The 115,343-nt window shown below is 28.3% G+C and carries 111 protein-coding genes, 2 rRNA genes and 1 other annotated feature; of the genes, 82 read left to right on the forward strand and 31 right to left on the reverse strand.

Going from position 1 to position 115,343, the window contains the following annotated elements:
- The 4 genes from OW763_RS10475 to OW763_RS10490 form a co-directional block, all read left to right on the forward strand.
- A 23S ribosomal RNA gene (locus tag OW763_RS10475) occupies positions 1 to 86 on the forward strand; the annotation flags it as partial.
- Positions 87 to 182: 96 nt separating this feature from the next.
- Positions 183 to 299 (forward strand): 5S ribosomal RNA (gene rrf, locus OW763_RS10480).
- 137 nt (positions 300 to 436) lie between these two features.
- Complete coding sequence (locus OW763_RS10485; RefSeq protein ID WP_268041085.1) at positions 437 to 1,171, forward strand: NAD-dependent protein deacylase; 735 nt, start codon at positions 437 to 439, stop codon at positions 1,169 to 1,171.
- A 116-nt stretch (positions 1,172 to 1,287) separates the two neighbouring features.
- Complete coding sequence (locus OW763_RS10490; RefSeq protein WP_268041086.1) at positions 1,288 to 2,676, forward strand: sodium-dependent transporter; 1,389 nt, start codon at positions 1,288 to 1,290, stop codon at positions 2,674 to 2,676.
- 84 nt (positions 2,677 to 2,760) lie between these two features.
- Here the strand turns inward: OW763_RS10490 and OW763_RS10495 are convergent, their stop codons facing one another.
- Together OW763_RS10495 and OW763_RS10500 are read right to left on the reverse strand one after the other, a co-directional pair.
- Positions 2,761 to 3,678 carry a S66 peptidase family protein gene (locus tag OW763_RS10495; RefSeq protein WP_268041087.1) on the reverse strand — a complete coding sequence of 306 codons (918 nt, stop codon included), beginning with the start codon at positions 3,676 to 3,678 and terminating at the stop codon, positions 2,761 to 2,763.
- Positions 3,679 to 3,825: 147 nt separating this feature from the next.
- Positions 3,826 to 4,776: a magnesium transporter CorA family protein gene (locus OW763_RS10500; RefSeq protein ID WP_268041088.1), complete on the reverse strand. Its 951-nt coding sequence runs from the start codon at positions 4,774 to 4,776 to the stop codon at positions 3,826 to 3,828.
- Between the two features lie 355 nt (positions 4,777 to 5,131).
- Between OW763_RS10500 and OW763_RS10505 the strand changes: the two genes are divergently transcribed.
- From OW763_RS10505 to OW763_RS10515, 3 genes are all read left to right on the forward strand, one after another.
- Positions 5,132 to 5,605, forward strand: a complete 474-nt coding sequence (locus tag OW763_RS10505) for a hypothetical protein (protein WP_268041089.1) — start codon at positions 5,132 to 5,134, stop codon at positions 5,603 to 5,605.
- 222 nt (positions 5,606 to 5,827) lie between these two features.
- The gene (locus OW763_RS10510; protein WP_268041090.1) at positions 5,828 to 7,810 is read left to right on the forward strand and encodes a L,D-transpeptidase; all 1,983 of its coding nucleotides are present in this window, start codon (positions 5,828 to 5,830) and stop codon (positions 7,808 to 7,810) included.
- Positions 7,811 to 7,903: 93 nt separating this feature from the next.
- Positions 7,904 to 9,649 carry a polysaccharide deacetylase family protein gene (locus tag OW763_RS10515; RefSeq protein ID WP_268041091.1) on the forward strand — a complete coding sequence of 582 codons (1,746 nt, stop codon included), beginning with the start codon at positions 7,904 to 7,906 and terminating at the stop codon, positions 9,647 to 9,649.
- A gap of 66 nt (positions 9,650 to 9,715) precedes the next feature.
- Here the strand turns inward: OW763_RS10515 and OW763_RS10520 are convergent, their stop codons facing one another.
- From OW763_RS10520 to OW763_RS10540, 5 genes are all read right to left on the reverse strand, one after another.
- Positions 9,716 to 11,425 carry a bifunctional diguanylate cyclase/phosphohydrolase gene (locus tag OW763_RS10520; RefSeq protein WP_268041092.1) on the reverse strand — a complete coding sequence of 570 codons (1,710 nt, stop codon included), beginning with the start codon at positions 11,423 to 11,425 and terminating at the stop codon, positions 9,716 to 9,718.
- 63 nt (positions 11,426 to 11,488) lie between these two features.
- Positions 11,489 to 11,626 (reverse strand): cyclic lactone autoinducer peptide, encoded by a 138-nt coding sequence (locus OW763_RS10525; protein WP_268041093.1) that lies wholly within the window; start codon positions 11,624 to 11,626, stop codon positions 11,489 to 11,491.
- Complete coding sequence (locus OW763_RS10530; protein WP_268041095.1) at positions 11,616 to 12,293, reverse strand: accessory gene regulator ArgB-like protein; 678 nt, start codon at positions 12,291 to 12,293, stop codon at positions 11,616 to 11,618. Before OW763_RS10530 ends, OW763_RS10525 begins: the two co-directional genes overlap by 11 nt.
- Positions 12,280 to 12,753: a hypothetical protein gene (locus OW763_RS10535; RefSeq protein WP_268041096.1), complete on the reverse strand. Its 474-nt coding sequence runs from the start codon at positions 12,751 to 12,753 to the stop codon at positions 12,280 to 12,282. Before OW763_RS10535 ends, OW763_RS10530 begins: the two co-directional genes overlap by 14 nt.
- Before the next feature lie 221 nt (positions 12,754 to 12,974).
- Positions 12,975 to 13,112, reverse strand: coding sequence for a cyclic lactone autoinducer peptide (locus OW763_RS10540; RefSeq protein WP_268041097.1), 138 nt, complete (start codon positions 13,110 to 13,112; stop codon positions 12,975 to 12,977).
- Between the two features lie 320 nt (positions 13,113 to 13,432).
- Here OW763_RS10540 and OW763_RS10545 point away from each other — a divergent pair, with 320 nt between their 5' ends.
- The 8 genes from OW763_RS10545 to OW763_RS10580 all read left to right on the forward strand — a co-directional run bounded on the left by OW763_RS10545 (position 13,433) and on the right by OW763_RS10580 (position 18,658).
- Positions 13,433 to 13,645, forward strand: coding sequence for a sigma factor G inhibitor Gin (locus OW763_RS10545; protein WP_268041098.1), 213 nt, complete (start codon positions 13,433 to 13,435; stop codon positions 13,643 to 13,645).
- A complete protein-coding gene (locus OW763_RS10550; protein ID WP_268041099.1) occupies positions 13,624 to 15,099 on the forward strand; it encodes an aminotransferase class I/II-fold pyridoxal phosphate-dependent enzyme in 1,476 nt (491 codons plus the stop codon). Before OW763_RS10545 ends, OW763_RS10550 begins: the two co-directional genes overlap by 22 nt.
- The gene (gene tmk / locus OW763_RS10555; RefSeq protein ID WP_268041100.1) at positions 15,099 to 15,725 is read left to right on the forward strand and encodes a dTMP kinase; all 627 of its coding nucleotides are present in this window, start codon (positions 15,099 to 15,101) and stop codon (positions 15,723 to 15,725) included. Before OW763_RS10550 ends, tmk begins: the two co-directional genes overlap by 1 nt.
- Positions 15,726 to 15,946: 221 nt before the next feature.
- The gene (locus OW763_RS10560; protein WP_268041101.1) at positions 15,947 to 16,276 is read left to right on the forward strand and encodes a cyclic-di-AMP receptor; all 330 of its coding nucleotides are present in this window, start codon (positions 15,947 to 15,949) and stop codon (positions 16,274 to 16,276) included.
- Between the two features lie 28 nt (positions 16,277 to 16,304).
- A complete protein-coding gene (locus tag OW763_RS10565) occupies positions 16,305 to 17,249 on the forward strand; it encodes a DNA polymerase III subunit delta' (protein ID WP_268041102.1) in 945 nt (314 codons plus the stop codon).
- A gap of 1 nt (position 17,250) precedes the next feature.
- Positions 17,251 to 18,171, forward strand: coding sequence for a PSP1 domain-containing protein (locus OW763_RS10570; RefSeq protein ID WP_268041103.1), 921 nt, complete (start codon positions 17,251 to 17,253; stop codon positions 18,169 to 18,171).
- Between the two features lie 12 nt (positions 18,172 to 18,183).
- Positions 18,184 to 18,387: a heavy-metal-associated domain-containing protein gene (locus OW763_RS10575; RefSeq protein WP_268041104.1), complete on the forward strand. Its 204-nt coding sequence runs from the start codon at positions 18,184 to 18,186 to the stop codon at positions 18,385 to 18,387.
- Between the two features lie 97 nt (positions 18,388 to 18,484).
- Entirely contained in the window at positions 18,485 to 18,658 is a 174-nt protein-coding gene (locus OW763_RS10580; RefSeq protein WP_268041105.1) for a DUF362 domain-containing protein, read from the forward strand.
- Between the two features lie 41 nt (positions 18,659 to 18,699).
- On the opposite strand, the gene OW763_RS10585 is transcribed toward OW763_RS10580, so the two are convergent.
- A complete protein-coding gene (locus OW763_RS10585; RefSeq protein ID WP_268041106.1) occupies positions 18,700 to 19,401 on the reverse strand; it encodes an LrgB family protein in 702 nt (233 codons plus the stop codon).
- Entirely contained in the window at positions 19,398 to 19,751 is a 354-nt protein-coding gene (locus OW763_RS10590; RefSeq protein ID WP_268041107.1) for a CidA/LrgA family protein, read from the reverse strand. Before OW763_RS10590 ends, OW763_RS10585 begins: the two co-directional genes overlap by 4 nt.
- 581 nt (positions 19,752 to 20,332) lie before the next feature.
- Between OW763_RS10590 and OW763_RS10595 the strand changes: the two genes are divergently transcribed.
- The 9 genes from OW763_RS10595 (at position 20,333) to OW763_RS10635 (ending at position 30,158) form a co-directional block, all read left to right on the forward strand.
- A complete protein-coding gene (locus OW763_RS10595; RefSeq protein ID WP_268041108.1) occupies positions 20,333 to 21,898 on the forward strand; it encodes an ABC transporter substrate-binding protein in 1,566 nt (521 codons plus the stop codon).
- Between the two features lie 81 nt (positions 21,899 to 21,979).
- On the forward strand, positions 21,980 to 22,909 hold the full coding sequence (gene nikB / locus OW763_RS10600; protein WP_268041109.1) for a nickel ABC transporter permease: 930 nt from the start codon (positions 21,980 to 21,982) through the stop codon (positions 22,907 to 22,909).
- A gap of 28 nt (positions 22,910 to 22,937) precedes the next feature.
- The gene (locus tag OW763_RS10605) at positions 22,938 to 23,843 is read left to right on the forward strand and encodes an ABC transporter permease (RefSeq protein ID WP_336296891.1); all 906 of its coding nucleotides are present in this window, start codon (positions 22,938 to 22,940) and stop codon (positions 23,841 to 23,843) included.
- Positions 23,844 to 23,855: 12 nt separating this feature from the next.
- Positions 23,856 to 24,839: an ABC transporter ATP-binding protein gene (locus OW763_RS10610; RefSeq protein WP_268041110.1), complete on the forward strand. Its 984-nt coding sequence runs from the start codon at positions 23,856 to 23,858 to the stop codon at positions 24,837 to 24,839.
- A gap of 15 nt (positions 24,840 to 24,854) precedes the next feature.
- Positions 24,855 to 25,829: an ABC transporter ATP-binding protein gene (locus OW763_RS10615; protein WP_268041111.1), complete on the forward strand. Its 975-nt coding sequence runs from the start codon at positions 24,855 to 24,857 to the stop codon at positions 25,827 to 25,829.
- 84 nt (positions 25,830 to 25,913) lie between these two features.
- Positions 25,914 to 26,948: a M42 family metallopeptidase gene (locus tag OW763_RS10620; RefSeq protein ID WP_268041112.1), complete on the forward strand. Its 1,035-nt coding sequence runs from the start codon at positions 25,914 to 25,916 to the stop codon at positions 26,946 to 26,948.
- Positions 26,949 to 27,171: 223 nt separating this feature from the next.
- Complete coding sequence (locus OW763_RS10625) at positions 27,172 to 27,921, forward strand: tRNA1(Val) (adenine(37)-N6)-methyltransferase (RefSeq protein WP_268041113.1); 750 nt, start codon at positions 27,172 to 27,174, stop codon at positions 27,919 to 27,921.
- A 21-nt stretch (positions 27,922 to 27,942) separates the two neighbouring features.
- Complete coding sequence (gene rsmI, locus OW763_RS10630) at positions 27,943 to 28,785, forward strand: 16S rRNA (cytidine(1402)-2'-O)-methyltransferase (protein ID WP_268041114.1); 843 nt, start codon at positions 27,943 to 27,945, stop codon at positions 28,783 to 28,785.
- 248 nt (positions 28,786 to 29,033) lie between these two features.
- Entirely contained in the window at positions 29,034 to 30,158 is a 1,125-nt protein-coding gene (locus OW763_RS10635; protein WP_268041115.1) for a C40 family peptidase, read from the forward strand.
- Between the two features lie 227 nt (positions 30,159 to 30,385).
- On the opposite strand, the gene OW763_RS10640 is transcribed toward OW763_RS10635, so the two are convergent.
- The gene (locus OW763_RS10640; protein WP_268041116.1) at positions 30,386 to 30,631 is read right to left on the reverse strand and encodes an AbrB/MazE/SpoVT family DNA-binding domain-containing protein; all 246 of its coding nucleotides are present in this window, start codon (positions 30,629 to 30,631) and stop codon (positions 30,386 to 30,388) included.
- A gap of 645 nt (positions 30,632 to 31,276) precedes the next feature.
- Between OW763_RS10640 and OW763_RS10645 the strand changes: the two genes are divergently transcribed.
- The 5 genes from OW763_RS10645 (at position 31,277) to argF (ending at position 37,463) form a co-directional block, all read left to right on the forward strand.
- Positions 31,277 to 32,641 carry a tRNA nucleotidyltransferase/poly(A) polymerase-related protein gene (locus OW763_RS10645; RefSeq protein WP_268041117.1) on the forward strand — a complete coding sequence of 455 codons (1,365 nt, stop codon included), beginning with the start codon at positions 31,277 to 31,279 and terminating at the stop codon, positions 32,639 to 32,641.
- A gap of 137 nt (positions 32,642 to 32,778) precedes the next feature.
- Positions 32,779 to 33,423: a fructose-6-phosphate aldolase gene (gene fsa / locus OW763_RS10650; protein WP_268041118.1), complete on the forward strand. Its 645-nt coding sequence runs from the start codon at positions 32,779 to 32,781 to the stop codon at positions 33,421 to 33,423.
- An 809-nt stretch (positions 33,424 to 34,232) separates the two neighbouring features.
- Positions 34,233 to 34,832: a DUF1836 domain-containing protein gene (locus tag OW763_RS10655; protein ID WP_272507427.1), complete on the forward strand. Its 600-nt coding sequence runs from the start codon at positions 34,233 to 34,235 to the stop codon at positions 34,830 to 34,832.
- A 260-nt stretch (positions 34,833 to 35,092) separates the two neighbouring features.
- Positions 35,093 to 36,289, forward strand: a complete 1,197-nt coding sequence (arcA, locus tag OW763_RS10660; protein ID WP_268041122.1) for an arginine deiminase — start codon at positions 35,093 to 35,095, stop codon at positions 36,287 to 36,289.
- Between the two features lie 175 nt (positions 36,290 to 36,464).
- A complete protein-coding gene (argF, locus tag OW763_RS10665; RefSeq protein WP_268041123.1) occupies positions 36,465 to 37,463 on the forward strand; it encodes an ornithine carbamoyltransferase in 999 nt (332 codons plus the stop codon).
- 54 nt (positions 37,464 to 37,517) lie between these two features.
- Here argF and OW763_RS10670 read toward each other — a convergent pair whose 3' ends face one another.
- From OW763_RS10670 to OW763_RS10685, 4 genes are all read right to left on the reverse strand, one after another.
- Positions 37,518 to 38,717: a cation:proton antiporter gene (locus OW763_RS10670; protein ID WP_268041124.1), complete on the reverse strand. Its 1,200-nt coding sequence runs from the start codon at positions 38,715 to 38,717 to the stop codon at positions 37,518 to 37,520.
- Positions 38,718 to 38,753: 36 nt separating this feature from the next.
- The gene (locus OW763_RS10675) at positions 38,754 to 39,092 is read right to left on the reverse strand and encodes a hypothetical protein (RefSeq protein ID WP_268041125.1); all 339 of its coding nucleotides are present in this window, start codon (positions 39,090 to 39,092) and stop codon (positions 38,754 to 38,756) included.
- A gap of 396 nt (positions 39,093 to 39,488) precedes the next feature.
- A complete protein-coding gene (locus tag OW763_RS10680) occupies positions 39,489 to 39,656 on the reverse strand; it encodes a CPC_1213 family protein (RefSeq protein WP_268041126.1) in 168 nt (55 codons plus the stop codon).
- Position 39,657: 1 nt separating this feature from the next.
- Positions 39,658 to 39,783: a hypothetical protein gene (locus OW763_RS10685; protein WP_268041127.1), complete on the reverse strand. Its 126-nt coding sequence runs from the start codon at positions 39,781 to 39,783 to the stop codon at positions 39,658 to 39,660.
- Positions 39,784 to 39,974: 191 nt separating this feature from the next.
- Between OW763_RS10685 and OW763_RS10690 the strand changes: the two genes are divergently transcribed.
- The 9 genes from OW763_RS10690 (at position 39,975) to OW763_RS10730 (ending at position 49,676) form a co-directional block, all read left to right on the forward strand.
- Positions 39,975 to 40,247: a hypothetical protein gene (locus OW763_RS10690; RefSeq protein WP_268041128.1), complete on the forward strand. Its 273-nt coding sequence runs from the start codon at positions 39,975 to 39,977 to the stop codon at positions 40,245 to 40,247.
- Positions 40,248 to 40,301: 54 nt separating this feature from the next.
- Positions 40,302 to 41,450 carry a Card1-like endonuclease domain-containing protein gene (locus tag OW763_RS10695; RefSeq protein WP_268041129.1) on the forward strand — a complete coding sequence of 383 codons (1,149 nt, stop codon included), beginning with the start codon at positions 40,302 to 40,304 and terminating at the stop codon, positions 41,448 to 41,450.
- A gap of 397 nt (positions 41,451 to 41,847) precedes the next feature.
- A complete protein-coding gene (locus OW763_RS10700) occupies positions 41,848 to 42,897 on the forward strand; it encodes a ParM/StbA family protein (RefSeq protein WP_268041130.1) in 1,050 nt (349 codons plus the stop codon).
- Between the two features lie 16 nt (positions 42,898 to 42,913).
- Positions 42,914 to 43,243, forward strand: coding sequence for a hypothetical protein (locus OW763_RS10705; protein WP_268041131.1), 330 nt, complete (start codon positions 42,914 to 42,916; stop codon positions 43,241 to 43,243).
- 164 nt (positions 43,244 to 43,407) lie between these two features.
- On the forward strand, positions 43,408 to 45,321 hold the full coding sequence (locus tag OW763_RS10710; protein WP_268041132.1) for a chemotaxis protein CheA: 1,914 nt from the start codon (positions 43,408 to 43,410) through the stop codon (positions 45,319 to 45,321).
- 12 nt (positions 45,322 to 45,333) lie between these two features.
- Positions 45,334 to 47,265, forward strand: coding sequence for a HAMP domain-containing methyl-accepting chemotaxis protein (locus OW763_RS10715; RefSeq protein WP_268041133.1), 1,932 nt, complete (start codon positions 45,334 to 45,336; stop codon positions 47,263 to 47,265).
- A gap of 106 nt (positions 47,266 to 47,371) precedes the next feature.
- Entirely contained in the window at positions 47,372 to 47,815 is a 444-nt protein-coding gene (locus OW763_RS10720; protein ID WP_268041134.1) for a chemotaxis protein CheW, read from the forward strand.
- Between the two features lie 2 nt (positions 47,816 to 47,817).
- On the forward strand, positions 47,818 to 48,630 hold the full coding sequence (locus OW763_RS10725) for a CheR family methyltransferase (protein ID WP_268041135.1): 813 nt from the start codon (positions 47,818 to 47,820) through the stop codon (positions 48,628 to 48,630).
- Between the two features lie 11 nt (positions 48,631 to 48,641).
- Entirely contained in the window at positions 48,642 to 49,676 is a 1,035-nt protein-coding gene (locus tag OW763_RS10730) for a protein-glutamate methylesterase/protein-glutamine glutaminase (protein WP_268041136.1), read from the forward strand.
- A 132-nt stretch (positions 49,677 to 49,808) separates the two neighbouring features.
- On the opposite strand, the gene ispF is transcribed toward OW763_RS10730, so the two are convergent.
- Entirely contained in the window at positions 49,809 to 50,282 is a 474-nt protein-coding gene (ispF, locus tag OW763_RS10735; protein WP_268041137.1) for a 2-C-methyl-D-erythritol 2,4-cyclodiphosphate synthase, read from the reverse strand.
- Positions 50,283 to 50,439: 157 nt separating this feature from the next.
- Positions 50,440 to 50,670: a hypothetical protein gene (locus OW763_RS10740; protein ID WP_268041138.1), complete on the reverse strand. Its 231-nt coding sequence runs from the start codon at positions 50,668 to 50,670 to the stop codon at positions 50,440 to 50,442.
- Positions 50,671 to 51,522: 852 nt separating this feature from the next.
- Positions 51,523 to 51,728: a binding site (T-box leader), on the forward strand.
- Between the two features lie 106 nt (positions 51,729 to 51,834).
- Between OW763_RS10740 and OW763_RS10745 the strand changes: the two genes are divergently transcribed.
- The 3 genes from OW763_RS10745 to OW763_RS10755 are packed head-to-tail and all read left to right on the forward strand — an operon-like array spanning position 51,835 to position 55,346.
- Positions 51,835 to 52,908 (forward strand): pyridoxal-phosphate-dependent aminotransferase family protein, encoded by a 1,074-nt coding sequence (locus tag OW763_RS10745; RefSeq protein WP_268041139.1) that lies wholly within the window; start codon positions 51,835 to 51,837, stop codon positions 52,906 to 52,908.
- 36 nt (positions 52,909 to 52,944) lie between these two features.
- Positions 52,945 to 54,537, forward strand: coding sequence for a phosphoglycerate dehydrogenase (gene serA, locus OW763_RS10750; protein ID WP_268041141.1), 1,593 nt, complete (start codon positions 52,945 to 52,947; stop codon positions 54,535 to 54,537).
- A gap of 14 nt (positions 54,538 to 54,551) precedes the next feature.
- Positions 54,552 to 55,346, forward strand: coding sequence for a sugar phosphate isomerase/epimerase family protein (locus OW763_RS10755; RefSeq protein WP_268041142.1), 795 nt, complete (start codon positions 54,552 to 54,554; stop codon positions 55,344 to 55,346).
- A gap of 132 nt (positions 55,347 to 55,478) precedes the next feature.
- Here the strand turns inward: OW763_RS10755 and OW763_RS10760 are convergent, their stop codons facing one another.
- Positions 55,479 to 55,676: a cold-shock protein gene (locus OW763_RS10760; protein ID WP_272507429.1), complete on the reverse strand. Its 198-nt coding sequence runs from the start codon at positions 55,674 to 55,676 to the stop codon at positions 55,479 to 55,481.
- Positions 55,677 to 56,096: 420 nt separating this feature from the next.
- Between OW763_RS10760 and OW763_RS10765 the strand changes: the two genes are divergently transcribed.
- The 3 genes from OW763_RS10765 to OW763_RS10775 all read left to right on the forward strand — a co-directional run bounded on the left by OW763_RS10765 (position 56,097) and on the right by OW763_RS10775 (position 59,207).
- Positions 56,097 to 57,206, forward strand: coding sequence for a DEAD/DEAH box helicase (locus tag OW763_RS10765; RefSeq protein WP_268041143.1), 1,110 nt, complete (start codon positions 56,097 to 56,099; stop codon positions 57,204 to 57,206).
- 200 nt (positions 57,207 to 57,406) lie between these two features.
- A complete protein-coding gene (locus tag OW763_RS10770) occupies positions 57,407 to 58,384 on the forward strand; it encodes a S66 family peptidase (protein WP_268041144.1) in 978 nt (325 codons plus the stop codon).
- A 28-nt stretch (positions 58,385 to 58,412) separates the two neighbouring features.
- Positions 58,413 to 59,207: an HAD family hydrolase gene (locus OW763_RS10775; protein WP_268041145.1), complete on the forward strand. Its 795-nt coding sequence runs from the start codon at positions 58,413 to 58,415 to the stop codon at positions 59,205 to 59,207.
- A 49-nt stretch (positions 59,208 to 59,256) separates the two neighbouring features.
- On the opposite strand, the gene OW763_RS10780 is transcribed toward OW763_RS10775, so the two are convergent.
- Positions 59,257 to 60,471 (reverse strand): right-handed parallel beta-helix repeat-containing protein, encoded by a 1,215-nt coding sequence (locus tag OW763_RS10780; RefSeq protein ID WP_268041146.1) that lies wholly within the window; start codon positions 60,469 to 60,471, stop codon positions 59,257 to 59,259.
- Between the two features lie 240 nt (positions 60,472 to 60,711).
- Here OW763_RS10780 and OW763_RS10785 point away from each other — a divergent pair, with 240 nt between their 5' ends.
- The 7 genes from OW763_RS10785 (at position 60,712) to OW763_RS10815 (ending at position 67,116) form a co-directional block, all read left to right on the forward strand.
- Complete coding sequence (locus tag OW763_RS10785) at positions 60,712 to 60,990, forward strand: hypothetical protein (protein WP_268041147.1); 279 nt, start codon at positions 60,712 to 60,714, stop codon at positions 60,988 to 60,990.
- Between the two features lie 100 nt (positions 60,991 to 61,090).
- Complete coding sequence (locus OW763_RS10790) at positions 61,091 to 61,621, forward strand: hypothetical protein (RefSeq protein WP_268041148.1); 531 nt, start codon at positions 61,091 to 61,093, stop codon at positions 61,619 to 61,621.
- 268 nt (positions 61,622 to 61,889) lie between these two features.
- A complete protein-coding gene (locus OW763_RS10795; RefSeq protein WP_268041149.1) occupies positions 61,890 to 62,684 on the forward strand; it encodes a hypothetical protein in 795 nt (264 codons plus the stop codon).
- 112 nt (positions 62,685 to 62,796) lie between these two features.
- Entirely contained in the window at positions 62,797 to 63,483 is a 687-nt protein-coding gene (locus tag OW763_RS10800) for a response regulator transcription factor (protein WP_268041150.1), read from the forward strand.
- A 75-nt stretch (positions 63,484 to 63,558) separates the two neighbouring features.
- A complete protein-coding gene (locus OW763_RS10805; RefSeq protein WP_268041151.1) occupies positions 63,559 to 64,986 on the forward strand; it encodes a sensor histidine kinase in 1,428 nt (475 codons plus the stop codon).
- Between the two features lie 233 nt (positions 64,987 to 65,219).
- Positions 65,220 to 65,774 carry a sigma-70 family RNA polymerase sigma factor gene (locus OW763_RS10810; protein WP_268041152.1) on the forward strand — a complete coding sequence of 185 codons (555 nt, stop codon included), beginning with the start codon at positions 65,220 to 65,222 and terminating at the stop codon, positions 65,772 to 65,774.
- Entirely contained in the window at positions 65,767 to 67,116 is a 1,350-nt protein-coding gene (locus OW763_RS10815) for a hypothetical protein (protein ID WP_268041154.1), read from the forward strand. The genes OW763_RS10810 and OW763_RS10815 overlap by 8 nt, the downstream gene beginning before the upstream one ends.
- Positions 67,117 to 67,275: 159 nt before the next feature.
- Here the strand turns inward: OW763_RS10815 and OW763_RS10820 are convergent, their stop codons facing one another.
- Entirely contained in the window at positions 67,276 to 67,773 is a 498-nt protein-coding gene (locus OW763_RS10820; RefSeq protein WP_268041155.1) for a GNAT family N-acetyltransferase, read from the reverse strand.
- A 181-nt stretch (positions 67,774 to 67,954) separates the two neighbouring features.
- Here OW763_RS10820 and OW763_RS10825 point away from each other — a divergent pair, with 181 nt between their 5' ends.
- On the forward strand, positions 67,955 to 68,668 hold the full coding sequence (locus tag OW763_RS10825) for a ferritin-like domain-containing protein (RefSeq protein ID WP_268041156.1): 714 nt from the start codon (positions 67,955 to 67,957) through the stop codon (positions 68,666 to 68,668).
- A 102-nt stretch (positions 68,669 to 68,770) separates the two neighbouring features.
- Here the strand turns inward: OW763_RS10825 and OW763_RS10830 are convergent, their stop codons facing one another.
- Positions 68,771 to 69,064, reverse strand: a complete 294-nt coding sequence (locus OW763_RS10830; protein ID WP_268041157.1) for a DUF3784 domain-containing protein — start codon at positions 69,062 to 69,064, stop codon at positions 68,771 to 68,773.
- A gap of 152 nt (positions 69,065 to 69,216) precedes the next feature.
- Between OW763_RS10830 and OW763_RS10835 the strand changes: the two genes are divergently transcribed.
- Both OW763_RS10835 and OW763_RS10840 read left to right on the forward strand, forming a co-directional pair.
- Complete coding sequence (locus OW763_RS10835) at positions 69,217 to 70,863, forward strand: glucosaminidase domain-containing protein (RefSeq protein ID WP_268041158.1); 1,647 nt, start codon at positions 69,217 to 69,219, stop codon at positions 70,861 to 70,863.
- Positions 70,864 to 70,941: 78 nt separating this feature from the next.
- A complete protein-coding gene (locus OW763_RS10840) occupies positions 70,942 to 71,535 on the forward strand; it encodes a hypothetical protein (protein ID WP_268041159.1) in 594 nt (197 codons plus the stop codon).
- 55 nt (positions 71,536 to 71,590) lie between these two features.
- Here the strand turns inward: OW763_RS10840 and OW763_RS10845 are convergent, their stop codons facing one another.
- Positions 71,591 to 72,508, reverse strand: a complete 918-nt coding sequence (locus OW763_RS10845) for a hypothetical protein (RefSeq protein ID WP_268041160.1) — start codon at positions 72,506 to 72,508, stop codon at positions 71,591 to 71,593.
- Positions 72,509 to 72,590: 82 nt separating this feature from the next.
- Here OW763_RS10845 and OW763_RS10850 point away from each other — a divergent pair, with 82 nt between their 5' ends.
- Positions 72,591 to 73,766 carry a hypothetical protein gene (locus OW763_RS10850; protein ID WP_268041161.1) on the forward strand — a complete coding sequence of 392 codons (1,176 nt, stop codon included), beginning with the start codon at positions 72,591 to 72,593 and terminating at the stop codon, positions 73,764 to 73,766.
- 174 nt (positions 73,767 to 73,940) lie between these two features.
- Here OW763_RS10850 and OW763_RS10855 read toward each other — a convergent pair whose 3' ends face one another.
- Genes OW763_RS10855 through OW763_RS10865 form a run of 3 tightly spaced genes read right to left on the reverse strand, consistent with a single transcriptional unit; the run spans position 73,941 to position 76,089 of the window.
- On the reverse strand, positions 73,941 to 74,519 hold the full coding sequence (locus OW763_RS10855; RefSeq protein WP_268041162.1) for an anti-sigma-I factor RsgI family protein: 579 nt from the start codon (positions 74,517 to 74,519) through the stop codon (positions 73,941 to 73,943).
- Between the two features lie 48 nt (positions 74,520 to 74,567).
- Positions 74,568 to 75,398, reverse strand: a complete 831-nt coding sequence (locus OW763_RS10860; RefSeq protein WP_268041163.1) for an anti-sigma factor domain-containing protein — start codon at positions 75,396 to 75,398, stop codon at positions 74,568 to 74,570.
- Positions 75,391 to 76,089 carry a sigma-70 family RNA polymerase sigma factor gene (locus OW763_RS10865; RefSeq protein ID WP_268041164.1) on the reverse strand — a complete coding sequence of 233 codons (699 nt, stop codon included), beginning with the start codon at positions 76,087 to 76,089 and terminating at the stop codon, positions 75,391 to 75,393. Before OW763_RS10865 ends, OW763_RS10860 begins: the two co-directional genes overlap by 8 nt.
- A gap of 171 nt (positions 76,090 to 76,260) precedes the next feature.
- Between OW763_RS10865 and OW763_RS10870 the strand changes: the two genes are divergently transcribed.
- From OW763_RS10870 to OW763_RS10895, 6 genes are all read left to right on the forward strand, one after another.
- Complete coding sequence (locus OW763_RS10870; protein WP_268041165.1) at positions 76,261 to 77,613, forward strand: DUF5667 domain-containing protein; 1,353 nt, start codon at positions 76,261 to 76,263, stop codon at positions 77,611 to 77,613.
- Positions 77,614 to 77,914: 301 nt separating this feature from the next.
- The gene (locus OW763_RS10875) at positions 77,915 to 78,628 is read left to right on the forward strand and encodes a metallophosphoesterase family protein (RefSeq protein WP_268041166.1); all 714 of its coding nucleotides are present in this window, start codon (positions 77,915 to 77,917) and stop codon (positions 78,626 to 78,628) included.
- Positions 78,629 to 78,734: 106 nt separating this feature from the next.
- Positions 78,735 to 78,974, forward strand: coding sequence for a thioredoxin family protein (locus tag OW763_RS10880; protein WP_268041167.1), 240 nt, complete (start codon positions 78,735 to 78,737; stop codon positions 78,972 to 78,974).
- Between the two features lie 211 nt (positions 78,975 to 79,185).
- The gene (locus OW763_RS10885) at positions 79,186 to 79,431 is read left to right on the forward strand and encodes an ATP-binding protein (protein ID WP_268041168.1); all 246 of its coding nucleotides are present in this window, start codon (positions 79,186 to 79,188) and stop codon (positions 79,429 to 79,431) included.
- 21 nt (positions 79,432 to 79,452) lie between these two features.
- The gene (locus OW763_RS10890; protein ID WP_268041169.1) at positions 79,453 to 80,421 is read left to right on the forward strand and encodes a permease; all 969 of its coding nucleotides are present in this window, start codon (positions 79,453 to 79,455) and stop codon (positions 80,419 to 80,421) included.
- 113 nt (positions 80,422 to 80,534) lie between these two features.
- Entirely contained in the window at positions 80,535 to 80,840 is a 306-nt protein-coding gene (locus OW763_RS10895; RefSeq protein WP_268041170.1) for an ArsR/SmtB family transcription factor, read from the forward strand.
- 24 nt (positions 80,841 to 80,864) lie between these two features.
- On the opposite strand, the gene glgD is transcribed toward OW763_RS10895, so the two are convergent.
- The 3 genes from glgD to OW763_RS10910 form a co-directional block, all read right to left on the reverse strand.
- Positions 80,865 to 82,031 carry a glucose-1-phosphate adenylyltransferase subunit GlgD gene (gene glgD / locus OW763_RS10900; RefSeq protein ID WP_268041171.1) on the reverse strand — a complete coding sequence of 389 codons (1,167 nt, stop codon included), beginning with the start codon at positions 82,029 to 82,031 and terminating at the stop codon, positions 80,865 to 80,867.
- A gap of 19 nt (positions 82,032 to 82,050) precedes the next feature.
- Complete coding sequence (locus OW763_RS10905; protein WP_268041172.1) at positions 82,051 to 83,196, reverse strand: glucose-1-phosphate adenylyltransferase; 1,146 nt, start codon at positions 83,194 to 83,196, stop codon at positions 82,051 to 82,053.
- 233 nt (positions 83,197 to 83,429) lie between these two features.
- A complete protein-coding gene (locus OW763_RS10910; RefSeq protein ID WP_268041173.1) occupies positions 83,430 to 84,464 on the reverse strand; it encodes an FAD:protein FMN transferase in 1,035 nt (344 codons plus the stop codon).
- Between the two features lie 198 nt (positions 84,465 to 84,662).
- Between OW763_RS10910 and OW763_RS10915 the strand changes: the two genes are divergently transcribed.
- Genes OW763_RS10915 through OW763_RS10925 form a run of 3 tightly spaced genes read left to right on the forward strand, consistent with a single transcriptional unit; the run spans position 84,663 to position 86,268 of the window.
- Positions 84,663 to 85,346, forward strand: coding sequence for a response regulator transcription factor (locus tag OW763_RS10915; protein ID WP_268041174.1), 684 nt, complete (start codon positions 84,663 to 84,665; stop codon positions 85,344 to 85,346).
- A gap of 24 nt (positions 85,347 to 85,370) precedes the next feature.
- Positions 85,371 to 85,751 (forward strand): NusG domain II-containing protein, encoded by a 381-nt coding sequence (locus OW763_RS10920; protein WP_268041175.1) that lies wholly within the window; start codon positions 85,371 to 85,373, stop codon positions 85,749 to 85,751.
- 10 nt (positions 85,752 to 85,761) lie between these two features.
- Positions 85,762 to 86,268: a Gx transporter family protein gene (locus OW763_RS10925; RefSeq protein ID WP_268041176.1), complete on the forward strand. Its 507-nt coding sequence runs from the start codon at positions 85,762 to 85,764 to the stop codon at positions 86,266 to 86,268.
- Between the two features lie 43 nt (positions 86,269 to 86,311).
- On the opposite strand, the gene OW763_RS10930 is transcribed toward OW763_RS10925, so the two are convergent.
- Positions 86,312 to 88,666, reverse strand: coding sequence for an ABC transporter substrate binding protein (locus OW763_RS10930; protein ID WP_268041177.1), 2,355 nt, complete (start codon positions 88,664 to 88,666; stop codon positions 86,312 to 86,314).
- 181 nt (positions 88,667 to 88,847) lie between these two features.
- Here OW763_RS10930 and OW763_RS10935 point away from each other — a divergent pair, with 181 nt between their 5' ends.
- On the forward strand, positions 88,848 to 89,810 hold the full coding sequence (locus OW763_RS10935; protein WP_268041178.1) for a DUF6263 family protein: 963 nt from the start codon (positions 88,848 to 88,850) through the stop codon (positions 89,808 to 89,810).
- Positions 89,811 to 89,995: 185 nt separating this feature from the next.
- Positions 89,996 to 91,222, forward strand: coding sequence for a peptidase T (pepT, locus tag OW763_RS10940; protein WP_268041179.1), 1,227 nt, complete (start codon positions 89,996 to 89,998; stop codon positions 91,220 to 91,222).
- Between the two features lie 30 nt (positions 91,223 to 91,252).
- Here the strand turns inward: pepT and OW763_RS10945 are convergent, their stop codons facing one another.
- Entirely contained in the window at positions 91,253 to 91,495 is a 243-nt protein-coding gene (locus OW763_RS10945) for a metal-binding protein (protein ID WP_268041180.1), read from the reverse strand.
- Positions 91,496 to 91,797: 302 nt separating this feature from the next.
- Here OW763_RS10945 and OW763_RS10950 point away from each other — a divergent pair, with 302 nt between their 5' ends.
- The 7 genes from OW763_RS10950 (at position 91,798) to OW763_RS10980 (ending at position 100,390) form a co-directional block, all read left to right on the forward strand.
- The gene (locus OW763_RS10950) at positions 91,798 to 92,514 is read left to right on the forward strand and encodes an ABC transporter ATP-binding protein (RefSeq protein ID WP_268041181.1); all 717 of its coding nucleotides are present in this window, start codon (positions 91,798 to 91,800) and stop codon (positions 92,512 to 92,514) included.
- A complete protein-coding gene (locus tag OW763_RS10955; protein WP_268041182.1) occupies positions 92,514 to 94,571 on the forward strand; it encodes a COG1361 S-layer family protein in 2,058 nt (685 codons plus the stop codon). The genes OW763_RS10950 and OW763_RS10955 overlap by 1 nt, the downstream gene beginning before the upstream one ends.
- Positions 94,564 to 95,955 (forward strand): ABC transporter permease, encoded by a 1,392-nt coding sequence (locus OW763_RS10960; protein ID WP_268041183.1) that lies wholly within the window; start codon positions 94,564 to 94,566, stop codon positions 95,953 to 95,955. Before OW763_RS10955 ends, OW763_RS10960 begins: the two co-directional genes overlap by 8 nt.
- 169 nt (positions 95,956 to 96,124) lie before the next feature.
- The gene (uvsE, locus tag OW763_RS10965) at positions 96,125 to 97,084 is read left to right on the forward strand and encodes a UV DNA damage repair endonuclease UvsE (RefSeq protein ID WP_268041184.1); all 960 of its coding nucleotides are present in this window, start codon (positions 96,125 to 96,127) and stop codon (positions 97,082 to 97,084) included.
- An 89-nt stretch (positions 97,085 to 97,173) separates the two neighbouring features.
- Positions 97,174 to 97,695 (forward strand): DUF4358 domain-containing protein, encoded by a 522-nt coding sequence (locus tag OW763_RS10970; RefSeq protein WP_268041185.1) that lies wholly within the window; start codon positions 97,174 to 97,176, stop codon positions 97,693 to 97,695.
- 133 nt (positions 97,696 to 97,828) lie between these two features.
- On the forward strand, positions 97,829 to 99,250 hold the full coding sequence (locus OW763_RS10975; RefSeq protein ID WP_268041186.1) for an MBOAT family O-acyltransferase: 1,422 nt from the start codon (positions 97,829 to 97,831) through the stop codon (positions 99,248 to 99,250).
- Between the two features lie 15 nt (positions 99,251 to 99,265).
- Entirely contained in the window at positions 99,266 to 100,390 is a 1,125-nt protein-coding gene (locus OW763_RS10980) for a DHHW family protein (protein ID WP_268041187.1), read from the forward strand.
- An 83-nt stretch (positions 100,391 to 100,473) separates the two neighbouring features.
- Here the strand turns inward: OW763_RS10980 and OW763_RS10985 are convergent, their stop codons facing one another.
- Together OW763_RS10985 and pgmB are read right to left on the reverse strand one after the other, a co-directional pair.
- A complete protein-coding gene (locus OW763_RS10985) occupies positions 100,474 to 102,780 on the reverse strand; it encodes a glycoside hydrolase family 65 protein (RefSeq protein WP_268041188.1) in 2,307 nt (768 codons plus the stop codon).
- A 72-nt stretch (positions 102,781 to 102,852) separates the two neighbouring features.
- Positions 102,853 to 103,503 (reverse strand): beta-phosphoglucomutase, encoded by a 651-nt coding sequence (pgmB, locus tag OW763_RS10990; protein ID WP_268041189.1) that lies wholly within the window; start codon positions 103,501 to 103,503, stop codon positions 102,853 to 102,855.
- Between the two features lie 248 nt (positions 103,504 to 103,751).
- Here pgmB and OW763_RS10995 point away from each other — a divergent pair, with 248 nt between their 5' ends.
- From OW763_RS10995 to OW763_RS11035, 9 genes are all read left to right on the forward strand, one after another.
- Positions 103,752 to 104,696: an ROK family protein gene (locus tag OW763_RS10995; protein ID WP_268041190.1), complete on the forward strand. Its 945-nt coding sequence runs from the start codon at positions 103,752 to 103,754 to the stop codon at positions 104,694 to 104,696.
- Between the two features lie 350 nt (positions 104,697 to 105,046).
- The gene (gene glgP / locus OW763_RS11000; protein ID WP_268041191.1) at positions 105,047 to 106,666 is read left to right on the forward strand and encodes an alpha-glucan family phosphorylase; all 1,620 of its coding nucleotides are present in this window, start codon (positions 105,047 to 105,049) and stop codon (positions 106,664 to 106,666) included.
- Positions 106,667 to 106,740: 74 nt separating this feature from the next.
- Positions 106,741 to 107,760, forward strand: coding sequence for a LacI family DNA-binding transcriptional regulator (locus OW763_RS11005; protein WP_268041192.1), 1,020 nt, complete (start codon positions 106,741 to 106,743; stop codon positions 107,758 to 107,760).
- A 193-nt stretch (positions 107,761 to 107,953) separates the two neighbouring features.
- A complete protein-coding gene (locus OW763_RS11010; RefSeq protein WP_268041193.1) occupies positions 107,954 to 109,237 on the forward strand; it encodes a sugar ABC transporter substrate-binding protein in 1,284 nt (427 codons plus the stop codon).
- 61 nt (positions 109,238 to 109,298) lie between these two features.
- Positions 109,299 to 110,231 carry a carbohydrate ABC transporter permease gene (locus tag OW763_RS11015; protein WP_268041195.1) on the forward strand — a complete coding sequence of 311 codons (933 nt, stop codon included), beginning with the start codon at positions 109,299 to 109,301 and terminating at the stop codon, positions 110,229 to 110,231.
- A 10-nt stretch (positions 110,232 to 110,241) separates the two neighbouring features.
- Positions 110,242 to 111,096, forward strand: coding sequence for a sugar ABC transporter permease (locus OW763_RS11020; RefSeq protein ID WP_268041196.1), 855 nt, complete (start codon positions 110,242 to 110,244; stop codon positions 111,094 to 111,096).
- A gap of 44 nt (positions 111,097 to 111,140) precedes the next feature.
- Positions 111,141 to 112,238 carry an ABC transporter ATP-binding protein gene (locus OW763_RS11025; RefSeq protein ID WP_268041197.1) on the forward strand — a complete coding sequence of 366 codons (1,098 nt, stop codon included), beginning with the start codon at positions 111,141 to 111,143 and terminating at the stop codon, positions 112,236 to 112,238.
- Positions 112,239 to 112,253: 15 nt separating this feature from the next.
- A complete protein-coding gene (locus OW763_RS11030; protein ID WP_268041198.1) occupies positions 112,254 to 114,500 on the forward strand; it encodes a glycoside hydrolase family 31 protein in 2,247 nt (748 codons plus the stop codon).
- A gap of 51 nt (positions 114,501 to 114,551) precedes the next feature.
- The gene (locus tag OW763_RS11035; protein ID WP_268041199.1) at positions 114,552 to 115,106 is read left to right on the forward strand and encodes a sugar O-acetyltransferase; all 555 of its coding nucleotides are present in this window, start codon (positions 114,552 to 114,554) and stop codon (positions 115,104 to 115,106) included.
- Positions 115,107 to 115,343 lie beyond the last annotated feature (237 nt).

The raw sequence follows: 115,343 nt of genomic DNA on the forward strand, positions 1-115,343 counted from the left end.
GGAAGACTACCAGGTTGATAGGTCGGAGGTGTAAGCACGGTAACGTGTTCAGCTGACCGATACTAATAGGTCGAGGGCTTGATCAAATAAATATCACTGTGTAATTTTGAAAGAATAATTTCTTTTAGATGAAAACTTATTCAGCTAAGCTGAAGAGTAACATATTTTTAAGAAATATGTCATCTGGTGGTTATGGCTTGAAGGTAACACCCGTTCCCATTCCGAACACGCAGGTTAAGCTTCAAAGCGCCGATGGTACTGCATTGGAGACGATGTGGAAGAGTAGGTCGCTGCCAGGTAAGTTAAAAACACTAAGCAAAAGCTTAGTGTTTTTTTATTTTTTTGTATGGTAGAATATATTTCCATAAGTATATTACTCTACTCTTTTTTGATATATAATATTAAATAGAGAATAATGGTTAGGAGATGATTTTTAATGGATAAGATTCAGAAGCTTAAAGAAATGATAGAAAAGAGTTCTAATATTGTTTTTTTTGGAGGTGCAGGAGTATCTACAGAAAGTAATATCCCTGATTTTAGATCAGAAGCAGGAATATATAAAACAAAAGATAATTTTTCATATCCACCAGAGATTATGCTAAGCCACAGCTTTTTTATGAGTCATACTGAAGATTTTTTTGATTTTTATAAAAGTAAAATGATATATAGATCAGCAAAACCTAATGATGCACATAAAGTTCTAGCTAACCTTGAAAAAAGAGGCAAACTAAAAGCTGTAATAACACAAAATATAGACGGACTTCATCAAATGGGAGGTTCTAAGAATGTATTAGAGCTGCATGGTTCAGTTCATAGAAACTATTGTATGAAATGTGGTAAAAGCTTTGATTTAGACTATGTTATGAATAGTAAAGAATTAGTTCCAAAATGTGATGAATGTAGTGGAAGAGTTAAACCAGATGTAGTTCTATACGAAGAAGCATTGAATATGGATGTTATGAATAGAGCTGTATATCATATACAAAAAGCTGATATGTTAATTGTAGGCGGTACATCATTAGTTGTATATCCAGCAGCTGGGCTAATTGAGTATTTTAATGCAGAAAATTTAGTTCTTATAAATAAAGATGCAACACCATACGATAATAGAGCTGGGTTAGTTATTAATGATAGCATTGGAGAAGTACTTAGTAGGGTGATTGATGTGTAGTATGTATATACCAATTTTTACAGCTTATTTATTAGTAGACTTTGTTGAATACTAATAAAAATGCTATTATCTAATAACTTAAGATAAGTAGAATAGCAGAATGAAAGGTGAAAATATTGAAAAAAAGCAAAAGAAGAGAGGGGTTTTCATCAGGTCTTGCAGCATTTTTTGCAACATTAGGTTCAGCGGTAGGATTGGGGAATATATGGAAATTCCCTTATGTAGTAGGGGATAATGGTGGAGCAGCGTTTTTATTGGTCTATCTCATATGCATTGTTTTTATAGGACTTCCTATAATGATTAGTGAATTTTATGTTGGAAGAAAAACAAGAAAAAATGTCATGGGAGCAGTTCAAGAACTAAGTTCTAAAAAAGGTTGGAGTATTATTGGAATAATTGGGATTTTATCTGCGTATTTTGTAATGTTTTTTTATAGTGGTGTTGCAGGTTGGGTATATTCTTACGTGTTTAAGATTTTAAAGGGAGATTTTAATAGAGCTACAGCAGAATCTGTTCAGCAACAATTTACCAATACTACATTAGGACCAACTGTACCAGTAATATGGCAGATTATAGTTATAGCTGTTGTATCTATAATTTTAATAGCAGGGGTTAAGAACGGTATTGAAAGAATAACAAAAACACTTATGCCTATTTTACTTATTTTGATATTGATATGTGATATTAGAGCATTAATGCTTCCAGGAGTTAAAGAGAGTTTTACTTTTTTATTTAAAGCAGATTTTACTCAATTAACATCCAAGGGGATATTGCTTGCCATGGGATTGGCATTTTTTAAACTATCATTAGGTATGGGTACTATGGTTACATATGGAAGTTATTTTACAAAAAAGGATAATATGTTTGGAACTGCGGCTAAAGTAGCAATATCAGATACTATAGTTTCTCTTCTTGTGGGAATAGCTGTATTTTCTGCTGTTTTTTCATTTAATATGGTTCCGTCAACAGGACCAGGACTTTTGTTTATGACAATACCGTTAGTATTTACAAAAATACCTTTTGGTAAGGTTTTATTATTTGCATTTTTTGTTTTAGCATCAATAGCAGCAACGACTGCATTTATATCTATGTTTGAGGTTTTAGTAGCTTATTATACAGAACAAAAAGGTATGTCAAGAAAGAAGGCAGTTATATTAAATGCAATAGTAATAGCTGCAATCGGGGTATTTTCAACGCTTTCAGTAAGTGAAGGCGCTGTGTTTGAACAAATAAAAATATTTGGTATGGGAATCTTTGATTTATTTGACTATATATCTTCAAATATACTTCTACCATTAGGTGGATTAGGAACAGGTCTTTTAGTTGGATATGTTGTTCCAAAGGAAGATATTAAAAAGGAACTTTCGAATAATGGAAAGCTTAAAGTTGAAAAGATTGTAGATATTTATTATTTTATTTTAAAATATGTTACTCCAATATTTCTTATAATTATATTTCTATCTTCATTAGGAGTACTTCAGAAAGTAATAAAATTAATATCATAATTAAAGGAAATATATAAAATTATAAATTTTTAAGTTTGTGAATAACTTTGATGCATAGTCTAAGAATATTGCAAAGCAATATTCTTATTTTACTACCGCTTCTAATATTTGAATTTTACCGCTATAACAGTCTATTTGGGCTTGGGCACCTATAGGAAGTGTTAGGTTTGGATAGGAATGCCCACACATAAAGTTTGATAAGGTAGGTTTTTTAAAAGATAGAATTTTATCATTTATAATATCATCAATAGTTAAGCTATTTTCGTAATTAGATAGTGAACAGTCTTTAAACTGACCTAATATAAATCCACTACATTGTTGTAATTTACCAGCTAAATATAATTGAGTTAAAAATCTATCTATTACATAAGGCTTTTCATCTATTTCTTCAATAAATAAAATATTGTTTTTAGTATCTATTTCATAAGGGGTTCCTAAAGTAGAGCAAATTAATGATAAATTACCTCCTACAATTCTTCCTTTAGCTTTTCCTTTATAAATACAGTTAAGAGATGTGTTTAATGGATTAGACAGGCTGTAAGGCTTATTACATTTCATTATGGTATTCAAAAAACTTTTTAATGTCTCTTTACTTTGAAAATTTGAACTTCCCATTGGTCCATGAAAGGTTATTAAGTTGCATCTTAAAGCTATTGTATTTAAAAGCGTAGTTATGTCGCTAAAACCAACAAAAATTTTGGGGTTGTTTTTTATGATTTCAAAATCTATAAGAGGAAGTAGTCTCATAGAGCCATAGCCCCCTCTTATACATAAAATCATATCTATTTCATCATCTAAAAACATATCTGTAATATCAGATACTCTATTTATATCTTTTCCAGCTAAATATCCCCATTTATCGTATAAATGGTTACCTTGTTTTACTTTAAAACCTTGTTTTTTTAAAAAAGAAATTGTTTCTTTTATTTTAGATGAAATTTCAGGGCTAGCTGGAGAAATAAGACCTATTGTATCACCAAATTTCAATTTTTTTGATATCAAAATATCACACCTTATAAAAGTTATATCTGATATATAATATGGTTTTAATCTAAAATAATTGCTATAAAAGTTTAAATAAAAAAACAAAGAATAAATAAGTGTTGTTCTTTAAATTTTTATATTTGCATGTAGATAGTTAAATTATATTTAGAACATATTTTTTCTATTTAAAAAGATTGTAGCAATTAAAATTGATACACCTATTGAAGCCATTACAACGGTAAAGCCAGGCCCTGATGGAGCTGATGACCAAGGTAGACCTGTTACATTCATACCAAAAATACCAGAAAATATATCAGGGATAGACATAACTATAGTAACTGATGCAAGTAATTTCATTACAAGGTTTAAGTTGTTAGATATTACATTTGCACACGCATCCATAGTTACGGTTAAGATATTTGAATAAATACTGGTCATCTCTATAGCCTGTTTATTTTCAATTATTACATCTTCAAGTACATCTTTATCTTCTTCGTATTTTTGCATAATATCTAATTTTACCATTTTTTCTAGTGTTATTTCATTAGCTTTTAATGATGTGGAAAAATACACCAGTGAATTTTGCAGCGATAATAATTGCATAAGTACCTTATTGCTCATAGATTTATGCAATTTTTTTTGTATCATTACACTCTTTTTGTCTATTTGACGAAGAGAAACTAAAAAGTAGCTAGAGACCCTGTAAAGCATTTGAAGAATAAATCTAGAACGTTTAAAGGTATAAAAAGAACGAATATTGCCATCTATAAAATCATTTAATATCTTACTACTTTTCAAGCAAATTGTTATGACAATTTTTTCTGTATGAATTATACCAAGTGGGTATGTATCATATGTAAGAGAATTTTCTTCCATCTCAGTAAAAGGAATATCCACGATAAACAGTATGTTATTATCTTCTATATCTATACGAGAAGTTTCTTCTTCATCTAATGCAGCTTTAAGAAATTCAACAGGAACATCTGATTTTTTAGATACCAGCAGTATTTCCTGTTCAGAAGGAGAAACCATGTTAATCCAGCATCCAGGTTCTATAGAATCTAATTTTTGTAAAGCAGGGTTAGATCCACTAATACTTCTATATATACAAATCATAAAATTCAGTCCTTTCTAAATAAATAAAAGTGCCTTGCACTTTTATTATATTATACACTAAACCCTAATATAATTAAGTACAAAACATATTAAAAAATAATAAATTTTAATATAGTTAATAGGCTGAATTTAAAACGATTACATGACTTATTATAGAGTAAATTGAAGCAAATTAAAGTTAGAGTTTATAATATTGTAATTTAGCATGATAATCTTGAATATTTGTAATAAATATTCGAAAATCACTATATAGGGGCTTTATTAAATTTGTTTAGAATTAATAAAACTAGTATAATCACTATAGAAAAAACTTTAGATTCATGGGGGATTTCTGCTTATGTATAAGGAGACAGTAATGTGTAAAAAAATTTTTATTATGTTTTTGATAGTGATGTTACTAGCAGTTTCTATTGTTGTATCAGATCTTGTGGTTGGTATGAATATTGGTAAATACCAAGTAGGCGAACAGTTAGGGGTTGTAATCACTTTTTTTACTTTTGGGCTTGTTATAAAGCAGATACAAAAAGGAAAAATAAAGTATAAGTACTTTTTAATTGCTGATGAATTTATAATTTATAAAGTAAGAGGTTCAAGACAAGATGTCGTTGAAAATATAAAAATTAAGGATATAAAATGTATAAAAAAAGTCAGTGAGCGTGTTGAAAAGTTTGACAGTATAAAGTCTAAAAAGTATACTTGCCTAAATTCTAACAGCAACGTATATTCTTGTAAATACAATGATGATAATGGTACTAACAAATTTTACTTTGAGCCAAGTGGTGAGCTGGTAAACAGATTGTATTCTTTAATAGATGAACGAATTTCGTAGAGTAAAATGCTAGGCAAAATAATGCCTAGCATTTTTTATTTAGGCTTTTTGTAGGTTCAGTATAGTTATAGTAAAGCTTAATTTTGAACTTAATGTTTATAGTATACCCCAATATTTTTTCTTTATTTGTAAAAAGTATTTAATTGTATTGAAATATACAATTATAAAACTTATAATTATCAATATGGGATAATATACCATGATATTAAGGGGGAAGAATTTTTGAAAAAAACATTAAGTAAATTATTAGTAGTAATTTTGATTATGAGTTTGTTCTTGAATTTAGTAGCTAAACCACATAAAGCTTATGCAGAAGAAATACCTAAAATAGAAAAGGTAATATGTGAATATAAAGAAGTAAAAGAAGGGGATATTCAAAGCTTAGATATATTACCAAAGGCTTCAAATAAAGTGCAATATAGAGTGTGGCTTGCAAATATGAAGACGGGTATTTGGAAGGAAATAACTAAAGGGTTTACAGAAGCATTAGATGGTAATAAAGTTTATAATGTTATAACACCCAAATTATCAGAAGGAGAATACAGAGCATCAGTTTGGATAAAAAGAGCTAATGCTAAGCCATTAAATAAAAAGGGCTTTGACAGTTATTTTGCTTTAAATTTTAAATGCTTAAAAGAAGATAAGCAAAAAATACAAATCAAACTGGATGAAATAAAAAACAACTATAAAAGTGGTCAAGCTGTAGAAGTAAAAAAGAAAGAAGATAAGGGGTATTCTTATAAATATAGTGTTTATGATATCGTAAATGATAAAGAAATAGTTACTTATAATGACGATTATAAGGATAATATTTTATGGAAACCTAATGATGACGGTATATATTTATTTAAAACTAATGTAAAAAACTTAGAAAAAATACAAGTATCCAATAATATGGATAAGGATAATAATGAAATAACCAAGAAAGAAAAGACAATAGAAAAAAACAAAGAAGAGAAAAATAAAGTTGAAATAAAAGAAAAAGAAGAAACAAAAAAAGATCAAGATGGAAAACAACAACAATTAGTAGAAGATAATAATGATGATCAAGAAACAGTAGAAGATGATAGGTTAAAAGATGAAAAAACGAAAAATAAATTAATAGAAGAACAAAAATTAAAAGAAAAGGATGAAGATAAAAGCAATACTTTAGAATATGATGTAAATAATAAAAAAGTTAAAAAAGATGAAAATATACCTGAAAATAATTTAGACATAAATAAAGAAAAACAAGAAGTAGATTTAAAAAATAATCAGGATATATTAAATGAATCTAATACAAGCAAAATATCAGAAAGAGAGAATGAATCTGGAGAAGTTTTAGGACAGGGATTAGCACAGTCAAGACAAAAATGTGATTACATACCAGAGTCACATAATGATTTTATATTCTCTATAATTGGTGAAGATGATAAAGATAAAATATCAGATCAAACTCAAAACGAAAATAAAGACAAGCGAGAAACTAAACAACATGAAAACAAGGACAAGCAAGAGAATAAACAAGATGAGATAAATTATAAATATATAGAAAGTGAGACAGAAATAAGTAAGATATTAATGGTGGGGAATCCATATAGAGGACCTAAAGCACCTAAAGCAGATTTGGTTACAGTTGGAAATGCAAATGAAAATGATACGATTAATATTAAAGCACAGCCAAGATATAATTCAAAAAATGTTGGGTATATATATGGAAGTCTTTGCGAGGTTAAAGTATTAAAAACCGTTGGTAAGTACTATAATATAGAAACTGTTAATTATAAAACGTCCAAAAGAATCAAAGGATATGTTTATAAATGGCAACTAAAAAAGGTAAAACCTAGTAAGTTTTATTCTATTTTAGTAAACCAAAGTGAACAAAAAATATATATATTTAAAAATGGTAAATTTCTAAGAAATATTATTTGTTCTACAGGAAATGATTGGACGCCCACACCATCTGGAACATATTTAATAGGAGATAGAGGACCAGCATTTTTAACAGGAAGTACTAAGGCAGTTATCTGTTATAATTGGGTGAGATTTAATCATAATTATCTTTTTCACAGTGTTTTATGCTATAGATCAAATGGAGAACCTATACCATCAGCACTTGCTAAACTTGGACATAAAGCGTCTCATGGTTGTATAAGAGTACCCAAGGAAGATATAAAATGGTTTTACAATAATATACCGAGAGGAACTCTATTGGTTATAAAATAACGTCGATATGAATCGGCGTTTTTTATTGAAATACTATATAATTAAATTTATAATAAGTATTACGTGGAATAATATGTTAGGAGGAGTGAAAAATTGAAAAAATTCTTATCAAAAATAATAGTTACAGTTATGGTTATGGCCTTGTTTATGACTGTAGGATTTAAAGTACCAAATGCATATGGAACAGAAAGAGTACCTACTATTAAAGAAATAGTACTTGAAAAATCACGCCTATATGAAGGAGAAATTCAAACATTAAACATATTTGGAAAGGGAAGTGGAAATATACAGTACAGGGTATGGATTTTGAATAAGAATAAGAATGAATGGAAAGATATAACCGATGGGTTTACACATCCTTCAAATGTAAAAGCACCTTTTAAAATCACAATACCAGAATTAAAAGCAGGAGAATATTCAGTATCAGTATGGGTGAAAAGAGAAAATGAGAAACCTTTAAATCAAAAGGGCTACGATAATTATTTTGCTATTGATATGAGTTGTTTAGAAAACAATGGACAAGTTTATGATAGAAAATTAGACGAGGCTAAAAGTAAAGAAAGAAAAATAAATATACCGAGTATTGAAAAGGTGGTAAGTGAGAAGTCATATTTATATGATGGAAATAATGTAAATTTAGATATAGTATCTAGAGGCTTTGAAAAGGTTCAGTATAGAGTTTGGGTTTGTTATGATAAAACAGATACTTGGTTTGAGGCTACAAAAGGATATACTAAACCTATATATGCACAAGATGTTTGTAAGGTAACTATACCTAAATTATCATCGGGAGAATATTCAGTAATTGTATGGGTAAAAAGAGAGAATAAACAGCCTTTAAATAAAAAGGGATATGATGACTTAATTAAATTTAATATAAAATGTTTAGATAGTAATGAAGAAAATAATGATAAAGGTGTTAATGAAGCTGAAATTAATGAAGAATTAAAGGCAATGAGAAACAACTATAAGTTAGGAGAAACCATAGAGTTAAAAGCTAAAGAAGAAGGAAAAATTCAGTATAGATATAATATTTATAATGCTTTAGATGAGAAAATAGTGGTTGAGTCTAAAGAATATAAAGGAAATCTTACGTGGAAACCAGAGAAACAAGGTGTATATGTATTAAGAATTCATGTAAAAAATTTAGAAAAAGAACAAGATTATGATGTTAATAAATTAATAGTTGTGGGACAACCATATAAAAAGATTGTGGAAAAGAAAAATAATAAGACTATATATACAAATAATAAAAATACAGGTAAAGTTGCTTATTTAACTTTTGATGATGGTCCTTCAAAAAAAGTAACTCCTAGAGTTTTAAAAATATTAGATAATTATAATGTTAAAGCTACTTTTTTTGTAACTGGTGAATTTGCACAGATGAATAAGAATTTAATAAAACAAGAATATGCTAAAGGTCATACTATAGGGAATCATACATATTCTCATGTGTATAAGAAGATTTATTCAAGTACAACTGCATTTATGAATGAAATTAAAAAGACAGAAGGAATTTTAAAGAGTATTATTCCAGAATATAATACTAAATTAATTAGATTTCCAGGCGGTTCAATGAGCAGAAACAAAGCTTATAAAGATGCTGTAAAAAATGCAGGATATAGTTCTTTTGATTGGAATGCTTCAACTGGAGATGCAACCGCTTACTTAGTACCAGTGGATAAATTAATAGAAAAATTAAAAAAAACTTGTGCTAATAAGAATACGGTTATTATATTAATGCATGATGCCCCAGTTAAAACAACTACTGCGGATGCATTGCCAAAGGTTATAGAATATTTACAATCTCAGGGATATGAATTTAAAACTTTAGAGTAAATAAAAAACATATAATTTCCTAAAAAACTAATAGCCTAATAGAATGCAACTGATTCTATTAGGCTATTAGTTTTTTCTAAAAAGAATAGAATTATCTAGATTACCTTCATTTTCTGCTATTACTTTTATAAAAGCTTCTGCAATAAAGGGGTCAAATTGAGTGTTGCTACATTTTTTTAATTCAAGTATTGCTTCATCATAGGTTTTTCTGGTATTATAAGGTCTATTAGAAGTCATTGCATCAAAACTGTCTACTACCGTAAGGATTCTTGCCAGATAAGGGATATCTTCACCTTTTAAGCCTAAAGGATATCCTTTGCCATTATAGCGCTCATGATGATGTAAAATTAATGGAATAACATTTTTAAGAGAAGGAACGGACTTGATTATTTCTACACCGTTGACAGGATGTTGTTTTAATGTTTCCCATTCTTCATTTGTTAAAGGCATTTTTTTATTGAGCACTTCTCTGGAAATGTTTATTTTACCGATATCATGCATATAAGCACCATATTTTAGAATTTTTTTATCTTCTGGCGATAGATTTAATTTATCACCTAATAATTTAGAGTACATTACGACTCTTTCAATATGTGCATATGTATATTTATCTTTTGCGTTAATTACGCTAATTAGAGTTTTTATTGAAGTAATTAAGTCTATGTGTTCTTTTTCTATATCTCCTTTTAGTTCCTCTAATATAGAATAATAGGTTTCTACTCTATTTTTATTGAAAAACTTAGCTCGATAAAGTGCATCATCTGCATATTTGATTAATTCTATATCATTTTTAGCTTTATCTGGGAAAGTAGATACTCCTAGAGATACAGTGATTTTACCATTAGGTTGATTTTCTTCTCCCTCAAATTCTGATTGTTCTATGTTTAATCTTATTTTCTCTGCAATATAAATAGCTTCTTGTTCTTCTGCATTAGGTAAAATGATGGTAAATTCTTCACCACCATATCTTGCAACAATATCTTTGTTTCTTGCACAATTTTTCAATATAGTCCCTATTTTTTTTAAAACTTTATCACCGTTTTGGTGCCCATATAAATCATTGTAATGCTTGAAATAATCTATATCTAATAAAATTAGAGAAAGAGGAAGCTTTAATTTTTGAGATGTTTGAATTTGTTTTTTTAAGGAATCTTGAAAAAATCTATGGTTATAAATTTCTGTTAATCCATCTATATTAGCTAAATTACTTAGTTTTTTTCGATATTCATTTTCAATTTTCACATAATAACCTAAAGGCCAGGCCGTAAGCATAAATACACCTGCTAAAATCAAATCATTTTCAAAATATTGATTAACTTCAACATTAGGAATAGAAATTAAATCTATTACTAATATAATAATTGAACATATAAATGCTATTATAATTCCATGCTTCATTCCTGATTGTATAGTTGAAGCAATGATTATGAATAAAAACAAAAATTTATATTGACTGGAATTAGCACCAGATAAAACAATTAAATAAGAAAATATACCAATAAAAGCAATATTTTCAATTGACTTAATTATTCTAATATGTCTTAAAATAAAATATTTATTAGAGAAAATTGACCATAATATATAAATTAAAGTTAATAAACAGATTGATACTCCTATTAAAGCTAAACTCAAAAGAGTATCGTTTGTATAGTTAACTGTTTTTTTTACTAAATAATATTTAAAAAATATTATTCCACAAAATAGTAAAGAAGATAATTTTATAATTGATACGATTTCGTATATTTTCTTTTGTCTATTATTTTTAAGGCTATCCATATTCTCACATCCGTGCGTTTTTTTATTTATATGATAATAAAGGTCGGAAATCCGACCTTTATATTATTTTTCTCTTAAGCATTTTGGTTCTGCAGGTTGATAAGAAAAGAAGAAGCATGCTGAAGCTGATGTTGTAAACGCAAAGAAAGTTAATGCTGCTGCGCCTAAAGATACCATTGTTTTTACAAATTTACTTTTCATTTTTGTTACCTCCAATAAAATTTGATATATTTTTTAAAAAAATATCTATACTATTTGTTATAAAGTGTCCCTTATGAGTAAGAGTAAAAGATTGCCAGGTGATACCTAAACATACACATATAACACTTATTAATAGATATTTAATTTCTAATTTATAGTAAAGTATTAATAATATACATATCATTAATATAAAACCATGAAGAAGTATTAAAGAGCTTCTTTTTAAACGCTGTTTAGTTTCAGTTTTTTTAATAGGCTTAGCAGAGCTATCAACTGGAGCTAATTTATATATAATGTAATAAGAAAACAAAAAGCTTATTATTACAATTATAATAACCAACTTAATAGTAACTAAATTACTGGTTTTGTTTACTGCTAGAGCAAGTCCATCACATACTATGGCACCAATTACTGCACAGCGATTTGGTGAATTGGCATGTGCACCTCCAGAATATTTTCTTAAAAAGCTTGCAGTAAAGGCAATTATTAAAGATTCTTTTAATACGTCTAAAATAATTCCGAATAAAACAATTATAAAAATTGCCCAAAGCATTTGAAAAAAAGCAAAAGCTCCGTAAGCGATTATTTCTTCATTATTCTTATTTAACGCTAAAGTTGAAGAAATTTTAGAAGCTAAATTGGTTGAGAGTTTCTCAATTAAAAACATTGGTATACGCCCTTTTTTTATAAAATTTTCTATGAAATATAAAAACTGTTATTCCAAATAACAATAATGATGGAGTACTGTATAAAATTTTTGATAGTGGTTCTTTAAAAACCATATCTATTTGAATTTTAAACAATTTTTCTAATACAAAAACATTAATTCCTTCACAAATAAGTAAAATTATTACTGAGATTAATGCAGAAGAAATAGCTTTAATAATATCAATTTTGCTTATAAAAACACATAATAAAACATATGTTATTATAAAAAGAATTGTATGTACACCATAATGAATAGGTAGAAATCTTATTAAATAACTACTTATTGTTAATAATATAGTGGATATACAAAGAGCTTTTTTATCTATAGTTTTATTAGAAAATACATAGTTTGCACAAATGAATATAAACTGTTCTGGAATACCTCTAAGAAAAAATTCTAACAATGATAATTTCAACATATAATACAACATCCTTTGCTAGATAATGTTAATTAATAATATCATTTACAATTATATCATCAAATTATAGTATATAAAATAATCAAATATATTTTTTTATATAAAATAAAATAATATTTAGCAATGATTAAAAGAAATATATAAATATGTAGAAAATTTATTAAGAGAAAAATTTTTATTTGGACTTAATAATATAAAGGTCGGTTAATCCGACCTTTATATTATTCTTCTCTTAAAGCTTTTGGTTCTTTAGGTTGATATGCAAAAAATGTACATGCTGAAGCTGATGTTGTAAACGCAAAGAAAGTTAATGCTGCAGCGCCTAAAGTTACCATGGTTTTCATGAATCTACTTTTCATTTTTTCACCTCCAATAAAAATATTTACACAAATTCGAAAATATGATAAATCAAAAAATATACAGATATATACAAATTTTTCATTATGTAATCTTATTGAAAAAAATAACTATCTAAGATTGACGATTTAGAAATATAAGTTATATTATTTGGTGAATTATGTTACTTAATAATTATATACAATTATACCACAAAATAGAAAAGCCGTGAAATATTTTAAAAATTTTTGTGGACAAAATAAGATTAGACACTTAGTTGAATAAAATATATTATAAGGGGCAGTAATTAAAATACTTTTAAGTATGTTTCAAGGGGGTAAATATGCAAAAACGAAAATGTATTATATGTAGGAAGCCTCTAAATGATGGTATAATGATTAATGGAAGAGGAATATGTAAAAACTGTGAAGAAAGAATAATAAATTCAGAAAATGGTACAGATTTTTATGAATATTATATAAACTGTATAAAAAAAACTATAGTACATTACATGATAAGAGGAGTGGATTACAAGTGTCAAAATTACCCCTTATAGAAGGAGTATTGGGATATATAAAAGAGAATAATATTTCACTTTGTATGCCTGGTCATAAAGGTGGAAAAGGATTTTTAGATACTGCAATAGGCAGAGAACTATATAAAAATATTATTGAGTGCGATATAACAGAAGTTGATGGAGTAGATAATCTTCATAATCCTGAAGGAATAATTAAAGAAGCACAGGAGCGCTTATCAAGATTTTATGGCAGTAAAAAATCATATTTTCTGGTAAATGGAAGTACCAGTGGAAATCTCACTATGATATTTTCTACCTTCAATGAAGGTGATAAGGTTATTGTTGAAAGGAACTGCCATAAATCTATATTTAATGGTATAATATTACGAAAGCTTAAGCCTGTATATGTAAAAAACAAGCTAAACAGTAAGTTTGATGCTCCTCTTTCAATAGATGAGGAGCATTTTTTAAGTGTATTAAAAGAAAACGAAGATGCTAAGGGAATAATTATAACTTACCCCAATTATTATGGCGTTTGTCCAAATTTGAGATTCATAATAAGAGAAGCGAAAAAGAAAAATATGAAGGTATTAGTTGATTCAGCTCATGGAGCTCATTTTGGAGTATGTGAAGAACTTCCAGAAAATGCAGTGAAGTTAGGAGCTGATATGGTTGTTGTGAGTTCTCATAAAACATTGCCTAGTTTTACTCAAACTGCATACCTTCATGTAAGAAATAGCATAGATATAGATAAGGTTGAGTTTTATATGAAGATGTTTTTAAGTACAAGCCCTTCATATATGCTTATGTGTTCAATGGATTATGGTAGATTTTATTTACAGGAGCACGGCAAGCAAGCTTATAAAGAACTTATAAAAAGGACTAATTTATATAGAGAAAAAATAAATAGATTAGAAGCATTTCATATACTTTCAGAAGAAGATTTAGATATAGTACACAATAGTTTGGATGTATCTAGATATGTAATAAACATAGAAAAGGGATATAGTGCAAGCAAGCTTTCTAAGTATTTAAGAGAGAATAAAATCCAAGTGGAGATGAATGATAATCAAAATATAATTTTAATTTTTTCTCCTTGGAATGATGAAGGTGATTTTAAAATATTATATGAAGTTCTTAAAAAGTGTTCAATAGAAAAGTTAAAAAATAAATATTATAATATATTAAATTATGATATTCCTGAAAGTAAGTTAATGCCTTATGAAGTAATAGATAAAAATAAAAAATATATTGATTTAGATAGAGCACAAGGAAAAATATGTGCAGAAGCTATAGTACCTTATCCACCAGGAGTACCTTTAGTTATGATTGGAGAAATAATAACTAAGAAAATTATAGATATGATAAAATACTATTTGGAAAATGGAACAGAGATTATGGGAACTACTAAAAGTAATGGAGCGTTTATAGAGAATAGAGAAAAATGTATGGTAAAGGTAATTGAAGAAAATAAAAAAGGGGAGGATGAATAATGAATAAGGGATTGTTTATTACGTTAGAAGGACCGGATGGGTCTGGCAAGTCTAGTATTATTAAGTTAATAGAAGAATATTTACAACAAAAAAATGTTGAATACATATCTACAAGAGAACCAGGAGGAATAGCTATATCAGAACAGATAAGAGAGGTTATTTTGAATAAAGGCAATACAGCTATGGATGGGAGAACAGAAGCACTTTTATATGCTGCATCTAGAAGGCAGCATTTAGCGGAAAAGGTTATACCTTCTTTGAAGGCAGGAAAAATAGTTGTTTGTGATAGGTTTGTGGATTCATCTTTAGCATATCAAGGTTATGCTAGAGGCATTGGTATAGATGAGGTAATGAAGATAAATGAATTTGCAATTGACGGTCATATGCCAGATTTAACTTTATATCTTGATGTAAGACCAGAAGTAGGTCTTGAAAGAATTGCTAAGAATAAGAATAGAGAAGTTAATAGACTTGATTTAGAAAATATTGATTTTCACAAAAAGGTGAGAGAAGGATATTTTATATTGTTTGAAAAATATTCAGATAGAATTAAAAAGATTGATGCTGAGAAGTCTATTGAAAAAGTATTTGAGGATGTTAAAAAAGTTTTAAATGGAATCATATAAAAAACAACAGCTGATAACTAATTTATTAGCTGTTGTTTTTTATATGAAATTGATATATATGGTACTGAAGATATCCTTGCATTTTCAAAAATAATGTTATTAAAACAACTAATAAATGTGATAAAATATTAATATATGTCAAAAATTATTTATATGTAGTGATTTATTGTTGATGTAATATTAATATATCGAAATAGTTATAAATTTTAGGAGGTATAGTTATGAAACTCATAATTGCCATTGTTCATGATGAGGATGCTGGTGACTTAATAGATACAATTACTGAAGCTGGTCATATGGTTACTAAATTAGCAACCACTGGAGGATTTTTAAAAGCAGGAAATACTACGTTGCTTACTGGTGTAAAAAAAGAAGAAGTTGATAATGTTATTTCTATTATCAAAGATACATGTAAGAGGAGAAAACAAGTGGTTTCAACACCATCACCTGTAACAGGATCAACGGGAATTTACGTTCCATATTCTGTTGAGGTCGAAGTTGGAGGAGCTACTGTTTTTGTAGTGGATGTTGATAAGTTTATGAAAGTATGATTTAGGAAATAAGATTTGGAGGCAAAGGATGAGCTTTGGAAATATAATAGGACATGAATTAATAAAAGAACAAATTCAAAATTCAATTGAGACAGGAAATTTTTCTCATGCTCATCTTATAATAGGTGAAGATGGACTAGGTAAAAGCCTTATTGCAAAAGAAACAACTTTAAAAGTTTTAGGTAGACATGAGAATAGAAGATATGTTGATATAATAGAATGGAGAGTTCTTAAAAACAAACAATCTATTGGGGTAAACGAAGTAAGAGATATTATAAAAGAAGTGAATAAAAAACCATATGAAGGGGATAAAAAAGTAATTATAGTTTATGAAGCACATAAAATGACCATGGAAGCACAAAATGCTTTTTTAAAAACTATAGAAGAACCACCTAAAGGAGTTACTATAATATTACTCAGCGAAAGTTTAGAACTTGTTTTGGAAACAATAAGATCGAGATGTCAAATTCATAAATTGAGAAGATTAAATGATAAAGAGATAGAAGCATATATTTTGAGAGAGTATTCAGATATAGAAAAGGAACAAATAAAATCAGTTACGGCTTTTAGTGAAGGAATACCAGGTCGCTGTAAAATATTTTTGGAAGATGATTCTTTTAAAGAAATAAGGAATATTATACTAAAAATATTATTTACAGTGTACAAAAAACAACCATCTAAAATTAAAGAATATGAATCGTTTTTTTATAAATATAAGGATCAATGGAATGAAATTTTAAACTGTTTTATTTCGTATATTAGGGATATTATGATTTATAAGGATATAGGTAAAAAGGAAATAGTAATAAATAGTGATAAAATCGAAGATTTAATAGAGCTTTCTAATATATATTCATTTAAAAAATTAAATAAAATAGTTGATATAATAACTGAAACACGAGAAAAGTTAGATAGAAGAGTTAATTCAATATTGGTTTTTGACTTGATGTTGTTAAAAATGCAGGAGGTTTAATATGATAACAGTTGTAGGAATACGTTTTAAAAAATCAGGTAAGATATATTATTTTAGTCCTAATGAATTAGATGTTAAAATTGGTGAGAATGTAATAGTAGAAACTGTAAGAGGAATAGAATTTGGTAAGTGTGTTATAGGACCCAAAGATATTTTGGAAGAAGAAATAATAATGCCTCTTAAGAATGTGATAAGAAAAGCTGTAGATGAAGATGTCGAGAAAGATTTTGAAAACAAGAAAAAGCAAGAAGAAGCTTTTAATGTTTGCGTTGAAAAAATACAAAAGCATGATTTGCCTATGAAGCTAATAGATGTTGAATATACATTTGATAATAATAAAATTATTTTTTATTTTACAGCAGATGGAAGAGTTGATTTTAGAGAATTAGTAAAAGATTTAGCTGCTGTATTTAGAACCAGAATAGAATTAAGACAAATTGGAGTGAGAGATGAAGCAAAAATGATAGGTGGATTAGGTCCATGTGGAAGACCTATGTGCTGTTCATCTTTTTTAGGGGATTTTGCACCAGTTTCTATAAAAATGGCAAAAGAACAAAACTTATCTTTAAACCCATCTAAAATATCAGGAATATGTGGAAGGCTTATGTGTTGTTTAAATTACGAACAATTAACATATGAAAATATTAAAAAGGAATTACCAAGAGTTGCTTCAATAGTGGAAACTCCATTTGGAACTGGTGAGGTTATAAGTAACAGTGTAGTTAAGGAGAGTGTAAAGATCAAAGTGAAAACTGAAGATCAAGAAGAGATAATACAAGAAGTACGTATGCAGGATGCAAAGCTAATTTCTGGTGGATATGAATACAACGAAAATGATAGTTATGAAAATAAAGAGGAACTTAAGTTGCAAACTGAAGGTGCAGATAAAGAGCAGATTAAGGAACTACTAAAAGAGGACTAAGGGGGAAAAGCGATGAAGCAAATCATAAAAGTTCCTAATATGCGTTCTACAAAAGATGTGTCCAATATAAGAAGTGCTTTGAGTAGCAGAGAAGGTGTAATTGCTTGCCAGATAAAAAAAGATAATAAAGAGATTGACATTGTTTATGATAATTATTTTATAAAACTGGATGATATTTATAATTTATTAGAGGATATGGGATATACGGTTCTATAAAACTGGCTTTTAAAAATTTTTTATGTATGGTAAAATAATAACATATATTACATTATTTAGGTTAAGGCGTTTTTAAAAGGTTGGGGAGGTACTTTTTATGGCTTTTAAAATTAGTGACGCATGTGTAAGTTGTGGAGCTTGTGCTTCAGAGTGTCCAGTTGGAGCAATCAACCAAGGAGATACTCAATTTGAAATTGATGCTGCTGCTTGTATTGATTGTGGAAATTGTGCAAATGTATGTCCAGTTGGAGCAATTTCACCTGAAGAATAGAATAAAAAAGATCGTCAGAAAAAAAGACGGTCTTTTTTATTTTATAAAAATGTATTGAATATTTTAAATATAAAAGGAGCTATAAAAACTGTTATCAATCCAGTTAGACCTATTGATAGTCCGCTCATGGCGCCTTCAGTTTCACCAATTTCTATAGCTTTTGTAGTTCCTACAGCATGGGAAGCTGTACCTATAGCTATGCCAATAGCTACTTTATTCTTTATTTTAAAGCATTTACAGATAAAAGGTCCTATAATAGCACCTATTATTCCAGTTAAAATTATAGTTGCAACTGTTACAGCTGGAATACCACCTAATTGTTTAGAAATTTCCACTCCAATAGGTACAGTAACAGACTTAGGAATCATAGAGATATTTAGAGGTCTGTCTAATTTAAATAAGTAACACATGAATATTATACAGGTTATACCTATACATGATCCGCTTGTGATGCCTATTATAATAGGTAGTGCATTTTCTTCTAATAATTTAATTTTTTTATATAAAGGTACAGCTAATATAACTGTTGCTGGTCCTAAAAAGAAAGATATAAATTGAGCACCCTTATTGTAATTTTCTAAACTAATATTGAATTTTGTTAAAAAAGTTATTATTAAGATAATGCTTATAAATAAAGGGTTAAATATGGCTAATTTAGTTTTAGCATAAATAAAAAATCCTATTTCAAATGCAATTAGTGAAATTAATATTCCGAAAATAGGATTGCAAATAAATTCTTTCATATGTTTTTTCTCCTTATTATTATTAATTGTACTATTATTCCAGTGACTGATATTATGATTACTGTTGAAATAAGAGAAATAGTGAGTATAGGGAGCCACTTATCTCTTAATAATGAGAAACAAGAGATTAAGCTTACGCCAGCAGGGACAAAGAAAAAAGCTAAGTAATCTAATAAAAAATTACTGATATTTTCTATCATTTCTAACTTAATTAGTCCTAAACACAAACAGGCTAATAAAATTAGCATACCAAGAACACTACTAGGAATAGGAAGATTAAATGTTGAGTGTATTATTTCACCTAAAAAGCAAATAATAAGTATTATGCTAGCTTGTCTTAATAATTTCAAAATTACACCTCCTACTTTTCAGTTAATTACTTTGCTTAGTTTAGCTACTTATGCTTAGAATAGTTATTTTTTGGTTATTAATAAAGCAGTTATAATAATCAGTTTAAATGGTAAAATTTAAAATTTTAACATTTAGTATATATAATACAACTTTTTTGTTATAAAGCTTTAATTAAATGAAAAGAGAGTTTAGCAAAATTATTCTGCATATTGTAATGGTTATCATAATTTTATAGTTTAAACTAGCAAAAATTTTCAGATATGAAGTTGGTGTTTTCCAGTGATATCAAGTGCTTTGAGAAGATAAAAAAGTAGAATAATTATTATGGATATTTATTACAAATGATATGAATAAATTTAAATCAATCAAATTATTACCAATAAAAAGATTGACTTATTAACAAATTGTAACTATAATTAATAAAAAAATGCAATTATGTAAAAATAGTTTTATATAAGAATATATTTTAAATTCTTACTTTTGAAAAAATGCATCTTTTGTTATGCAAAAATATATTTTTCTACTATGGAAAACTATTTAAGATGATTGATGTTTTAAAATAAAAAAGGGGGACTAATAAATGTTAAAAAGAAAAATAGGTAGACTGTGCACTTTAGTGCTGTCAGTAACATTATGTACAGCTTTGTTTTCAGGATGTGGCAGCAGTGGGAATTCAGCAAAAACATCTGAAAAAGCAAAGGATACAGTAACAGTTGCAACTATGTATGATGCAAAATCATTAGATCCGCATGCAACAAATGATGTAGCTTCTTCAAATGTTATGAAACAAGTTTATCAAAACTTAGTTACATTAAATGATAAAAACGAGGTAGTACCTCAACTTGCAGAAAAGTTTGAAAAATTAGATGATTTAACTTATAAATTTTATTTAAAAAAGGGAGTTAAATTCCATAATGGTGAAGAGCTAAAAGCAAGCGATGTAAAGTTTACTTTTGAAAGAGCAATTTCACCTAATGCTGCAGCTATTAAACATATAGTTGGAGATGTTGATCCTAATGGTATAAAAATTATTGATGATTATACTATTGTAATCAAGACTAAAAAACCATCTTCAGCATTTTTACCATCACTAACTCATACTGGCGGTGGATGTATATTAAATGAAAAGGCTGTTAAGGAAGCTGGAAACGATTATGGAATGAATCCAGTAGGTACAGGCCCATTTAAATTTGTTAGTTGGGCAAAGGGAGATAAAGTTGTCTTAGAAAGATTTGACGATTATTATGGAGAAAAACCTGCATATAAAAACTTAGTTATAAGAGCTATTCCAGAAGCAACAAATAGAACAATTGAACTTGAAAGTGGCGGAGTAGATATTGCTTATTCTATAACTCCAAATGATGTTCAAAGAGTTGAAGATAATCAAGACTTAAAAACTATGAGAGTTATGGAAAATTCACTAACTTACCTTGGATTTAACTGTGAAAAAGCACCATTTAACAATGAAAAGGTTCGTCAAGCAATAAGCTATGCTATAAACACACCAGCTATAGTTAAATCAGTATTTAGAGGCGTTGGAGGAGTTGCAGTAGGTCCTGTTGAACCAAATGTAAAATACTTTAATCCTAACTTAGGTGAACCAGAATATAATATTGAAAAGGCTAAAAAATTATTAGCTGAAGCTGGACAACCTAATGGATTTAAAGCAACTATATGGACAAATGATAGAAAAGAAAGAATAGATATGGCAACTATAATTCAAAATCAATTAAAACAAGTTGGCATAGAGATTGACATACAAGTTCTTGAATGGGGAGCATATCTTCAAGGTCTTAAAGAAAAGAAACAAGATATGTTTATAGTTGGATGGGCTTGTCAAACACCAGATCCTGATATGGCTTTGTTTGGACCATTCCACTCTTCTATGAAGGGAAATAATAACTTTACATTCTTTGGTGACCCTAAAGTTGATGAATTAATTGAAAAAGGTAGAACATTAGAAGATTCACCAGAAAGAGAAAAAGTATATTATGAGGTTCAAAAGCTTATAAGAGAAAAAGCACCTTGGGTATTTTTAGATAATGCAGAAGAAGTTGTAGGAGTTAGAAACAATATAGAAGGATTTAAGCCAAGTCCATTTGGATATCATGCTCTATATAATGTTCGTTTTGCAGATAATAAATAGTATATATATATAATTGATAGGAGCATAGGTTACCTATGCTCTTATTTAATATTTTGATGAATTTTATGAGGAGGAGAATAAATGATAAAGTATGTTTTCCGAAGAATTTTATCATTGATTCCTGTATTGATTGGTGTTACTCTTATAGTTTTTACATTATTGTATTTAACACCAGGAGATCCTGCTAGAATGGTTTTAGGAGAGCAGGCACCACAAGAATCAGTTGATCAGTTGAGAGAGGACATGGGGTTGAATAAACCTTTTTTTGTTCAATTTGGGAATTATGTGTATAAAGCAGTTGTGAATCATGATCTAGGACGTTCTTATATAACTAAAAGACCAGTATCTAATGAAATAATGAATGTTTTTCCAGCAACACTAAAATTAGCTGCGCTTTCAATGTTTTTTGCAGTTATTATAGGTATTCCTTTTGGGATTATATCGGCAATAAGGCAGTATTCGCTGTTTGATTCTAGCGTGATGATAGTCGCGCTTATAGGAATATCGATGCCTGTATTTTGGCTTGGGCTATTATTAATATTATTATTTTCAGTAAAACTGCATTGGCTTCCTGCATCTGGGTTCTATAGCTTTAAACATATGATTTTACCAGCGATAACATTAGGAGCACAATCGGTAGCTATTATTACGCGTATGACTCGTTCTAGTGTACTTGAGGTAATACGTCAAGACTACATAAGGACAGTAAGAGCGAAAGGACAAAAAGAAAGTAAAGTAATTTTAAAACATGCTTTAGGTAATGCGCTAATACCTATAATTACAATAGCAGGACTTCAATTTGGTATTTTACTTGGAGGAGCTGTACTTACTGAAGCAATTTTTTCTATACCAGGAGTTGGAAGACTTATGGTTGAATCTATAAAAATGAGAGATTATCCTATTGTACAAGGTGGAGTGCTTTACATAGCGATTGTTTTTAGTATTGTAAATTTATTAGTAGATTTATTGTATGCATATGTTGACCCAAGAATAAAGGCACAATATAAATAGTAAAAAAGAGAAAGGAGGTCATAATCTGATGAGTAAGAAAAATCAAATTACGAATAAAGAAATGGACAAAACAATAAAGAAAAAAAGAAAAAAGAAAAGTAATTTTTCAGAAATAATGAAAAGATTATCAAAAAGCCGAATGGCTATGGCTGGATTAGTAATCATTGGTATACTAATATTAACTGCTATATTCGCAAAGTTTATAGCACCATATGGTTACGATGAGCAGAATCTTGATATTGCTTTCCAATCACCGTCTGCTGTTCATTTATTTGGAACTGATGAATTTGGAAGAGATATATTTAGTCGTATAGTATATGGTTCTAGAATTTCTCTTGAAGTAGGGTTTATAGCTGTTAGTATTTCGGTAATCATTGGAGGATTCTTAGGAGCTGTTGCAGGTTACTATGGAGGGAAAATGGATAATCTTATCATGCGTGCTATGGATATTTTGCTATCTATACCCCAGATACTTCTTGCAATATCTATTGCAGCTTCACTAGGACCTGGACTTGTTAATCTTATGATAGCGGTTGGTATATCATCTATTCCGCAATATGCGAGAATTGTTCGTGCTTCTGTGCTTTCTATTAGAGATCAGGAATTTGTTGAAGCAGCAAAAGCAGTTGGTTCAAGTGATTTAAGAATTATTTGTAAACATATACTACCTAACTGTTTAGCACCAATAATGGTACAAGCTACATTAGGGGTTGCTTTTGCTATATTAACAGCAGCGGGGTTAAGCTTTATAGGACTTGGAATTCAACCTCCTATTCCTGAATGGGGTGCAATGTTATCAGGAGGAAGAGGATACATTAGAGATTATTCTTATATGACATTATTTCCAGGACTTGCTATTATGATAACTATTTTGGCTTTAAATTTTCTTGGTGATGGATTGAGAGATGCGTTGGATCCAAAATTGAAGAATTAGGAGAGATATACTATGAGTAATACTGAAAAATTATTAGATATAAAAAATTTAATCATACATTATAAAACAGATAACGGAATAGTTCGCGCTGTTGAAAACTTAAATTTGAGTTTAGGTAAGGGGGAAACGCTTGGATTTGTTGGAGAAACTGGTGCTGGTAAAACTACTACAGCATTGGGAATCATGCAGCTGTTACCAAATCCACCAGGGGAAATAGTTAATGGGGAGATATTTTTTGAAGGAGAAGATTTGTTAAAAAAATCTTCAGAAGAAATGAGAGCAATACTTGGAGATAAAATTGCTATGATATTTCAAGATCCTATGACTTCATTAAATCCTGTAATGACAGTAGGACAACAGATTGGAGAAATGATTGAGCTTCATGAAAATGTAAATAAGGCTGAAGCACTAAAGAAGGCAGAATATATGCTGGAAGTAGTTGGCATTAGAAAAGAGAGAGTTAATGATTATCCTCATCAATTTAGTGGTGGAATGAAACAGAGAGTAGTTATAGCTATAGCTCTTGCTTGTAACCCTACTCTCCTTATTGCTGATGAACCGACTACGGCACTTGATGTAACAATACAAGCTCAGGTATTAGAGCTTATGAAAGATTTAAAAGATAAATATGATACTTCTATGATTATGATTACTCATGATTTGGGCGTGGTTGCAGAAATTTGTGATAAAGTTGCGATTATGTATGCTGGAAATGTAGTTGAATATGCGGATAAAAGGTCTCTATATTTAAATCCACTGCATCCATATACGGTAGGGTTATTTGACTCTATCCCTGATTTGGATACAGAACAAGAAGAACTAAATGTAATAAGTGGGATGACACCAGATCCTACTAATCTCCCAACAGGATGCCCTTTTCACCCTAGATGTCCTAAGGCGATGGATAAGTGTTCTAAGGTTAAGCCTGAAATGGTTGAAGTTGAATCAGGACATTTTACAGCTTGTTTTTTATATGAAAAGGAACAAAATAAATAATAGGGAGGAAGGCAAATGGTGAAAATAGGAGAAAAATTAATTGAAGTTAATCATCTTAAAAAGCATTTTAAAACAAAAAAAGGTATGCTGCATGCAGTAGATGATGTAAGCTTTTTTATAAATAAAGGAGAAACTTTAGGACTTGTTGGAGAGTCGGGATGTGGTAAATCTACAACAGGAAGACTGATGATAAGGCTTCTTGAAGCTACTAGTGGAGAAGTCTTATTTCATGGTAAAGACGTTTTAAAATACAATAAAAGTAATATGAAGGAATTTAGGAAGAAAGCTCAGATAGTTTTTCAAGATCCATATTCTTGCTTGAATCCAAGGCTTACAGTTTCAGAACTTATAGGAGAGCCGCTTTATGTAAATAAAGTATATAAAAATAGAGCTGATAGTGATAAAAGAATTAGTGAACTAATGAATATAGTTGGTCTAGCTGAAAGACTGACTAATGCGTATCCACATGAACTCGATGGTGGAAGACGTCAGAGAATAGGAATAGCAAGAGCTCTTGCTTTAAATCCTGAATTTATTGTTCAAGATGAACCAGTTTCAGCTCTGGATGTTTGTATTCAAGCCCAGATACTAAACCTTATGAAAACCCTTCAAAAGGAGTTGGGACTTACATATCTTTTTATTGCACATAATTTAAGTGTTGTAAAACACGTAAGTGATAGAATTGCTGTTATGTATCTTGGGAAAATTGTAGAACTTTCAGATTATAAATCTATATTTATAGATCCGCTACATCCTTATACACAGGCATTACTTTCGGCTATTCCTATTGCAAAACTTGATGTACAAAAAGAAAGAATTATATTAGAAGGAGATGTACCAAGTCCTGTAGAACCACCAGATAGCTGTAGATTCTATGGAAGATGCAGATACCGTAAGGATATATGTAAACAAAAGTCACCAGATTTAAAGGAAATTGAACCAGGAAGATATGTAGCATGTCACTTTGCTAATAATTTAAGTAAATCTTAAAGTACAATAAAAGATAGATTTAAAGTGGGTGCTGGTTAATTATGTAATTTAGTTAAATAAAAGGAAAAATAGGGGGAGTATATAATGAACATTGATATGAGCTATGTAAAAGATTTTATGCTTAAAATACTATCAGTTCCAAGTCCAGCTGGAGACACTGATGTGTCTATAAATATGCTGGATGAAGAATTTAAGAAATTTGGAGTAACTACTGTAAAGACTAAGAAAAAAGCTTTAATTGCAACTATTGAAGGAGAAGATAATGAAAACCAAAAAATGATTTCTGCTCATATAGATACATTAGGAGCTATAGTAAGAGAAATTAAGCCAAATGGAAGACTTAAAATAGTACAGATTGGTGGATTTGCATGGTCTTCAGTAGAAGGAGAAAATGTTACTATAAAGACAATAAAGGGTAAAGAATTTACAGGAACAATTTTGCCTGACAAAGCTTCTATACATGTTCATTCAGATGTAGTTAGAGAAACTCTTAGAACTGATGATAACATGGAAGTTAGAATTGATGAATTTGTAAAAACAAAGGAAGATGTATTAAACATAGGTATTAATGTTGGAGATTTCGTATATTTTGAGCCAAGAACAGTGGTAACAAAAGAAGGTTTCATAAAATCAAGACATCTTGATGATAAAGCTTGCGTAGCTGCTATTTTTGGATTAGTTAAATATCTTAAGGATAATAATATAAAACCTAAGTATACTACTCATTTTTACATCAACAATTACGAAGAATTAGGACATGGAATAGCGATTGTTCCAGAAAAGGTTAAGGAACATTTAGCTCTTGATATAGGTACGGTAGCAGATCACCAAACATCAGAAGAAACTAAGGTTACAATTTGTGCAAAAGATAGTCGTACTCCATATGATTTTGAATTTAGAAAAAAACTTGTTGATATCTGTGAGAAAAATGATATTGATTATGTAGTAGATGTTCATTATAGATATGGTTCAGATGCAAGTATTGCAGCGACAAATGGATTTGATGTTAATTTTGCATGTGCAGGACCTGGAGTTGATGCTACTCATCATTATGAAAGAACTCATATAAGTTCTATTGAAAATAATGTTAAACTGCTTGTAAAATATATTACAGAGTAAAAATAAAATCTATTGTTTTTAGAATATAATTCTTAAAATATCCTTTTCTTTGGGTTTGGTAAAAATTCCATTGTAAAAGGATATTTTTTTACAATGGGTATTGCTAACTTGAGTTTGATACAATGGAATCTGATTTGTGTTTGGAAAGACAAGGCAAGATAATGTATAATATAAGAATATTGTTTTGCAATATTCTTAAATTCTGAATAAAAGTGGTGAATAGATGAATAGAGAAGAACTAATCAGAACAGATGAAACTTTAGATGATTTACAATTGAAGGGTTTGCATGTTATACAGAAAAAAGAAGGGTTTAGGTTTGGTGTAGATGCAGTACTGCTTGCCAACTTTGCACATGTAAAAAAAGAAGCTAGAGTTATAGATTTGTGTAGTGGAACAGGAATAATCCCCTTTATTATAGCAGGGAAAAGAGAACCTTCACAAATAACTGGAATAGAAATACAAGAAGAAATGGTTGAAATGGCTAAAAGGTCAGTTGAATTTAATGGATTAGAAGGAAAACTAGATTTTGTGAATGGAGATCTTAAAAATTTAGAGCTTCTTAAAAGTTTACCAAAGGCGGATGTTGTTACAGTAAATCCTCCATATAAACTTTGCAATTCAGGGATTGTAAATCCTAATGATAAACTTGCAATAGCAAGACATGAGGTGTGTTGTACTTTAGAAGATGTAATAATTGCTTGTCGAATTCTATTAAAGGATAATAAAAGAATGTATATGATACATAGACCAGATAGACTTGTGGATATTATAACTCTAATGAGAAAACATAAAATAGAACCTAAGAGAATACAAATGATACATCCCAATACTAAAAAAGCACCTAATATTGTATTGATAGAAGGACAGCGTGATGGCGGAGCATTCTTAAAATGGGAACCTCCTATTTATGTGTATAATGATGAAGGTGGATACTCAAAACAGATAGATGAGATTTATGGAAGAAGAATTTGATTTTAGAAAGGAAGAATAAATATGAGCGGTAAACTATATATAGTTCCAACTCCTATTGGAAATTTAAAGGATATAACATTAAGAGCGCTTGAAACTTTGCAAAATGTAGATATAGTAGCTGCGGAGGATACAAGACAGAGCTTGAAGCTTTTGAACCATTTTGATATAAAAAAACCTCTTATAAGTTATCATAAATTTAATGAAAACACAAAAAGTGATGATATTATTAGTAAATTAAGAGAAGGTAAGAACATAGCTTTAGTTTCAGATGCAGGAACTCCTGGAATTTCAGATCCAGGAAGTGTTGTTATAAAAAAATGTATTGAGGAAAACCTAGAAGTTGAGGTGCTAACAGGGGCTACTGCTGTGACTACGGCCCTTGTGCATTCAGGATTAGATACTACTAAATTTTTATTTAGAGGATTTTTACCAAGAGAAAACAAAGATAGAAAGGCAGTTATTGAAGATTTAAAAGAGAGACAGGAAACCTTAGTTTTTTATGAAGCTCCACATAGGCTTGTTAAAACTTTAGAATTTTTGTATGAAAATTTAGGTAATAGGAAAATTTCAATATGTCGAGAACTTACAAAAATGCATGAGGAAATAATAAGGCTGCCTTTAGAAGAAGTTATGCAATACTATAAAGAGAAAAATCCAAGAGGAGAATATGTTCTCGTAGTTGAAGGCAAAAGTGAAGAAGAAATAAAAAGAGATCAAAAGGCTCAATGGGAAGACTTAAGTATTGAAGAGCATATAAAAAAATATATAATGGAAGGACTTAATAAAAAAGAGGCTATTAAAAAGACTGCTAAAGATAGAAAAATTCCTAAATCAGAAGTGTATAAACACTCTTTAGAATTGTAAATGAAATTATATAATGCAGAATAAAATGGCGCTGCAAATAACTTTAGCTAATGTGTATAAGCTATTTGCAGCGCCATTTTAAAAGAAAAAATTAACATTTTTTTTACCTACAAATGTTTAATATTTAATGATATAATGTAATAGAAGATATGAATTTGTGTTACAAATAGGTTACAAATATGATAGTAATATATAGTAAATAAGATTACATAAATTTTCGTTACATATAAGATATGAGTTAAAGGGGGATGTGTATAGTGCATAAAAAATTAGCTTCAGTGGTAACGGCAGCCGTATTAATGGTGACAATTAGTACAACTTCAGTTCTTGCAAGTCCATTATCGGACAAGCTTAGAAATCAACAAAATCAATTAAGCGAACATAACTCAGATTACAAAGATGCACGAAGAGAAGTAGAAAACATTGAACAAAAGATTGAACATTTAGATGATCAAATAGAAACTGCAATGAGCGAAATAAGTGATACTAAAATTAAAATAAAAGAAATTACAAATAGTGTTGAACAAGCAGAAAAAGATATTGAAAAAGCGGAAAAAGATATAGAAGATGAACAAGAACTTTATAATCAAAGAATGAGAGCAATGTATAAAAAAGGTTCATCTGGATATTTAGATGTAATTCTTGGTTCAAAGGATATGAGTGATTTACTTTCAAAAACAGAAGCTGTAAAAAAACTTACTGAGCTTGATAAGAAGATAGTTAAAGAATTAAAAGAAAAGCAAGATGAAATTAAAAGAAAAAAAGAAGAACTTGCACAAGAACAGCAACAATTAGTTTCATTGAAAGTTAAGCAAGAAGAAAAAATGTCCAAGCTCAAGAATGATAAACAAGAACAGGACAAGCTTGTTAAAGATGCTAAAAACAAAAAAACGTTATATGCAAATAAGATAAGATCTGATAAAAGACAAATAACAGAAACAAAAAAATTAATAGATAAGATGAGTGCAAGTGTTCCTAAATATGATCCATCAAGAGGATCAGCACCTATATCACAAAATGCGGTAGTTGCTTATTCAAGGAATTATTTAGGAAGACCTTATGTTTGGGGAGCAACAGGACCTAATTCTTTTGATTGTTCTGGATTAATGAAATATGTTTATGCACATTTTGGAGTTAGATTACCAAGAGTTTCAAGAGATCAAGCTAGAGCCGGAAAATATGTTCCCAAAAGTCAATTACAACCAGGAGACTTAGTATTCTTTGCATATAGTGGTGGTAGAGGAACAATACATCATGTAGGTATGTATGTAGGAAACGGATGTTACATTCATGCACCTAGAACTGGTGATGTAGTTAAAATAAGTACTTTATCAGGAAGATCAGATTACGCAACAGCAAGACGAGTTATGTAAAATAAAAAAGAGTACAAATGTTTAAGATTTGTACTCTTTTTATTTATCTGTAGTTGTAAATTTTTAAAATTATGTATTGATATTTTTAGTTGATATGTTGTGTTAGGAAGCTGACATGCAACTATAAGAATATTGCGTTGTACTCTTTTTATTTTATTCTAGCTTTTTTTAAATAAAAATAAAAAAACCTTATAAATTAATTACAAGGTTTTTGAATAATCGATGTATTAAACTTGTTCTTTCATTTCTTGTAAACAAGATTTACAGATGTTTTTTCCTCTATAGTTTACAACGTCTCTAGCGTTTCCGCAGAAAATACAAGCGGGCTCATATTTTTTAAGGATTATTTGTTCACCGTCAACATATATTTCTAAAGCATCCTTTTCAGCGATATCTAAAGTTCTTCTTAATTCTATTGGGATAACAATTCTTCCTAATTCGTCTACTCTTCTTACTACTCCTGTTGATTTCATTAATTCTACCTCCTTAAATTAATTTAATATTATAATTTTACATCTTTCGACATCCATCTACTTAAATAATAGCAAATATGACAAATGAAGTCAATATATAAAATGATTTTTTTTTGATTAAGTTACAAAATTCTTATTAAATTCCATCTAAAGTTAATATACTACCAAATTATTCAAATGTCAATATGTTTTGAAATAAAAATACAAAAATTTACTATTGTTTTTAGCGTAGAGATATCAAGGGGTTGTACAAAAAATCAGAGTTCAACTTCCTTAAATAGGAAAAAAGAAAAGTATGGAGTTTAATTCAATAAAATAGTAATTAAATGGATAATGCCTAAGTTAGTGTCGAAAAAGTATTTTAAGTAAATATCAAGAAAATATATATATAGGGTTTTTGGGTAATATAAGGATTTTAATGCTAATTAATAACAAATATTATTAATTAGTTAATTCCAGAATATTATAAATTAATCAAAAAATATATCTATAGTTTGGTAAAAATTTAAAAATGTAAAAAATAAGAAAAATTTTATAGGTAAGAATAAACATAGTGATGTATGATATAATTAATAATTGAAAAATTTATAAAGTATAAATATTACCTGATTTATATTTTATAGTATATATAAAGTAGGTGAGATTATGAAATTTGCAGTTGAAGATATAAAAAATATTTTAAATGATATTGGTGGTACTGGATATATAATAGGTGGTTATATAAGAGATAAAATGACCAATCATAAAAATAACATTAAAGATATAGATATTATTTATGAGGGCAATATAGGTTTATTTATAAATAAACTAAAAGAAAAAGGATATAGTGTATTTCCATTAAAGCAGGATAAAGGGATATATAGAGCTTCTAAAGAAGCGGTTATTATAGATATTGCTGAGCTAAAAGGAAATGATATAGAAGAAGATTTAAAGAGTAGGGATTTTACAATTAATGCTGTGGCTCTTAAACTTATAGATAATAAGATAATTGATATTTTTGATGGTAGAAAACATATGAAGTCTAGAATTATTCATGAGGTAAGTCCCAATAGCATAAAAAATGATAAAATTAGAATATTAAGAGCCTTTAGATTTGCAATAAAATATGATATGCATTTTAGTAAAAGTTGTCAAGAACATATTATAGAAGAAAGTAAATACATAAAAGATTGTCCTAAGGAAAGAATATTGAGTGAATTGATGCAAATAATAGAACATGATAATAACGGTATAGCTTTTGAAGAGTTAGATAAATATCATGTATTAAAAAATTTAATACCATATGTAGATGAACTTAAAGTTATAGGGAAATGTAAATATCATATAGAAGATGCTTTTACTCATATGAAGCTTGTTTATAAAAATTTTAAAGAAGTTTTACAACAAGAGCAGAATATAAATGGGTTAGAGTTAAATATATTTAATGAACAAATTGGAGAATTCAAAACAAGAGAATATGCTGCATTTGCTGCGTTTTGTCATGATATAGGAAAAGCAAAATGCTATAGAAAAATAGGAGAAAGAGTGAGCTTTATTGGACATGATGAGCAGGGAGCAATAATAATGCGTGAAGTGTGTAGAAAATTAGGATTTCCAAAACGTGCACAAAAGCTTATTATAAAATTAGTTGAGGCTCATATGTATCCTTTAAGTCTTTGTAAAAACAAGGTTAAAAATCCTAAGAAAAGTTTTTACAAATTCTTTTCACGATATAACGAATATATACCGTATATTTTAACTCTTTCTTATTGCGATATGCATGCAACCAAGATGCTATACGATCCAGATAACGAAGAAGAAGAGTTTATCAATTATATTGAAAGATTATTTGAAGAGTATAGTTTATATAAAAAAGTTAAAGGAAATAGATTTTTTAATGGTAAGGAAATAATAGAGTTTACAGGAGCAAAAGGAGAACAGATTAAGGAAATTTTAGAAGAGCTAGATAGATTGACTTATTATGGCCAAATAAATAGCAGAGAAGAAGCAATAAAGTGGATTAAAGGGTAAAGGTGATAGTCAATTTTAAAAGCGTACAGTGGCTATTTAAAGAGTATAAATAAATATATTTTAAATACAATATATGGTACAATGTATAGATAAATAGAATTAAGAAGGTTTATTCATATTTTAGGGAGGTATATAAAATGAAGATATTTATTGATACAGCAAACGTAGAAGAAATAAAGAAAGTAAGTAAATGGGGGATTTTAGATGGAGTTACTACTAATCCATCGTTGATAGCAAAAGAAGGAAGAGATGTTAAAGAAGTTGTAGAAGAAATATGTTCAATTGTTGATGGGCCTATAAGTGCTGAGGTTATAAGCTTAGAATGTGGTAAGATGGTAGAAGAGGCTAGAGAAATTGTTAAGATACATAAAAATATAGTAATAAAAATACCTATGTGTGAAGAAGGAATAAAAGCAGTAAGTATTTTATCAAAAGAAGGAATCAGAACAAATGTAACTTTAATTTTTTCAGCACAGCAAGCGTTAATAGCTGCTAAAGCAGGTGCAAGTTATGTAAGTCCTTTTGCTGGAAGATTAGATGATATAGGAAATGATGGAATACAAGTTATTGCTGATATAGCAGAAGTTTTTGATATTTATGGTATAGAAACAGAAATAATAGGAGCAAGCATAAGACATCCTATGCATGTACTTGAAGCTGCAAAAGTAGGATGTGATATAGTAACAGTTCCATACAAAGTGCTTATGCAAATGTTAAAACATCCACTTACAGATAAAGGTATAGAAAAATTCTTAGAAGATTATAATAGCACAAGAGCATAAAATAAGTTTAAAACTGTAATAAGTTAAATTTAAGAAGGTATCATAACTTTAATGTTATGGTACCTTCTGTGCAATTAAGAATTAATAATAGGTAATTAACAGTTTATGATAAATTAAGCAAAGCTTGATTTTAAAATTTATAACGGTAGCAAAGTATAATGTGTGTAGTCAATTTTTGATAGTAAAATATTTTTACTATCAAAAAAGTTAGAAAAGAGTAGGATTTACTAGAAGAAATTTTAATATATTATATAAATAAACAAAAAAATACATATAAAATCAATAAAAGAATATATTCTATGGAAATATATATTTTAAAATTATAAATAATATAAACCTACAGAATTATGTAAAAAATGAAGTTGGAAATAAAAAAAAAATCGATTTCTTCCACAGAAATTTAACAAGTTATCAACATGCACATGTGGACAATGTGGATAAAAAATTGAATTATAAATTCAAGATATGAATAAAATCAACAATATAGCTAAAACAATAAGTTATCCACAGAAAATGTGCATAACTTGTACGATATTGTGCATAATTAAATAAAGTTATGTGAAAAAAATATTTTTGCAACTTTTCATTCAAAATTACTGAATTTAGAAAAATGCTATTATTTGTCGAAAAGGTTAAATTGTAAAAAACAGCATTGATTTTACATAACATTTTAGGTTGTAACAAGGTTATAAATACCGTATAATATAATATAGTATAGGAATTTCAAATAGAAAATATGAATATTTACAATGCTATTATATGCATTGATATGTGTTGTTACTATAACAACATCAAAGTTGGAGGTAATATTGGTGAAAAACAGTAAAGCCATTTTGGATGATATAAATAAATTAGCAAAAGTGGTTTCAGAGAATAGGTTAGTTTCATATGAAGATTTACCTGAGTATGATTTGTTTTTATCTCAAGTTATTGACTATCTGAATAATAGATTCGAAGATGAAAAATATACAAATAATATTGTTCAAAATTACATAAAAAATGAAGTGATATCTAAACCTGAAGATGGTAAAAAAAGAGGCTATACAAAACTTCATCTAGTTCAGTTAGTGCTTTTAAGTTATATGAGACCTGTTTTAACTACAGAAGAAATTAAAAAAGTATTTGCACTTGCATTTAATGAAATGAATGATAGAAGTGATGATATTATTTCATGGGAAAAGGCATATAAAATTTTTGACCAAATTCAGGATCAAAGCTTTGATAATTTTTTAAATATACAGTCGTTAGATGAACATAAGATTGAAGAGTTTGTAAATGGAAATGAACTTAAAGAAGATGATGAAGAAAGAATATTAATTTTTTTAGTAGTAATGAGTTTAATAGCTCAAGCCAGTGCTATTAAAACATTAGCAAAGAAAATAATAGATGAGTATATAGAAAGAAAATAGAATAAACTGATATACATTTTCTATTTAGTTATTAGTAAGTATAGAAGGTAAGCTGGAAAAAGTAACGGAAAATATTAATGCATTATCAAAGGTTATAGATAAAAGATTACAATAATAAATATAAATACAATTTAGACTGTTAACATATATAATTAATGTTAACAGTTTTTTGTTTTTTTAGGAAGTTTAGTTTTTTTTATTATAAATAATTGCATTAAAGTTAAAGCTAATATTAAAAATAATAGTTGAGGAAGAGGTTTATGAAAAAAAAGTTAGTTAATGTTTATTCGGAAATTGGAAAATTGAAAAAGGTTCTTCTTCATAGGCCAGGAGCAGAAGTAGAAAATTTAACACCAGAATATTTAGAAATACTGCTTTTTGATGATATACCTTTTTTGGAGGTTGCAAGAAAGGAACATGATAATTTTGCAAAGATACTAAAAGATAATGGGGTAGAGGTACTTTATCTTGAAGAATTAGCAGCAAAATCTATTGAAAATGTGGAAGTTAAAAAAAGATTTTTAGAAGAAATAATAAAAGAAAGCAGAACAAAGGATATAGCTATAAGAAAGCTTATTCAAAAATATTTAGAATGTATGCCTAAAGAGGATATGGTATTAAAAGTAATGGCAGGAATACGAAGAAAAGATTTAAATTTAAATGAAGAAGGAGAGTATCCATTTTTGATGGACCCTATGCCTAATTTATATTTTACTAGAGATCCTTTTGCTAGTATAGGTAGTGGTATAACTTTAAATGCAATGAAAACAAGAACAAGAAGAAGAGAAACTATTTTTGCAAAATATATTTTTAGATATCATCCTCAGTTTAAAGATGCTGATATACCAAAGTGGTATGAGAGAGATGAAAACTATTGTTTAGAGGGTGGAGATGAACTTATATTATCAGAAGAGGTTTTAGCTGTAGGGCATAGTGAGAGAACGGATTTGGAAGCAATACTAGAAATGGCAGAAAAAATTTTTAAAGCTGATGAAAGCTTTAAAACAATACTTATATTTGAAATACCAAAAACTAGAGCTTTTATGCATTTAGATACAGTATTTACTATGCTGGATTATGATAAGTTTATTGTGCATCCTGAAATTGAAGGAAGTTTGAAGGTAGAAGCTATAACTTATGATATTAAAAATAAAAGGCTTATCATAAAAGAAGAAGAAGATAGTTTGGAAAAAATATTATCTGAACATTTAAAACGAAATATAACTCTTATAAGATGTGGAGGAGGAGATAAAATAGTAGCAGATAGGGAACAATGGAATGATGGCTCCAATACTCTAGCCATAGAACCAGGTAAGGTTATAACTTATGAGAGAAACTATGTGACTAATGAAATATTAGATAAAAACAATATTTCAGTTATAGCTATACCTTCGTCGGAGCTTTCAAGAGGAAGGGGAGGTCCTAGATGCATGTCTATGCCACTTTTTAGAGTTTAGATGTGCTGGGGATAAACACTTAAGGGGTTTATAGTATAAATATACAATTTAAATTATAAATATTTAAAAACATATAGAAAAGATTAGTTGCATAGTGTATAATATATGAATAAATATACAGTAAAATTGTTAATTTTATCTATGTATCAACTAAATGAAAGAGGGGGCTATTGTTGTGTATAATTTAAGAAATAGAAGTTTTTTAACTTTAATGGATTTTTCAACGAAGGAGATAAATTTTTTATTGGATTTAGCAGCAGAGCTTAAAAGAGCTAAGTATGCTGGTGTTGAATCAAAGAAGCTTTTAGGAAAGAATATAGCTTTGATTTTTGAAAAGGATTCTACCAGAACTAGATGTGCTTTTGAAGTGGCGGCTTATGATCAAGGGGCACATGTAACATATTTAGGATCTGTAGGAAGCCAGCTTGGTAAGAAAGAGTCAGTAAAGGATACGGCAAGGGTACTTGGAAGAATGTATGATGGGATAGAGTACAGAGGGTTTAGTCAAAAGGTTGTAGAAACTTTAGCTGAGTATTCAGGCATTCCTGTTTGGAATGGGCTTACAGATGAAGATCATCCAACACAAATACTTGCAGACTTTTTAACAATAAAAGAACATTTTCATAAACCTTTAAACCAAATAGTTTTTACTTATGTGGGCGATGGAAGAAATAATATGGCGAATGCACTTATGATAGGTGCGGCTAAAATGGGGATGGATTTTAGAATTGCAGCACCTGAAAAACTATTTCCTAAAGAAGATTTAGTAGAAAAATGTAAAGAAATATGTAAAGAAACAGGTGGTAAAATAACTATTACATATGATATAGATAAAGCGGTTAAAAATTCTGATGTATTGTATACGGATGTATGGGTATCTATGGGAGAAGCCGAAGACGTTTGGAAAGATAGAATAGATATGTTAAAGCCTTATACAATAAATATGGATATGATAAAGAAGACTGAAAATAAAAATGTAAAGTTCATGCACTGTCTTCCTGCATTTCATAATTTGGAGACCAAGGTAGGAAAAGAAATATATGATAAATTTGGATTGAAAGCTGTGGAAGTTACAGAAGAAGTTTTTGAAAGTAAGTATTCAATAGTTTTTGATGAAGCTGAGAATAGAATGCATACTATAAAAGCAGTTATGGTAGCAACGCTAGGAAATTAAAAATCATTTTAATAATAAAAATCCCTAAGCTATTAGGTTTAGGGATTTTTTCAGTTATATGTTTTGGTGATAGGTTTTATGATATATGGTTATTTCACCAGCTTGTTTTAATGCAATTTTAGTTAATAGAGGTCCTATAAGTTCGTATACGACTGTAGCAGATAAAATTATTGTTCTGATACTTGAACCATATTGAGGAATAATAGTTTCTGCTACCATAGCAAGTCCAATAGCTACTCCAGCTTGAGGAACTAAAGTTAAACCTAGATACTTTTGTACTGTTTTAGAGCAGTTTGCAAGCTTTGAGCCTAAGCTTGCACCAACAATTTTTCCAATTAATCTGCTGATTATGTATGCTGCGCCTATTTCACCAACTTGGGCAAGGAGACTTAAGTTTAATTCGATACCTGCTATAGTGAAAAATGCTATAAATATTGGAGGGGTGAACTTATCGATAATTGATATGGTTCTATTGTTTGCTGGAGCAATATTTATAACTGCAGCACCTATCATCATACAGGATAGAAGAGGTGAAATATCTATAGTTGAGCATATTCCGATATTTAGGAATAATACAGCAACGGTTATACAGAGCAGTTGGTCTTCTCCTTCTGCTTTTCGTGAAATTATTGAAAGAACTGTTCCCATTAAAACGCCTAATATAAGTGCATAGAATATTTCAAGTAATGGATTTAAAATAACATTGGCAAGAGATAAATCAGAAGTACCATTTATCAAAGAACGAGCAATAGTTGTAGAAACACCAAAAACTATAATTCCTACAGCATCATCCATAGCAACGATAGGAAGCAAAGTATCTACTAGAGGCCCTGTAGCTTTATACTGCTTAATTACCATTAGAGTAGCAGCAGGAGCTGTAGCAGCGGCAATCGAACCTAAAACAATACTAAAAGCTATAGGCATTTTAAAAATAAATATCATAATAATATCAACGATGAATACTGCACCTAAAGACTCAAAGAGAGTTATTATAAAAACCTTTTTGCCCATAGCTTTTAAATGTTCCAAATTAAATGAGCTTCCTATACTGTATGCAATGAAGCCTAAGGCTGCATCTGCTATTATAGTAAGCTTTGATGCAGCGATGCTAGGAATGATATTTAGCATAGATGGACCAATGACTACTCCAGCAATAAGGTAGCCAGTTACCTTAGGCAGTTTAAAAAGAGATACAATTTTACCCATAATTATACCAGCGAATAAAATCATTCCTAGATAGTATAGTGAATGCATTAAATCATCTTCTTTCTAAAAAAATATTTATTAAATTTAATTTCTAATACCATCAACATAATTTACTGGCAGGGTAAAAACAATTCCAACGCCTGGCTTAGATAAATCGCCTACAACTTTTTTTATGCAGTCTAAGGCTGTGGGAATTTGCTTGTCAGATAAAACAGCAAATATAGTTTTATTAAATGGTCTTTTTTCGTTTAGAAGCAGTCTCAAAGAACCAAACATAGGCAGTTCTTGTTTATGGTCAATTAAGATTTCTGCCATACCATGACTATCTAAAACAGTGGCTCCGCTAATTTTGGCTTTAGTAAATTCTAATAAAAGTTCATCTAATTTATCTACTTTGTTTAACACAAAAACAAGTAGGTGCAAATTATCACTTCCTTTATAAATATATAGATAAAAAAGCTAAAATATTTTTGAACGATTTTAATGTGTAGGTTTAATGGATTGATAATGTTTAATTATTGGTTTGTCTTGAAATAAAATATGATTTGTTTTATTATTTAAGAGTTTTTTAGCTTTGAAATGTGTCATGGAATTTTTATTTATCATGTTCATTTAAGAGTATTATAATAGTAAAATGACTATTAAACGAGAGAAAAAGTTTTAATTAAATTTACATAATTATAGGTTTTAATATATATATATTCATGTAACTGAGAAAATTGCATGATTTGGAAAATACATAGATACATGGAAGTTTCATTTTTCACTGTTTCCAAAATATAAAAAAGAGTGAAAATCTGAGATTTTCACTCTTTTTTACTAGTCTATATCAAGTAAATCATCTATTTCTGTTTCACCTCGAGATCCAAACACAGAGCGTGCACTTTCAGCCTGACCATGTTTGATATTATTCTTTTTAAATCTTCCATCATGTTTTTGATTATTTTTTGTGTTTTTCATTTTGTTTTTTAAATTATTCTTTGACATATTATATCTCTTTATCTCCTTTTACTCCTGTTGATTTATGTTTCTTCATTTCATCTTCATGGATAATATCTGGCTTAGAAGTCCTTTTATCCATTTTCCTGCTATTTTTAGCTTTTGAGCTACCCACAACATTCACTCCTTAAAATTTGATTAAGTATATAAATTTGTCTTTAATAGCATAACCATATTTAGTGGAATTATGTATGAAAAGAAGTATCCAATTTTCTAATAATAATAAAAATAAATGCTATAATAAAAAATAAAGAATATATACAATAGATATTTAAAATATATAACCAATGAGAAAGGAGTAAAATTGTGATAAAAATAGTGGGAAGTTTGATAAAAAAGAATAAAATTATAAGAGAAGAAATTGTTACATCGACTATAGAGGGCAGTTATCAGGAAAAATTAAAAGAGTGTATTACTGAAATTTGTTATAGAATGGATATTTCCAAGCCTTATTGGCTACCTAAAAACATGAATGAATATAACAGAAGAACCAAAACTTCTTTCAACAAAGATAACTTTATTGAAGAATTGGATTTTGATAAATTTCAAATAGAAGAATTGAAGGATGATTTAAAATAGAACTTTATAGCACATAATAAGCTTAGGGTAAATATAAACTAAGCAGGTGATTTTATGGAATGTAGAACATTGGTTAATCTACTAGATGAATTTAATGAGCAGAATATTATAGCAACTTTAAATTTAAAACCTGAAAAAACTATATTTATATATGAAAATAATACAGAAAATATTAAACAATTTAAAGCAATCAAAACTTATTTACAAGATAAGCTTCCAGAAATTCAAATAGAAGGCAACGCTGTTGAAATGGTAAATATACAGCATATAGAAAAACTCATAAGCAGTTTTAATAGAGAAAATACTGTGATTAATTTATCCTGTGGAAGTAAGCTCATGAGTTTGCTTACATATAAAACAGCAGAAAAATATAAAATAACATGTATATTTATAGATATCAGTTCTGAAGTTATCTTAAATTTGAGTGATGATAAAACAGATAAATTCAATATAGAGCTTCAAGAATTAAAGGTTAATGATTTTATTAAAAGTACAGGAGGCAAAATTCTTTCAGATTCAACAGAGATATTTGATAACAGTAAAGTACTAGAATTCCTCGATTATATCATTGATAATTATAGTTCATGGACTAAATTAAAAAATAATCTTAGAAATGATGATATAGCAAAGCATGATAAATTTTATATGGATAAAGTTATTATAGATAAAGAAAAAATAGATGACGAATATAGACCTATATATGTTAAATTTTTAGAGAAAGCTAAAAATTTAAATTTGGTTTCTACTAGTAATTCTAAAAACAATAATTTGATTGTACAGTTTAACAACGAAGGGATGAAAACTCTTTTCTTTAAAACAGGTACGTGGTTAGAGGTATTAGTTTATAAGACATTGAAGCAAATAAATGAAGTTGATGATGTTAAAATTGGAGTAACATTTAAGTGGAACGATAATAAGCAATATGTTAAAAATGAAATAGATGTGTTAGCATCAATCAATTCTCAACTTATATGCATATCATGTAAGGATACGGATAAATATGATGAAGATGCTTTGAATGAACTAGAAGTATATTCTGATATGTTAGGTGGAGATGATGTTAAAAAGGTTCTTACAGCTTCTAAAGAATCTTATAAAAAAAGCACGATACTAAGAGCAAAGGAAATGGGAATTGACATTGTTGTTTTTAATGGCAATGTAAAAACATTAAAAGAAAGTTTACGTAATATTTTAAAGATTTAGTAAAAAATTTAAAATAAAATTAATTGGGTCTGTAAATGAGTTTATGTAAATTCACAAACTTATCTACAGATCCTATAAAATCCATATTTTCGTACTAAAGAGTTTTTAAATTATTTGATATTTTACTAAAACATTTAAGAAAAATTTCCCTTTCTTATTTAGTCAAAGGAGTTAAAATCTTTTGCCATAATATTTTTCTCTTTCTTTATAATCTTCTCCGTTTAGTAAAAATACAGTTACTAAAGAAATGTATAAAAATAATTGAGAATATTTAGAAAAAATGTGTGCAAGTATTTACTAATTTTTTCCAATGTATTATAATGGAATAAAATGGAAGGTAAACACAATGTATTATAATCCATTGTGATCAATTATATTTATTGGGGAGGAAGATTTAATGACTAAGAGTAAAAATGGTATAGTAGATTCTTTTAGTGTACAAGTTATTGATGATGGGTATGCAGATACTAAATCTAAAGCAGAAGATAGCCCAATGTTTATAACTCCATCATATGTTACTACTTGGAGGCCGTCTTATAACAAGGATAATGATTTGACTGAACCACCAAAAAGCAACTTAAGCAGAATAGAGGTTGAGGTAAATTCATCTAAATATCTAGTTGGAGAATGTGCTGTAAAACAAGATAGAAATATTCAGTGGAATGGAGCATCGGACAAGCATAATGATAGATCATTTGATGTTTTACTAAAAACTCATTTGAGTTTAATGGCCAAAAAGCCTATGAGTAGAGTAAAGTTAGTTATGGGGTTACCTGTAAGAGCGAGTTTGGACAAAGAAAGAGTAGAAAAAATGAAAGCTAAAGTAGTTAGGCAGCATGATATTGCTTTGAGATTGTGTGGTCAAAAAGAGTTTGAAAATAAAATTATAAGAGTAGAGGATATTATTATAAAAGCACAGCCTCATGGAACGCTATGTAATTTGATATTAGACAATAATGGTAATTTAACTAATAAAGACATAGCCAGGAAAGTTAATGCTATATCTGATATCGGAGGCAAAACTCATAATTTATACTTAGTAGATGCTTTGGAACCATTAGCAGATTTCTGTGATACTAAAAATAGTGGAATGTATACAGCCTATATGTGGATAAAGGACTACATAGAACAGGTGCTACATTTAAATGTGGCAGATGGGCAGATACAATATATAGTAGCAAGTGGACAAATTAAAGGGTATGATTTAACACCAGTGATTCAAAAGGCGTATAAAAGTCTTGCAAGAAAGATTATTTTAGAAATTGAGACTGTCTGGGAAAACGCGATGCCTTTTATTGATAATATTATATTTACAGGAGGTGGAGCTGCTGTACTTAAGCCTTATTTAGAAGAAGAATTTAAAAATGCAGTGTATTTAGGTCAAACACAAAATCCATTAGGTCTATTCAAACAAGGTGTTAGAAAATGGAAGAAAAAAATAGGCTAAGGAAGGAGAGTATATTATGCAAATTTCTCTTTATATAGGAAAAAGGAAAAAAAAAGATAGAATAGTGGATAGAGAATTAGAAAGATATGTTGAAGGAGATCGAAGTGAAAGAATAAAAGATTTGATTTTAAAAGGATTAATATTTGAGGGTCGAAAGGATATTGATGAGCGATTGTTAGATATGAGATATATGTATAGTTCTAATCTAACAGCTATGACTATAGAAGAAGAAAAAGTTGAAAATATACCTAAAAAAACGCCTACTAAAGAAAAAAAACCTGACTTTAGCAATATAAAGGTTCATAGAAAAGAAATAGAAGACGATGAACTGGAAGATAGAATTTAAGAAAAAGTTATTGATAAAATAAAAATATAAGTGGTATATAAAAAACTCTCTGCCTTAATTGGGGCAGAGAGTTTTTTGTGTTGCAATATTCTAGGTACCTTATTATAAGGGGATACATATAATGAAATAGAAGTTTTTACTTCTGCTCACAGGGGGTGTATGAGATGGACGTTGATGATTCTATAGTAGAAATGTTTGTTTTTGAAACATTTAAGCTTATAGAAGAATTAGAAAGTGCAATATTAAATAGTGAGGAAACAGAAAGTTTTGAAGAAAATATAGAAGATATATTTAGAGTTATGCACACACTAAAAGGAAATGCTGCAATGATGCAGTATGATAATATATCTAATTTATCGCATTCTGTAGAAGATGTATTTGATTATTTTAGAAAAGAGCATCCTGAAAATTTAGATTATTCTAAAGCAGCAGATATAGTTTTAGAAAGTATAGATTTTATAAAAAACGAAACTTCAAAAGTGAAAAGTGGACAAGATCCTGATGGCGATGAAAACAAGTTAAAGTATAAGATTGAAGAATACCTTAAAGAAATAAAAAATAAAACTTTAAATCAAGTCAATAAAAGTTTAAATAATTATAAAGTTAAGATGTATTTTCAAGAGGACTGCGGTATGGAAAATGTAAGGGCTTTTGCTGTGGTTCATAGGTTAGAAGAGATTACAACAGATATAGAATGTATTCCAGCGGATATTGTAGAAAATAACGATACTGCAGAAATTATAAGGTGTGAAGGGTTTAATATAACATTTAGAACAGAATTGACTTTAAATGAGCTAAAAGACTTTTTTGAACAAATAGCTTTTTTAAAAAATTTAAATATAGAAGAAGTAAAAAATAGTATTGATGAAAATAAGAAGACGGATAGAACTAATAAAAATTTAAATAAGATAAGTAATTTGGAAAAAATGAATACCAGTATGTTGAGTGTAAATGTAAATAAGTTAGACAAGCTGATGGATTTAGTTGGAGAACTGGTAATTTCAGAAGCTATGGTAACAAAAAACCCTGAGTTGGATGGAGTAGAATTGGATGGCTTTTATAAGGCTTCAAGACAACTTAGAAAAATTATTAATAATGTTCAAGATGTGGTTATGTCTATTAGAATGGTTTCATTATCAACTACCTTTAGAAAGATGAATAGGCTAGTTAGAGATGTAAGCAAGAGTTTAAATAAGAAAGTTAAATTTCAAATAACAGGGGAAAATACGGAAGTAGATAAAAACATTATTGAACACATATCTGATCCACTTGTACATCTTATAAGAAATTCTATAGATCACGGTATAGAATCTCCAAATAAGAGGTTAGATAAAGGAAAGTCTGAATTTGGAACAGTAACACTGGAAGCTAAAAATGAAGGGGGAGATGTATGGATAATAGTAAAGGACGATGGAAGAGGATTAAATAAGAATAAGATATTAAAAAAAGCAAAAGAGCATGGGCTTATGAATAAATCAGAAAATGAACTTACAGATAAAGAAATTTATTCATTTATATTTCTTTCAGGATTTTCTACAAAAGAAAAGGTATCTGAGGTTTCAGGACGGGGAGTAGGGATGGATGTTGTAGCTAAGAATATTGAGCAGATAAGAGGAAGTATATTTGTTGATAGTGTAGAAAATAAAGGTACGACTATATCTATAAAGATACCGTTAACTTTAGCTATTATTGATGGTATGACTGTGAAGGTTGGGAAATGTGTGTATACTATTCCAACAACTTCTATAAAGGAATCTTTTAAAGTAAAAGAAGAGGATGTTATAAGAGATATAAATGGAAATGAGATGATATTGATAAGAGGATACTGCTGCCCTATAGTAAGACTTTATAAACGATTAGGGGTAGATACGAAAGTTACAAATATACAAGATGGGATAGTTGTTATGGTTCAGAATGAATTAAATACAATATGTCTTTTTGTAGACGCGCTACTTGGACAGCAGCAGGTTGTGGTAAAAGCACTACCAAGCTATATAAAAAAAGTCAAAGGTATAGCAGGGTGTAATTTGCTTGGTGATGGAAGTATAAGCCTGATACTTGATATACAGGAACTTTAGGGGGATTGTGTTATGAAAGTTTTTAAGAATATGAAAATAAGAGCAAAGATTTTAACAGGGTTTATATTGATTGCACTAATAGCAGGAGTTATAGGTGTTATAGGTGTTAAAAATATAAAAAGTATAGACAATGTAGATACACAAATGTATGTTGAAAATACTAAACCTTTAGAAGATATATCTGATATTGCAATAGAATATCAGAGAATGAGAGTGACTATGAGAGATGTAATCTTAGCTAAGTCTAATGAGGAAAGGGATAACAACATTGAAGAAATAAAGAATATAGATAATCATATAAATGAAAAATTAAGTGAGTTTAGCAAAAAAATAAAAACAGAAGAAGGTATTAAGGAATATGAAAAAATAAATAAGCAGATGGAAATATATAGACCAATTAGACAAATGATTATTGAACTTGTGGTGGAAGGTAAAAATGATGAAGCTTTAATGTTGATGAGAGGTGAAGCGGCAGTTCATTCTAAGGAGATTAGAACTTCCATTAATAAAGTTTTTAATATGGAAGTAAAAGCGGCGGAAAAAAAGGTAATGGAAAACACAAAATTAGCTGAACAATCTATAAGAAATGTTCTTTGTTTAATGATAGTAGGAATTACTATTTCAGTAATCTTAGGGATTATAATTTCAAACTTTATAAGTAAACCTATAAAGAAAACTACTGAAGTAGCAAAAAAATTATCAAAAGGAGATATTAATGTAGAATTAACTAGAAATTCCAAGGACGAAATTGGACAACTTACTTATGCTTTTAAGGAGTTAATAGAAAATACAAAAAAACAATTTAAAATATTAGAGGAAATCGATAATGGAAATTTAAATGTAGATATAAAGTTTCAGTCTGAAAAAGATGTTTTGAATATTAAACTTAAAGAAATGGCAGATAGATTGAAAGAGTTGATTGGTGAAATTTCTTATACACTTACTGAAATGTCTAAGGGAAACTTGAATGTGAGCATTGATAGAGAGTATAAAGGTCAATTCAAAGAAGTGAGAAAGTCTATTAATATAATTCTAGTTTCATTTAATAGAGTTTTAGGTGATATAAATGGTTCAGCTGAACAAGTATCAGCAGCCGCAAAACAAGTTTCAAATTCTAGTCAAGAGTTATCTCAAGGAGCAGCTGAACAGGCAAGTTCGGTAGAAGAAATTACAGCATCCATGTCACAAATTGCAGCTCAAACAAAACAAAATGCAGAAAATGCAAGTACAGCTAATCATCTTGCTATGAAAACATCAGAAAATGCAAAACAAGGGAATGATAGAATGAAGGAAATGCTTACTGCAATGAATCAAATCAATGATGCTTCTAAAAATATTTCAAAAATAATTAAGGTTATAGATGAAATTGCTTTCCAAACTAATATTTTAGCGCTTAATGCAGCTGTAGAGGCAGCAAGAGCTGGTCAGCATGGTAAGGGATTTGCAGTAGTAGCAGAAGAAGTTAGAAATTTAGCTGGTAGAAGTGCAAATGCGGCTAAAGAAACTACTACAATGATTGAAGATTCAATTAAAAAGGTGAAAATAGGAACTGAAATTGCAAATGAAACAGCGCAATCTTTAGACAAAATAGTTAATGATGTAAATATGGCTGCAAAACTAGTAGCTGACATTGCAAATGCTTCTAATGAACAGGCTACAGCTATTTCACAAATGAATCAAGCTATAGATGAGGTTTCTAATGTGACTCAAATGAATACAGCAACAGCTCAGGAAAGTGCATCTGCAAGTGAAGAGTTATTAAGTCAAGCTGTAGTTTTGAAAGATAGAATAGAGAAGTTTAATTTAAAAGAAAGTAATTTAAAAGGTGATATCAAATATAATGAAAGAGACTATATAGATAACGTAGAAAAAGAGAGCAAATACCATGAAAAAGATATTTCAAAAATAAAAATTTCCTTAGATGATGATTATGGAAAATATTAAGCACTTAGTAGTAGGTAGTAGGGAAAAGGTACTAGATACTAGGAAGAAAATACTAGAACCTAGTACTTAGAACCTAGTACCTAAAATTAAAAAAGGAGTGGAGAGTATGGATGAAGACACTTTAAGAGGAAAATATTTAATATTTTCAATAGATAAAGAAGAGTATGGAATGAAGATAAAGTATGTTATAGAAATTATTGGGATACAACCTATTACTACTGTTCCAGAACTACCTAATTATATAAAAGGCATTGTAAATTTAAGAGGAAATATTATACCTGTTATGGATATTAGAATTAGATTTAAAAAGCAAGAAAGACAGTATGATGATAGGACATGCATAGTTGTAGTAAATGTAAATGATATTTTAATAGGGCTTGTAGTAGATAGAGTTTTAGAGGTTGTAAATATACCAGAGGATAAGATTGCACTTCCTCCTGATGTGAAATCAGGTTATAAAAATGAGTATATTAGCGGTATTGGTAAAACTGAGGGTAAAGTTAAGCTTTTACTGGATTGCAAAAGACTCATAGATTATGAGGGGGATTAAAATTGATAAAAATCGCTGACGATGAGTTTAAATTATTAGTAGAATTTATGATAAAAAATTATGGTATAAATTTATCTCCAAAGAGGAATTTTGTAGAAAACAGGCTTGAAAAAATATTTAAGGGGAAAAGCTTTGAAAATTTTTGTGAGTATTATAAATGCCTGATTTTGGATAAAACAGGTAAATGTCAAGAAGAAATAGTTAATAATTTAACCATCAATTATACGTTTTTTATGAGAGAAAGTGATCATTTTAACTATTTTAAAAACACTATTTTACCATATTTGAATGAAAGTGAAAAAGATAAAAAAGATTTAAGAGTATGGAGTGCTGGTTGTGCAACAGGAGAAGAAGCATATACTTTGGCAATGATACTTTATGATTATTTTGAAAATGAGAACAATATTTGGGACACCAAGATTCTTGCTACAGATATTTCAACAAATGTAATTGAAATTGGTAAAAAAGGTGTGTATGAAGAAGAAAATATAAAAGTGTTACCACAACAGTGGAAAATTAAATATTTCAATGAAATAAAAGGAAATATCAGAGAAATTAAAGATCAAATAAAAAAGCAAGTTATATTTAGAGTATTTAACTTAATGAATTCTAAATATCCTTTTAAGAAAAAATTCCATGTTATATTTTGCAAAAATGTAATGATTTATTTTGATTTGGAAAATAGAAAAAAACTAGTAGATAAGTTTTATGAGTGCACTAAACAGGGAGGCTATTTATTTATAGGACATTCTGAATCCTTAAATTTTAAGAATGGTTTTAAGTATGTAATGCCATCTGTATATAGAAAGGAATAGGGTGTTATGTTATGGTTAGAAGGAAAAAAATTAAGGTTTTGGTTGTAGATGATTCTCTATTGTTTAGAGAAGTTTTGAAAAAAGGTTTATCAGAGGATTTAGGAATAGAAGTAATAGCTGCAGTATCTAATCCTTATCAAGCTAGAGATAAAATAATTGAGTACAGACCAGATGTTATGACTTTAGATATAGAGATGCCAAAAATGAATGGGATAAAATTTTTACAGAAGCTTATGCCTCAATACCCTATGCCTATAGTTGTAGTTAGCTCTATAAGTGATAGAGTGTTTGATGCTTTAAATGCAGGAGCAGTAGATTTTGTGACAAAGCCTGATAATAAGCATAGAAGTTTAGAAAATTTTATCAATGAACTCATTATTAAGATTAAAATAGCATCTACTGCAAAACTAGGTAATTTAAAAAGAAAAAAACAAAGTGATGTATATAGATTAAACAGAAACAGAAATAGAAGCAAAGAAATAATTGCGATTGGAGCATCAACAGGTGGGACAGAAGCTATTTATAATATTATAAAAGAGCTTCCAGGGGATATTCCTGGTATTGTTATAGTTCAGCATATACCACCTGTTTTTAGCAGGATGTTTGCTGAAAGACTTAATAATTCCTGCATTTTAGAGGTCAAAGAAGGAAAAGTAGGAGATGAAGTAATTCCAGGTAAGGTGTTGATTGCACCAGGAGATCAGCATATGACTATTAGCAAGAAAGGCAATGGATATATTGTAAGATGTTCTTATGGTGAAAAAGTAAATGGTCATTGTCCTTCGGTTGATGTTCTGTTTAATTCTGTTGCAAAAGAAGCAGGAGATAATGCAATTGGAATTATTTTAACAGGAATGGGTCGTGATGGTGCTAAAGGGATATTAAATATGAGAAAAAATGGTGCTAAAACATTAGGACAGGATGAGAAAAGCTGTGTAGTATATGGAATGCCAAAAGCTGCTTATGAAATAGGTGGAGTAGAAAAACAACTTCCATTAGACAGTATAGCCAAACAGATTTATTCGATGACAAGTAATTGGAAATAAGAATAAGTTTGTAGAATACAGCTATTTAAAAAGTATGGTAATTTTAGATAAATGAGTTATTTTGTTTAAATAAAGCCTTGCAAAAATTTGCAAGGTTTTATTTATGATTTGTAATCAACATGTTTTAGGTGGTTATTTTTTTGTGATTAAGCAGATGCTTTGACTTGCGATTCCTTCGCCACTACCAGTGAAACCAAGTCCTTCCTCTGTTGTTGCTTTAACATTTATTCTATCTTCAGCAATTTCTAAAGTATTTGCTATTTTCTTAATCATAGTATGTATATGTGGAGCCATTTTAGGATTTTGAGCTATTATAGTAGCATCAATATTTACTATTTTATATTTATTTTCAGATAATAATTCACCTACTTGTTTTAATAATAAAAGGCTTGATATTCCTTTATATTTAGAATTTGTATCTGGAAAATGTTTGCCTATATCACCAAGTGCAGCAGCACCAAGTAAGCTATCCATTATAGCATGAAGAAGAACATCAGCATCAGAATGACCAAGTAATCCCATACTATAAGGAATGTGAACTCCTCCTAAAATCAGTTTTCTATTTTTAGTTAATTTATGTACATCATATCCCATTCCAACTCGCATAATAAATACCTCCAAACATATAAATAGAGATTACTGTATAAGTAGTAATCTTAATTTTCAACTGCAATATATATAATTATATTAAAAGAAGGATGTCCAAAGCAATAAAAATTAAAAAAACATATAATAAAAAGAAAACTGCTGTATGCAGTTTTTATCATAGCCAATATTTATTAGTATGATGAGATTTGTTTTTTGTTGTTTTTTGTCTAGTTAATGAGTTGAAAAAGTTTTTCAATTTTCTGACTAATATTTCGACATAAGATTCGTTAGTATTTATTTTGGTTACATGAACTTTTTTAGGGTTTGTTTTTCTATGATGCATATTTTTATGTGCAATTTGTTCAGAGGGGGATTTGAAATCAACATATATAATTTTTTTATCCATAAAATGCACCTCCTCATTAAATATATAGCATTATATTAATTAAATTATACCATATAAATATCAAAATATTCATATAATATTAAAGAATAAGGTGTTTTTTAAAATTAAATTTATTTTGATACAAAACAATGTGCATTAATTAAAAAAGCATAAAATACATTAATGCACACTGCAAGATAATAAGTGAAAGGAAAACAGGAAGAATGTTATAGTACATTATATTAAGTTAATATCTAAAATGTTAATTATTTAAGAATATTATTAAGTATTTTTCGGTTCGAAGTTTTTTATTTATTTAAAGAAATATGATATATTATTCACATGTTATCAACAAAACTGTGGATAATGTGTATACTATATAGAAAAAAATAGATAATTATATACAGTTTTAATCAGAATACGTACAGTATAAGATATTATCACATAAGTTAACACAGAATACACAAGTTATACACAAGCAAACTGTGGGAAATGTGTATAACTTATAAGGTTTAATAAAGTATTAAATACAACTATAATTTCCATTACAATATATGTATAAAAATACAAATTTATCATACAAGGAAAATTATATATTAACATCCAATTAACACTAAATTAACAAGTTATGCACAGGGGGCTGTGGATAATGTGCATAACTTGTCTAGAATAATGAGAATGAATTTAATTTATAAATTAAAAAGGATATTCAATTCAAGTAAATTATAAGAAAAAGGTAAGCACATAAGTTAAATAGTTTAGCACAAAAGAATAAGTATATTAAATTTTAAAATTTTATGTTAAAAGATAAAAAAGAAAATGTTTTCATAAAAAATATAGCTTGCATTATTATTTGAATTTTATTATAATTATACAAAAGCTTTGAAGGATAGCAGTAAATAATATTTCATTTTTAGAGAATGGATGGTTGGTGCAAATCCATAATGAAAATTATTGAATCCGATCCTAAGCTGCATGGGGGTAACAACCTATGCCGGGTTATCCGTTATAGTAAGGAGGCTGTGTTAAATCAGCAAAATAAGGTGGCACCACGTGGAAAGTATGTCTTCGTCCTTAACGTTAGTTAAGAATGAGGACTTTTTTTATTTTAAATTCAAATAATGATGCATCATTCAGAAAATACAAAATATTTTTTATAAATAGATTAATTAGGGGGGCTTTTTAATGAAAAATAAATTATTAATGACGCCGGGGCCAACAACTGTACCAAATAGGGTCTTGAAAAAAATGAGTGAAGCTGTGATTCATCATAGAAGTGGGGAATACTGCAATTTGTTTGCAGAGATGAATGAGAAAATTAAATATGTATTTCAGACAGAAAATCCAGTGCTTACTTTTCCGGCAGCGGGTACAGGCGGACTTGAAGCAGCTATTGTTAATATGTTCTCAAAAGGTGATAAGGTACTAGCCGTATCAGCAGGGGTTTTTGGAGAGAGATTTATTAAAATAGCTAAAATATATGGTTTAGAAGTAGATGTTATTAAAGTCCCTTGGGGAAATGCAGTTAAGGTTGAACAAATAAAAGATAACTTAAAGGATGACCATAAGGCAATTATTGTAACCCATAATGAAACTTCTACAGCAGCTGTAAATCCTATAAAAGAAATAGGAGCGTTTATGAAAGATAAAAAGCAGCTTTTCATAGTAGATGGTGTGAGTTCTATAGGAGGAATAGAAGCTAAGATGGATGACTGGAACATAGATGTTCTGATAACTGCATCACAAAAGGCACTAATGACTCCACCAGGACTTACGTTTATAGGGGTTAGTGATAAAGCATGGGAGGTAGTTGAAAAATCTACACTTCCGAAGAACTATTTTGATTTTAAAAATGCAAGAGCTTATTTGGAAAAACCAATGCCGCAAAATCCATATACACCAGCAGTAACATTGATAGCAGCTGCTAATGAGGCATTAAGAATGATAGAAGAAGAAGGTCTTTATAATGTATATGCAAGACATGAAAAATTTGCACAAATGTTTAGAGATGAATCTGTAAAAATGGGATTGAAGTTATATGCTAATAAAAATTGTTTATCAAATACTGTTACTGGAATAGTTTTTAATGAAGATAACAAAGCATCATATATAAAAAAGAGAATGGAAGAAGAATTTAATATCATAATCGCTGGAGGACAAGAACATTTAAAAGGAAAAATGATAAGAATAGGTCATATGGGATGCGTAAATGAGAGTATGATAGACAGAACGGTAAAAGCATTACAAAAATGCTGCTAAACAGTGGCTAAATTTAAATTAATAGGGGGCTATTTTATGAGAAAGGCAAGAGTTATAATTGCTGAGAAAATAAATGAATTAGGTATTGAACTTTTACAAAAAGAGATGGATGTTGATATTTGTATAGGAATTAGCAGAGAGGAACTTTTGAAAAAAATACATGAATATGATGCTTTGATAGTTAGAAGTGCAACTCTTGTAAATGCGGAACTTATGGATAAAGCATCAAAACTTAAAATAGTTGGTAGAGCAGGAAATGGAACAGATAATATTGATATACCAGAGGCAACGAAGAGAGGTATTATAGTAGCTAATACTCCAGACAGTAATAGCATTTCAGCGGGTGAAATTGCAATAGGTCTTATGATGGCACAAGCTAGGTCAATACCTCATGCGGATAGAGATATGAAGGCTGGAAATTGGAATAGAAATAACTTTGAAGGTACTGAGCTTTACAATAAAACATTAGGTATTCTAGGGCTTGGAAGAATAGGATCACTAGTTGCAACAAGAATGAAAGCTTTTGGTATGAAGATAGTATCATATGATCCATATATTTCTGATGAAAGATTTAAAAGATTTGGAGTAGAAAAGATGGAAACATTAGATGATCTTTTAAAGATATCAGATTTTATTTCAATTCATACTCCAAGAACGGAAGAAACTATAGGAATGATAAGCTATGAACAAATTAAACTTATGAAGGATAATGTTAGGATTACAAATGCTGCTAGAGGAAAGATAATTGATGAGGAAGCACTTTATGATGGATTAAAGAGTGGCAAAGTTGCAAGTGCAGGAATGGATGTGCATTCTGTAGAGCCTAGACATGAAAGTCCATTATATGAATTTGATAATATGATAGTAACACCTCATATAGGTGCAAATACAAGAGAAGCTCAGCAAAATGTAGGAATTACAATTGCTCAACAGGTTATAAATGGACTAAAAGGAGAGATTGTTCCTAATGCAGTTAATCTTCCTGCTATAAATAGAGATGAGCTTCAGGATATAAAACCATATATAGATCTTATGGAGAAACTAGGGAAAATTTATTATCAATTAAATAAGGAACTTGTTAAGTTTGTAGAGATAAATTATTGGGGAGAGGTTGCTGCGCAAGACATAGATATGATTAATATTGCATTCTTAAAAGGGTTGTTAGAGCCTATTTTAAAGGATAAGGTTAATTATATAAATGCAAGAGTGTTGGCAGAAAAAAGTGGAATAGGTATTAAAACCAAAAAAGTACAAGAAAATTATAATAACTATTCTAATTTAATTACAATAAAAATTACTAATAAAAATCTAGAAGAATTTACGCTTGCGGGAACGTTGGCTGCTAATAAAGAAGGCAAATTGCTAGAAATTCAAGGCTATGAAGTGGATGTTAAACCAAGTAGATATATGATATTTGTACAAAATAAAGATGTTCCTGGTGTTATTGGACAGGTAGGTACTATTGTTGGAAAAGAAAATGTAAATGTTGCTACAATGCAGGTTGGAAGAAAAACAAAAGGGAAATTAGCACTTATGGTACTTAATGTAGATGATGAGGTTTCAAAGGAAACACTTAAAAAGTTTAAAGAGGTAGATAATATAATTTGGGTAAAAGGAACAATTATTTAAAAGGAAGTGAGTTTGTGAAGTATGTAGGATATGCAGCATCAGCAGGGGAGAAGGATATTTTTGATACTATAGAATATACCTATCAAAATAAAATGAATGCAGTTGAGATTAATTTGAATATGCCTATATTCTTTCCTGAAAATTTTACAATGGAAGATAGGAAAAAGATAAAAGGGTATAAGGATTCAAGAAGAGTAGAGCTTACATTTCATGCGCCAGAAGATATTTCACTGCTTCAGCTTCACAAAGATGTAAGAGAAGCTGGAATAAAAAGAATGAAGGAAGTTATAGATTTTGGATATGATATAGGAGCAAGCAGAATTACAATGCATGTAGGAAGTTCTGTGTGTTTTACATTAACAGATAGAAAAACTTATATGGATGAACTGTATTATGATAAATGTAAGAATATATTAAAGGAAAGTATCAAAGAATTAGCAGAGTATTCTAAAGGCAAGATAAAATTATGTATTGAAAACTCAGGAAGATTTCCACAAAAACTAGTTCAAGAAGTTTTAGATGAGATTTTAGATGAAGAAGAGAATTTGTTTTTAACTTGGGATATAGGACATTCATATGAAAACAAATATAATGAAGTGGATTTTTTCTTAAGGCATATAGATAAAATAAGAACATGCCATGTACATGATAATAATGGATCGAGTGATCATCAGGTTATAGGTACAGGTAGAGTGGATTTTAAGTGGCATTTTAATAAAATGAAAGATGTTGATGTGGTTTATATTATAGAAGTAAGACCAAGAGAGAAGGCAGTAGAATCATTTAAAAAATTGTTAGAAATAATATAACACGGAAGAGTATTAGAGGATGTAGGTAAATTTGTTTTTACACAAATTTACCTACATCCTCTATTTAAAAAATATATTAGAAAATAACAAAACCTGAAGATAAATCTTCAGGTTTTTAATTCTGTAATAAAATTATAGAACTGTTATGTTTTCTGCTTGAGGACCTTTAGCTCCATCAACAACGTCAAAAGAAACTTTTTGACCTTCTTCTAAAGTTTTGAATCCTTCTTTTTGGATTTGTGAAAAATGAGCGAATACGTCATTTCCTTCATCTGTAGTGATAAATCCAAATCCTTTTTCTGAGTTAAACCATTTTACTGTTCCTGTCATAATTTCATACCTCCGAAATTTTTATTCCTTTAATTCTTTGTAAAAATAAGTTATTAATAAAAATTTCGAAATCTATATATTTAAGTTATTCTTAATTTTAGATATTTCGAAAAATATTCATTTAACAATTTACTTCTGAATTAAGGTTACTACATAAGTATACACCATATAAAAAATAGGTCAAGTGTTTTTTGAAAAAAAATTAAAAAAATATAATATATCTTTTCTGAACAAACTAATAACACACTAATATAAATAGAATAAAATTTATTAGCTAATTAAAAAAAGAAATATTAGATAAAAAATAAAGCTAATTTATACTTCTTTTTGTTATACTAGAAGTATGGTATACTTAGCTGATTTATATAAAGAAGGTTCTAAGAAATCCAAAAATATTTTAAAATTGAAAGGTAAATTATTATGATAAAGTTTAAAGAACTAGGACTTAGTGATGATATACTAAGTGCACTTAAAGCTCAAAGAATTAGTGAGCCAACTCCAATTCAAGAAGAAAGTATTACATTAATAAAGGATGGCAACGATGTTATAGCAGAGGCTCAAACTGGTACTGGAAAAACACTTGCATTTTTATTGCCAATGTTTGAGAATATGTCTACTGATATAGACACAATTCAAGGTTTAATAGTAACACCTACAAGAGAACTTGCTATTCAGATAACCCAGGAAGCTATGAAGTTAAAAGAAGCTAAGAATTTAAATATTTTATCTGCATATGGTGGTAAGGATATAGGTTCACAGCTAAAAAAACTTAAAGGTAATATTCATTTAATAATTGCAACTCCAGGTAGACTTTTAGATCATCTTCGTAGAGATTCAATCAATCTTGACCATTTAAAAACATTAGTATTAGATGAAGCTGATCAAATGCTTCTTATGGGTTTTAAAAATGAAGTTGAAGCTATTATAAAACATATACCTAAAAAGCGTCAGACTCTTTGCTTTTCAGCTACAATGAACTCTCAAGTTAAAAAACTTGCTTATAAAAATATGACTGATCCAAAAGTAGTATCCATAGAAAAGGAAGAAGTAACTCTTAAAAATATTAAACAAGTTCTAATAGAAACGACAGATAGAAGAAAACAAGAGGACTTATGTAAGATTTTAGATGAAGAAAATCCATTTATGGCGATTATTTTTTGTAGAACTAAAAGAAGAGTTGATAAACTTGAAGAAGAGCTTTATCAGAAGGGTTATAATTGCAAAAAGCTGCATGGCGATTTAACCCAATCAAAGCGTGAAAGAGTAATGAAAGCTTTTAAAAAGACAGAAATTCAGTATTTAATAGCTACTGATGTAGCAGCTAGGGGACTGGATGTAAATGGAGTGACTCATGTATTTAACTATGATATTCCAGAAAATGATAAAATCTATATACATCGTATAGGTAGAACTGGAAGAGTTGGTGAGCAAGGGTATGCTTATACATTTGCAGCACCAAAAGATAAAAACACTTTAGATGCTATAGAAAAGGAAATCAAAATGCATATTCCTAGAAGAACTTTAGTGTAATTGAAAGATAATAATGAAGAGTAAGCATCGGGAGACCGATGCTTTTTTTGTAATAAGATTAAATAATAAATGCTTTTAGAATGTTTTCATGAAATTTTAGATTGAAATTAACTAAATCAACTGAAGTGATTTATTGTTCTCCAATATAAATTAATATATAATTGAGGCAATGAAAAAATATTTTTGAAAGGGGAGTTAAAATGGTACCTGATAAATTAAAGTTCGGTGATGAAATAAGAGTTATTGCGCCAGCAAGAAGTTTAAGCATAATGAATGATGAATCAAAAAAAGTAGCTGTTAAAACCTTAGAGGACATGGGGTTTAAAGTGACTTTTTCTAAGAACTGTGAAGAGACGGATGAGTTTTGTTCTTCATCAATAAAATCTAGAATTGATGACTTGTATGAAGCCTTTTTAGATAAAAACGTTAAAGCTATATTATCAGTTATTGGCGGGTATAATTCTAATCAATTATTAGACTATATAGATTTTGAAATCATAAAAAAGAACCCCAAAATAATATGTGGTTATTCAGATATAACTATTTTAAGCAATGCGATTTATAAAATGACAAATTTAATTACATACTCTGGACCACATTTTTCAAGTTTTGGAATGAAAAAAGGTATAGAATATACAAAAAAATATTTTAAAAAGTGTTTAATAGAAGAAAATGAGTTTGAAGTACAATCATCAAATCAATGGAGTGATGACCCTTGGTATTTAGACCAAGAAAATAGAGCCTTTTTTGAAAATGAAGGATATGAAGTAATTAATGAAGGAACTGCTAAAGGGAAAATAATTGGTGGCAATCTATGTACATTTAATCTTTTACAAGGGACAAAATATATGCCTGATTTAGAAGATACAATTTTATTCATAGAAGATGATGATTTGAGTTCACCAGAAACTTTTGATAGAAATTTACAATCTTTAATTCATCAACCCAATTTTGATAAAGTAAAAGGAATAATACTTGGTAAATTTCAATTAGATATGAAAATTACAAAAGAACAACTATATAAAATAATTAAAACAAAACCAGTATGCAATAATATACCAGTAATTGCTGAAGTGAATTTTGGACATACAACTCCACAAATAACTTTTCCAATAGGTGGTGAAGCTGAAATAATTGCTAATGAGAAAAATGTAAAGATTAAAATTAGTAAACATTAATTTTAGATGCAAAAGGGGGGAATCACTAATGTTAAAACTTATAGCAAGTGATATGGATGGTACTTTAGTAAATAATAAAGGTAGTATAAATGAAAAAATCTTTGATATAATACATGCTCTTAATGAAAAGCATATAAAATTTGTAGCAGCTAGTGGAAGATTTTATTCTCAACTAAATAACAACTTTAAAAAAGTTAAAACGGATATGATACTCATTGCTCATAATGGAGCTCTTATTAAGTATAAAAATAACGGAAAAACTCTTTATTCAAATAGTATTGATAAAGAAGACATAAAGAATGTAATGAACTTTAATTTTGGAGCAGGTGAAATGTTATTTTTAGCAGGAGAGAATGAAGCATATACAGTGAATCCATCAGAAGATTTGATGAATAAATTTAATTTTTATGAAATCCCTGTAGTGATGCTAAAATCCTTTATCGAAATAAAAAGACCAATATATAAAATAACTTATTATGTAGCTGATGGTGTAAAACCAGCTATATTAGAATATTTAAAGAAAAATTTAAATAGTAATCTTGAGTTTGTTGTATCAGGATATAATTGGATAGATATAATGAATAAAGGTATAAATAAAGGAAATGCTGTAAAAATACTTCAAGAAAAATTTAAAATAAACCCTAAAAATACAATGGTTTTCGGAGATTATTATAATGATTTATCGATGTTTAAAGTAGCACAACATAGTTATGCTATGGAAAATGCTCCTGAAGATGTGAAAAAAAGTGCTAATTTTATTGCAAAAAGCAATGATGAGGATGGAGTGTACAATGTTCTTCATAAATACGTAAATTCACTATAGGAAATAGTACAACAATAGGAAGTGATAGAATGAAAATAAAAAAAAGCCTTTAATGGCTTTCTTCTTTGTTAAAATTATTATTTTCTATAGTACAGTTTTCAAACGTAACTTCATTTTTATTTTTAACAAAACTATCACAACTATTATTATTGATTATAGAATTTCTAATGAGTATATTACTTCTATCAGTATCGAAGAAGCAAACCTTTTCCTCTGTATACCAATCTTTATTATCTTTAGGTTTTGAATTATTTTTTATAGTACAGTTATCAATTAGAATTACCGGAGTGTTTCTTGTTTCCATGAAATTCCATTGCCAGTTATTATTATCGGATATTGTGCAATCGTCAAATGTTATAAAATTTGAGTCCATGATAAAGAAGATGTTGCTATATGCTCTGTGTTTTGTGAACTTACTTCTTTTAAATCTTATAGATTGTGACTCATTAATATCAATAGCTCTTAATGAACAGTCAGTTACAGTAGAATCAATAAGATCAAACTCTTTTACTTGAAATAAGTGTAAGCCAACACTTCCACATCCATATAGGGTACAACCACTTAAATAAATATTACTGCTGTTTTGGAATCCTAATACTCCAGCATCACATTCATATGGCTGAGGAGCATGTCCAGCAATAATGTTTTTAATAGTGATATTACTAACATTATTAAAATTCATTATTTGTGCATATCTAGGTGAAACTATTATCTTTGTTTTACCACTGTTTGTACCTTCTATAGTTAAATTAGTAACATTTTTAATATTTAATTCTTTACCATCATATACTTCTTCCCATGTTACAGATTTGTCTGCTCTGTCAATTTGCTTAATTTTTGATAAATTATATACTCCAGGTTTTAGTAAAATTCTTTTATTAGAACCAATAGCATCGACAAATTCTTGTGCTGTTGAAACAGTAACTTCTTTTATATCTTTTTTTGTATTTTCTTTTGAATTTTCATGTGGAACTTTTCCAATGTATATACTATTTTTATCTTTGTTCCACGTTATTTCTTTTTTTAGAATTTCAGAAAGTGTATTTAGTGGAATATATCTAGTATCATTGTATACCAATGATTGTATACTATCATTAGTTGATTTTTTTGATTTAACTAAGTTACCATCCACATAGATTTTAATGTTATTAAAGATTGCTGGTATAGTTTTTTTAACGGGAGCTGCATAAGCAGTTAAAAAAGTTGTTGATAACAAGGTTGTAGTTACAGCACCAACTAAAAAAGCTCTTAATTTGTTTTTCATTATTATACCTCCATATACTTATATTAACATAATAAATTAATTATATAATTATTCTATTTTATTAACAAGTAGTTGTTCTTATTTGAAAAATATAGGAACAATTAATTGTCGGAATTATATGGTATAATTGGATACAATTAATTGTAATATAATTTATAGAAAATGTGTATTAACAAACAAAAATATATTAAAACATAATCTCAAGATGTTATATTTTAATTGAATAATAGGAGAAATTATATGAAAATAAAAAAGAATTTATTAATATCTTCAATTACTATAGTGTTATTGACAGTACCTTTATTACCGTATTCTTATAGTGATGGATTTAAATTTAAGTTTGGATATCCACTTGCTTATTTTACTACTTTCAATTTACCACCTATAAACCGAAAACAAATACTTTTAATGAGAATCCATATGGACATAATGATTTTTTTCATAGATGTAGTGTTAGTATATTTGTTATTTACTTTAGTGGCTTTTTTTATAAATAAGCTAAGAGAGAAGAGAGAATAGATATTAGATTATTTTAATGAAACAAGCTACTATGAATTTGTATATATAAATTGATGTTTTATAACATAAAGATTATTTATATAATTGAGGGGGTGAAGATATGAAAAAATCTTATATTATTTCTGCTATATGTTTATTGCTACTTGTCATTTTTGTTCGCTTCAGTTTTTCTATTATAGGAGTGAACAGAGAGAATCTTGAACGTGATGCTCGTAAATCCCAAAAAATAGATGATAGTTGGAAGGTCTCAAAATCTGTGAACGATAACCTTGGAACATTGCTGTTTTATGACGAAGATTTAACTGATTTCACATACTCCATTTATTTAAACAGAGAAGGCTTTTCATTTGGATACTTCTTCCGTTCAGGCGGTAGTAGCAACGATATTCTTGAGGGTGTTCAAGCTTTTGATTATGGTAATTCCATTGCTCTAATTTCGATTAATAAGGTAAATGTGGTGAGAATAGAATGTGTGTCTGAAAACAATCAAAAACAAGGGGAGATTTATACGGTAGAGCCAGGTAAGCCATTTGCTATTACGATACCCATTACCGATAGCAAAATGGCGATAAAAATGTATGATCAAGATAAAAATGAGATTCAGATAACAACAATCTTGTCTTGTGACTAAATATAGCAATTAATAGGCGTCAAGTCTTGAAAAATAAGACTTTACGCTTTTTTTATGTTCCTTTTTCGGTTTACAGTTACGCAAAATATTGGCAAAATATCAATATGAATAAGTGAAAGATATATGAGAAAAAATATAAGAATGGAACTAGAAAGGATATTCACACAATTTCACATATTTTTAAGATAATTATTCCAATATTAATTATTATAATGTATTCAACAAAAGAAATTACACAAAAAAATTAAATAATTAAGGAGTGGTTTATATGTTAAATTGGAAAAAAATCGTTTTATCTTCTATCTTGGCTGCGTCAGTAGTTGTACCAAGTGCTGCATTTGCTGCAGGAACAAATACTGCAAAACCAACTAAAAATGTGAAAAAATCAGTTATTCAAAGAGTTAAATTAACTGATGCACAGAAGGAAATGATGAAAGAAGTTAAAGAAAAAGTAAAGAATGGTGAAATGACAAAAGATGAATATGTACAATTTTTAAAAGATAATGGTATAAAGTCAATTAAAAAAGAAAGAATTAAGTTAACAGAAGAACAAAAGAAAATAATGCAAGAAGTTAAAGAAAAAGTAAGTAGTGGCGAAATGACAAAAGAAGAAGCCGTACAATACTTAAAGGATAATGGTATAGATATAACAAAAAAAGGAAGAGCTAAGTTAACAGAAGAACAAAAGAAAATAATTGAAGAAGTTAAAGCAAAAGTAAAGAGCGGAGAAATGACAAGAGAAGAAGCAAAACAATATTTAAGTGATAATGGTATAAAAACAATTAAAAGAAAAGGAATTAAGCTAACAGAAGAACAAAAGAAATTAATTGGAGAAGCTAAAGAAAAAGTGAAAAATGGTGAAATGACAAAAGATGAATATGTACAATTTTTAAAAGATAATGGGATAATGCAGTTAAGAAGAACTGGAAAAAGCAAAGTTGAAAAAAATGGTACTAAGTTAACAGAAGATCAAAAGAAAATATTTCAAGAAGTTAAAGAAAAAATAAAAAGTGGAAAAATGACAAAAGAAGAAGCAACGCAATATTTAAATGAAAAACTATAGGTAGCAATCAATAGAAAATGAAAATGAAATTAGTACAAACGTGGGTATATCCACGTTTGTTTTATTTATATTATAATAGATTATATAAATAATAAATATAGGAGTGAATAAAATGGAGTATAAAATTTATTTAGTTGAAGATGAGGAAAACTTAAATAGTATTTTAACTTCTTATTTTGAGAAAGAGGGATGGAATGTAACTTCTTTTTTGAATGGAGAAAAGGCTCAAATGGCAATAAAAGATCATCCTGACTTATGGGTTTTAGATATAATGCTTCCTGGTATTGATGGATATCAGTTAATAAAGGATATAAAATCTGATAATGCAGACATACCTGTAATTTTTATTTCAGCAAGAGATGCAGATTTAGACAAGGTAATAGGGCTTGAAATGGGAAGTGATGATTATTTAGCAAAACCATTTTTACCAAGGGAGTTGGTGATAAGAACAAAAAAACTTTTAGAACGAGTTTATAAAAGTAGCAAAGCAGTTTATAAAGCTGAAAGAGTGGAGATGTTCCCATATTCTATTGATGAGATAAAACGAATGGTTTATCTAAACGATGAGCTTATAAATTTAACATCTAAGGAATTTGATTTATTATTATTATTTGTGAAAAATCAAGGTAGTGCGTTTTCAAGAGAGAATATATTAAATACTGTATGGGGCGATGACTATTTTGGAAATGATAGAGTTGTAGATGATTTATTAAGAAGGTTAAGAAAAAAAATGCCAGAATTGAATATTGAAACAATATATGGTTTTGGATATAGAATAAATTCAGTAAAAAGAAAATAATATGCTTTATTTGTAAAAATTTTAAATATAGGTTATTTAATCATAGAAAATTATTAAATTAAAGTTGGTGATAATTTGAAGAATAAGCCTTTAGCTTTTCAAATATGGGTAGTTATATGTGGAATTATTTTAGCTATATTATTAATATTAGCTGTTTTATTTGCTTTTACTTTAAGAAGTTTTTTCACTAATGAAGTTTATAATACTATTGAAGCAGCTCAAATGAAATACACAGCTAGACTTTCAGGAGAAAAAATTAATAAAAAAAAATATATGCAATTAATGAATGAAGTCGAGGCAATACAGAATATAAGAAGTGTTTCACATATTAAATATCCGTCAACGAAGATTGTAGAACAATTAAAATTACATAAATTATATAATAATAAACAAGAGACAGAGAAATTTCTAAATGAAATAATAAAGCAGGTTAAAAATCAAAAATCAAAAACAAAAAGATATGAAAAAAATATAAATGGAAAGAAAATATTTTATGTTATATACAAGTTCAATGCTTATGGGAAAGAAGGATTTTTACTATCATATATGTGGGATACTTACAGAAATAGTTTAATAACAGCTGTGTTTTCTAAATTTTTAATTATAATTGTTATAGCAGTTATCATTTCATTAGTTGCAGCATTAAAAATATCCAAATATTTGACTCAACCATTAAAAAAATTAGAAAAGAATGTCAGTAAGATTGCTAAAAGAGATTGGTATGAACCTATTATTTCAGAACGTCAGGATGAAATTGGAAAATTATCATATTCTATAGAAAATATGAGAAAACAACTAGTAAAGAGAGATGAAAATCAACAATGGATGCTTCAAAATATCTCGCATGAATTAAAAACACCAGTTATGGTTATTAGAAGTTATGCACAAGCAGTAGAAGATAGGATATATCCTAAAGGAGATTTAAATAGCACTATGCATGTTATTGATAGTGAAGCAGAAAGATTACAAAAACGCATAAAAGATTTATTGTATTTAACTAAGTTTGAATATATGTCAAAACATCAAGAACCTGATGAAGTAATCGATATTAAAAAATTAATTGAAAGTGTAGTAGAAAGATTTAAATATAATAGTTCTAAAATATCTTGGCACATATATTTAGATGATGCAAAAATTTTAGGTAAAATAGATCAGTGGAAAGTGGTAATAGAAAATTTACTTGATAACAATATTAGATATGCTAGAGAAAAGATATCAATAGTTTTGAAAAAAAATCGAAACCATGTGGTGATTTGTTTTCATAATGATGGTGAGGCTATTGACGAAAAAATACTTCCTAATTTATTTAATCAATTTCAAAAAGGTAAGAAAGGCAAGTTTGGTTTAGGACTTGCTATTGTCAAACAAATAGTTCAGTTTCATAAGGGTGAGATTTGGGCTGTAAATGAAGAAAATGGTGTATCATTTTATATAAAAATAGAAGCATATCATGAGTGGAGAGAAGAAATACTGAAGAATGCAGAGGGCAATAAAAAAGAATAGTTAGTAAAAAAAGATTCACGTATCTTATAGTGAATTTTTTTATTGATTTATTTGTGATTTTTTTTATATTATTTATAAATTTTAAGGGTAATCAACAATGAAATTTTCATATATCTATGTAATTTGAGAATTGTGCTATTTATTCACTATTGTGAAATTTATATAATAATTTTCAAGAGAAAAATAGCATTTAGTGCATAGTAATATATGAAAGCAATGTATGAGGTGAGGGGGTGAATAGTTTGGAATATTCGCAAAGTGAACTTGTAAAAGCAATAAAAGATAAAGAGGTAAATGCTTATGAGTATATGATAAATAAATATACAAAAACAATTTATTGCTTAGCTTATAATATCTTATTTCAATCACTTCAAAAAGAGGATATTGAAGAATGTGTATCAGATGTTTTTTTGGATGCTTGGAATAAGATTAATGATTTTAAGGACAAAAAAGGAAATTTTAGAACGTGGCTTTTGATTTTAACAAAATATAAAGCACTTACATACAAACGAAAAAAGAGGTCACAAAAAGTAGTAGATATTGAAGAATTTGAAATAAAAGATAGCTATAATCTAGAAAAAGAATTTATTTTAAGACAAGATCAAGAAAAGGTTATAAGCACAATAAATACATTTAACAAACTAGATAAAGAAATATTTTTCAGAAGATATTTTTTTGGTGAAAAGATAAATGAGCTAGCAAAAGCTTTTAAACTATCAAGGTCGGCTGTAGACAATAGGCTTTTAAGAGGAAGAAAAGCTATAAAGGAGGTATTGAGTTATGAATGAAGATAGATTAAATGAATTATTAAATAATTGTGATGATGATTTAATTGAAAAAGAAATTGATAAATTATTAGAAGGAGTTGAAATAAACATGGATTCTATAAAGAAAAAAGCGTATCAAAAATTGAATAATAGCAATAAAAAGGTTAGACGTAAAAAAAGATTACCTTATATTGCTGCTGCTGTTTGCATATGTTCTTTAAGTTTGACTTCTGCATATGCTGAAGATATTTCACAAGCAATCAAGTCATTTATGAACAAAACACCTGTGTATTCAACTATGGTTGATGGAGATGCCTATTGCTTAAATGAGAAGTATGAGTTAAATAAAGATATTACAATAAACAGCGTAATGTCCTCAAAAGGAAAATTAGAAATGAAATTAACTACAAATTTAAGTAAAGATGAGCTGAAAGATATTAATATTATATCAAAAAATAATTCTGATACTGTTTATAGTCCAGGGGGTTATTCTGAGGGAGAAAATGAATACTTTTTCTCTTTTATGAATGAGACAAAAAATAATTATGATATTAAAGCTTTTAAGGATTTTAAACTTGTAATTGCAGGGAAGTCTTATGATGTTTCGTTAGAAAAAGCTAAAAGCTTAGATTTAAATAAGAAAATATATACTGCTGAAGCTAAAGTAAATAATATTAAAGGTGTAAATGTTGGAGTTACTAAAACAGTGGATAAAAATAATAATAAATTTTATCTTCAATTGATTACATCATTTGAAGATAAAGATTTGAAATTAAATACACTTGGTAAACCTATTGCGAGAAAAGTGGAATGTATGTTAGAGAATGGGAAAAATGGTATAAGTTCATCATCTACAAGTAGTAAGCCAGAAGATATTTATGTATTTGATGAAATGAATAATAAATATAAACTTAGTATTCCTGAAAATTCAAAAGGGCGTCCTGTAACAACATTTGAAACAAAGGCACCAAAGAATAAAAATCTAGTAGTAAAATTACCTGCATTAGTTGCTTGCTATGAAAAAACAATAGATACATTTTCATTAGATATTCCAAGTAAAGGGGAAAAAATTCTAAATAAAAAAATTGATTTTAATATTCAAAAAGCTGTTCTTAAAAAGATTACAAGAGTATCATCAACATCTGCAAAAGTGGAATTTGAACTAAATACTGATGGAGATAAAAATATAGATATAAGATCATTTGATTTTTATAGTCGAGATGTGAAAAAAATAAATGCTGAATTTAATGGCGATAAAGCAGTAATAAATTTAGAATTTGATAAAAATATTGATAATGCTAATATTGAAATATCATATCCTGAATTTACGATAAATGGAGACTGGGTAATCAATATGAAGTAGATAGTGATTATAATAAATAAAGGGCTGTTTGAAAATGATTTAAAAATCATTTTCAAACAGTCCTTTTGGGGAAGAAATATGTTAAAATGAAAAAAATAAGATTTAATTTTACAGGGTATATCAAAAATTATTCCCCAATAAATAAAAAATATTCAAGAATTAAAAAATTAGTTTTTCATAACAATAAAAAGATTTTTCGTTTCCACAAAAGTTTATTTCATCTACAAAGTTATATCCAAATTTTTCAAATAAGCTTTGAGCCTTTGTATTAAGAGAATATGTATCTGTTCTTAAATGTTTTACTTTGTCAGCAATTGCTAGTTTTTCTGCTAAGTTCAGGAGTTTATAGGCAATACCTTCTTTTCTGTATTTAGAATTTACAGCTAGACGGTGAACAACATAAGCTTCTGTATCTAATGACCAATTCAAATCGTTATATTCTAGAGGCTGTATTTTATTAATACATGTAAAGCCAGCTAGTTCATTGTTTTTTTCTAAGATAAATAAACTTTCCTTAGCAATATCACTTATGAAATCTTCTTTCTTAGGGTAATTATTGTTCCACTGATAGTTATTGTAGGAGTTCATTTCTTTAACAATATTTTTTGTTACATCCATAATTTCATCTAAATCAGACATCGTTGCTTTTCTAATCATAATCAGATCTCCTTTCATAATAATATTGTTTCCTAATATTATTATTTTGTTTATTTTATAATAAAGCAATTAAAAGTTCAACTATTGTAGTTTGTGAAATACCAAAACTTAAAAATAAATAGCACATTTAAATCTAAATATTTATATTATGATATTGTAATAAGATTTTAGGAGGAACAAAATGTATCAGCCCATGAATATGAACTATGGAATGATGTGTGATATGGCAGCTTTACAAAGATCACTTAAATTAATTGAAGAAGCTGTTGAGGATGAAAAAAGGGATGAATTATTTTATGATTATTTAATAAGTAAAGCACCTACAAGAGAAGAAAAGAAAATCATAGCTTCTATAAGAGATGATGAAATAAAACATAATAAAATGTTTAGGAAAATTTATATGGATTTTACAGGTAAAGAAATTAAGATAGAAGATGATGTTGAATTTGAAAAACCTAAATCATATTTGGATGGAATTAAAAAGGCTTTGTTTGGAGAATTAAAAGCAGTAGAAAAGTATAGAATTATTAGACAAGGGTTACCTGGTAGATATTATAGAGATATGTTGTTTGAAATAATTACAGATGAATTGAAGCATAGTTCAAAATATAATTATATTTATACAATAAACTATGATAAAAAAATGCCTAGAACAAACTTTGAATTTGATAAAATTGATAAGAAAGATGTTATAGAGTTTATTGCTCCATTACTTAATCGTACTATAGGAGATAAATTTGATGATGTTGATTTGGAAAGGGCATTAAGCCAACTTAAATTATCTGACATGTTAGAAGATTTAAAAGATAAATTAGATGATTATACAAAGAAAATGAAAAAATGGGAAAAAGACGAAATGCCAAAGGTCTTAGAAAAATTCAAAAAGAGAGACTGATTTATCAAAGATCTTTCTTTGTGTTAAAAACAGAATCCTGCCGAGTAATAATAAGGCAGGATTTTTTGTTGTGAGTAGCGAAATGGAATTATAGAAATATAGTTAAGTTTCTTTTATGTAATTACTAATAGCATAAATTACTGATATTAATACTATTATAGAATATATCCACCAAATAAATTCTCCAACATAATCAGTTAATAGTGGTGTTAGTATATTTATTAAACCTATGATAAATAAAGATAAACCAAGAGATTTACAGAGTTTATCTACATTTTTTATTGATTTATTATAACCTGATATTAAATATATTTTTTTCTTTATACCTATTAGATATGAAAAAAATAAAATTCCAAAACCCATTATTATCATTAGGGGTTCTTGTAAATTGAACATTTATAAACTCCTTTCAACATAAAAGTATCGTATGTACCACTTAATACTAATAATAACATGAAACTACTGTTTTGGTTATAAAAATCTGTTAAAATAAAGTGGACAGTTGACGATAATATACCGTAAGTAATTAAAGAAGAGGGGGTGTAAAAGTGAAAATAATATCAAAATTAATAAAAATAAATTTGATAGTGATGTTATTATCAATTATATCTACAACAGCTTTTGCTGAAAGTTCTATTACAATGCCTTCTAAATCAGAAGTAAATGTGAACAAGCCTTGGACGGTAAAGTTTAATATGGATTTAGAAAAGAATACTGTTAATAGTGATAATATTACAGTGGTGGATAGTAGAGAGAGAGAGTTAAAGGTTACAATAGTTCCAGGTAAAGATAGTAAGTCTATAGTTATATATCCACCAACAGGAGGATACATACCAGGAGATACATATTATCTTAATTTAAGTACAAATGTTAAAGGGAAATCGGGTTCAAAATTATCTAAATCTGTAAGAATGAAGTTCACAACGGCAATACAATATGAAGATTGTACAAACTATCCTTCATTGCCAAGTATAAAAAATGTAGAGATATTAGAAAAACCAGTTTTAAAAAATGAAAAAGTTAATTTTAAGATTTTAGCTGATTATTCTAGTAAAGTTCAATACAGAGTATATGCATTTAAGTATCCTAATGATATGTATGATAATTCAAATGTTTACCCTAATGAGGAATATGTGGAATTAACTGATGGGTACACAAGTTCCTTAAGTACATATAATCCCTTTAATTTATCAGTAGATAAGGGATTCGAAAGTGGTAAATATAAGTTTATGATTTATGTAAAAAGAAGTAATTTACATGGAAAACATAAAGATGGTAATACGGACTTTGACAATTATTATACTTCATATTTTAAAGTGCTTGAAAATGATGTAACTGAAAATGCAAATACTGTTGCTGTTATTCAACCTAAAGCAGGTGTGAGTGAAGCAGGTCCGGATGAGGATTCACAAGCTGAAACAGATGATGTAGTTTCAAATCAAAATATAGGTATTAATGATACTATTATATATAACAAATATGATAAAACAATTGATGAGTTTGCTAAACAACAGTTTACAAATGGGAAGCCTATGTATAGTGAAACTGCTAGATGGGCAAGAGGAAGCGAAAGCTTAATAAAATATTATTTAGATGCAGCTAATTTCTTAGATGATGAAGGTAAATACCAGTTTTTAAACTTGAATTATATGGAAGGTGTTAAAGTAGAAGAATTGAATGAGATATTAAAAGATAAGGGAGTTTTAGAAGGTAAAGGAGAAGTGTTTTTAAAAGCAGCTAAAGAGAGTGATGTTAATCCTATTTATCTTATATCCCATGCATTACTAGAGACTGGAAACGGAAAATCAAAATTAGCAACAGGGGTTCTTGTAGAAACTGTAGATGGAAAGAAAGTAGAGCCTAAAAAGACATATAATGTATTTGGAATACGTGCGTATGATGATGATCCATTAAAAGGTGGTTCAGAATATGCATATAAAGAAGAATGGTTTAGTGTGGATGAAGCAATCATAGGAGGGGCTAAGTTTATAACTAATGGTTATATAAATAGTGATAAATATAAACAAAATACTTTATATAAAATGAGATGGAATATTCAGGTGATGTGGCATCAATATAGTACGGATATAGCTTGGGCAAAGAAACAAGTTAAAAACATAAAAAAACTAATGGAACAATGTAAAAGTGCAAAACCAGTTTATGAAATCCCTCAATATATGAAAAGTACGCAATAACTTTCTAAAAATCATAATATTATTAAATAAGGAAGCATAGGTTTATAAAGAAAAGTCTTAATATAAGGTGGATTTTTTATGGATAAACTTATGCTTCTTTATAATGTTTTAGATAAAGCTAGAAAGATGAAAAAGGTAAAAACAAAGGTGGAAGTGAAGATAAACCACAATAATAAGATTTTTGATAGAAAATTTATAATTAACATTGACGGCGATAAGATAGATGGTAAAAATGTTAATAAGCGAAGTAAAGTTAGAAAAAGTAGAATTGCATATGTAATGATGTTTATTGATATAATTAATAGAATTATTATTAAAGAAGGTTCATCAAGAAAACTTATTTCATTAAAAATAAAGGATTTTGATGAACTTACTGAGGAAGCAAATGAAATAATTAAGGATTACATGGAAAACAGTAAGGGTATAAAGAATAAGTTTAACTATATGACAGATATGCTTGCTAGTGGCAGCAGTACCTCAGAGATTTTGGATACGATAAAAGAATTTAAAAAATTAGATATTTCAATGAAAGATATTGAACCTAAAGCTTTAGCAGTTGAGATTGAGGTCGATAATAATTTGAATATGAATAGTTTGAAATTGTACGGAAAAGGGATACATGTGGAAGATTTTAAACCAGTAGTTATAGAGTTTAAAGAGAAATTTATGTAAATTTAATAAGCCTATATGCTTCCAAGCATATGGGCTTATTGAGTTTTGCAGTAATTTACATGCTTTTTCGTAAAGTTCTGTACACTTCTAAAACAGATTTGTTTATAGTCATTCCTAAATAACACGTTATAATAATGGAAATTATTATTCCTGGTATATTAAATTTACTTAATCCAAAAACTACAATAGTGAAGGGGGACATTATAAGTCCATAGCAGATTGATATTTTTATTGTAGTTATAATATTATTGAAAAAGACATTTATGCCGTTTTTAAATGAGGTTGATAATGGTGATTTATCTACCACGATAGAATATTTAACATAGTATAAGAATACTAATATGAAAGCAGTAAATAATAAATAGGTATTTATAAATACAAATAAAGTAGGAATCAAGGAAATCAAATCTAATACAAAAAATTTAAACCAAAACTTATTACCAAGTTTAAAAAAATCTCTAACTCTTACTTTTTTTCTACCAGTTTTTTCAAGACATCCTAGATAACCTGAGGTTAAAAATGATGATACTACTGTTGTACAAAGCAAAATAAGTATTGAAAGCAGATTCAGTTCGCTTATAATTCCTGTATGTCCTATATTGCTTGTATATTTTAATAATGGAGTTGGAAAGTCTTTTAGTATGTATTCAAGTCCGGGTGGCGCTGAAATTATTCCTAGTTTTAAAGTGAATATTGGTGCATTAGGTACATAGACTCTTTTTAAAACATTTTTGTATATATATAAATTTAATAGATTAAGAATTACAGGTACAAGAATAAGCCAAAGACTTCTAGTGACAGCACTGAATGATGGTTTTAACTTTAAGCTTATTTTAGTTGAGTGATTTTTTGAATTAACCTCATTTTTGTGCAAATCAGTTTCTGTATTACTTTGTGAATCAAATTCTATATTATCTTGTGAAGTAATTTCTTCATTGTTTTCTGTCCATTTAGTAAAATAATCAGAACTCATGGTTTTTATCTCCTTTATTTACATATGTTATTAAGATATAATTTAATTATAACATGACTTTACAAAAAAGGGAGTGAACTGCATGCGTAGGATTGGAATGATTATATTTTCGCTAATATTATTTATAACTACTTTCTGTGTATATAAATATGAGACTAGTGGATTGCCAAACTTAGATTATAAAAGACCATCAATTAATATAAAAAGTGAAAAATATGGAACAATAACTAATATAGCATATCATCGAAAAGAGAGTTTAAAAAGTTGGATATTGTTTTTAGGAGTAAAAGATAAGGAAACTTCTCTTTATTGTTTAAATGTTGAAAATGGTAAAGTACAAAAAATAAAATCATATGAAACACATCCTAATCTAAAAAATGTATTATTGTTTAATGATGGATTTGTAGATAACAGTATAATTACTGCATATGATAAAGGTATATGTAAGATTCAAATTGATAATAGAGAAGATGAAAATGGAAACACAATATTTGAAGAGAATAAGAATTTGGAGAAAAATAGTAAAATTCCAATCCAAAACTTTGAAAATGCTACTAGTATGGATGTTAAAGAAAAACTTTACTATACACTAAAAGGTGATAAATTGATTTACTCTAGAAATATAGGAAATTCTAGAAATTCTGACGTTTTTCATTTTATGAAAAATAAAAAAATTCCAGAGTATGTAACATATTATAAAAGACCTTATGAGGTTGTGAATTTTAATTGTATTGATGAAATTTTAAGTTATACTAAACTTGAAAAAAGTGGATTGAATTTGTATTATATAAAATTTAATGATGAGGGTAAAACATCTCTTGAAATAAAAAATGTAGTACATGCAAAAGGACTTAAGAATGATTATGGAATAATAGGTATAAGAGATAATCAAAATAAATTTGAAGTATTTTGTAAAAGAAGAAATGATATAACAATGGTTTTAGATAAACTTGATAAAAATACAGATATATTAGGACAAGTACCTGATGTGGATATTATTACATATAATAAAGAGTATACTGCAGTTTATACAAGTTTTGATGAAAAACATAATGGTAAGATAATAGTTAATGGAAATGCTCAAGCATCTAAAGTTATAGTAAATAATCCAAAGTTATTGAGTCCTGTAAGATTAATACAATATTATGTAGGGAGTAAAAAAATAGAAAAGGTTATGTTTTTTACATATGAAAATGATAGTGTAAAAATTAATATCTGTGATATAGATGGGAAAAACTTAAAAATAATTGAGAGTTGAGAGTGAAGGAGATAATTAAGCATTAATTATTAAATCCGCTAATTAAAATATGTTATATAGCACCTACTAAATTTAAATATTTGGTAGGTGCTTTTTAAATCAAATAGAAATTTTCTAGTTTATTATATGTGGGATAATGTTACTAAATTTAGTGCTTACTCATAAAAAATAAACTTATTTAACAAATGTTGCTACTCCATTATTATTTATTTGATATTTTAATTTAGAATTATGTGTGAATTTTTCAAATGAGGATAGATCAACAAATTTATTGTTATCACTAGAAATATATATAGTAATTATATTTTTATTTTTTATATATTTTTCATCAATAATTTTCTTGCTTTTAGCTTCATTGATAATTAGTTCTAGACCTTCATTTATATTTTTGTTTTTGATTTTTATGTTTTCTAATAAAGCTTTTCCAGATCTTTTTACTCCGTTAACACTTATTATTTTATCCCATTTATTGGTTTTAATTTGTACAGTAGGAGAAATCTTTATTATGATTGTAGCGGAAGGTACAAAATAATAATATATATTTCTGCCTAATACTATTAAACCTATTAAAAATAGTATAAAAACAACTCTTGCTATAGTAACTGATTTAGGTTTATATGGGGTGCCAGTATATATATCTCCAATATTAGGAGTATAATTTTTAATTTTTAAATTTATAAATTGACCATGTACACTTCTTATACAAATATAGTTTTTTTCAACCTTAACAACTACTCCTGTTTTCTTTTTCATATATGTCACCTACTCTTAGAATTAGAATTTGATTTATTGATGGTCTTATTAGTATTTTCTTTTTTTTAGTGTATCCTTATTACTATTAGCATTTGTTTTTTTATTAGTTGTAGAAGATTTTTTTATCTTATGTTCTATATTCTTTTGAATATTGTTATTGGAATTTAATTGTTTTGTTTCTTTTTTATTATTATTTTGTTTTCCTGGTTTTTTAAAATTAATATTATTAGGTTTAGTGGTGTTTTTAGTATTAGTCTTTTGGTTTGGGGGTTGAATATTATTTTTAGTATTAGTTTCATGTTTTATTTTACCAGATTGAGAGTTATTCTTACCATTATTGTATTTAACATCTAATTTTAAATTTTTACTTTTTACATTATTTTTAAAGTCATTTATATTTAAAGATACATTTTTAGTACTAATAATATTTAGACTTATTTGGTTTTCACCATTTGTTTTATTAATAAAATTCCCCTTATCAGATGCATTTAGAATTATGGTTAAACCTTCATTTATAGGCTTGTTTTTTAGTTGTATTGAATTAAGTATACTTTTACCATCATCATTTAAAGGTATAGTTTTTATTATTTTATCCCATCTATTGATTATAAGTTCTATTTCTGGATTGATTTTTACTATTACTGATGTTATTGGTGTGTAGTAAGCATAAGCGACTCCACCAAAGCAAAGAAATAAAACAAAACAAGCAACTGCTGTAGCATATTTATATAAGGGTAGTTTGCTTAAAATTGGACCACAATAATTGCTTCCAATAGAAGGAGTTCCTTCTGTTATTTTAACATTTATAAATTGACCATCACAAGTTAGTATAGATGCTGTTTTCCCCTTGATTTCCATTACAATTCCAGTTTTATTCAAATTTTTCACCTACTTTTATATTTAAGTAAGATTTTATATAAGGATATTCATCACTTGAAAGAATAAGTATTAATACAATTAAGTATCTACGCCATTTTTCTAGGTGCTTTTTATTAGTATTGGTAAGCAAACTTATTTGACTTATAGGAAGCAAACGTTTATCTTTAATATATTTTAAAATATTTTCGTTCTTTAAACAACTTAATGCTAAATTTAGTAAATTATTTCTTGTATCTATATGCGATGGTGAAGATTTTATAAGTTCAGAAAAGTTTAATTTATATTTTTTTAATTCTTGAGAAAAAAGAGCTATTTCTTGGGCTCTATTTTGGTTTTCACAGTCAATTTCATATTTATTTATAGATGATTTGAAATCTATATAGTTAGAATTATCATCATCTTCAGCGATTTTAGTATTATCAAATATTAGATAAGGAGTATTTTGATTTTTCCTAAAAAAATCAATAAGTGAGTTTTTAATTAGCATAGCTGTGTAACTAAAAAAATTACCTTTTTTTTCATTATAGGTATTGCAAGCTTTATTAAAAGCAATTAGAGCTATGCTTAATTCGTCATCGTTTTGCCAAGTTAAGTTCCTCTTACATATTTTATAAGCTATTTTATATATGAAATTCTTATTGCTTTCTATAAAAGAATTTCTATTTTCTTTTGACAGAAGCTTAGGGTCCAATCATATCACCTCTTTATTCTTATATTATATACGTAAATTATCGTTGATTTTAATGGGTACTATATTAAAATTAAAAAAAATTAAAGAAAATACTATATCACCCCCCTAAAAACTTAATTATATTTCGTATATATGTATAAAAAAGGCGAAAAAAGTTTAGGAGGGAAATACATGAAAAAAAAATTATCATTATTTATAGCAACTATAATTGTAATGAGCGGAATTAGTGGAAGGGCTTTTGCAGAAGGAAATATTACTTCAGAAAATTCAGCTGGAGTTACTCCAGATAGTATTCTGTATCCTGTTGATAAAGCTGTAGATAACCTAAAAGTAAGTTTAACTCTTGATGAAGAAAAAAAGGTAGAAGTTATTTCTGATATAGCAGAAGAAAGACTTCAAGAAGGTCAGGTTATGGCTGAAGAAGGTAAAGAAGAAATGGTAGAAGAGTCTATAGATGAGTATCAGGAAGCTATGGAAAAAATAGATGAACTTCTTCAAGAAGCTGTGGATGAAACTGAAGAGGTAGTAGAAGAAAATACAGAAGTGAAAAATAACCAAGATATAGTAGATGAAGATACTACAGTTGAAGAAGATGAACAGCAAATAGAAGAAAAAGATGAAACAGTTGAAGAAGAGTTAAAAGAAAATGTAGAAGAAACAACAGATGAAACTAAAGAAGAAATAGAAAATGAAACTGACGAAACTAAGTATGAAAACACAGAAGAAATAGAAGATGAAACTGAGGAACAAGATGAAGATAAAGATGAAGATAAAGATGAAGATGCTGATGAAGGTAAAAATGAAAAATTGAAGAAGCTTGAAGAAAAAATATTGGCCAGCCAAATGAAGTCAATAGAAGTATTAAAAGCTATACAGGAGAAGGTAGGAGAAGATGCAAAAGAAACTATAGCAAAAGTAATAGAAATGCAAACTGCGAAAAAAGAAGCCGTAATTGATATGGTAGAAAAGAGACATGCTTTAAATGAAAGTAGAAAAAATTATAAAAAAGCAATGATTCGATTGAAAAAAGCTAATAAATCTGGTGATGAAGAAGCAATTGAAGTTGCAAAAGAGGCTATTGAACAACAAACAGAACTATATATGAATATAGAAGAAGAGTTTAGAACAGCATTTGAAGAACATAAAAATGTAGTTAAAGGATCAAAGAAAATAAGAGAAGAACTAAAAGAAGAAATAAAAGAAGAAGTTAAAGAAGGTAATATTACAAAAGAAGAAGCTGAAAAAGTTAAAAATGTAGAAAAAAGAATGGAAAAAATACCTGTGAAAATTAAAAATAAAGTAAAAGATGAAAGATCAAAGAAGAAAATCAAAGAAGATAGAGAAGATAGGGATAATATTGAAAAACAAAAAAATAAGATTAAAGAAGTAGTTAGAAAGAAAGAAAAAGAAGTTAAAGAAAGGGCGGATAAAGCTAAAGGAAAAATCAAGGAAAAGAAAAATGATTCTAAAAAAAGTAGTAAATATAACAAAAAATCTAAGGATAGCAAAAGTAAAAAGAAATAATTAAATGAAGGATTATGTAGCTACATACAATAAAATTTGCATTTCGTACTTGAAAATTTTAATTATGAAAGTTACTCAAATATATATAAATTTTGCAAACATTATAAAAATACTACGAGTATATCTTGTGGTATTTTTTAATGTATATTTAACATAAAAGCAGTAGATTTTTAGTTGTTTTATGTTATTATATAAACATATATAAGTATATACTAATATAGTAATGTGATATATTATGGATATTATTAGTGAGTAGTGAAAATATATCAATAAAAGATATGGATTTATGGAGGAGATATATATGAAATTAGCAGTAATATCAGATATACATAGTAATGTTTATGCTTTAGAAGAGGTTATAAAAGATATAAACAATAGAAGTATTGATTTAACAGTATGTGTTGGAGATTTAGTAGGATACTGTCCTTTTCCAAATGAAGTAATTAACTTAATTAGAAAAAAGAACATACTTACAATTATGGGTAACTATGATGATGCAGTAGGAAATATAAGAATCGCATGTGGATGTGACTATCCAGATCCTAGAGATGCAGAAAATGCAGCAATTTCTTTAAGCTGGAGTATAGAAAATACCAGTGAAGAAAACAGAAAATATTTAAGAGAGCTTCCAAAGGAAATGAAATTAACTTTTGGAGAAAAAGAGGTTGCTTTTGTTCATGGAAGTCCAAGAAGAATTAATGAATATTTAAAAGAAAATTCAGAAGAAGCAAAAGAAGTTATGGAATATTTCATAGAAGATATTTTAGTATGTGGTCATACTCATAAACCATATTACAAAATGTATGGAGATAAAATGATTGTTAATGCAGGTAGTGTTGGAAAATCTAAGACAGGTAACCCAAATGCTAATTATGTAATCATGGATATTAGTGAGGACGAAGTTACAGTAGAAACTGTAGATGTTTCATATGACTTTGAGAAAACTGCAAAAGCTATAGAAGAAGCAGGGCTTCCAAAAGAATTTGCTGAGATTATAAGAACGGGAAGAGCTTAAAAACGTTAAAGGGAAAACACTGGGAAATAAATAAAAAATAGGGATTGAATTAATTATATTAGAATATTATAATATAATTAATGAATAAATTTATGGAGGTATTATTATGCAAATTAAAATATTAGGTATGGGGTGTACAAATTGTAAAAAGCTTGAAAAAAATGTTAAACAGGCAGTAAAGGAAATGAATGTAGATGCAGAAGTTATAAAGGTAGAAAACATGAAAGACATAATGGCATATGGAGTTATGAGAACACCAGCTGTAGTTATAAATGAAAAAGTTAAAGCATTTGGAAAAGTATGTACTGTAGAAGACGTTAAAAAGCTTATAGAGGATGAAAAATAGGATATTTTAGTTCTATTGATATTTTAAACAGCTCTCTGTGTAAAAACACAGAGAGCTGTTATTGTGTTGAGGAGAAATATAATAATAATTTGTATAAATATTTAATATCAATGTGAAAAATATGGATTTCATTCTTATTTTTGTTGACACTTTTCTAATGTAAGCATATAATTATATTAGAAAATACTTATATAGTTTAGGGGGAATAATAATGTCAAAAACATGGTATCCAGTAATAGATATTACAAAATGTATTGAGTGTGGAATCTGTGCTGATTTTTGCAGTCATGGAGTTTATGAGAAAAGAGAAAATCATCCGGTTGTAGTAAACCCTGAAGAGTGTGTACATGGATGCAAAGGATGTTCAAAACAGTGTCCAGAAGGAGCTATTGAGTATGTTGGAGATAATGGACAAGAAAATGGTGGATGCAGCTGTGGCTGTTGCTGTGAAAATTAGATTTCAAGAGGATGTGATTAGATGTTTACGCCAGTTCAATGGTTTGCAGATTGGTTAGTTTATAATATTATGGGTATAGATAAGGCATCAAAGTTAGGCAATGCCTTGAATTTCTTTTTCTTTGACACAATAAAGATATTTATATTACTACTATTAATAATATATGTTATTACCTTTATTAGAAGTTTCTTTCCACCAGAAAAGACAAGAAAGATACTTGCTAAAAATAAAGGTAACACTTTTGTAGGACATATTTTAGCAGCTTTACTTGGAATTGTAACACCATTTTGCTCATGTTCAGCAGTACCTCTTTTTATAGGATTTGTTGAAGCTGGAGTTCCACTAGGAGTTACTTTTTCATATTTAATAGCTGCACCTATGGTAAATGAAGTAGCCTTAGGTCTTTTATATGGTTTATTTGGATGGAGAATAGCTCTTATATATATAGTTTCAGGTGAAATAATAGCTATAGTAAGTGGTATGATTATAGGCAAGCTTAAACTAGAGAAGTATGTTGAATCCTATGTTTACGAAATGCAAATAGGAAATGCAGATATTGATATTCCTGATGCTACAATGCAGGAAAGATTGAAAGATTCATGGATATTTACAAGAGATTTGATAAGAAAGATTTGGATATATGTAATAATCGGTATAGGAATTGGTGGAATAATGCATGGTTGGATACCAACTGGTGCACTTGCTAAATATGCAGGAAAGGGAAATCCTTTTGCTGTGTTCATTGGAGTTGCTTTTGGAATTCCACTATACTCAAATGCTGCAGGGGTTATACCTCTTGTTAGTGAACTTACAAGAGCAGGTGTTGCTATAGGAACAGCTCTTTCGTTCATGATGGCGGTAACAGCTCTAAGCATACCTGAAATGATTTTATTGAAGCAAGTACTAAAACCTAAATTATTAGCTATATTTATTGCTATAGTTGGAATAGGAATAGTGTTTACAGGATATTTATTTAATTTTATAATATAATAATAAAAATAGGGTGGGCTTTTAAAGTACATCCTATTTTTGTTAGTTGACATGCTTAGTCTTAACGGCTAAACTCAATGAAGGATTAAATTATAGATAACAGGGGTGTTTATATGTTAATTGAAGATATGTATGTGAAAATTTTTAAAGCTTTAGCACATCCTATAAGAATTAAAATTGTAAGAATGCTTGTACCAGGTGCTTTATGTGTATGTGAATTAAATGGAAATGTGGATTTTAGTCAATCTAATTTATCACAACATTTAAAGATATTAAAAGATGCAGGAATATTGAATGCTGAAAAAGAAGGACTAAAAATAATGTACAGCATTAAGGATGAGAGAGTTGTAAAACTTATAGATACTGTTGAAGAGATGATAAAAGACCAAATAAAGTATATGAGTGAAAAAGTACAGTAAAAAAGGAGCATTTCTGCTCCTTTTTTAAACTATTGATTTTAAGCTAGGATAATCAGCAAAATTTATTTCATTAACTAAAGGATTAGAATAGTGATGCTTTTCTATTACCACGGGGTATTGGCAATCACCTTTTAATTCTTTATTTTTTTCGACAATAACATTTTTATCAATAATAACATTTTTTAATTTTGCATTTTCTTTAATTTCACATCCATGGAATATTATACAGTTTTCTAGTTGTGCACCTTTATGAACTTTAACACTTCTCGATATAATGCTATCTTTAATAGAGCCTTCGATTATACATCCATTAGCAATTAATGAATTAGTTACATTTGAATAAGAAGAATACTTAGTAGGTGCTGTATCCATTACTTTAGTATATATGTGACCTTTACCAAAAAATAATTCTTTATTAATTTTAGGTTTTAACATATCCATATTTGTTTTATAGTAAGTGTCAATAGAATTTATACATTCTAAATATCCTTTAAATTCATAAGCTTTGATACTTAATTTATCAGTATTCATATATATACAATTTTTTATTGAATTATAGTATCCTGTGGATATGCACTTATTTAGAATTTGCAAAAGTGTTGATCTTTTAAATATAAACATATCCATTGATATATTGTTTATTGCTTTGGTTCCTATGTTCTTTCCTACACTAACCACTGAATTATTTAAGCCAATATTCAATACGTTGCAATTTAAAAAGCTTGTATTGGAATTTGAGACTTTTTTATAAATTACAGTTACATCAGCTCCAGATTTTTCATGAAATTCTATAGCTTTTTCATAATCAAGATTACAAAGCATATTTGAAGAAGCAAATATAACATTGTTTTGTTTGCTTCTATAAATATATTCTATATTGTTTTTTATGGCTTCTATGTCATTTGTCTTAGAAGTAAAATGGTTAAAATTAAATACAAATAAACCATTTATTTTTCTATCTAAATCCCAAGCTTTACCTGAATCTAAGTGATCTATTAGCGATCTTGATTCACTTTGAGTATATATACCTATGTTAGTCAAACCTGCGTTTACCATATTTGAAAGGGTAAAATCTATTAGTCTATATTTACCCCCAATAGGAACTGAGGCAAGTGGTCTATTATTTGTAAGACACTTTATGTGTTCGTCATCTTCATTTAAGCTAATAATCCCCATATAATCCTTATTCATATGCATAATCCCCCTAAATTTATTTAACTATAGAACTAGATTTTATTTCTTGATGATCACCTATAACTGTTATATCTTCAGAATTACCTATTATACTATTTCTACGAATAATTGAATCTATTCCAACTATACTTTTCCTAATAATTACATTATCACCGATTTTACAATTACACATTACTACTGAGTCTTCAATTATTGTATTTTTGCCTACATGTACTCCATTAAAGATTACTGAGTTATTAATATTACCAAAGACAGTACAACCTTCGCTAACCAGAGAATTTTTTATTTTAGCAGTATTTCCTATATATTGAGATGGAGTTGAGTAATTTACAGAATATATTTTCCAATCATCATCATGAATATTAAATTCGTTATTATCATTTAATAAATCCATATTTGCTTCCCATAGGCTTTGAATTGTACCTACATCTTTCCAATAGTCGTGGAAGGAATAAGCATATAGGTTATATCCATTATCCATTAATTTAGGTATTATATTTTTACCAAAATCATGATTTGAAGTATTGTCGTTATTGTCTTCTATAAGAAATTGTTTTAGTAATTTCCAGTTAAAAATATAAATTCCCATAGAGGCTTTATTGCTCTTAGGAATTTGAGGCTTTTCTTCAAATTCATATACCTTATTATCAGGTGTAGTATTCATAATACCGAATCTACTTGCTTCTTCTAAAGAGACATTAATAACTCCTATTGTGACATCAGCTTTTTTTTCTTTGTGAAATTTTAACATTTTAGAATAATCCATTTTGTAAATATGATCTCCAGATAATAAAAGAATATATTCAGGATCATATCTATCTATAAAGGATATATTTTGATAAATAGCATCTGCAGTACCCATATACCAGTTACCACCATCATTTTTAGTATGAGGAGGTAAAATTGTTACTCCACCTTTATTTCTGTCTAAATCCCAAGGAGAACCTATACCTATATGTGCATTTAATGCATGAGGTTGATATTGAGTTAGGATTCCTATAGTATCTATTCCAGAATTAGAGCAATTACTTAAGGTAAAATCAATAATTCTATATTTTCCTCCAAAAGGTACCGCTGGCTTAGCATTTTTTTCCGTTAATTCTTTAAGACGAGTTCCTTGTCCACCTGCTAAAATCATAGCAACAAGTTCTTTTTTTAGCATTTAATTCACCACCATCCATAATTATGTGTATCATATTTCCATATATTAGGTAACGGATGGTTATATTTTACAATAGTTTCAGTAAATGTTCAACAAGATATTTGTAAAAAATGTATTAATTGTAAATTAAGTAATAAAAAACAAGGTCAAAAAAGCACCTTATTCAGGTGCCACATAATTTCAATATTAAGTATAAGCTTTTAAAACTTAAAGGTTTATGCAATTAACTTAAGTTAGTTTTTGAGTTTGAATTTATCATTTTTAATTTCAAAAATATTTTTCAATCCTGATGATATATATATATCAGAATCTTTAGTAACAAAGATAGCATCTATATTGTCTAGAGATTCTATTAACTTTAATCCATCATTTAAGCCAAGAGCAAAGGCGGTAGTTGATAGAGCATCTCCGTCTATTGAATTATCTGATATTATAGATACACTTACAAGAGAATTGGTAACAGGATATCCATCCTTAGGATTTAAAATGTGATGATAGCGTTTGCCATCTTTTTCAAAATATCTTTCATAAACTCCAGAAGTTACAACAGATTTATCAGCTACTTTTAAAGTTCCTAAATATTTACCTCTTGGTTCAAAAGGATTTTGTACGCCAAGCTTCCAATTGCTTTTATTAGGTTTATTACCTAAAGTTAAAATATTTCCTCCTAGATTTATAATGGCATGATTTACCCCATTTTCTTTTAATATTTTTTTTGCTTCATCTGCAGCATAACCTTTGGCTATGCCACCAAGGTCTAAACGCATATCTTTTTTATTTAACATTACTTTTTTTTCAGCTTGATTGATTAAAATATTTTTATGATTTACTAAAGGTAGCTTGTTCTTGATTTCTTCAGTACTAGGTAATCGAGCTTTATCTGTACCAATATTCCAAAGCTTAACAATTGGTCCTATTGAAATATCGAATTTACCATTTGAAAGCTGAGAGTAATATGTACCTTTTTGGATAACGTAAAAAGTATCATCAGATACATTCACATAATCTAATCCGGATTTTGAGTTTATGTTTATAACCTCACTAGTATCTTTATTTATGCTCATTTTATCTTCAATTGTAGATAACTCATCAAAAACTTTTTCCAAAACATCTGTAGAAACTTTATCATACACAGTAACAGTACAAAAAGTTCCTAGAACAATATTTGATTTGGCTACAGGTTCTACGTTAGTTTTCTTACAGCTAGTAAAAACAAAGATTAATAATACACATGTGATTATAGAAAAGAATTTTTTCTGCTTTAACATAAGTAACCTCCACATATTAAAAACTAATTTTAATTCTTTAATTAATGTACTATTTACATGTGTAAAAGTCAAACTTATTTAGAAGTTTAGATGATACGCTAAGTTTAGAATAAAATTTAAGAGAAATATAGTTTATAGACTTGAATAAGGTGTTATACTAAAGTTAAAATAAAGTAATAAGGTAATGGGGGGAAAGCTATGAATATTCTTATTGCTGAAGATGAACAAGATATAAGAGAACTTTTAGAACTACATTTAAACAAAGAAGGATATAATGTATTTCAAGCAGAAGATGGGTTTCAAGCAGTAAAGATATTTGAGAAAAATGAAATAGACTTAGCTATTTTAGATGTAATGATGCCTAAAATAGACGGATTTAAGGTTGTTAGAAGGATAAGAGAAAGTAGTGAAATACCTGTAATATTTTTAACAGCTAAAGGAGAAGATACTGATAAAATATTAGGACTAGGTTTAGGCGCAGATGATTATATCGTTAAACCTTTTAGTCCTATAGAAGTTATAGCAAGAGTTCAAGCACAACTTAGAAGATATTATAAATATACAAATGGAAATATGAAAAGTAAATTAGAAGTTGGCGACTTAATGCTTGATAAAGAGAGCTGTGTAGTATATAAAAATGATGTGGTTTTAGAATTAAATCCAAAGGAATATAAAATTTTAGAATTTCTAATGGAAAATCCAGGAAAAGTATACACCAAAAAACAGTTGTATGAAGCTGTATGGGAAGAACCGTATTATGGAGATGACAATACTATAATGGTACATATAAGCCATATTAGAGAAAAAGTAGAACAGGACCCCAAAACACCTAATTATATAAAAACTATAAGAGGAATTGGATACAAGATGGATAAAGTATAACTACAATAAAAAAATGGAGGGATTATGAAAAAGTTCGACAAAATAATAATTATTATTGCTGTTTTTGTAGCTTTAATTTCATTAGTGGTATTTAAATTAAGCTTAAATAAGGAATACAATATTAAATACGCTGAGATATATGTAAAGGGAGATTTTTATAAAAAAGTTATTTTAGACAAAAATAGCTCTAAGGAAACAATAAATATAGAAACTGATTTAGGTGAAAATATAGTGGAAATAGAAAATGGCGGTATAAGAATTATAGAATCAGACTGTAGAGATAAAATTTGTGTTGAAGATGGATTTAAAGATAAACCTGGAGAGGTATTAGTATGTCTTCCGCATAAGGTTATAATAGAAATTAAAGGTGAAGAACAGTCTGAAGTAGATGAAGTGTCTTATTGAGGTGAATTTAATGAAAAAAACTCAAAAACTAACTTTTATTTCTTTGCTTGTGGCTCAAGGATTGGTTTTGCATGTGTTTGAGAGAATGCTGCCAGTACCGTTTATTGCACCAGGAGCTAAGCTTGGATTAACTAATATTATTACAGTATTAGCTTTATATATGTTTAATTTTAAAGATGTATTTTTAATTATAATTTTAAGAATAATTTTAGCTACATTACTTGGAGGAACTCTATCTGGATTTTTGTACAGCATAGCTGGAGGAATTTTAAGTTTTATTGCAATGTATTTAATGAAAAGATTAGGTGAAAAAGACATAAGTGTTATTGGAGTAAGTATTGCTGGGGCTATATTTCATAACATAGGGCAAGTGATAATTGCTGCATTAGTAGTTGAGAATGCTATGATGTTTACATATTTACCAATACTATTAGTAGCTGGTATAGGTACAGGATTTTTTGTAGGATTAACTTCAAAATATCTATTACCATTTTTAAAAAGAATACAGATGAAATAGTAGTTTTCTAGGCAAAGAACTTTAAAGCTTTAAAGTTCTTTGTTTAGTTGTATATGTCAGAAAACTCAATGTTAATTCTTTCTTTATAGCTTTCATGAGTAATAAATGGATTTGAATTTGGTACAATTTTTTTAGCTGATAGTATGGAAACAGGTAAAGAAATAATAAATTCACTTCCTCTATTTGGACAACTATTAAGTTTAATATCTCCTTTGCATAAAGAAATAAGAGCTGTTACAAGAGAAAGTCCTAGTCCACTCCCTTCTCTATTTCTTGAGAGAGATTTATCTATTTGGATAAATCGTTCAAATATGATTTTTTGTTTCGATTTTGGTATTCCGATACCTGTATCTTTTACAACTATATCTACATAATCATTTCTATCATATACATTTACTGAAATTTTCCCTCCAGGTTTTGTGAATTTAATAGCATTAGATAGAAGGTTTAGAACTATTCTCTCAATTATATCAGGGTCGCAGAGCATAATTTTTTCTTCCACATTTGTATCAAAGATGAAGTCAATATCTTTGCTTTCTATATAGGATGCTACAGATAAAGATATTTCTTCAACTACATCAACTATATTGTAATTATCTAGTTGTAATTGAAAATATCCAGAATCAATTTTGGTTATATCTATGAGGTTATTTATAATCCTTGTTAACCTGTAGCAATTTTGTTTCATTGTATTATTATAATTCATGAGTTTGTTTTTAGATTCTTTAGTAATACCGTTTGACTGCACTAATTCAATACACTGCAATGCACTTAATATAACATTAATAGGGGTTCTAAGTTCATGAGAAATATTAGCAAAAAATTTTGTCCTGATTTTATCATATTCTAGCAGCTTGTCTAATAACCTTTTGTTTTCTTCAGCCTTTATATCAGATGTTATATCTTTAGCGATAATTACTAATGCTTGACGGGTATTATTAGATGAAAATACTGGTATTTTCATGATGTCATAAATCTTTTCATCTCCATCTATAGTATTAAGTTTTTGCTTGTATTTTAAAATAGGTTCTTTATACCAATCTGTTTCGTTAAATTGTTCAAATTCTATAAGATCATTTTTAGATATTCCTTTAAGATTACAAAGTTCATTAATAGTTTTGTCTTTCCAATTATGATTTTTTAAATTAAAAAAATCTAAACAAGCTTTATTAGCATCAAGCCAGTTACCTTTGATATTTTTAAAGCAAATTAAATTTGGAGAGGCATTTATTAAAATACGTAATCTCTTTTCACTTTCAATTAATGCACGTTTAGTTTCTCTACGTTTAGAGATATTAACTATTAAAAATGAAAGAATAGCTATAAAAAATAAAGTGAATAACCATATTAATTCTTTGGGAATAGTATATGATTTAGATTTAATATTTATAATTATACTATTATCTGGAAGAAAATTTATCATAATATTAAAACGATTGAGCTGTTTATAATCAAACATATATTTTGTAGCACATTTTTTGATAACAGCAATATCTGATGGCTTTTCACCATTTAATACTTTAAGTGCTAATTTACCAGCATTTTGTCCGTGAGAATATCCAGATATCATTTTACCGCCAATTACACCATGATTTAAGTAAATATCGTATGTACTATATATAGGAATAGAGCAGTTTTGGGATATAGAATTTACTGCATCCTGTGATAAAACATAATTATTATTATTATTTTTTGAAAAATCACATATATATATGATGCTATTATTGGATAATTGATTTAAAATTTCTTTTTCATTTAAAAAATCTAAATTATTGAAAAATATAAAATTTAATTTATTTGTGTAAGAATAAGATAATTTGTAAATAACTTCTTTGTTAGCAATTCCTGTTAATGAAGAGTCGTTAATTATAACTATATTTTCAATGTTATGATGAAGCTTTAAAGCTGCATCAAGGGTTTCTTTAATATCAGGATTTTCTGCTATACCTGTAAAATTATTATGATTTTTCAACATAGAATCCTTAAAATTATTAACTCCACAGAAAACTACAGGAGTATTATGAAAAAGGGAGTTATCATATTTTAATAGAAATTCAAAAGCAGCATTATCGGTAGCAATTACTGCATCGAATTTTTGATCATTATATTTGAATTTATATAACTCATATAATTTTTTAAAATAGCATGTACTGTCAAATTTTTTAGAATCCATATATTCAATGGATATATCTATATGTGTTTTGTTTTTACCTAATACTGAATGTATTCCTTTTATCAAATCATCACTCCATATATACCCATTATGGTAAGAGTTTAAAATAAGTATATGCTTTTGTGAAGGTACTTCAGCAAATGAAGTTATAGTGTTAAAAGATAAAAATAAGCAAGTTAGTACAGCTATATATGTATATTTTTTAAAAAGTTTATTATTAAACATGGTTTGTATTCTCTCCTATATAAGTTAAAAATATAGAACTAATTCAAATTCATAGATTTATTTGCAATATATTACATTTTATCACTGTATTTAATATAAAACAATATGAAATCATATATAAAAATATAAGTTAATGGAACAATAATATATATAGGTATCAATAGACTGGGAGGTAATAATTTTGAAAAATAAAATAAGTAGATATTGTGCTTTAATACTTATTGTTGTTATATTTATGTTTACTGGATGTATTGAAGAAAAGGTTCAATTTTCTCTTAAATTAAAAAAAGGGGATATGTATAAAATAGAAATGAATACGGATGAAAAAATTACTCAAACAATAAAAGGACAAAAAACTGAAGTAAATTCAAAAATGAAAAGTGTGTATTCTTGTTATGTAATGAATGTTGATGAAAATAAAAATAGTGAAATTAGAATGACTTTAGATATGATTAATTTAAAAAATATGTCAAACAATGGGAAGACAATAGAATATAATTCTGAAACTCAAATAATAAATAATGAAAATATGGATAAGGTAAGTAAAATTTATGCAGCTATAATAGGAGAAAGTTTTACTATGAAAATTGGTGAAGACGGAAAGGTAAAAGAAATAATGGACATAGATAATATTATTGGAAATGTATTTAAACAATTAAATATAAAAGATTCAAAAGAAAAAGATGAAATTCAGGCAATTATTTTAGAACAATTTAGTGAAGATGCTATAACAAAAAAAACAGAAGATATTACTTCAGTTTATCCTGAAGAACCAGTAAAAGTAGGAGAAGAGTGGGTACAAAAAGATGAAATAAAAGGAGAATTTGCTTTAGAATCAGAAAACAAATATACATTAAAAGAGAGAAAAGATAAAACAGCAGAAGTTAATGTTGATGCTAAGGTTAAAACCAAAAAACATGCAGAACCAATGATTGTAGGAAATATAAAAATTAATTATGATCTTACAGGGCATAAAAAAGGTGTAATAAATATAGATGAAGAAACAGGAATTCCTAAACATATAGAAATGGAACATAAATATGGTGGTGAAATGAAACTGGCTTCACAAGATCCTAATATAGGAGCACAAACATTTCCTATAAATGTAGAGGGAAAATCAAGAATTGTGGTTACAAAGAATTAACATATTTTAGGCGTAGTTACTATGTTAAGTTTATATACTTTGTTTAGTTTAGTTACTAATGATGAATTTAGCTAATTCGTTTAAGTTAAGTGCATGGGAAGGTGGAAAAAAAGGTGAAAGTTGACACGTAGTATAAGCAAGCTTATACTAGCAGTTAAGAAGAGATAAGAAAGGGAGCGATGGGAATGGAAGCAGTAGTAGAGAGGTTTTTGAAATATATAAAATGTGATACTAAATCAGATGAAGAAACAGGTGTTACTCCAAGTACACCTGGACAAATGGAGTTTGCAAAGAAATTGGCTGAAGAATTAAAAAATATAGGAATGAGTAATGTATCTTTAGATGAAAATGGATATGTAATGGCAGAAGTACCATCAAATACGGATAAAAATGTACCTGTGATAGGGTTTATAGCTCATATGGATACTGCTCCAGATATGTCAGGAAAAAATGTTAATCCTAAGATTGTGGAAAATTATGATGGTAATGATATTGTACTTAATAAAGATCAAAACATAGTTTTAAAAGTTAAAGATTTCCCGGAAATAAAAGAGTGTGTTGGAAAGACTATAATAACTACAGATGGTACTACTCTTTTAGGAGCAGATGATAAGGCTGGAGTAGCTGAGATTATTACAGCAGTAGATTATTTAATTAAAAATCCTTCAATAGAACACGGAACTGTTAAGATAGCATTTACTCCAGATGAAGAAATAGGGTGTGGTGCTGATCACTTTGATGTTGAAAAATTCAATGCAGATTTTGCCTATACTATAGATGGAGGAAGTGTAGGAGAACTTGAGTGTGAAAACTTTAATGCAGCAGGAGCGGTAGTAAGTATAAAAGGAAGAAATGTACATCCAGGTAGTGCAAAAGACAAGATGATAAACTCAATGTTAATTGCAAATGAGTTTATTTTTATGTTGCCAGATACAGAAACACCAAGTCATACAGAAGGATATGAAGGTTTCTATCACATTACATCATTAAAAGGAGATGTTGAAGAAACTAAGATTCATTACATAATAAGAGATTTTGATAAACAAAAATTCGAAGAGAGAAAATATATAATGTCTGCTATAGTACAAAGCTTGAACAAAAAATACGGTGAAGATACGGTTTCAGTTGAGATAAAAGATCAATATTATAATATGAAAGAAAAGATTCAACCTGTAAAACATATAGTAGATACTGCATTTAGAGCAATGGAAGAATGTGAAGTAGTTCCAAAGGTAGTTCCTATAAGAGGGGGTACAGATGGAGCAAGACTTTCATACATGGGACTTCCAACACCAAATTTATTTACTGGTGGATATAATTTTCATGGAAGATATGAATTTATACCTACATTTGCTATGGAAAAAGCTGTAGATGTGATACTTAAAATAATAGAACTTTATACAAAAGCTTAAAAAATAAAAGTGCATCGCACTTTTATTTTTTTATTGCATTATTTTTTTTGCAGCTTTAAGAGATTCATCATCTATAAATGGAGCACAGAACTGAAAAAATTTCTCATTCCCGCATTTGGGGCAGACACATGTACATATATCGTAAGGAACATCACCTATTAGGGCAATTTGTAAATCCTCCGTAATATATGAGCTACCACAAACTTCACATGGAGTGGAGTTGATTATGTCATATTCACTTTCGATGTATTTCATAATATCATATAATGTCATTTTTGACCTCCGATTAATAAAAAAAAAATTTAATATAACTAATGGTATCACCAAGGAATAGTATTTTCAATACAAAGAATATTTATCTTCAATTTTATACATAAAAATTATCAAATAAAATCTTAAAGGTATCTTAAAATTATCTTAAATATATCTTACAATACTGTAAGAATAGGTGTAAATAAATAGTTTTTATAATATAATATTCTTGTGTAAACATTTTGTAACAATATTAATTATATAATATGATAATATATGTAATATTAGTATAATTTAACTTATTGTAAGAGAGGATTGTGAGAATGGAAAATATTATTGAAATCAAAAATCTTACAAAAATTTATAGAATGGGTAAGGAAAAAGTTACAGCTCTAGAAAATGTTAGTTTATGTATCAAAAAAGGAGAGTTTTGCTGTATTTTAGGAACATCAGGTTCTGGTAAGTCTACATTACTGAATATGATTGCTGGACTTGAAAAGCCATCTAAAGGTCAAATAATAATAAAAAAACATCATTTAGAAAAAATGAATGAAAAGCAGGTTACAAAATTTAGACAAGATTATGTAGGATTTGTGTTTCAATCATATAATCTACTTCCAAATTTAACTGCCCTTGAAAATGTTGCTATGCCTTTAGTTTTTAGTGGAATGGCTAATAAAAAACGTAACAATATTGCAAAAGAAATGCTTAGTGCAGTTGGGCTTGGGGACAGGTTACATCATAGACCATCTCAAATGAGTGGTGGTCAGCAACAAAGAGTGAGTATTGCAAGAGCCTTTGTTTCCAGACCTCAAATTGTATTTGCAGATGAGCCTACAGGTAATTTGGATACAAAAACTACTGAGGAAGTTATGGATCTTATGAGTGGTATGACACAAAAGCATAATCAAACATTAATTATGGTAACTCATGATGTTGAAACAGCAGTATATGCTGATAGGGTTATATATTTTAGAGATGGACATGTAGAAAAAATTGAAGTTAACAATAATAAACATAAACAGGGGGAAGAACTATAATGAAAAAAATAATGAGTTTTTTAATGACTTTTATTATGTCATTTACTATGGTTGCAACATTAGGAGTTGAATCGGCTGTAGCAGAAACATCTGAGTACAAGCCTAAATTGATTATCGAAAATACTGAAATACCTAAAGCTAAAACAGGAGAAACATTAAATTTAGAATTAAAGTTTAAAAACGATGGTGAGTATACAGCTGAAGACATAGAGGTAATACCACAATTTGATGAAAATAGTCCATTTCAGTTAGATAATTTAACTGTATCTAAAACTATTGATTTATTGAGTCCTAACAAATCTAAGAGTGTAACTTATTCTTTAAAGGTTAGAGATGATGTAGAATTAAAAACATATCCTATTGTAATAAAGTATATTTTCAAAAATCTACGTAAAGAAGAATTTGTAGAAAATAAAACTATTTACGTTAAAATAGTAAAAGGCTATACAGCAGCATCAATAGTAATAGAAAATATAAAAACAAATCCAGAAGTTATCGATGCTGGAAGTGATTTTAATTTTTCGTTTGATTTGAAAAATAAAGGATTATATGATGCAAAAAATGTTAAAATATCTTTAGAAGGATTAAATAAAGATGCATTTACTCTTAATAAGAGTACTAATCTTATAACAATGAAAGAGTTAAAAGGTGCATTAACAAAGAAAAGTTTAAGTTTTAGCATACATTCAAATAAAGATATGGAAACAGGAAGTTATGCATTAAAAGCAAAAGTTGAATATGAGGATGGAAAGGGTAACAATAAAACAGAGGAACATGAAATTTTCTTAAAGGTTAATTCTAGTGAAGACAGTAACTTAATTATAGAAAATGTAGTTTACCCTACACAACAGATGTTACCATCTAAAAATTTTACTGTAAGCTTTGATTTAAAAAATAACGGACAAGGAACTGCTAAAAATGTAACAGTAACTGTAGATGGTGGTGAAAAAATACTTCCTACATCTCAAAGTTTACAAGTAATTAATGAATTAAAAACTAATCAAGTTAAGAAATTAACTTTTACATTTCAAGCATCAGAAGATGCAGAAACTAAAAGTTATCCTATTTCAATAGAAGTTAAAACTGATGAAAAAGATGCAAAACCTATAAAACAGTATGCAAGTGTATATATTAAACAAGATAGTAAAAAAAGTACACCTAAAATTATAATTAGTGGATATGAATCCAATCCACGTATAGTAAGTGCAGGAAGTAATTTTGATTTAAGTGTAGCATTTTTAAATACAAACCAATATAAAACTGTAAGAAACATAAAAGTAAATCTTACAGTAGAAGAAGTTAATGATAAAAATGTAGATGATGTAGGTAGTGTATTTGTACCAGTAGAGAGCAGTAATACTTTTTATATCAACGAAATTGCACCAGGAAAAGAAGTTACTAAGGAACTTACTTTATATACAATACCTAATGCGAAAGCAAAAACATATAATGTGATAGCAAATTTAGAATATGAAGATAATGAAGGAAAAGAGCTTAAGGCTACAGAAAATATAGGTATTCATGTAGAACAACCAGCTAAACTTCAAGTTGCAGAAATTAAAATGCCTAAAGAAGCCTTTGTTGGACAACCAATTGATTTAGCAGAACCTATACAATTTTATAATACTGGTAAAGTTATAATGTCTAATTTCATGGTTAAAGCACAAGGAGAGTTTGATGTTCAAAACGGAAATTATTTTATAGGAAATTTTGAGACTGGAAATAGTGATGAATTTTATCCAGAAATAATTCCTTCTAAGACAGGTGAAGCAAAAGGAAAGATAATTTTTTCATATGATGAACCAAATGGAGAACATAAAGAAGTTATAAAAGAAATTACTATAAATGCTCAAGACATGCCTGAACCTGAAATGGGACCAGATGAAATGGGTGAAGGAATGGGTCCAGATGGAATGCCGCCAGCAGAAGGTGGAAATAAAATGAGCACTAAAAAGAAAGTGGGAATTGGTGTAGCTGTAGCAGCAATTATAATATTAGGAGTAGTGATAAAAAAAAGAAGAGCAAAAAAAAGAGAGGAAATGACTTTAGATGAATAGAGTTGATATTTTTAAAATGGCCTTTAAAAACCTTTTTAGAAGAAAACTTAGGACATTTTTAACTACTCTAGGAATAATAATAGGTACAATTTCAATTGTTGTTACAATATCTCTAGGTATGGCTATGAAAAAAAGCTTTGAAGATCAAATGAAAAATATGGGAAGTATGAATATTATTACTGTAAATCCTGGATATGATCAACGTAAGATGGTAATGGCAAGACGTAATGATGAAGAACCTACAATAACTCAAGAACAGCTTGAAAAAATTATCAAGGTTAAAGGCGTGGATGCTGTTACTCCTATAAGAGAAGAACGTATTAAGCTTGTATCAGGAAAATATATAGCTAGCGTTCAAGTAAAAGCTGTTTGGCCTGAATTTGTAAAGGAACTTGGAGCTAATGTTGAAAAGGGACGACTTCTTCAAAAAGGTGATACATCAAGTATGGTATTAGGAAGTGATATTCCTTATCAGTTCCGTGATAAAAATGCTAAAGAAGATAAGATGGCTAATCAATATAGGATGATGGATAGAGAAGGAAAAAGACCAGATCCAAAAGTAGATGTTATGAAGGATAAGATATCTTTAACTTTTGATATGGATTATGGTGTTAAACGTAGAAATGTAAATGGTAGCAGTAAACCTAAGAAAAAAAAGGTTCGTCCTCAGGATATAACTTGTGTAGGATTATTAAAACAAGGAAATTGGCAAACAAGAAGAGCTGTTTATATATCTATGGACTATCTTGAAAAGATTAAAGGAAGTTATTTAAGAAAAGTAGAAACATCAGAAGAAAGAAAAGAAAGATTAAAGAAAGAACGTAAAGGTAAGGGTTACCAAGAAGTTTTAGTAAAGGTATCAGATGTAAAAAAGATAAAAGGTATAACAGAAGAAATAAGAGGCTTGGGATGTGATGCATGGAGTGATATGCAGTGGATAGAACAAGCAGAAAAAGAAATGAATGTAATTCAGATGATTCTTGGAGGTATTGGAGCAATTTCTTTATTAGTAGCTGCTATAGGAATAACCAATACAATGGTTATGGCTATTTATGAAAGAAGAAAAGAAATAGGAGTAATGAAGGTTATAGGATCATCTATAGGTGATATAAAAAAATTATTTTTAATTGAATCTTCATTAATTGGACTTCTAGGTGGGATCTTTGGATCAACTGCAAGTATCCTTTTATCTAAGCTAATCAATCATATAGGTAGAACGACTGTACTAAAGAATGCACCACCAGAACAGATGTTATCATATATTCCACTGTGGCTTATGGGTGCAGCACTTGGATTTACAGCATTAATAGGACTTTTATCAGGATACCTTCCTGCAAGAAAGGCAATGAAACTGAGTGCATTAGAAGCAATAAAAACAGAATAGAAATAAAAAAACATCTTCTTGTTTAATGAGAAGATGTTTTTTATATTAAATTCATAATTCTTAACTGCTCATATCAGCTTGCTTATATGATACGTCACATAATAATATTTTATGTTTATATTACAGATAATAAATAAAGAATATTAAATATGAAGGTAGGGTGAGTGGTATGAGGGTAAGGATTGGATATGTTGCGATTGCGTTGAATCTTCCTAAAATAACATCTTCAAGTAGTGTAACGTTTAAAACTTATTCAAAATTATGTTCAAAACAGGAAAGACTGGATAAGTTAAAAAAGGTTACTTTATCAAATATGAATGATTTGTATAAGATATTACAGTATAACATAGAAAATGAAATACATTTTTATAGAATCACATCTAAACTAGTTCCATTAGCAACTCATCCAGAAGTGGATGATTGGAATTATAGAAATATATTTAAAAGAGATTTTGAAATAATAGGTGAATTAATAAGAAAGTATAATCTTAGAGTAGATACTCATCCAGATCAATTTAATGTTATAAATAGCACAAGAGAAGAAGTAGTAAAGAGTACGGAGCGAAATTTATGGTTTCATGTTAATTTGTTTAATGATATAAATTATAAGTTAGGTAAAATGATAATTCATGTAGGGGGAAGCCAAGGGGGAAAGGATAAAGCTATTGATAGATTTATAAATAACTTTAGAAAATTTCCACAAGAGATAAGGGAAAAACTAATTCTAGAAAACGATGATAAGGTTTTTAAAGTCAAAGACGTATTAGGGATTTGCAAAGAACTTAATATACCTATGGTTTTAGATGCTCATCATCATATTTGTAATAATAATGGTGAATTGTTAGAAAATATGCTTGAAGGCATTTTTAATACATGGAGTGAGGAAATGATGCCGCCTAAGGTTCATTTTTCAAGTCCTAGAGATGGAGAAAAAGATAGAAAACATTCAGATTATATTAATGCCTATGATTTTATAGAGTTTATTGAGAAGTGTAAAGATGTTAACAAAGATTTAGATGTTATGCTTGAAGCTAAGAAAAAAGACTTGGCTTTATATAAATTGATAGATGATATTAAGAACATCAAAAAGGAGTGGAAATGGATAGATAAAACTACATTTGAAATTTAAATTACTATTTTTTATTCTTATAGAACTTTTAAAAATTTTATTCGTATGAATATATGTAGAATAAATTTAAACCTTAGAGGAGGAAAATAATGAAGAAAATTTTAAGTTTAATAATGGTGATTTTATCAATATTTTTAGTTGTAGGGTGCGGTCAAAAAGTACCTGATGTTCAAGTAAAAGATATAGTAGGTGGAATTAAAAGTCAAATCGCTGAAGATATGAAAGCTGCGGGGGCTCCAGAAGATATGTTTAAGGATGGAAAATTAGGCATGTATATGGAAACAGATTTAACTGCGGAAGAGACAAAGCCAATAGCAGAACTATTTAATGAAGAAGATATCGAACAAAGTAGTATATTACAAGTAATGATCAATGTAAATTCAGACTTAATAATAGTGTTAAAGGCAAAGGATGAATCAAAAGTAGAGAGCTTAAAAGCTTCATTAGAAAAAGTAAAAGAACAACAGGATAATGTTTGGTCACAGTATCTACCAGATCAATATGAGAAAGTTAAAAACAACATAATAAAATCTAAAGGGAAATATGTAATATACATTACTTATAGTAACCCAGAAAGTATAGAAGCTGTGTTTGACAACGCTTTAAAATAAACAATAGAAGGCACTAAAAGGTGCCTTTTGTTGTTTTTTAAGTAAATTATAAAAATTTTAAGTTAGGATACCTTTAAGTGCAATAGTATATATCTTTATACTTTAGAAGTATTAGATTTTAGGAAGTGAATTTATGGTATTTAGTAGTTTAGTATTTTTATTTGTATTTTTACCATTAGTATTATTATTTTATTATTTGTTTCCACCAAAAATGAGAAATATAATTTTATTAACCGCAAGCTTGATTTTTTATGCTTGGGGTGAGCCAGTTTATATTTTTTTAATGATTTTTTCATCTATTGTTGATTATATACATGGATTATTAATAGAAAAATATAGAGAACAGGACAAAAAAGCAAAGCTTATTGTTTTATCATCAGTAATTATAAATTTAAGTTTATTATCGTTTTTTAAATATGGAGATTTTATTATAGCAAATATCAATCATTTATTTGAAACAAGTTTTATATCAATGAAATTACCTCTTCCAATTGGAATTTCATTTTATACATTTCAAACAATGTCATACACTATTGATGTATATAGAGGAGATGCACCAGTACAAAAAAGTCTTATTGGTTTAGCAACTTATGTTACATTATTTCCGCAGTTAATTGCAGGTCCTATTGTACGATATCAAACAATTGCAGAACAGATAGATAACCGAAAAGAGAATATAGAACAGTTTGCTAGTGGTATAAGAAGATTTATCATTGGTTTGGGCAAAAAAGTTTTATTGGCTAATAATATAGGGATGCTTTGGAATGAAATACAAAACACGAATATCAGTGATTTGACTGTATTAACTTCATGGTTAGGAATAATTGCTTTTGCATTTCAAATTTACTTTGATTTCAGTGGATATTCAGATATGGCTATTGGACTTGGAAGAATGTTTGGATTTAGTTTTTTAGAAAATTTTAATTATCCATATATATCTCAAAGTATTTCTGAATTTTGGAGGAGGTGGCATATATCCCTTGGAGCTTGGTTTAAAGATTATGTATATATTCCGCTTGGCGGAAATAAAGTAAGTAAGACTAATATATATCGAAATTTATTTATAGTATGGTTTTTAACAGGACTCTGGCATGGAGCAAGCTGGAATTTTGTTGTTTGGGGATTATATTTTGGAGTAATAATTGGAATTGAAAAAGCAGGTTTGTTGAAAGTGTTGAAACAGCTGCCAGCTTTAATAAGGTATATATATACCATGTTTTTATTAATTATAGGATGGGTGTTGTTTTTATTCGATAAGTTTTCCACAGGTGTTGATTATTTGAGAGTTATGTTTGGGATAAATCATGCAAATTTATATGATACTAAGTTTATTTATTATTTATATACCAATATAATTTTACTAATAGCATTAATTATAGGTTCTACACCTTTAATAAGAAATATAAATATATCAATATCAGTAAAGTTAAAAGGAAAGATAAAAATATTTTATCAATATATTTTAAATCCAAGTATTTATTTTATAATCCTTTTTATATCTACTGCTTATTTAGTAGATGAAGTATATAATCCATTTTTATATTTCAGATTTTAAGGAAGTGACTTTTACATGAATAAGCGAGCTAATAAAATTCTAGTAATAATGTTTATTACGTTTTTATTTAGTATAAATATTTTAAATATAGTAGTAGCTGATAAAACTTTTTCACAATCGGAGAATCGTCTACTGCAGCAGTTACCTAAATTAACATGGAATAACCTAGTATCAGGCAGATTTTCAAGCAAATTTGAAAAATACATTACGGATCAGTTTGTTTTTAAAGATTTTTGGGTGGCATTGAAGTCAGATGCTGATAGATTAAGATTAAAAAGTGAAAATAACGGAATTTTTTTTGGAAAAGCTGGATATCTATTAGAAAACTATAAAAAACCAGATAAACAATTAGAAGATAATATACATAGCATCAATGTCTTTGGGGACAATATGTCTGATTTATCAACTTATTTATTATTAGTGCCAAATTCAGTTAAAGTATATGAAGATAAACTTCCCCTGTTTGCTAGTCCCTATGATCAATTAAAAACTATTGAAAATGTAAAGAAAAACTTAAATAAAGATGTGAAATTCATAGATGTATATGATAAATTATATAATAATAAGGACGAGTATATTTATTTTAGAACAGATCATCATTGGACAATGAAAGGTGCTTATTATGCATATCAAATGTTAGCAGAAAAGCTAGGATTCAAACCATATGATATTAGTGAGTTTGATTCTAAAACAGTTAGTGATGAATTTTATGGTACATTTTATTCAAGAGCAAATAACAGCCATATTTCTTCGGACGCTATTGAAATTTTTCAGCCTAAGTTTGATACAGCATATACAGTGGATTATCCATATGAGAATAAGTCTATGAGTAACTTATATGAATTCAAGCATTTATTAGGTAAGGACAAATATTCTTTGTTTTTAGATGGTAACCACTCATTAATGACTATTAAAACAAATGTGAAAAATAATAAGAAAATAGTAATTTTCAAAGATTCCTATGCTCATTGTTTTATACCTTTTTTAGCAAATCATTATGAAGAAATTCATGTGATAGACTTAAGATATTATAAATTGAATGTTTATGAGTATATTCAAGAGCATAAAATAAAAGAGGTTTTATTTTTATATAATGTTACAACTTTTTCAAGTGATACAAATATAATTCGAGTGAAATAAATAATGCTTATATTATATATTTGAGGAAATTGCAAGCAGTTATATGATTTTGCAATTATGCAATTCCCTCATTTATAGATATTTTATCTAGGTATATTTAATTGTCCTTTATTTTTTAGAGTATAGTCCTTATCGTAAATTAAAAAAGCTACTTCCGTATTACTCTCATTAAATATTTTAATACCAGCTTTAGTAACGTTAACTTTTAACAATGCACCTCTAAACATTACTTTAAATGAATATGAAGTCCAATGTTCAGGGATAAACGGATTTAAAATAAGTTTATTATTTCTAACACGTAATCCACCAAATCCATATATTACTGACATCCATGTTCCAGCCATACTTGTTGTATGACAACCATCACACGTATCATTGTTATAATTATCAAGGTCAAGTCTTGATGTTCTTAAATACATTTCATATGCTTTATCGTAGTTTCCTATTTCCGCTGCTAATATAGCATGAATGCAAGGAGACAAAGAAGACTCATGAACTGTTCTAGGTTCATAGAATTCGAAATTCCTTTTTATAGTATCTAAATTATATTCATGCTCTAACAAATATAGCCCTTGTAGTACATCAGCTTGTTTTATGAAGCAAGAACGAAGAATTCTATCCCACGACCAGTTTTGATTTATTGGAAGATGTTTTTTATCTAAATCTTTAACTAATATCTGTTCTTTGTCTAAATATCCATCTTGTTGAAGGAAAATTCCTAATTCTTCATCAAATGGATAGTACATATTATTAATAATATCTTGCCATTTAGTTATTTCATCATCTTTAAAGTTAAGTTTTTCTTTAAGTTCAGCTAATATATTAGGTTCATTTTCATTTAAATAGTTTATAACTTGAATAGTGTATTCTAAAGTCCAAGAGGCTATTCTATTTGTATACCAGTTATTGTTTATGTTGTTATCGTATTCATTAGGACCTGTTACACCAAGCATTACATATTTATTTTTAGCCTTTGAGAAGTTAACTCTTTGACTCCAAAATCTTGATATGGCAACAAGTACATCTAATCCGTATTCTCCAAGATAAGATTTATCGCCTGTATAATTTATATAATTGTATATAGCATATGCTATAGCACCATTTCTATGGATCTCTTCAAAGGTTATTTCCCATTCATTATGACATTCTTCACCGTTCATAGTTACCATAGGATATAAAGCAGCACCATTATTAAAACCAAGCTTTTCAGCATTTTGAATAGCTTTATCCAACTGTTTATATCTATATAGCAAAAGGTTTTTAGCTACTTTTTCATCAGCTGTACTTAAATAGAATGGAAGACAGTAAGCTTCAGTATCCCAATAAGTACTTCCACCATATTTTTCTCCTGTAAAGCCTTTAGGACCTATATTAAGTCTTTCATCTTCTCCAGTATAAGTTTGATTTAATTGGAATATGTTAAATCTTATAGCTTGTTGAGCAGCAACATCACCTTCAATAATAATGTCACTTTCCTTCCATTTTTCATCCCAAGCTTCAGCTTGTTCCTTTAATAATACATCAAAACCATCCTTTTTAGCTTTAGTACAAAGTTTTTGAGTTTTTTCTACTAGCTTATCTATTGCATAATATCTTGATGAAGTATTAGCTACGTATTTATAAAGTATTATTTCATCATTTTTATTACAATCTACAGTAACAGTGTTTGAAATGTATTTTTCATTTTCAAATATTGAAGGTTCAGCAGTTATGTTTTCACTGTTTTTAGTTAATTCATATGACATATATGTGCATATATTAAAATCTAATTTTTTAGTTTTTAACATAACATGTCCTTCATAAGGTTTAACAGTTTTAGAAACTTCATCCCAAAATTTTTCATCATAGTTAGAATCAGAATTTATTATATCGCCATCTAAATAAGGAGTTATTTCTAGTTTGCCATTGAAGTTTAAAGGCGTTACAGAATATTTTATAGCTCCAATTTCTCCGCGAGTCATACTTAAAAATCTTTTAGAATGAACTTTAATTTCATTTTTATTACTTAAAATAGCAGTGAAAATTCGCTCAAGATATCCTTCCTTCATGTTTAAAATTCTTTTAAAATCTTTTACTGTGCATTTAGCAAGATCTAGAATTTCATCATTAATTTTTATATCAATTCCAATCCAGTTTGTTGAATTTAATACTTTAGCAAAATACTCAGGATAGCCGTTTTTCCACCACCCAACTCTTGTTTTATCAGGATAATAAACTCCAGCAATATAGCTACCTTGAAGAGAAGAACCACTGAATTTTTCTTCAAAATTAGCTCTTTGTCCCATACACCCGTTTCCTATACTAAAAATACTTTCAGATACTTCGTTATATTCTGGATCAAAACCTTCTTCAAGTATGTTCCATTCATCTAATTTAAAATATTTTTTCATTAAATAAAAACCTCCCTTAATTGTTCAAACGTTTGCACGAGCTAAATAAATTTAAAGCTAGTTTTAAACTAACTAAAGTACACATAATTTATCTAAATTCATTTCATGTAAGCCTGATATAACTAAATCTGCTTTACTTAGTATTTCAGGAGAACCTATTCCAATACTGTGCATACCTGCGTTTACAGCAGCTTCAATTCCTGCTTCAGCATCTTCAAAAACTACACAGTGTTCAGGTTTAATTTTAAGTTCTGCTGCACCCTTTAAGAAAACTTCAGGATTTGGCTTTGCCTTGCTTACTTTTGTTCCATCGATTATGGAATCAAAATAATCAACAAGTTTTAAATTGTTTAAAATAAGCATAGAATTTTTACTAGCAGAACCAAGGGCTAATTTTAAATTATTAGACTTAGCTAATTTTAAAAATTCTTCTACACCAGGTAAAATTTCATCAGCAGTTAATTTTGAAATATATGCTACATACCAAGAATTTTTTTTCTCTGCTAATTGAAGTTTAGTTTCATCATCAAGCTTTATTCCACCAATTTCTAATATTATTTCAAGAGAACGCATTCTACTTACACCTTTTAATCTTTCATTGTGTTTCTTAGTGAATTCAATATTCAATTCATCAGCGAGTTTTTTCCAAGCTAAAAAATGATATTTAGCAGTATCTACTAAAACTCCATCTAAATCGAATATGCACGCTTTTATTTTAGTCATAAAACTCCCCCTCTAACTATCTATTAATTCTATAATAATATATTTTTATAAAGTTGTGAATACGTTTGCACAAAATTTTTAAATTTAATTGAAAAAATGCATGATTGAAAAAATATAAAATTGTAAGTTTATGTTGCTTAGTATAAACTATAAGCATTAAACTTTAATGCAATTTGGAATGGATAGTTGACAATTAATTTTTTGTTATTGTAAAATTAAAATTATATTTTTTAAAAGGAGGAATTATAGTGCGAATAGGCATTGATTTAGGAGGTACAAATATAGCATTTGGATTGGTGAATGAAGAAGGGCGTATTATTTACAAAAAACAAGTAAAGACTGAAGTATATAAGGGAGAAAAAAATATTGTAGAAAAGATGGTTTCTGCTATAAATGAAATATTAGAGAATAATTCTTTAACATTAGATCAAATTAAATCTATAGGAATTGGTGTTCCAGGAGTTGTAGATTATGATAATGGGATAGTTAAGGAATGTGTTAATTTGAATTGGAAGGAAGTTAATTTAAGAGAGTTAATTAAAAACAAAATAAATAAAAGTGTTTTATTAGAAAATGATGCTAATGCAGCTGCTGTTGGTGAATATTTGTGTGGAAGCATGAAAGGTGCAGTAAATTCAATTTTAATTACTCTTGGTACTGGAGTTGGTGGAGGATTAATATTAAATAACAAATTATTTAGAGGTTCGAATGGAGCTGCACTAGAAATTGGGCATATTATCATAGGAGAAAATTTCTATAATTGTTCCTGTGGTAACAATGGATGCTTTGAAACTTTTGCATCAGCTACAGCTATAATTAAATACGCTCAGAAGCTTATTAAAGAAGGTAACAAAAGCATAATCATGGAAATGGTAAATAATGATGTAGATAAAATTGATGCTAAAGTAGTTTTTGATGCTGCTAGAGAAGATGATTTAGTTGCAAATAAGGTTATAGACAGGTTTGTTAAGTATTTAGCTAAAGGTATAAATAGTATTATTAATTTTTTAGATGTAGATTCAATTGCTATTGGTGGTGGAGTAAGTGCTGCTGAAGAAATGTTTTTGCCAAAATTAAAAGAAGAAATTATGAATAATAAATTATTTAAAAGTATGCCATTATGTGAAATTAAAAAGACAGTACTAGGAAATGATGCAGGCATTATAGGAGCAGCTATGCTAGATAGAATATAAGTTCAGTTGAGAATTGAGAGTGGATAATTGACAGTTAGGGAAACAATTAAGCATAGCTTGATTGTTAAATTTGTAATTGCAGATAGCTGCAATGTGCGTAAATAGCTTTGATGTGTATAAAATGTTCAAATATTCAAAAAATATATCTGCTTTACATTGATTTTGTGAAGGGTAAATGTTAAAATTTTTATTAGGCAAACGTTTGCAAAGACTATTATAGTTGAGAATTAAAAGTGGAGAGTTAAATAGGTAGCGTTGATGTTCCAAATTGTAGTTTTGTATTACCAAAACAACCTTCAATATCTACTGTCCTTTCTTAACTCTCAACTGAATTTAAAGGGAGTGATAATATGAGTAATAAAAAGTATCCTTCAGTTGCATATTTTTGTATGGAATATGGACTTGAATCTGATTTCAAAATTTATGCTGGTGGATTAGGAATTCTTGCTGGGGATTATTTAAAGGGTGCAAAAGATATGAATGTACCAATTACAGGAATAGGACTTAAGTGGAAACAAGGATATACTGATCAAGTTATAGGTGAAGATGGAAAACCATATGACTCATATCACAATTATGAATATGATTTTCTTGAAGATACGGGAATTAAGGTTACTGTTAAAATAAGAAATAGATATGTTGTGTGTAAGGTTTGGAAGACTGAAAAATTTGGGAATAATCCATTATATCTTTTAGATACAGATATAGAGGAAAATAATGGGGAAGATAGATGGATTACTGGACAATTGTATGGGTGGTTTAAAGAAGAAAGAATAGCTCAAGAAATAGTACTTGGAATTGGTGGAGTTAAACTTTTAAGAAAATTAGGACTTGAAGTAGATGTTTACCATTTTAATGAAGGTCATGCAGTATTGGCTGCATTAGAATTAATAAAAGAAAAGATGCAAAACAAATATTCTTTTGAAGATGCCTGGAAAAAAACTCGTGAGGAAGTTGTATTTACAACACATACACCTATAGTTCAAGGAAATGAAGCACATGATTTAGAAGCCTTAGAGTATATGGGAGCTTTTAATGGATTAAATAAAGAACAAATGATTAGACTTGGTGGGAATCCATTTAATATGACTGTAGCTGCATTAAGACTTTCTAGAAAATCTAATGCAGTAGCACAATTGCATGCTAAAACTGCAAATGAAATGTGGAAAACAACATCAAATAGAAGTGAAATAGTTGGTATAACAAATGCAATTCATGTACCTACATGGATAGATAGTCGAGTTACAAATGCCTTTGAAAAAGGGGACGAATTGTTGAACGTCCATAATGAAATTAAGAAAGAACTAATCGGTTTTATTGAAAAAAGAGTAGGAACTAGGCTTAATGCAGATAAGCTTCTAATAGGGTTTTCAAGAAGAGCAGCACCTTATAAGAGAAGTGATTTCATTTTTAGAGATTTGAATATAATTGAGCCATTACTTAAAAGTGGAGATGTGCAAGTTGTATTTTCAGGGAAAGCACACCCCTTAGATGATACTGGAAAAGGAATAGTATCACATTTAGTAAATATGATGAAAAAATATCCAAATAGTGTTGTATTCCTAGAAAGCTATGATATGAATATTGGAAGAATGCTTACAAGAGGTGCTGATATATGGCTTAATAATCCAAGAAGACCTTTAGAAGCTAGTGGTACATCTGGAATGAAGGCGGCTATGAATGGAGTACTAAATTGTTCAATTTTAGATGGATGGTGGCCAGAAGCTTGCATAGATGGTGTTAATGGATGGCAGTTCGGTGATGGATTTGAAAGTGATGATGTAAAATCTGTAGATGAGCATGATCTTAAAGCACTATATGATGTGCTTATAAACAAAGTTATTCCGACGTATTATAATGCTAAAGACAAATGGGAAAATATGATGAAGAAAAGTATAGAAACTACTAGAAATTTCTTTGGTACGGAAAGAATGATTGAAGAATACTATAAAAAATTATATACTAAGTAAGTATTGAAAAATAACAGTAAAATATTTTACTAATGAAAAATTATAAAATAAAAAATATGGTAGGGTGATTTATTATGGTAACTATTAAAGAAATTGCTAAAGAAGCTGGGGTATCACCGTCAACGGTTTCTAGAGTAATATCAGATGATTCTAGAATTAGTGAAGAAACTAAGAAAAAAGTTAGAAAAATTATGAAAGAAATGGACTATCACCCTAATGTTATAGCTAGGAGTTTGGTTTCTAAAGCTACAAAAACTATAGGGGTTATAATGCCATATTCTACAGAAAAAGCATTTACTAATCCTTTTTTTCCTGAGGTGTTGAGGGGAATTGCAAAAGCTGCAAATAGTTATGGATATTTCTTATTACTATCAAGTGGGGATACAGAAAAAGAACAAATAGATTCTATTAATTCACTTGTTAGAGGTAGTAGAGTTGATGGTGTAGTAATAACATACTCCAAGGAAAATGACCCTATTATAGAGGAACTAAAGAAAATGAAAGTACCTTTTTCTATGATTGGAAGACCAGTAAAAACAGAAAATATAAATTATGTAGATAATGATAATGTGAAAGCAGGATATAATGCAGTTAAATATCTTATAGATAAGGGACATAGAAAAATTGGACTTATTCTAGGAGTGTTAAACCTCACAGTTTCTGCTGATAGATATGAAGGATATAAAAAGGCTCTTGAAGAGAATAATTTGGTTATGGATAAAGAAATCATAATATCCAATGAATTTGTACAAGAAGGCGGATATGAAAGTATGAAAACAATACTTAAGTCTTCTCAAAGACCTACTGCAGTTATGGTTACAGATGATGTAATGGCTTTTGGAGCAATGAGGGCTGTTAGTGAATTAGGATATAGGATTCCTAAGGATATATCTATAATAAGTTTTAATAATACGCAACCTCTTTGTGAATTTTGTATTCCACCTTTAACATCTACGGAGATTAATCCTTATGAGCTAGGGTTTTCAGCTACTAAAATTTTACTTGAAGATATTAAAGGAGAAAGAAAAGTAGGCAAAGAAATTATAGACACAAAAATAATCTATAGAGAATCAGTATGTGAAAGTCATGTATAAATTTAACTATTTTGAAAAATAATGAAGTCTTGACACAAAGAATGAATAGGTTTACAATAAAGTTAACAATTATTATTGCAAACGATTGCACGGATAATTATTTTTTTAAGCAGTATTTTCAAAATATTCATTAATTTCTTTAAAAATGTTATTCCAACGTTTGCATAAACGTATAAAAGTAGGGGGGATTAATATGAGTAAAAATTTAAAAAAAGTTGTTTCATTAGCATGTACTACGATTTTAGCAACTAGTTTATTTGTAGGATGCGGTAGTAAAACTAATACTGCAGGCGATAACAAAAAAGAAGGAGCTAAAACAGAAAAGAAAGTAGAACTCGCATTTTGGGAGCAGGATAATGCTGAAGGACAGAAGGCTATGGATAAAGTTATAGCTAAGTTTACCCAAGAGAATCCAAACATAAAGATTAATAGAAGTCATTATGAAACTGAAGATTTAAGAAAGAATTATACTAATGCTGCGATGTCTGGAAAAGGACCTGAAATTGTTTTTGGTCCAAATGATAACTTAGGTGTTTTTGTAACAGCAGGATTAATTCAACCTATTGATAAGTTTTTAGGTGAAGATTTTATGAAAGAATTTGATTCTAAAGCATTAGCAGCAGCAAAATATCAAGGAGCGCAATATATGCTTCCAGACAGAAATGGTAATGAATTGTTACTAATATATAATAAAAAATTTGTATCTGAAGCACCAAAAACTTGGGAAGAGCTAGAACAAGTAGGAAAGAAGATTCAAAAGGATGGAAAAGCACAATATGTAGTTGCATTTAATGAAGTTGAACCATTCTTCACAGTACCATTTTTAAAAGCATTTGGTGGTGAAGTGTTTGATGATACAAATGCAGAATCTCCAAAGCCAACTTTGAATACAGAAGCTATTAAACAGTGGTCACAATTTTTAAATAGAATACATGAAGAAAAAGTTATCCCTAAAGAAGCTGATTATGATGTGGCATTGAATTTATTTAAAGAAGGCAAGGCTCCATTCCTTATTAATGGACCATGGTGTTTTGGTGATTTAGATAAGGCTAACATTGAGTATGGTATTCTACCTATACCAAGTATAAATGGAAAAGATTGTGCAGCATATTCAGCAGTTAAAGGATATACAGTATCAAAAGAGATAAATGATGAAAAGAAAGAGGCTGTTAAAAAGTTTATAATGTTTATGAATAACAAAGAAAATCAATTAGTAATGGTTGATGGACACAAACAGTTACCTACTAACTTAGAAGCAATTAAGGATCCTAAAATTACTGATGACCCTATGATTGCTCAACAAAAACCAGTATTGGATAAATGTATTCCAATGCCAATAATTCCTCAGATGAGAGCTATATGGGATGCAATGAAGCCTGCACAACAAGAAATACTTGCAGGAAAGATAAAACCTGAGGATGTTCCAGCAAAAATGCAGAAAAAAGCTGAAGAAGGAATAAAAGCGTTAGGATTTTAAATAAATACAAACTTAAGGAGGAATTAATTTCCTCCTTTTTCTAAAAAAAAGGAGGTAATAGATGATGCAAGTAAATCCTAAGGCATTAAAGAAAAAAACTAAAGCCGGTAACTATAATTTAGCACAAACTAAATGGACACCTCTATGGTTTTTATTACCGGCAATTCTAATAATGGCAATAATAATACTATATCCTTTGTTTTATGAAATTAAGTTGTCTTTTCAAAATGTAACTTTAATGAACTTAACAAGTGGAAAATATCCAACAGTTGGTTTTGATAACTATATTCAGATTTTTACGGATAAATTATTTTATACAACTTTACTTAGAACTGTAATTTGGACAGTTGTAAATGTATTTTTTCATGTGAGTTTTGGGTTGTTTCTAGCTATTTTACTTAATAGAAAACTTCCAGGAAAAGGACTTTTAAGAATTATTTTAATATTACCATGGGCTATTCCACAGTACATTGCTGCGCTTACATGGAAGGGTATGTTTAATGTAGAATATGGTGCGGTAAATAATATTTTAATACATCTATTTGGAAATAATGCAGCAGTTTCATGGTTATCAGATCCACATTGGTCATTTATTGCATGTATTATATGTAATATATGGCTTGGGATACCATTTATGATGATGATTTCGTTAGGTGGTTTACAAAGCATACCAAATGAACTTTATGAAGCAGCAGATATTGATGGTGCAACTTCTTGGCAGAAATTTAAGAATATAACGTTACCTTTATTAAAACCAGTTTTAACACCTGCAATTGTATTAGGTACAGTTTGGACTTTTAATATGGTAAATGTAATTTATATTATAACCAGTGGAGCAGCTTCAGAAGAAGCACAAATACTTGTAACATTAGTTTACAAAAAAGCTTTTGAGTATTATAGATATGGATATGCAGCTGCATTTTCAGTAATTATTTTCCTAATATTATTATCATTTAGTTCATTCTTTATTAGAGCACAAAAATTAGAGGATTAGAGGTGGAAATATGAGAAAAAATGATTATTTTGAAAGAAATGATTCTGTTGGGAAGATAACACTTATATATGTTATTTTAATTATTGGATGTATATTAAGTCTTTATCCAGTTTTAAATATACTATCAATAGCTTTAAGACCGGGAAATAGTATATTTTCAAGTTCTCTTAAAATAATTCCTGATGGTGCTACTTTTGAAAATTTCAAACAAGCTTTTATAAAATATGATTTACTTGAATGGCTAATTCATAGTCTTATAGTTTCAGGTTGTGCAGCGTTGTTTAGTGTTATAGTTTCTATTACAGCAGCATATGCTTTTTCAAGATTTGAATTTAGAGGCAGGAAAATGGGTATGTCACTTTTACTTGTTACACAAATGTTTCCAGCTACAATGATGTTATTGCCTTTATATATAATGTTAATAAAATTAGGACTTACGAATAGATATATAGGATTAATAATAGTATATGTTTCTACATCAATTCCATTTAACATTTGGATGTTAAAGGGGTATTTTGATACAATACCTAAATCTTTAGAAGAAAGTGCTTATGTTGATGGTGCATCTATTATGACTGCTTTTTATAAGATAATCTTACCGTTAGCTAAACCATCTGTAGCATTAACTGCATTATTTTCATTTATGGCAGGATGGTCTGAATATATAGTTGCGAGAGTTATTATTAATGATTCAGGTAAATTAACGCTTCCTGTAGGACTTGTAAATATGCAGGGTCAATTTTCTACAGACTGGGGAATTTATTCGGCAGCAGCATTAATTACAGCTATTCCAGTTATGATATTATTTGTAGCTCTTTCTAAATATCTTGTCGGTGGTTTAACTGTTGGAAGTGTTAAAGGATAACTTGATAGAAGCGTTCTAAGTAAAGAAATTAAGGAGTGAAGATAATGGCTGAATTAAAATTAAAGAATATTCAAAAGATGTATTCAAATGGATTTCATGCAGTAAAGGATTTATCTATAGATATTGAAGATAAGGAATTTATAGTTTTAGTTGGTCCATCAGGTTGTGGAAAATCTACAAGTCTTAGGATGATTGCAGGACTAGAAGAAATTTCTTCTGGTGAGATGTATATAGGAGATAAGCTTGTAAATGATATGGCGCCAAAAGATAGAGATATTGCTATGGTGTTTCAAAACTATGCTTTATATCCTCACATGACTGTCTTTGATAATATGGCTTTTGGATTAGCTCTTAGAAAAAAACCTAAAGCAGAAATTAAAGAAAAAGTTTCAGAAGCTGCAAAAATATTAGGTATAGAAAATTTGTTAGAAAGAAAACCTAAACAGCTTTCAGGGGGACAAAGACAGAGAGTGGCTTTAGGACGCGCTATAGTAAGGGAACCTAAGGTATTCTTAATGGATGAACCTCTTTCAAACTTAGATGCTAAATTAAGAGTTCAAATGAGAGCAGAAATAAGTAAGCTTCATCAAAAATTACAAACTACTTTTATTTATGTAACACATGATCAAACAGAAGCTATGACTATGGGAACAAGAATAGTTGTTATGAAGGATGGAATAGTACAGCAAATAGATGATCCACAAACTATATATCAGCATCCATCTAATTTATTTGTTGCTTCTTTTATAGGTTCTCCACAAATGAATTTTGTTGATTGTGAAATAAAAGAAGAAGACGGTAATTTATATGCACAGTTTAATGAGCGCAAGGTAGAAATACCTAAAGAAAAGGCTGGGGTTTTGAAAGAAAATAATTATATAAACAAAAATGTTGTTCTTGGCATAAGGCCAGAAGGAATTTATGTGAAAAATGAAGATACTGCAGATAGTATTAAAGCTGAGGTTGAGGTTACAGAAATGCTGGGTTCTGAAACATATTTATATTTAAATATGTATGGAAACAATATAACAGCAGTAGTAGATCCAAGTGTGAAAGTATCAATTGGAAACACTATAAACCTTGCATTTAGTAGTGATAAAATACACTTATTTGATAAGGAAACGGAAAAAGCTATATTCTAAATAGGAGGACACAATATGCTAATACACAAAAAATCATTTAACGCAAAGTTTGAAAATATTGATTTTATAAAAAACTATAAGGGATTAGAAAAAGAAGCGAACTTAATTAGAATTTATTTTGAAGATGGAAAAATTGAAGTCACTTATTTTGAAAATGATATAGTTAAAATTTTTATAGGAGAAACTTTTGAAGAGAGCAAAGGTACTGCAGCTGTAACTAAGTCATTAGATGAAAAAGAAGTAGAATGTAGTGAAGATGAAAAAATAATTCGTATTATAGGGGATAAGATTGATACTATTGTAAATAAAGAAAATTTAAAGATATCTTTTATTGATAAGAAGAATAACGTGATTTGTCAGGATTACCGTTCAGCAGGAAGAAGAGATAATAATATTTTTGTTTCAAAAGCAAACGATTGCATAGCTTATTACGGATTTGGTGAAAAAGGTGGAAGCTTAAATAAAAAAGGGTGTTATTTAGAGAATTATAATACAGACAATTCAGAAACTAGTGATGACGCTGTGTTTTTTTATAAGACAATACCATTTTATATTGGAACAAGGGAAAACTCTGTTTATGGAATATACTTCGATAATAGTTTTAGAAGTTATTTTGATATGGGAAAAAGTAATAAAGAAAGAATGTTTTTTGGTGCTGTAGATGGTCAACTTCAGTATTATTTTGTACCAGGTGAAGATATTAAAGAAGTAGTTAAAAATTACACTATGCTTACAGGTACAATGGATATGCCTCCTATGTGGTCATTAGGATATCAGCAGTGTAGGTATAGTTATTATTCACAGCAAGAAGTTGAAGAATTAGCAGATACTTTTAGAAAAAAAGAAATTCCATGCGATACTATATATTTAGATATTGATTATATGGATAAATATAAAGTGATGACATTTAATCCAGAAAAATTTAGCAATCCTAAAAAGATGATTGAGAAATTAGATGATAATGGATTTAATATTGTTACTATAGTAGATCCTGGTGTTAAGGTAGATGCGGATTATGATGTATATGAAAATGGATTAAAGGGAAACCACTATGTTAAAAAAGCAGATGGAGAGGTTTTTGAAGGAGAAGTTTGGCCTGGAATAAGTGCTTTCCCTGATTTTTCGAATGTTCAAGCAAGAGAATGGTGGAAGAGGGAGCTTAAAAAATTCATATCTACAGGAATAAGAGGGTTGTGGAATGATATGAATGAGCCAGCTTTATTTGATAATGACTATAAGACAATACCGGATACGTGTATTCATGATTCTGACTATGGAGTTATGGAACATGCTCAGTTCCATAATTTATACGGTATGTTTATGAATAAATGTGCAAAAGAAGCGCAAGAAGAGCTAAGAGAAAATACTAGATCTTTTTCTATGACAAGGGCTACTTTTGCAGGAGGACAAAGATATTCATCTATATGGACAGGAGATAATCATAGTAAATGGGAAGATATGAGAATGTCCATAGAAATGAATTGTAATTTAGGTTTATCAGGATTTGCTTTTGTAGGCAATGATGTGGGAGGGTTTATAGGAGATTGTACGGAAGAACTGTTTATTAGATGGATGGAATTAGGAACGTTTTTACCTATTTTCAGAAATCATTCTGCTGATTTTACAAGAAGACAGGAACCATGGAGTTTTGGAACGAGAGCAGAAGCAATAGCTAAAAAAGCTATTAAATTAAGATATAGACTTATGCCTTATATTTATAATCAATATTATAAGGCACATAAAGAAGGGCAGCCTATACTAAGACCTATGATAATGGAATATCCTAAGGATATAAATGTAGTAGATATGTATTCGCAGTTTATGTTTGGAGATGATATGCTTATTGCACCAGTTTTATATGAAGGAAATAGAGAAAAATTAGTATATCTTCCAAAAGGTAAATGGTACGATTACTTTACACATAAAGAATTTGAAGGTGGAAGATTTTATAGTATAAAAGTTTCACTAGAACAAATAGCAGTGTTTGTTAAAGAGGGTTCTATAATACCTGTTTATGAAGATAACTATAATTATATAGGAGAAAAAGAGCAGCCAGTTACTTTAGAAATATTCAAAGGTAAAGGGAAAATACATTTCTATGAAGATGATGGAATAAGCTTTGATTATAAAAGAGATATGTATAATTTATATGAAATAACTGCTGTTAATGATGATGAAGATAGTAAAAATGAAATTGCAATTGAATTAATTCATAAGGGATTGAATAAGAAAGAAGATTTTAAAATAAAATATATAAAATAAATGTGTTTTGAAATTTAGTTGCTTACGCTGAATTAAGGAGAGAAATTAAGCATGACAGAGAAAGAAAAAATGGTTGCAGGAGAGTTATATAGTCCATCAGACAAAGAGTTATTTGAGGATAGAGAAAGAGCAAAGAAAATGTGTAAACAGTTTAATGATATGGAACCTGATGAATATGATAAAAGAGTATCTTTATTAAAAAAATTGTTTCAAACAGAAAAAGAATGTTATATAGAACCTAGCTTTTATTGTGATTATGGATACAACATAAAATTGGGTGAAAAATTTTACGCAAATCATAATTGTGTAATATTAGATGTAAATACAGTTACAATTGGTGACAATGTAATGTTTGGTCCTAACGTACAAGTTTATACTGCCACTCATCCAATTAATTCTCAACAAAGAAATTCTGGAAAAGAAATGGGATATCCAATTAAGATTGGACATAATGTTTGGGTTGGTGGAGGCGCTATTATTTGTCCTGGAATAACTATAGGTGATAATGTTGTAGTAGGAGCGGGAAGTGTTGTAACTAAAGATATTCCAGATAATGTTATAGTTGGCGGTAATCCAGCCAAAGTTATTAAACAATTAAAAAATTAAAATTTCATATTAAAATAAGATGGAACAGTTAAAATTGAACTGTTCTTTTTTTATATTAAAAATGGTGATTGTAGACAACTGGTTAATTAAGGTTAAGTAGTCAAAGTTATATTATGCAGTATGTATAATTAGTTTTACATATCATAGAATTATAAGAAAAAGTAAGAAAAAAGAAGGAATATGACAAAATATATCGAAAATATATTATAAAGTTGTTCCTAATTAATATACATAAGA

Source organism: Clostridium aestuarii, from assembly GCF_026735135.1.
GTDB lineage: Bacteria > Bacillota > Clostridia > Clostridiales > Clostridiaceae > Clostridium_H > Clostridium_H aestuarii.

What these genes read in the sequence shown, in the direction of transcription:
- rsmI (WP_268041114.1), top strand. Translation starts at nt 27,943, where the DNA reads ATGAGCGGTAAACTATATATAGTTCCAACTCCTATTGGAAATTTAAAG.
- OW763_RS10715 (WP_268041133.1), top strand. Translation starts at nt 45,334, where the DNA reads ATGAAAGTTTTTAAGAATATGAAAATAAGAGCAAAGATTTTAACAGGG.
- OW763_RS10670 (WP_268041124.1), bottom strand. Translation starts at nt 38,717, where the DNA reads ATGCATTCACTATACTATCTAGGAATGATTTTATTCGCTGGTATAATT.
- OW763_RS10845 (WP_268041160.1), bottom strand. Translation starts at nt 72,508, where the DNA reads ATGAGTTCTGATTATTTTACTAAATGGACAGAAAACAATGAAGAAATT.
- OW763_RS10840 (WP_268041159.1), top strand. Translation starts at nt 70,942, where the DNA reads ATGGATAAACTTATGCTTCTTTATAATGTTTTAGATAAAGCTAGAAAG.
- OW763_RS10820 (WP_268041155.1), bottom strand. Translation starts at nt 67,773, where the DNA reads ATGATTAGAAAAGCAACGATGTCTGATTTAGATGAAATTATGGATGTA.
- OW763_RS10525 (WP_268041093.1), bottom strand. Translation starts at nt 11,626, where the DNA reads ATGAAAAGTAAATTTGTAAAAACAATGGTATCTTTAGGCGCAGCAGCA.
- OW763_RS10645 (WP_268041117.1), top strand. Translation starts at nt 31,277, where the DNA reads ATGAAATTTGCAGTTGAAGATATAAAAAATATTTTAAATGATATTGGT.
- OW763_RS10705 (WP_268041131.1), top strand. Translation starts at nt 42,914, where the DNA reads ATGCAAATTTCTCTTTATATAGGAAAAAGGAAAAAAAAAGATAGAATA.
- serA (WP_268041141.1), top strand. Translation starts at nt 52,945, where the DNA reads ATGAGAAAGGCAAGAGTTATAATTGCTGAGAAAATAAATGAATTAGGT.
- OW763_RS10605 (WP_336296891.1), top strand. Translation starts at nt 22,938, where the DNA reads ATGAGTAAGAAAAATCAAATTACGAATAAAGAAATGGACAAAACAATA.
- OW763_RS10505 (WP_268041089.1), top strand. Translation starts at nt 5,132, where the DNA reads ATGTGTAAAAAAATTTTTATTATGTTTTTGATAGTGATGTTACTAGCA.
- pgmB (WP_268041189.1), bottom strand. Translation starts at nt 103,503, where the DNA reads ATGACTAAAATAAAAGCGTGCATATTCGATTTAGATGGAGTTTTAGTA.
- OW763_RS10500 (WP_268041088.1), bottom strand. Translation starts at nt 4,776, where the DNA reads ATGATTTGTATATATAGAAGTATTAGTGGATCTAACCCTGCTTTACAA.
- OW763_RS10775 (WP_268041145.1), top strand. Translation starts at nt 58,413, where the DNA reads ATGTTAAAACTTATAGCAAGTGATATGGATGGTACTTTAGTAAATAAT.
- OW763_RS10850 (WP_268041161.1), top strand. Translation starts at nt 72,591, where the DNA reads ATGCGTAGGATTGGAATGATTATATTTTCGCTAATATTATTTATAACT.
- uvsE (WP_268041184.1), top strand. Translation starts at nt 96,125, where the DNA reads ATGAGGGTAAGGATTGGATATGTTGCGATTGCGTTGAATCTTCCTAAA.
- OW763_RS10760 (WP_272507429.1), bottom strand. Translation starts at nt 55,676, where the DNA reads ATGACAGGAACAGTAAAATGGTTTAACTCAGAAAAAGGATTTGGATTT.
- OW763_RS10695 (WP_268041129.1), top strand. Translation starts at nt 40,302, where the DNA reads ATGGAATGTAGAACATTGGTTAATCTACTAGATGAATTTAATGAGCAG.
- OW763_RS10720 (WP_268041134.1), top strand. Translation starts at nt 47,372, where the DNA reads ATGGATGAAGACACTTTAAGAGGAAAATATTTAATATTTTCAATAGAT.
- OW763_RS10985 (WP_268041188.1), bottom strand. Translation starts at nt 102,780, where the DNA reads ATGAAAAAATATTTTAAATTAGATGAATGGAACATACTTGAAGAAGGT.
- OW763_RS10730 (WP_268041136.1), top strand. Translation starts at nt 48,642, where the DNA reads ATGGTTAGAAGGAAAAAAATTAAGGTTTTGGTTGTAGATGATTCTCTA.
- OW763_RS10610 (WP_268041110.1), top strand. Translation starts at nt 23,856, where the DNA reads ATGAGTAATACTGAAAAATTATTAGATATAAAAAATTTAATCATACAT.
- OW763_RS10780 (WP_268041146.1), bottom strand. Translation starts at nt 60,471, where the DNA reads ATGAAAAACAAATTAAGAGCTTTTTTAGTTGGTGCTGTAACTACAACC.
- OW763_RS10920 (WP_268041175.1), top strand. Translation starts at nt 85,371, where the DNA reads ATGAAAAAGTTCGACAAAATAATAATTATTATTGCTGTTTTTGTAGCT.
- OW763_RS10680 (WP_268041126.1), bottom strand. Translation starts at nt 39,656, where the DNA reads ATGTCAAAGAATAATTTAAAAAACAAAATGAAAAACACAAAAAATAAT.
- nikB (WP_268041109.1), top strand. Translation starts at nt 21,980, where the DNA reads ATGATAAAGTATGTTTTCCGAAGAATTTTATCATTGATTCCTGTATTG.
- OW763_RS10740 (WP_268041138.1), bottom strand. Translation starts at nt 50,670, where the DNA reads ATGGATAAAAAAATTATATATGTTGATTTCAAATCCCCCTCTGAACAA.
- OW763_RS10960 (WP_268041183.1), top strand. Translation starts at nt 94,564, where the DNA reads ATGAATAGAGTTGATATTTTTAAAATGGCCTTTAAAAACCTTTTTAGA.
- OW763_RS10570 (WP_268041103.1), top strand. Translation starts at nt 17,251, where the DNA reads ATGATAACAGTTGTAGGAATACGTTTTAAAAAATCAGGTAAGATATAT.
- OW763_RS11005 (WP_268041192.1), top strand. Translation starts at nt 106,741, where the DNA reads ATGGTAACTATTAAAGAAATTGCTAAAGAAGCTGGGGTATCACCGTCA.
- OW763_RS10830 (WP_268041157.1), bottom strand. Translation starts at nt 69,064, where the DNA reads ATGTTCAATTTACAAGAACCCCTAATGATAATAATGGGTTTTGGAATT.
- OW763_RS10545 (WP_268041098.1), top strand. Translation starts at nt 13,433, where the DNA reads ATGCAAAAACGAAAATGTATTATATGTAGGAAGCCTCTAAATGATGGT.
- OW763_RS10565 (WP_268041102.1), top strand. Translation starts at nt 16,305, where the DNA reads ATGAGCTTTGGAAATATAATAGGACATGAATTAATAAAAGAACAAATT.
- OW763_RS10745 (WP_268041139.1), top strand. Translation starts at nt 51,835, where the DNA reads ATGAAAAATAAATTATTAATGACGCCGGGGCCAACAACTGTACCAAAT.
- OW763_RS10855 (WP_268041162.1), bottom strand. Translation starts at nt 74,519, where the DNA reads ATGAAAAAGAAAACAGGAGTAGTTGTTAAGGTTGAAAAAAACTATATT.
- OW763_RS10620 (WP_268041112.1), top strand. Translation starts at nt 25,914, where the DNA reads ATGAACATTGATATGAGCTATGTAAAAGATTTTATGCTTAAAATACTA.
- OW763_RS10895 (WP_268041170.1), top strand. Translation starts at nt 80,535, where the DNA reads ATGTTAATTGAAGATATGTATGTGAAAATTTTTAAAGCTTTAGCACAT.
- OW763_RS10575 (WP_268041104.1), top strand. Translation starts at nt 18,184, where the DNA reads ATGAAGCAAATCATAAAAGTTCCTAATATGCGTTCTACAAAAGATGTG.
- OW763_RS10800 (WP_268041150.1), top strand. Translation starts at nt 62,797, where the DNA reads ATGGAGTATAAAATTTATTTAGTTGAAGATGAGGAAAACTTAAATAGT.
- OW763_RS10930 (WP_268041177.1), bottom strand. Translation starts at nt 88,666, where the DNA reads ATGTTTAATAATAAACTTTTTAAAAAATATACATATATAGCTGTACTA.
- OW763_RS10910 (WP_268041173.1), bottom strand. Translation starts at nt 84,464, where the DNA reads ATGTTAAAGCAGAAAAAATTCTTTTCTATAATCACATGTGTATTATTA.
- OW763_RS10710 (WP_268041132.1), top strand. Translation starts at nt 43,408, where the DNA reads ATGGACGTTGATGATTCTATAGTAGAAATGTTTGTTTTTGAAACATTT.
- OW763_RS10825 (WP_268041156.1), top strand. Translation starts at nt 67,955, where the DNA reads ATGTATCAGCCCATGAATATGAACTATGGAATGATGTGTGATATGGCA.
- OW763_RS10540 (WP_268041097.1), bottom strand. Translation starts at nt 13,112, where the DNA reads ATGAAAAGTAGATTCATGAAAACCATGGTAACTTTAGGCGCTGCAGCA.
- OW763_RS10870 (WP_268041165.1), top strand. Translation starts at nt 76,261, where the DNA reads ATGAAAAAAAAATTATCATTATTTATAGCAACTATAATTGTAATGAGC.
- OW763_RS10885 (WP_268041168.1), top strand. Translation starts at nt 79,186, where the DNA reads ATGTCAAAAACATGGTATCCAGTAATAGATATTACAAAATGTATTGAG.
- OW763_RS11035 (WP_268041199.1), top strand. Translation starts at nt 114,552, where the DNA reads ATGACAGAGAAAGAAAAAATGGTTGCAGGAGAGTTATATAGTCCATCA.
- OW763_RS11010 (WP_268041193.1), top strand. Translation starts at nt 107,954, where the DNA reads ATGAGTAAAAATTTAAAAAAAGTTGTTTCATTAGCATGTACTACGATT.
- OW763_RS10790 (WP_268041148.1), top strand. Translation starts at nt 61,091, where the DNA reads ATGAAAAAATCTTATATTATTTCTGCTATATGTTTATTGCTACTTGTC.
- OW763_RS10485 (WP_268041085.1), top strand. Translation starts at nt 437, where the DNA reads ATGGATAAGATTCAGAAGCTTAAAGAAATGATAGAAAAGAGTTCTAAT.
- OW763_RS10560 (WP_268041101.1), top strand. Translation starts at nt 15,947, where the DNA reads ATGAAACTCATAATTGCCATTGTTCATGATGAGGATGCTGGTGACTTA.
- OW763_RS10585 (WP_268041106.1), bottom strand. Translation starts at nt 19,401, where the DNA reads ATGAAAGAATTTATTTGCAATCCTATTTTCGGAATATTAATTTCACTA.
- OW763_RS10945 (WP_268041180.1), bottom strand. Translation starts at nt 91,495, where the DNA reads ATGACATTATATGATATTATGAAATACATCGAAAGTGAATATGACATA.
- OW763_RS10875 (WP_268041166.1), top strand. Translation starts at nt 77,915, where the DNA reads ATGAAATTAGCAGTAATATCAGATATACATAGTAATGTTTATGCTTTA.
- OW763_RS10980 (WP_268041187.1), top strand. Translation starts at nt 99,266, where the DNA reads ATGAATAAGCGAGCTAATAAAATTCTAGTAATAATGTTTATTACGTTT.
- OW763_RS10625 (WP_268041113.1), top strand. Translation starts at nt 27,172, where the DNA reads ATGAATAGAGAAGAACTAATCAGAACAGATGAAACTTTAGATGATTTA.
- OW763_RS10905 (WP_268041172.1), bottom strand. Translation starts at nt 83,196, where the DNA reads ATGCTAAAAAAAGAACTTGTTGCTATGATTTTAGCAGGTGGACAAGGA.
- OW763_RS10520 (WP_268041092.1), bottom strand. Translation starts at nt 11,425, where the DNA reads ATGGATAGCCTTAAAAATAATAGACAAAAGAAAATATACGAAATCGTA.
- OW763_RS10640 (WP_268041116.1), bottom strand. Translation starts at nt 30,631, where the DNA reads ATGAAATCAACAGGAGTAGTAAGAAGAGTAGACGAATTAGGAAGAATT.
- fsa (WP_268041118.1), top strand. Translation starts at nt 32,779, where the DNA reads ATGAAGATATTTATTGATACAGCAAACGTAGAAGAAATAAAGAAAGTA.
- pepT (WP_268041179.1), top strand. Translation starts at nt 89,996, where the DNA reads ATGGAAGCAGTAGTAGAGAGGTTTTTGAAATATATAAAATGTGATACT.
- OW763_RS10925 (WP_268041176.1), top strand. Translation starts at nt 85,762, where the DNA reads ATGAAAAAAACTCAAAAACTAACTTTTATTTCTTTGCTTGTGGCTCAA.
- OW763_RS10770 (WP_268041144.1), top strand. Translation starts at nt 57,407, where the DNA reads ATGGTACCTGATAAATTAAAGTTCGGTGATGAAATAAGAGTTATTGCG.
- OW763_RS10765 (WP_268041143.1), top strand. Translation starts at nt 56,097, where the DNA reads ATGATAAAGTTTAAAGAACTAGGACTTAGTGATGATATACTAAGTGCA.
- OW763_RS10700 (WP_268041130.1), top strand. Translation starts at nt 41,848, where the DNA reads ATGACTAAGAGTAAAAATGGTATAGTAGATTCTTTTAGTGTACAAGTT.
- OW763_RS11025 (WP_268041197.1), top strand. Translation starts at nt 111,141, where the DNA reads ATGGCTGAATTAAAATTAAAGAATATTCAAAAGATGTATTCAAATGGA.
- tmk (WP_268041100.1), top strand. Translation starts at nt 15,099, where the DNA reads ATGAATAAGGGATTGTTTATTACGTTAGAAGGACCGGATGGGTCTGGC.
- OW763_RS11020 (WP_268041196.1), top strand. Translation starts at nt 110,242, where the DNA reads ATGAGAAAAAATGATTATTTTGAAAGAAATGATTCTGTTGGGAAGATA.
- glgD (WP_268041171.1), bottom strand. Translation starts at nt 82,031, where the DNA reads ATGAATAAGGATTATATGGGGATTATTAGCTTAAATGAAGATGACGAA.
- OW763_RS10535 (WP_268041096.1), bottom strand. Translation starts at nt 12,753, where the DNA reads ATGTTGAAATTATCATTGTTAGAATTTTTTCTTAGAGGTATTCCAGAA.
- OW763_RS10880 (WP_268041167.1), top strand. Translation starts at nt 78,735, where the DNA reads ATGCAAATTAAAATATTAGGTATGGGGTGTACAAATTGTAAAAAGCTT.
- OW763_RS10915 (WP_268041174.1), top strand. Translation starts at nt 84,663, where the DNA reads ATGAATATTCTTATTGCTGAAGATGAACAAGATATAAGAGAACTTTTA.
- OW763_RS10955 (WP_268041182.1), top strand. Translation starts at nt 92,514, where the DNA reads ATGAAAAAAATAATGAGTTTTTTAATGACTTTTATTATGTCATTTACT.
- OW763_RS11030 (WP_268041198.1), top strand. Translation starts at nt 112,254, where the DNA reads ATGCTAATACACAAAAAATCATTTAACGCAAAGTTTGAAAATATTGAT.
- OW763_RS10615 (WP_268041111.1), top strand. Translation starts at nt 24,855, where the DNA reads ATGGTGAAAATAGGAGAAAAATTAATTGAAGTTAATCATCTTAAAAAG.
- OW763_RS10950 (WP_268041181.1), top strand. Translation starts at nt 91,798, where the DNA reads ATGGAAAATATTATTGAAATCAAAAATCTTACAAAAATTTATAGAATG.
- OW763_RS10795 (WP_268041149.1), top strand. Translation starts at nt 61,890, where the DNA reads ATGTTAAATTGGAAAAAAATCGTTTTATCTTCTATCTTGGCTGCGTCA.
- OW763_RS10635 (WP_268041115.1), top strand. Translation starts at nt 29,034, where the DNA reads ATGTGTATAGTGCATAAAAAATTAGCTTCAGTGGTAACGGCAGCCGTA.
- OW763_RS10530 (WP_268041095.1), bottom strand. Translation starts at nt 12,293, where the DNA reads ATGTTTTTAATTGAGAAACTCTCAACCAATTTAGCTTCTAAAATTTCT.
- OW763_RS10580 (WP_268041105.1), top strand. Translation starts at nt 18,485, where the DNA reads ATGGCTTTTAAAATTAGTGACGCATGTGTAAGTTGTGGAGCTTGTGCT.
- OW763_RS10815 (WP_268041154.1), top strand. Translation starts at nt 65,767, where the DNA reads ATGAATGAAGATAGATTAAATGAATTATTAAATAATTGTGATGATGAT.
- ispF (WP_268041137.1), bottom strand. Translation starts at nt 50,282, where the DNA reads ATGCGAGTTGGAATGGGATATGATGTACATAAATTAACTAAAAATAGA.
- OW763_RS10975 (WP_268041186.1), top strand. Translation starts at nt 97,829, where the DNA reads ATGGTATTTAGTAGTTTAGTATTTTTATTTGTATTTTTACCATTAGTA.
- OW763_RS11015 (WP_268041195.1), top strand. Translation starts at nt 109,299, where the DNA reads ATGATGCAAGTAAATCCTAAGGCATTAAAGAAAAAAACTAAAGCCGGT.
- OW763_RS10785 (WP_268041147.1), top strand. Translation starts at nt 60,712, where the DNA reads ATGAAAATAAAAAAGAATTTATTAATATCTTCAATTACTATAGTGTTA.
- glgP (WP_268041191.1), top strand. Translation starts at nt 105,047, where the DNA reads ATGAGTAATAAAAAGTATCCTTCAGTTGCATATTTTTGTATGGAATAT.
- OW763_RS10970 (WP_268041185.1), top strand. Translation starts at nt 97,174, where the DNA reads ATGAAGAAAATTTTAAGTTTAATAATGGTGATTTTATCAATATTTTTA.
- OW763_RS10890 (WP_268041169.1), top strand. Translation starts at nt 79,453, where the DNA reads ATGTTTACGCCAGTTCAATGGTTTGCAGATTGGTTAGTTTATAATATT.
- OW763_RS10595 (WP_268041108.1), top strand. Translation starts at nt 20,333, where the DNA reads ATGTTAAAAAGAAAAATAGGTAGACTGTGCACTTTAGTGCTGTCAGTA.
- arcA (WP_268041122.1), top strand. Translation starts at nt 35,093, where the DNA reads ATGAAAAAAAAGTTAGTTAATGTTTATTCGGAAATTGGAAAATTGAAA.